We start from the raw sequence: 111424 nt of genomic DNA, 5'->3' as shown, positions 1-111424 counted from the left end.
GGCCTGGCTGGCCGGCTGGCAGCCGCAGTGGTCTACCCATGCGCTGCACCCCAACGTGGCCGGTGGGCTGCTGGCGGCCTTGATTCCCATGCAGATGGCGGCCGTGCGCCGGTCGCGGGCCGGCTGGCCGCTGATCGCCGTGACGCTGATCGCCCTGCTGCTGACGGGATCGCGCGGGGCCTGGGGCGCCTTAGCCCTGAGCCTGGCCGGCTGGGCGCTGCTCGCACGGCTCAACAACCGCCGCATGGCACGCGCCTGGCTGCCTCTTGTCGCTGCGCTGCTCTTCCTGGCGGTCGCAGGCGCTACGTTGACTTTGACGCCTTTGGGCGCGAGCCTGGCGGCGGACTTCGGCGAGCTCAGTCGAGCCGCGGCCGCGGAACGGCTCGCGCTGCTGCACAACAGCCTGGACCTGGCGCTCGACACGCCGTTCACCGGCAGCGGACTGGCCAGCTTTCAGATGACGTTCTCCAGCTACGTGCTCTTGCTGCATGTCGGCCACACGATCCACAGTCACAACCTTCTGTTGAACATTTGGATCGAGCAGGGGCTGCCAGGGCTGCTGATTTTTCTGGGGCTGCTGGCGCTGGCCGTGAAGCACGCAATCGCGATCTGGCAGGAGGAATCAGCCCTCCAAAGAGCAATCTTGCTGGCGCCGCTCGTCTCGCTGGCGGTAATCGTGGTGCACGGGCTGGTGGATGATGCCTTCTACGGCAGCCGCGGGGTGCTGCTCCTGTTTGCGCCGTTCGCACTGCTGGCGCGGACGAGCGCCGTGCGCCGATCAGGGGCAGCGCATCAGCGCGGGCAACCGGCCCGCGTCGCGGCGGCCCTCGGCGCGGTCGCGTTGCTGATCGCCCTGCTGCCGCAGACCCGCGCGGCCTTTCAGGCGAACCTGGGCGCGCTGCGGCAGACACAGATCGAGCTGGGGATTTACCAATGGCCCACGTGGCCCATCCAGGATGCGCTGCGCCGCGCGCGGGCGGCCGAGTTAGCGCCGGTCATGGCTCGTTACGCGGCCGCCTTGGCGCTTGATCCGCACAACGCCGCGGCCAATCGGCGGTTGGGGCAGATCGAGCTGTCGCTAGGGCGCTACGCGGCGGCACGCCAGCACCTGGAGGCTGCCTATGCCGCAGCTCCTGGTCAACGGGCCACGCGGCAGCTGTTAGGCGAACTGCACGCCATCGCCGGCGACATGACCGGCGCAGCCGCCCTGTGGCAAACCGTGGACATCAGCCAGGGCCAACTTCAACTGCGGGTGTGGTGGTATCGCGAGATTGGGGAGAAGGAGACCGCGGCACGGGTTGAGGATTACAGATTGAGGATTACAGACTGAAGACACATGACCTATCTCGAATCCCAGGCTACAACCCATCGCCTCCGAGAGGCCGAAAGCGCTTATGATGTCGAACTCCCAACGTAATCTTGAATCTTCGATCTTGAATCTTGAATCTTCGATCACCATCATTGAACCGACGCGCGGCCTCGCCTCGCTCCAACTGCGCCCCGTGTGGCAATATCGCGAGCTGCTCTTCTTTCTTGCCTGGCGCGACATCAAGGTGCGTTACAAGCAGACCGCGCTTGGCGTGCTGTGGATCGTGCTGCAGCCGCTGCTGAGCACCGTGATCTTCACGCTGCTGTTTGGCGGGCTGCTCAAGGTGCCGTCGAGCGGTGCGCCCTATGCGCTGTTCGCGTTAGCTGCGCTGGCGCCGTGGCAGTACTTCGCGGGCAGCCTGAGTCGCGTGGGCGGTAGCCTGGTGAACAGCGCCAATCTGATCAGCAAGGTCTACTTCCCGCGGCTGATCATCCCGCTGTCGGGCGTGATCTCGACGCTGGTAGACTTTGCGATTGGTTTTGGGGTGCTCATCGTGCTGCTGATCGTTTACCGAGTGCCGCTGACACCCAACGTGCTGTGGCTGCCCGCGTTCCTGCTGCTGGCGGTCGTCACGGCGCTGGGGTTTGGCCTGTGGTTGGCCGCGCTGAACGTCAAATACCGGGACGTGAACTATCTGATCCCGTTCATGCTGCAAATCTGGATGTACGTCACGCCAGTGGTCTACGGAAGCTCATTGATCCCAGAGCGCTACCGTTTCTTGCTGGCGTTGAACCCCATGACCGGCGTGGTCGAAGGCTTCCGTTGGGCGCTCTTGAGCGGCAGCATGCCCGATTTTGTCCCGCCAGGCCCGCTGTTTGGCATCTCTGTGGCGATCAGCCTGGTCGTCCTGCTCAGCGGCGTCGTCTTCTTCCGTAACACCGAGCGCACGTTCGCGGATGTGATATAGGGAGGATGGAAGATTACAGATTACAGAGGAGCGTGTTTCCGTGAACCACACCAGACCCGAATTCTACGTTGTCATCGAGCGTGATGAGGATGGCTTTTACGTGGGTGAAGTACCTCAATTGCGGGCGTGCTATAGTCAGGGTCGAACCATTGACGAGTTAATGACGAACATACGAGACGTCATCGAGATGTGTCTTGACGTGGATCCGGAGTATAGCCCGATAGAATTCATCGGCGTGCAGCGAGTGATGGCTTGATGGCTAGCCTACCCATGCTAACAGCCCGCGAAGATTCGCGCGTTGGAAAGGGCGGGATTCCAGGTGCAACGCCAAACGGGGAGCCACGTGCGACTTAAGCACAGAGATGGAAGATCCGTGACGGTACCGAATCACCTCAGCCAGGACATTGGCCGTGGATTGTTGCGCAAAATCCTGCGTGATGCCGATCTTTCGCGCGATGCATTTGCTGCTTATCTCGCGTTGCATGAAGAACCTGCCATCTATCAGGTTGCCTGATCGTGCTTTCCATCATCTAACATCTCATATTGTCCAGCTAACATCATTCATCACCCATGTCTGACATCGCCATCCGCGTCGAGAACTGCATCCTGAGCCGAGTCGAAGGACTGAGCAAACTCTACCCTTCGACTCGGCTCAGGGCAGGCCACATCGGCCGCGCGCAGCAGCGGCATGACACCCTGCGCGATGCGCTGGTGAGTTCCCTGCCACGAATCCTTCGGCCCGGCTCAGGACAGGTTCCACGAATTGCACGAAAGGGGAAAGATAATTCGTCCGATTTGCGTAATTCGTGGCAAAAAGAAGGCAGTAATTCGTCTAATTCGCGTAATTCGTGGCAAAAATCGGAAGACCTCTGGGCGCTCAGGGACGTCCCTTCAAGGCTTGTCCTGAGTGCAATCGAAGGATCCAGCGCGGCGAGGTCGTCGGCGTCCCTTCGACGAAGTTTACACTGAGCGCAGTCGAAGTGCTCAGGGCAGGGATCGGCCGCAACGGCGCGGGGAAGAGCACGGCTCCCTTCGACGCAGCTCAGGGCAGGGCTGAAGATCCTCTCGCGCATCACCGAGCCGACGAGCTGTCGCGCCGAGACCTGTCCTGAGCAACGTCGAAGGATCCACGGCCGGGTCGGTTCCCTGCAGGAGAGCCTGTCCTGAGCCGAGTCGAAGGATGGGCGCCGGCTTCCACCCCGAGATGACCGGACGGGAGAACATCTTCCTGAACGGTGCGATCCCTTCGGCGGGCTCAGGGCAGGCCTGAGCATGCGGCGGACCGAGACCTGTGCTGAGCTCAGTCGAAGCATCGAGCGCTTCCTGGACACGCCGGTGAAGGCGCCGCCTAGCGTCCAGCGGCACGCCTTCGGCGCGTGCGGCTGGCCTTCGCCGTGGCCGCGCATCGTTCGGCAGTCTCAGGACGGCGCCTGGAGCCGGAGACCTGTCCTGAGCTATATTGAAGGAGCCTGCTGGTGGATGAGGTGCTGGGGAGCCTGATCAAAGCCGACATTGGGATGGCGCGATCTGAGGTAAGAGAGGGCGCAATATGATGACAGCGATTATGGCGCCATCCCGACCCTGGGAGTCGTCTATGCCTGAGATATCGCGCTTTTTTGGGATTATCATCACGATGAACTACTAATGATCATGCGCCTCCACACTTCCGTGTTCGATATAGCGACCATAAAGCGCTGATCAGTATTCAAACGCTAACTCTATTGGAGGGGCGATTGCCGCCGCGGGTGTTCGGCTTGATCATGGAATGGGCTTCACGCCACCAGGCTGAACTGATGGCAAACTGGCTGCGGGCACGCCAACAAGCAGAACTACATAGAATCGAGCCATTGGAGTAATATAATGCTAAAAGATATCACCCATGTACAGCCGCTAGAAAACTACCGTCTCCATCTACGCTTCGAAGATGGTGTGGAAGGGAGTGTTGATGTTGCGAGCTTGGTCAAGTTCACTGGTGTTTTTGACCCTCTCCGAGATCGGGAATACTTTTTGCAGGTGCGCGTGAATCCGGACCTCGGGACCATCTGTTGGCCCAATGGCGCTGATCTGGATCCAGACGTGTTGTATGCCAATGTGACTGGCCAGCCGTTGATGTTGGCTGCATACGAATTGGCCCTTGCGGCATAGCATTCTCCATGACCGACATCGCCCTCCGCGTCGAAAACTGCATCCTGAGCGGAGGACGCCAGCCCGGAGTCGAAGGACTGAGCAAGCTCTACCCTTCGACTTGGCTCAGGGCAGGCCGCATCGGCCGCGCCCACCAGCGCCACGACACGCTGCGGGATGCCATGTCGAATATCGAATGTCGAATGTCGAAGGGGAGTGTCGGCGGCGCAATAAGCCATTCGACATTCGACTTTCCAGATTCGACATCTGCTCAAGATCCTCTCTCGCATCACCGAGCCGACGGGTGGCCTGGTCGAGACCCCCAGGGTGCATTTCAGTTTGGGGGCGGGTCCGACGTCGAGCGATTGAGGCTTCGTCGTGAGCGGCTCACCGCACGGTTCGACAGGCTCACCGCACGGTTCGACAGGCTCACCGCACGGTTCGACAGGCTCACCGCACGGTTCGACAGGCTCACCGCACGGTTCGACAGGCTCACCGCACGGTTCGACAGGCTCACCGCACGGGGCCTGAGCTTGTCGAAGGCCGCTGCAACCACCTCCAAGCCCAACCGAAGCCGGCTACGCAGCGGAACTGAAATGCGCCCGCCACGAAATACAAACCCCTTGCGCGCCGTCAGGCCCGATAGGGCCTTCCACCTTGTAGCCCGATCCGTTCACGGTCGGGCGGCGTTGGTTGTGCGCACGCTATCGGGCGAGCAACCCCGCCTGAGGCCAAAGGCCATCCGGCTACGAGGTGCAAGTCCCTCTGGGGCTACGCCCCGAAATTGAAATGCACCCGACCCGCATAAGTGAGTTGACGCCAGGATACACACGGGGGGTAGAATGGGCATGTCGAATTTGAGTGATCGAGAGAGACTGAACATGGAAAAGCCCCTGTCCGTTTCGGAGGCAGCCGCCGTATACGGCACGGTCGTTGCTGACCTGCAACATCCGATCATCTTGCAGCAAGAAGGCCAACCCCTCGCTGTGATCGTGGCCTTCGACGAGTATCAACACTTGCGCGCGCTGGCTGTGGATGAGGCCCAAAGCCAACAAGCTGGCTGGCTGGCCCTGGAAATGCTGCTCAAGGATGTCCAGGGCCGCGTGAGCGATTGCACGCCGGAACAGATCGAGGCAGAGATCGGCATGGCGCGGGCTGCACTCAAGAAAGCGTAGATGAGAGCTTGTCCCTTCACTCCGTTCAGGGCAAGCTCTGAACAAGCCGAATGGCGCTGACAGTGGTATGGTGCGGGCATGAAACTGCTTGTCAAGCCCGTTGACAATGATTTGTTTGAGTACTGTACACCATGTGATTGCAGATTTCAGATTCCCTGCGTCCCCGCCATCTTCAATCTTCAATCTTCAATATCACCGAGCCGACCAGCGGCCGGGCTCGACCGGCATCAGTCAGTTGACGCCATGGCGCAGGAGATATCAGATATTCGCCCGGCAATGATCAGCGCACATGTCGCGGCAAGCCTCGATGAATACCGGCGCTTTCGGCATCTCGTGCGGAATATCTATGCCACCAACCTCGTGCCCAGCAAGATGCAAGGATTACTGGAGCGATTGCTGCCTCTTTGGGAGATGCTGCGTGCTGAACTGATTGCTTTTGCGGCATTCCTGGAGCAAATTGCGCCGGAATCGCTCTGAGCTAGTGCATCGCCCGATAGTATTCACCGGCGTGCGCTGAAATATCCCGCTCACCACGACAATCCAGTTTCCAGATTCGAGATTCCGCATTTGCTATGACCGACATCGCCATCCGCGTCGAAAACCTCTCGAAGCGCTACACCATCGGCCGCGCGCAGCAACGCCACGACACTCCTTCGGCAGGCTCAGGGCAGGCCTGGGCATGCGGCGCACCGAGACCTGTGCTGAGCTCAGTCGAAGCATCGTCGCCTTCGCCGAGACCTGTGCTGAGTGAGTCGAAGCATCGAACGCTTCCTGGATACGCCGGTCAAGCGCTACCCTTCGACAGAGTTTACACTGAGCGCAGTCGAAGTGCTCAGGGCAGGCTCCAGCGACATGGCCGTGCGCCTGGCCTTCGCCGTCGCCGCGCATCCGTCGTCAGAGTTACACTGAGCGCAGTCGAAGTGCTCAGGACGGCGCCTGGAGCCGGAGACCTGTCCTGAGCAAGTCGAAGGATGCTGGCAGGGGAAGATGGGCAGTTTCAGCAGAAATGCTGATCGTGGTAAACTACAGATGTATTCGCGGCTGGCGAGTCGGCAGATTGATATGCTCCAGAACTTGTGCGAGCAGCAGAAGATCAACAACATGGAGAGACTTGAGCAGAGTGTGACCATGACACCAACAACGCCGTTTGAGGCAGCCCTGGATGTGATTGATCGTTTACCTCCTGACGATCAAGAGACGACCATCGAGATCGTGCGCAAGAGACTGACCGATCGCCGGCGTCGCGAGATCGCTGACAATGCGCCAGCAACATTGCAGGCCTTTCGGGTAGGCCGCGCCAGCTACGGGACCGTAGACGATCTACGCCGAGAGATGGAAGCATGAGGCAGCTGGTCTGGGATAGCAGCTTTCGCTGGGCGCTCAAGGTGCGTACGCGCAACGATCGCGACCTACAAGAATAGATCCTGGATTCCCTCGACGAGCTTGTCGTTGACCCGTTTCAGCCAAAGCCAAAAACGCACAAGCTCAAGGGGCGTTTGGATGGACTGTGGGCATGCACAGTGGAATACGAAAGACCTCTGGGCGCCGCGCGACGTCTCCTGCGAGGTAAAGTAAAGGCAGAGATCAGTTGACGGCGCGGCGCGTAGACAGTATAGAATGGCTGTGTTGGAGTCGAATGACTGGGAGGGATTTTGAGATGGGTACAACCTTTGCGAGCGCTGTCGAGCCACTGGTTCGACGACAGATTTTTGCCACCGAAGAACAAGCTGCACGAGAGCTGGTGCGTGACTATGTGCTGCGTCAAGTCGTATCGTTGCAGCGGGAAGTGACCCGCTTTCAGCGCAAGTACGGCATGCCTTTCGAGCGTTTCGACGCGTATCTTCACGAGCGTTCTGCATTGCTGGAAACCAGCCCACTGGAGCCGCGCCAACGACAGGCTCTCGGCCAGGCTGTGATGCGGGAAGAGGATGATTGGCTGGATTGGAAGGCAGCCCAAGAAATGCTGGAAAGCTGGCTTGGGGTACGTCAAGAGGTCGCCGCGTGACTTCTCTGCCGTCTCTGCTTGGAGTGTTGAGCGCGGCACTTCAGGCACATCCCTTGTGCAAACGGGTGACCGAAATCGAGACTCGGGAGTTCGCCGCCAATCAATTTATCTTCAAGATCCGGGCCGAATTCACCGGCAAGACGAACTTCCAGGCACGCATCTACTTCAACCGAGGCCACATTGACTACGCCTACCAGTTATTTGCGGACATCCCGCTGCTGCGTTGGGACAACAAGGAAGAATTTCGTTCCATCGCGACGTATCCACACCATCACCATGATGCGCAAGGAAACATCCACCCTTCCCCACTCATCGGCGACCCAATCGCCGATATGCAAACGGTGATGGCGGTGGTGTCGCAATTCCTGTCCACATACAAAGCTGAATAATGACCGACATCGCCATCCGCGTCGAGAACCTCTCCAAGCTCTACACCATCGGCTGCGCCCAGCAGCGCCACGACACCCCTTCGGCAGGCTCAGGGCAGGCCTGGGCATGCGGCGCACCGAGACCTGTGCTGAGTGAGTCGAAGCATCGAGCGCAAGTTCGCCGAGACCTGTGCTGAGTGAGTCGAAGCATCGAGCGCTTCCTGGACACGCCGGCGAAGCGCTACCCTTCGACAGAGTTTACACTGAGCGCAGTCGAAGTGCTCAGGGCAGGCTCCAGCGGCATGGTCGTGCGCCTGGCCTTCGCCGTCGTCGCCCACCTTTTTAGCTCTCGATCCGAACTGGCAAATGAAAGAGGAGCGACGTCTTGACGCCTGAGGAGTTCGAACGCCTGCTGGGCCAGCGGGAAGGTGAAACGCTGGAGTTCAAGCGTGAGATGCCCGCTTCTTCGGACCTCGCCAAACTGGTCACCGCCTTCTACAATACCCGCGGCGGCACGATCATTTTCGGCGTGGCGGATGAGACGCGACAACGGGTCGGGGTGGCTAACCCGCAAGGGATCGAGGGTGGGATCGTCAACATTCTGCGGGCGCGCTGTTCGCTGGATGTCATGCCGGCTATCGAGGTTCTCGCATATCAGGGCAAAGAGTTTGTGGTGGTGACTTGCCCCCAGGGCGCACATAAGCCCTATCTCGCCAGCGGTGAAACGCGCCCCTATGTGCGCATCGGCTCCACCAATCGGGAAGCCCAGGACGCGGAAGTGCGACGACTATACGTCGAGGGTCATGAGGGCGGCTTCGAGGCGCTGCCGTGTCGAGGCGTCACCATCGCCGACCTCTCGCAGTCGCTGATGGCAGCCTATCTCCGGCAGCGCGAGGCGGCGAGCGGCCAACGGTTGGGGCTTTCCGGGGAAGAGGCGTTGCGCAGTTTGGGCGGCCTGGCGCGGTCGGGAGATGCATGGATGCCGACCAACGCCGGCGTCATGCTCTTTACCGAGGATCCCCAGCGCCACCTCCCCCAGGCCGAGGTGGCCTGTGTCCGCTTCAAGGGCGCCGATGTCGTCAGCTATGTTGACCGCCGTGACCTGCGCGGCCCGCTGTATCAATTGGTGGATGACGCCGAGCAGTTCATTTATCGCCATATGAAGATCGGCCGGCGCATTGAGGGCTTTGCCGGCGTGGAGTACCGGGAATATCCGCAAGCGGCGGTGCGAGAGGCCATCGTCAACGCCGTGGTGCATCGAGATTACAGTCGAAGCGGACAGCGTATCCGGGTCTTCATGTTCGATGATCGCATCGAAGTGTACAGCCCGGGCACACTGCTGCCGGGGGTTTCACTGGAGAAGATGCGGCGGCTGGAGTCCCAATCGGTGCTGCGCAACCCGATCGTGGTAGGTGTATTTCGGGACTTGGGTAGTCGCTACATCGAGCGGCTGGGCACCGGGGTGCGGCGGATGGCGGCGGCTATGGAGACCCATGGCCTGCCAAAGCCTCAATTTGAAGAAGTGGGTAGCGAGTTTCGCGTGACGCTAATGGGGCCAGGCGATCGCTTCATGGCGGAGGTAACAACTCGACCGGCCTGGGCAGAGAATCTGAGCGAACGTCAGATGGAGGCTGTGCTCTATGCCGGGGAACATGGACGGATCACGAATCGCGAGTATCGCGATCTGTTCAAGGTGTCCAATTATACTGCTGCGATGGATTTGAAGATGCTAACGGAAAAACAACTCATGGAGGCGGTCGGTGAGGGGCGGGGGCGATTCTATCGGCTGGCGTCGCAGACCTAACGATAGCCTAATGATTTCTAATGATTTGGAGCCGCGCCCCCATGTCTGACATCGCCATCCGCGTCGACAACTGCATCCTGAGCCGAGTCGAAGGACTGAGCAAGCTCTACCACATCGGCCGCGCCCAAGAACGCCACGACACCCCTTCGACACGGCTCAGGACAGGCCTGGGAATGCGGCGCACCGAGACCTGTGCTGAGCTCAGTCGAAGCATCGTGGCGTTCGCCGAGACCTGTGCTGAGCGCAGTCGAAGGATCGTCGCCTTCGCCGAGACCTGTGCTGAGTGAGTCGAAGCATCGAGCGCTTCCTGGACACGCCGGTGAAGCGCTACCCTTCGACAGAGTTTACACTGGGCGCAGTCGAAGTGCTCAGGGCAGGCTCCAGCGGCATGGTCGTGCGCCTGGCGTTCGCCGTCGCCGCGCACCTGGTGTATGCTCAACAAATCATGTACCTCGGGCTTCGGCATGGTATAATCAGGTTAGTTGCCCATGCCCCGGTGGCACAACCGTGGATGAAAACAGGCAATCCGTGGCGATCCGTGTTCATCCGCGGCCTATTTTCAGGTTAGCAGGCCGGAAGCGCGTCGGCGTGGGACATAAATCAAAGGTCGGGGCGCGCTGAGCCGCGCGTGCAGGAGGAAATAGCCATGGGATTATATCTACAAGTACCGGATTCCGTCGCCCAAGCGATCCGATTACCCGAGAAACGTATGCAGGAAGGTCTCCTGCTCGAACTCGCAGTAGCCCTCTATGCCCAGGAGGTTCTGCCATTCGGCAAAGCCCGTGAGTTGGCAGGCGCGACAAGACGAGAGTTCGCGCACACGCTTGGGCAGCGTGGTGTGGCGCGTCACTATGGCAAAGAAGATCTTGAGGATGACCTGATCTATGCTCGTGGTCAGTAACACGTCACCAGTGCTCAACCTGGCCATCATCGGCCGTCTTGATCTGCTGCAACAGCAGTTCGATAAGGTATGGTTGCCGCAAGCAGTCACCGATGAATTGCGCATCGAGGAAGATTTGCCGGGCTCGGTAGCTGTGCGCGCAGCGCGACAGGCCAGATGGCTGTTGACTGAGCGCGTCAGAGACCAAGTGCGCGTGGCGATCCTGCGCCGGGATCTGGATGGGGGTGAAGCTGAGGCTATCGCGCTGGCGCTGCAGAAACACGCAGACTGGCTGTTGCTTGATGAACGGGATGCCCGTCGAGCTGCCAAATCGTTGGGACTGAAGGTGACAGGCGTGCTGGGCATCCTGCTTAAGGCGCGCCTGGATGGACGATTACCGTCTCTGCGTGAGGCCATGGATCAGTTGCGCGATCTTGCCGACTTTCGCATTGGCGCCGCGCTCTATACCGAGCTTCTGCAGGCTGCAAAAGAAGTCTGAGGACATTCATCCACCCCATGACCGACATCGCCATCCGCGTCGAGAACCTCTCCAAGCTCTACACCATCGGCCTCGCCCAGCAGCGCCACGACACCCCTTCGACACGGCTCAGGACAGGCCTGCGCGACGCCCTGGTAAACGCTTTGCCACGAATCCTTCGGCCCGGCTCAGGACAGGTTCCACGAATTTCACGAAAAGGAAATGCTAATTCGTCTAATTCGAGTCATTCGTGGCAAAAAGAAGGCAGCAATTCGTCTGATTCGCGTAATTCGTGGCAAGAAAGCACCTACCTCTGGGCCCTGCGCGACGTCTCCTTCGAGGCCTGCCCTGAGTGCAATCGAAGGGTGCAGCGCGGCGAGGTCGTCGGCGTCCCTTCGACGGAGCTCAGGGCAGGCTCCAGCGGCATGGTCGTGCGCCTGGCCTTCGCCGTCGTCGCCCACCTGGAGCCGGAGATCCTGCTGGTGGATGAGAGCCTGTCCTGAGCAAGTCGAAGGATGCTGGCGGTGGGGGATGCGCAGTTTCAGTGAAAGTGCTGTCCATGGTAAAATGTCGGAGTGCTTGCTGGTGCTCTGCGGTGCAGTATCGCCGCCGATGGCGTCAGCAATGGCCCTGCAAATCGTTGAGGCAACTATGACATCTCAGATACACGCGTTGCGAACAAGGTTTGAGCGATGACCACGACATTGTCAATCTCGGAAGCTGCCGCCGCCTACGGCACTGCCGTCGCGGATTTGCAACAGCCACTAATCCTGCAACAAGAGGGGCAACCGTTGGCGGTCATGGTTTCCTTCGAGGAATACCAACATTGGCGCGCATTGGCGGCCGATGAGGCTCAACGCCGCCTTGCAGGCTGGAGAGCGCTGGAAGAGTTGTTGGAGGAAGTTCACCGGCGACCCAGCGACTACACAGCCGAACAGATCGAGGCTGAAATCACTGTGGCGCGTTCAGAGGTCAGAGAGGTACGCAATGACCATCGTCGTGGTCATTGATACTAGCGTTTGGGTCTCAGCATTCTTGAACCCAGAAGGCTTCCCTGCGCGCTTGATCCACGCCGGAAAGACTGGTAGCTTCTCGATCATTAGCTCGTTGCCGATGCTGGAGGAGTTGTATGAAGTCCTGCTGAGACCCCGGATCATGAAGATGCGCCGTTCCACAGAGACAGAGGTAGACGCTTACCTGGCAAGCGTTGCCGCTGTGGTGCAACTGGTTCCGGTCTCAGGAGAACTCAGGCTCTGCCGAGACCCTAACGACGACATCATTCTGGAAACGGCGGTTCAAGGCAAGGCAGCGTATGCAGTCAGTCGCGACGAGGACATGACCCGTGATTTGGACCTGATAGACGCTCTGCGTGAGAGGGGCATTGAAACGATCACTGTTCAACGTCTGATCGATCGTCTACGACTGGATACTTCTAGGGCTGGACGCCCATGACCGACATCGCCATCCGTGTCGAGAACCTCTCCAAGCTCTACACCATCGGCCGCGCCCAGCAGCGCCACGACACCCTGCGCGACGCTCTGGTGAACGCCCTGCCACGAATTTCACGAAAAGGACAAGCTAATTCGTCTAATTCGAGTAATTCGTGGCAAGAAGAAACCAACCTGTGGACGCTCAAGGATGTCTCCTTCGAGGTGAAGCAGGGCGAGGTCGTCGGCGTGATCGGCCGCAACGGCGCGGGCAAGTCCACCCTGCTCAAGATCCTCTCCCGCATCACCGAGCCGACCAGCGGGGTGGGCGTATGTACGGGTTAACGCTCCGTGTTGTGTTGAACGAGCGAATCGAGTACAATCAGTCGAAGGAGTTGAATCAAATGACGAAACTTGACCGCATCACTGTGGATCCGCGCGTGTGTCTAGGTCAGCCAACGGTACGCGGAATGCGCATCTCGGTGAGCGTTATCCTCAAAATGCTGGCAGGCGGCAAGTCCCTCCAGGATGTGCTTGACGCCTACCCAGAACTCGAAACCGAGGACGTTCGCCAGGCGATGCAGTTCGCAGCGTGGGTGGTGGCAGACCAAGTTCAAATGGTTCCGGCTTAACAATCTATGACGCTATCCTTGCGTTTTATTGCTGACATGAATCTCTCCCCGCTCACCGTGAATGACCTGCGAAGAGATGGGTGGGAAATTGTCCGCGTTTCGGACTTTCTCCCGGCTGACGCCTCCGATGACAAAATTCTGGCGTGGACACGCAGCCAAGATAGCGTCCTGATTACCCAAGACCTGGACTTCTCTACGTTACTGGCTTTGGCGGGTTTCTTGCGTCCGAGCCTTATCACGCTGCGCCTCTCGAATACCGATCCTGGTGTTGTTACCTCGCGTCTCAGGCGCATCATCGCCCAAATAGAGCAAGCCCTTCGTGAAGGCAGCGCCGTCACCGTTGATGATATCAACGTGCGCATCCGCCGGCTACCCATTCGTTAACACTATGTCTGACATCGCCATCCGCGTCGACAACCTGAGCAAACTCTACCACATCGGCCGCGCCCAAGAACGCCACGACACATTGCGTGACGCGCTGGTAAATGCTTTGCCACGAATTTCACGAATTCCACGAAAGGGAAAGGAAAATTCGTCAAATTCGAGCCATTCGTGGCAAGAAAGCACCGATCTCTGGGCGCTCAAAGACGTCTCCTTCGAGGTGCAGCGCGGCGAGGTGGTGGGCGTGATCGGCCGCAACGGCGCGGGGAAGTCCACCCTGCTGAAGATCCTCTCCCGCATCACCGAGCCGACCAGCGGTCGGGCCGAGACCTGTCCTGAGCAGCGTCGAAGGATCCACGGCCGGGTCGGCTCCTTGCTGGAGGTGGGCACCGGCTTCCACCCGGAGCTGACGGGTCGCGAGAACATCTACCTGAACGGCGCGATCCTGGGCATGCGGCGGACCGAGATCGAGCGCAAGTTCGATGAGATCGTGGCCTTCGCCGAGACGCCGTCCTGAGCGCAGCCGAAGGATCGAGCGCTTCCTGGATACGCCGGTGAAGCGCTACCCTTCGACGTTGCTCAGGGCAGGCTCCAGCGGCATGTACGTGCGCCTGGCCTTCGCGGTGGCCGCGCACCTGGAGCCGGAGATCCTGCTGGTGGATGAGGTGCTGGCGGTGGGGGACGCGCAGTTTCAGAAGAAGTGCTGGTCATGGTAGAATATGGACATGATCGCGCTTGGCAGGCTGGTAGCCAGCGAGGAGACGGAGAATGATTGCAGTAAAAGCACTGTATCGAGCGGGCGAAGTCGAATTCTTGGAACCCCCTCCCGCGTTGGCGCAGACGCCGGTGATCGTCGTTTTTCTTGATCCGGAAAGAGTCGAGATAGGCCTCGCGCCCACGGTCGAGCAACTGGACGCCATGGATTGGGGAGAGCCGATGGATGCCGAGGGCGCGCAGATGTTGGTTGCGCTGCACGAGGAACTGGCGCCGTATCGGATAGCGGCGACCCAAGCCGGGGATCCAGATACGGAGGCATGACAGGGTATGGCACAAGAACCCATCCGGCGCGGCGATGTTTATTGGGTTGTCTATGCTTTTCCTCATGAGAAAGCTTCACCCATGACGGGCAACGATGATCTCGACAAACAAAGACCGATCCTGATCCTGCAGAACATCGAAGACAACGGGAATCTCTACTATCCGCTTGTACAAGCGGCGCCCATCACCACACAGAAGGCAGAGCGCGTCTACGCGCAGGATGTATTGTTGCCGGCCGGAGAGGCCAACCTACAGCGCACCTCGAAGGTATTGCTGGGCCTGACACAGCCTTTCCTGAAGACGCATCTTGGGCAACGCTTGGGCAGTCTGTCGCCTGCCAGGATGCGCGAGGTGGACGCCAAGCTGCTGCGACTGTTTGGACTTTTGCAAAAACGCCCATGACCGACATCGCCATCCGCGTCGAGAACCTCTCCAAGCTCTACACCATCGGCCGCGCCCAGCAGCGCCACGATACCCCTTCGACACGGCTCAGGACAGGCCTGCGCGATGCGCTGGTAAACGCCTTGCCACGAATCCTTCGGCCCGGCTCAGGACAGGTTCCACGAATTTCACGAAAAGGAAACGCTAATTCGTCTAATTCGCGTAATTCGTGGCAAGAAGAAACTAACCTGTGGGCGCTCAAGGACGTCTCCTTCGAGGCCTGCCCTGAGTGCAATCGAAGGATGCAGCGCGGCGAGGTCGTCGGCGTCCCTTCGACGAAGTTTACACTGAGCGCAGTCGAAGTGCTCAGGGCAGGGATCGGCCGCAACGGCGCGGGCAAGAGCACGGCTCCCTTCGACGCAGCTCAGGGCAGGGCTGAAGATTCTCTCGCGCATCACCGAGCCGACCAGCAGCCGCGCCGAGACCTGTCCTGAGCAACGTCGAAGGATCCACGGCCGCGTCGGCTCACTGCTGGAAGTGGGCGCCGGCTTCCACCCGGAGCTGACCGGCCGCGAGAACATCTACCTGAACGGCGCGATCCCTTCGGCAGGCTCAGGGCAGGCCTGGGGATGCGGCGGACCGAGACCTGTGCTGAGTTCAGTCGAAGCATCGAGCGCTTCCTGGACACGCCGGTGAAGCGCTACCCTTCGACAGAGTTTACACTGAGCGCAGTCGAAGTGCTCAGTGCAGGCTCCAGCGGCATGGTCGTGCGCCTGGCCTTCGCCGTCGCCGCGCATCCTTCGACAGGCTCAGGACGGCGCCTGGAGCCAGAGACCTGTCCTGAGCAACCTCGAAGGATCTTGCTGGTGGATGAGAGCCTGCCCTGAGCAAGTCGAAGGGTGCTGGCGGTGGTGGACGCGGCGCACGAGAGGTCTGGGGTCTTTTAGGTCTGAAAGCAGAGTGGAGTATAATCATGGCGCCAGCAAGAACTCCTAGTCTGACCTTGCTGGATCACACGATCACGCCCCAGATGGGGCGCGAGATCATACAGAAGGCGGCCAATGCTGGCTGGGGCGCCCATCTGTTGCGATGGCGTTACTTCGATGTGCAGCGTGAGAACGTACTCTATCACCGCAACGCGCTCGTTCCTTCTGGCTTGTGGCACCTGCTAAAACGGATCTACGTTGATCAAGACTGGCCAGCAGGTACCAGTCAAGAGGATCTGGCTGCCGACATCGCGGCCACCATCCAAAACGCCAGCACTGAGATCTACGTCTATGGCTACTATCGCACCGATCCGCCCCGGTTGCAGTGGGGCTTCCTGAACCCGCAGACCGGCATCGCTGTCGTTTTTTACGACATGGAAGCCGATCTGATTGCAACTATCTTCAAGCCCGAGGAAGGCGCTTTGTTCTTTGAGCGCCAGATCGATGCGGTGAAAATCAACCGAACGGAGTGGAATGTATGAACGGGCAAGAGATGGAACGACTGGTTCACAAATACTACGGCTACGTGGCCGATTTGGAAGGCTCTGGGGTCGAAGCATTAGACTTGCTCTTTGTGCGCGACAAGATCCAGCAACTTCTGGACGCGAGCGGGCCAGAGGAGCAGATACCCCTCCCGCTCTTCGAGCAGATCCACGACCTGGATCGAGCATTGTGGGCTGAGAGCGAGACCTTTCGCATGGTTGTTGGCGATCGGGAGCTACAACATGCCCGGCGCCAGCAGCGCAGCCCGCGCTCGCACTGGTGGTGGTACCTGGACGAGTTGAAGATAGCGCCGCAGTCAGGTCCAAAACCACGCAGCCATATCGCACCTGTGCTGGTCACTGCATGACCGACATCGCCATCCGCGTCGAGAACCTCTCCAAGCTCTACACCATCGGCCGCGCCCAGCAGCGCCACGACACGCTGCGCGATGCGCTGGTGAGTTCCCTGCCACGAATCCTTCGGCCCGGCTCAGGACAGGTTCCACAAATTGCACGAAAGGGGAAAGATAATTCGTCCAATTCGAGTCATTCGTGGCAAAAAGAAGGCAGTAATTCGTCTAATTCGCGTAATTCGTGGCAAGAAAGCACCGACCTCTGGGCCCTGCGCGACGTCTCCTTCGAGGTGCAGCGCGGCGAGGTCGTCGGCGTGATCGGCCGCAACGGTGCGGGGAAGAGCACGCTGCTCAAGATCCTCTCCCGCATCACCGAGCCGACGGGCGGCCGCGCCGAGATCCACGGCCGGGTGGGCTCCCTGCTGGAGGTGGGCACCGGCTTCCACCCCGAGCTGACCGGCCGCGAGAACATCTACCTCAACGGCGCGATCCTGGGGATGCACCGGCACGAAATCGAGCGCAAGTTCGACGAGATCGTCGCCTTCGCCGAGATCGAGCGTTTCCTGGACACCCCCGTCAAGCGCTACAGCAGCGGCATGTACGTGCGCCTGGCCTTCGCCGTCGCCGCCCACCTGGAGCCGGAGATCCTGCTGGTGGATGAGGTGTTGGCGGTGGGGGACGCCGAATTCCAGAAGAAATGCTTGGGGAAGATGGGGTCTGCGGCGCAGGAAGGACGTACAGTTCTGTTTGTGAGTCACAACATGGCCGCGGTTCAAGCGTTGTGCGAGCGTGGCGTACTACTTAAGGCAGGCACCGTCATCTGCGACTCATCTGTATCGGTCGCCATTGTGAAGTACCTTGGGGAACGCAATGACAGAGTAACGGAGTATTTGTTTGCAGACACTGAGAGGGAAGGGAATGGAAGGGCACACATTGCTAGGTTTCGCATTTTGGACAAACTAGGCAATCCAGTGCCTGAACTACCACAAGGAGAAGGGGTCGTTTTCGAGTTTCTAATGGAGTCTTCCGACGATTTACCGGGGATCGATCTTCAGATTGCTGTCTTCTCACAGACACTGGGTCCTGTTTGCCACTTTTCAAGCAGCGTTTCCGGGTTTACGTACAATGGTTCAAGAGATCGCACAATCATCAGATGCACGGTACCAAAACTTGGCCTTTTGCCGGGACAGTATTTTCTCAATCTTGCCATCTACGATTCGCGTTCCTGGGACTGTATCGATCGGTTAGTTTCGGCAGCGTCTTTCAGTGTAGCCCAAGCAGATGTGTTTGGAACCGGGCGTTCACCGAATCCTAAAGCAGGGGTCTGCTTTTTTAGTGCGTACTGGGACGAGAGGGATATTGCGAGCCATGATGCACCTAATTGACAGCACCCAACAGATGTCTGAATTCGTTGACCCAATTCGCCTTGCAGGATTCGATTCGTCGGCGGACGTGTTTTCATTAGATGGTCGGGTTATTCGATGTTTTCGACAAGGCAAAGGTGAGCTATCTAGACAGGTTTTTCAGACTTGTGCGCACTATCGTTTGTTTCAACACGGAATCGTCGAAACACGCGAACTATCACAATTGTCATGGAACGGAGCCGCCTATGATCTGATCCTGGAGCATGAGAGGATTGCGTTCATCAGCTATCCACATGAATGGTCACCCACAATGTTGCAGGATGCAGCCATATTGCACGTCGACCTGTTTATGAAGCTTGCTCCTTTGGGGCTCACGATTAAGGATTGGCATCCATACAATATCCTGTTCAAGGGCCCCTGTCCGATTTTCGTGGACTTTGCGTCGCTTGTTCCATTCAACCATCTCCCGTCCGAAGAATACCTGAATCCGCCGAGCCCTCCGCACAGGTTGGCCTTGTTCTGGGACATAAACGCTGTGTACCTTTATGAAATGTATAGCCGCATGTGTGTGCCTTATTTCTTGCTGCCGCTCTACCTTATGGAGCGCGGACAACACCAACAGGCGCGGCTGCGCCTGATCGAGACGGCACTTAATGCTCGCGATGATATCCTGGGTGAAGACGAAGTCTTCAGTCGCGGCTCTAGGGAGCGGCGCAAATACCGCGTCAAAGGCTGGGCCAAGAAACTCGCCCTTGTGCAAGCAGGCCATCAAAAATCGGCCTTCTTCAGACTTCTCCGAAGAGAGATACGGTCGCGAACAGTTGAGCTTTCCGCCAGTTCGTATTCTGAATACTACCTGGCAAAGAACGAGGCTTTCAGTTACACGCCTTCCGACGAATGGACTGGTAAGCAATGGGCGGTTTTTGACGCCCTTAGCAGCTACCAACCCAAGACAGTCCTTGATCTGGCATGCAACACGGGCTGGTTCTCAATCCTTGCCGCCAAGATGGGATGCGATGTAGTTGCAGTTGACATTGATGAGGCGTGTGTAGACATTTTGTATCGGCGAGCCAAACAGGAAGCTCTCTCTATTCTACCACTTGTGATTGATCTGCTGCACTTTCCGGACGACATGATGCCGCTGCCTCATATGGTCAAGTACAATTCCACAGATGATTCCAAAGAATCGTCGCTGTTTCCTGCAGCGTCAAAACGACTCAGATGTGACATGGTGCTTGCTCTGGCCATTGTTCACCATCTAACCCTGGGGCACGGGCTAAGCTTCGACGAAGTTGCGGAGCTCCTGGCGAGATTTACTAAGTGTTGCCTGGTTGTTGAATTTGTGGCCATGGACGACACATTGATTGCTGATAACCCGGGATTCTTTCCCTCTCTTTGTCGCAATCGGAGCAGCTTCGATGGGTATACTCTTGAAGGCTTCATTTCCGCGCTGAGCCACTTGTTTAGGGTCACTGAAATTCGACCATCATCGAGCGGTTCGCGTACCGTTCTTGTCTGTGAGCGGCAGCAGGACAGGTCTGGATTGCTATGATTCAAGAATTAGCTCTTGCCGAGCTTGGCGCGTGGACTTATAAACATTTGGCCTGGCGCGGCGCGTGGCGCCTGCGTCAATGGACTATCAGGCGCCAGTTACGTGCTGTTCAATACGTAGGGCAGGGCGTTGAAGTGTTCGGACCCATTCACTTACAGAACGCAGGGCATATTGAAATCGGGGATCACGTTGAACTACGATCATCGTGGCACCGCCCGATGAGTCTGGTCGTCGTGAGGCCGGAAGCCCGGCTGGTGATTGAGGAGCGTGCCTTCATCAACTGGGGCGTCAATATCGGCGTTGTAAATGAAGTCATCATTGGCGCACATTCGTTGATTGGCGATGATTGCATTATCTATGACACGGACTGGCATAGCAGCGATGGTTTGCAGCATCAAGCCCTGGGGATGCCGACCCGAATCGGCCGCGGCGTGTGGCTGGGCGCTCGAGTCGTCGTGTTGAAGGGTGTGACGATTGGGGACAATACTGTGGTAGCAGCAAATTCGACGGTGACTTGCGATTTGCCTTTCAATGTCCTGGCATCCGGTAATCCAGCACGTGTGGTTCGAGACATCAGTCGCCAGGCTGTTGCCTAATATGGCTCGAATTCTTGTTGTGTCTAGCTCGGTTCCTTCGTCAGCCGGATCAGGTTCCGAGACACGAGATTTTTACTTGTCGAAAGAGCTGGCTCGAGAACATGCCGTCACGTTACTAATGCCCCTGTATACCGAAAATGACTTACTTCGGGCTCATGAGCTTTCGTGTTTCTGCGATATTGAAACATACCATGCCCCCCAGCCCGCGAATACTCTTCTACGGCGTCTGGATTGGTCATTCCAACATCGTATCCCAGTAAGAAGATTAAGTCGTCGGTTAATAGGCCCACCTCTGTTGACGCAGGAGCTTCAGCCAATCGTGCCAATTATACGTCACCAGTTATTGCGTCTCCAATCTTTGGACTTTGACCTTATGCATATCTCTCAAAGCCAATTAGCTGCAGCTCTAGTTAAGGTCCCTAAACCGGTGCCTTTGGTTGTTGATTGGCATAATGTATTCAGTCAATACTATCAGCGACTAGCCCGTCATACTGACAACATTGCTGCTCGGATTGGTCACAAAATCGAAGAAAGCCGTACTCGACATTATGAGTATCGAGTACTCCAGTCCAGCCAAAGTGCCTTGGCAGTCTCCGCTATTGATGCTAGTTACCTCCGCAAGCTATCGCGCTCTGTCAACATAACCCTCATACCAAATGGGGTCGATTGCACCTACTTCTGCAATCAGACATCGCCCGAGATTGAGGAGAATTGCATCGTCTTCACGGGCACAATGGATTATCAACCCAACATCGAAGGAGTCACGTTTTTCTGTGCCCAAGTACTTCCAATTCTGATCCGGAGTATACCAACCATTAGGTTGATCATTGTAGGTACTCGACCAACCGAGCAGGTAAAGCAGCTTGAACATCGGTATCCAGCGAACGTATCTGTAACGGGGACAGTACCAGATGTTCGCCCTTATCTTCAGCGAGCCGCGCTCTGCGTAGTACCCCTCTTAAATGGAGGAGGAACAAGACTGAAGATTCTAGAGGCAATGGCAATGCAGAAGGCCGTCGTATCAACTTCTGTAGGGACAGAAGGGCTAGATACAACAAATAGCCTAAATATCCTGATTGCAGATAGTCCAGAAACCTTTGCAGAGAGCGTTTTGCTATTGCTAACCAACACTCAGCTTAGGGATCGCATTGCTGAACAGGGACGATTACTGGTAGAGGGCCGATATGATTGGAAACAGATTGGATACAAGCTAAGTCAAACCTATCAGGATACAATTAACCAGAATAGGGCCCTGACGGATGGCAAGAAACATTTCTCAAAGTAACCCCATGGTTTCCGTGATCATTCCTGCTTTCAACGCTGAGCGGTTCCTTCGGGCTACTCTAGATAGCGTATTTGCGCAGAGTCTCAAGGACTTCGAGGTAATACTTATTGATGATGGCTCAGTGGATCGAACCAGAGAAGTAGCCACGTCATATTCTGAAGTACGATATCATTACCAGCCTAACCAAGGACCGGCTACTGCGCGCAATAACGGACTAAAGCTATCCCACGGCGACTATCTTGCATTTCTCGATGCAGATGATGTCTGGCACAAAGACATGTTGTCTTCTTGCATACATGTTTTTGAGCAACACCCAGAACTAGGTGCAGTCCACACCAACTGGTTGCCGATAGACAATCATGGGGAACAGATCAGACAAGCAAGTGGCTGGCAGCCTTGGACTGGTAATATCTTTTCAAGACTGCTTATTGATATTCCTTTCAATTCCTCATGTATTCTCTGGAAACATGAATGCTATAATGCCATAGGTGGGTTTGATGTTACGCCTGAAATTAACGACGACTGGCTGAATTGGCTTAGAATCGCTCATTTGGGATATGAGTTTGGCTGTGTAGAGACCCCACTTACATACGTCCGTGTTCACGAGAATAGTTTGACGCATCGTCAGAATGCACGCATCATCCAGTGGCGTATTCGCGCTCTTAATGATATCTCGCGGGAGTCGGTTATATCCGATGATGTCAAAAAACGCGCATATGGTCGGATATACTGGCTTATGGCACTCAACGCGCTGTTGGAGGATGATTGTGTGTCTGCGGGTCAAGCATTTCAGGATGCAGTACAAAATGACCCTTCCATTCAGTATCTCTTTGAGACTTACTATGCTATCGCATTTTGTGGCAATGGTTTTCTTGGCTCAGAGAAAATCATAGGATTTCGGTTCGATAGAGCTGAACAGAACTTATCTTGTATGTTGCAGAGGAATATATTCTCCTCTGCAACGCCGTATCGCATAACAGCCGCATTTGCTCTCATGAGCCTTGCAAGAATTGCATATGGAATGTCAAGTCAAGATGCCGGTATGACTAAGCTTGGCCGTCAATATCTGTGGCGTTCCATTGCGACGAACCCAACACTTTCATGGGTTGTGCAGAATGCATTTTGGGTCTTGCGTATTCTGCTTGGTATGCGCCTAGTTAGTGTTTTTGCCAGTTTTCATTCTGGGTTTGGACTCAAGGCGGACTTATTCAGCGACGATAGCGTGCCTCAATGAACGACCGCATAGAGCTAACACGTGAAAACCGCTATCGGATTGGTGCCAGCAGCATCATACTGCTCGGATTTGCACTCCGGCTTTTCCAATTAGGATTTGACAGTCTCTGGAATGACGAAGCTGGTCAAGTGCTGGCAGCCTTAGCATCTTCAATCGAAGACATGATCGAGATTGAGCGAACTCACGTTATGGCGATGCCTCTTGATTACCTCGTGACTCGTCTAGCCAGTTCATTGGGTATAACAGAGTTCGTCTTGCGTTTGCCTTCGGTTTTTTGGGGCATGTTGGCAATCAGTCTTGTGTTTTCATTTCTGAAGTCTTGCAATAGGCCGAATGAAGGGCTAATTGCTGCAGTGTTACTTGGAATATCAGTGACACACATCCACTATTCGCAAGAAGTACGATTCTACTCATCTCTTGTTTTCTTTTATCTTTTGTCAACGTATCTGTTGCTTAAGGGTTTGGCTAAGCCGTCCGTGACTGGATTCCTTGTTACTGCGGTGATTACGTCGATAGGTGCATACTTTCATCCATTTGTGCTTCTGTCATTGCTAAACGGTTATGTGTATCTCTTACTCGATTTGCGGGATAGAAGAACAAAGAGGAATGTTCTCCAGTTGGCAGTGTTGTCCATTGTCATTTTCGCGATGTTCCTTCCTGGATATTTGTACTTTGATCGGCCCAAAATGCCATTTCTTGTGTTGGAGTTTGGCGGCTCGTTGTTTGATTCGATTGCGCGCGGAATCGGTTGGGACTTGACGCCCTTGGGTGTTGTTCTTGGGTTGTTAGGAATCATAGGCCTACTGTCACTTAGGCTTCGTGATAGAATCATTGTCGCGACTGTTGTAGCCACAATGATTCAAATTCCCATTATTATTGCCGCGGTGTACATAAAGGGCTATTGGTTTGCGCCCAGGCAAATTGTGCATCTTCTTCCAGTTTTTTCTATGTTGACAGCCATCGGACTTGTCACACTGTTCTCTCATATACCGCGATCAACTGGCTTATCTCGAACAAACGCGTTTGGTTATGGCGCAACAGGTGTGCTGACTGCTCTCATTTTCATGCTAACCGCCTCCCATCTCTCTGATTATTATCGCTGGAACAAAAGTAACGGGAGAGAAGTTGCTTATCAAATTGCACAAGAATCAAGAGCAAAAAGCTGTATTCTTATCGCTCCGGGTTATGAGACTGTGATCTATCAGTTCTATTTTTCGCACCTCTTTGATCGTCCTGACCTCATTCGGGATCTTCATCCGATCAATGGTGACATTACGAATCTGACTTCCGATTGTCATGGTCAGACAATCTTTCTCGCAATATCACGGAAATCAAATGAGCAATATCAAGACGAAATCGCTCATTTGGGCTTTGATGTAATCGGTCCTCAATTGAAAACTCAATCGGAGTCAGCGCATCTTCTTTACGAACTTGTGCCAAGATACTGAAATCATGAGACGATACCTACAAAGTTGTACAGTCCGATCTGGGATGTGCCTGCTTTACAACGCATTGACAGTGTTCGCTTGTTTAATCACCTTCGAAGTTCAAGTTTCTGCCCAATCGTCTGTTATTTGGTCATCTCCGAGCAAAGTTGCCGAAAACGCCAGCGCACAGGTGAGTGTCGGCGATTCCTCCGGCGCGCTTCACCTCTTCTACGTTGAAGGATGGTACGACACCGAAGCGGGACCGGGTAACCAGGCAATCATGTACCAACGCAGCGATGATAACTCTTGGTCTGTGGCTACTGACATCATCGTTAGTCCAAACAGGACGAGCATTACGCTGGATGGTGTGGTTGTCGATCGTGACGGTTACTTGCAAGTACTCTGGAACGATGAGCAGACGTTATATCTCAGCACTGCACACGCCACTGCTGCCGGCGATCCGCGATCATGGCAGACATCTCCCGTACTCAGAGGACCAACACCCATTGCAGATATCTCGCAAGACGCCAATGGCAAGCTCCATGTCGCAGTCCGATCAGACCTTTTTACCGTCAGCTATCTGAGCCTCGCGGAAAGGGAGGCTGCATGGACCGACCTTGTGCAGATTGATACAGTTGCCAATACCGAACAGTACGCAATTGGCGGCGTCCAGTTGGCCTTGTCATCTCCTGAAACTATTCACATGACGTGGTTCCAAACAGCGGCTGAGGTGAACTGGAATTTCTGGTCGGTCTGGTATGCGCGATCTGACGATGGAGGCGAAACTTGGTCCAAAAAGGAAGAGATAGCAACTCCCCGCTTCGGTGCATCGGATATTGCAGTGGACTCGCAAGGCAATGTTCACCTGGTGTATGGTCGCAACATCGGTTACCCTGATGGGAGATGGTACCAGTGGTCTCAGGATGGTGGGGACACATGGTCAGAACCGGCGCTGCTGTTCCCGCAGTTCGAATCTGCCAGCGGCGACACAGGCGGCTATGGCTTTGCCACAGACAGCGCCGGTGTCCTGCATATGGTAAATTCGTTCGGAGACGTAAGTGGCGAAGCCAGAGCTTATCATCTTGAGTGGGTCGGAGACCATTGGTCGTCTCCGCAATTGCTGATGGAGAAGCATGCGCATTCTCCGCGGCTTGTCACAACTCTCGGCAATCACCTGAACTTTATGGTATTTGCTGCTCGCGATCACGAAATCTGGGCACGAAGTGCTATCGCCGATGCGCCTGCCGTGGAGCCGGTTGCCGTTCCCCAAGAGTCTGCGAATACTCCCGCAAGCCAGGAGATGGGTGTGGTTGAAGCGACAGCCACTTTGGAATACTCTACCACTGTGGCAGCAATTGCTGAAGCAAGTGTTCCGACTGCCTTCAATGCACAAGAGCCACGTAGCCAGACGACCAATGTTACGCCCTTGCTTGTTAGTGTGCTACTGGCCTTCGTGGTGATTGGATCTGTCGTTCTTTTCCAATTGACAAAGACGAGACGTCGTATTTAGATGCGAGTAGAAACCGGCCCGGCTATCTTCTCTAGGTCGGAAATGATGTCGATGCCCAGTGTCAGTGTCATCATCCCCTGCTATAACCACGCCCACTACCTGCCGTACGCGCTGCGCAGCGTCCTGGCCCAGACATTCGCCGACTGGGAAGCCATCATCGTGGACGACGGTTCCACCGACAACACGCCGGAAGTAGCGGCGCAGTTCATCGACCTGCGCATCCGCTACATCTATCAAGAAAATCGAGGGTTGTCGGCGGCGCGCAACTCCGGCATCCAGGCGGCGCAAGGCGCATACCTGGCTTTTCTTGACGCAGATGATGAGTGGGAAATCGATTTCCTGGCGCGGTGTATTGAAGCCTTGGCTTCCAGTCCTGATTTAGTCGGTGTTTACACGTTGTGTAGTTATTCCGACTCGACCGGGCAGCATCTGCCGAAAGTAGGCGGCCATTGCACTGCAGGATCCGAATTCCGAACACACAACCTTGAGGGTGGGTTCTTTCCCGTCCATGCAGCGCTAGTGCGAGCCCGTGTAGTCCGGGAAGTCGGCCAATTTGACGAGAGTCTCACCAGCGAAGAAGACTGGGACCTCTGGTTCCGTGTCAGCGAGCGAGGAAGAATGCTTTGTGTGCCCCTTCCGTTGGCCCGTTATCGGGTTTACCCAGGTAGCATGTCCACCAATGCAGCCCGTATGCACGCGAATGCTGTGGCTGTGTTGACGAAGTATTTGGGGCCACCGGAAGGAAACCCCGCATTCTGGCATCCTGATAAACGCCGCGGCTATGCCTTTGCGTACCGCGCCGCTGCCTTTGGCTACATCGCTCAGCAGGAGACAGATGAGGGTTGGCGTTACCTCCAGCAGGCCGTCGAGACCGAGCCGGGCCTATTGCAACGCCTGGACACCTTCTACGAACTAGCTCTGGGCGACCAGCCACGCGGCTACCGCGGCGAGGCCACGCAGGTGGACATCGCTGCTAACGGCGCAGAGATGCTGCGGCGGCTGGATATCCTTTTTGCCTCCGCCATCACGCCAGTGCAGTCATTGAAAGGCGAAGCTTACGGCAACACCTATCTGGCCCTGGCCATGCTCAGCGACCAGGCTGGCTGTTGGCAGGAAGCGCGTGGATATTTGTTGCGAGCAATCAAGCACAATCCGAGGCTGGTGTCTCCTTCTGTGGTTCGCCGATTGCTCAAGCTGTACCTCGGTTCAACTGCTGTGCGCCGGATCAAATCTCTTACCCGAGCCAGCAGTAACCAGGACCCACAAAGAGTGTGATAAGGATGACAGCGTCGTTGGCAATAGATGGTGGGCAGCCGGTGCGCGACAGTTTTCTTGTCTTCGGCAAGCCTTGCCTGGGCGAAGAGGAAGAGCGTGAGGTGCTCGATACGCTGCGCTCCGGATGGATTGGCACCGGGCCAAAAGCGCTCCGGTTTGAGCAGATGTTCGCCGAATATGTGGGCTGCAAACACGCGCTGGCCGTCAATTCGGCCACCGCAGCGTTGCACCTTAGCCTCTTGGCAGCCGGCATCAAACCTGGCGACGAAGTCATCACCTCTCCATTGACATTCGCAGCGACTGCCAACGTAGCCATCCATGCTGGGGCGCGGCCGGTGTTCGCGGATATTGATCCTGCAACACTTAACATTGCCCCGGAGAACATCGAACGGGCAATCACCGGTCGCACGCGTGCGATAATTGTCGTTCATTTCGGCGGTCTCCCATGCCAAATGGCCGAGATCATGGAGATCGCCCGCCAACACAATTTGACGCTGGTTGAAGACGCTGCACACGCTGTCGGAGCACGCTACAACGGTCGCCTGATCGGCAACCTGGGCAATCTGGCATGTTTTAGCTTCTATGCCAACAAGAACCTTACTACGGCCGAGGGCGGTATGGTGACCACCGACGACGATGCCATGGCCGAGCGTATCGCCGTCTATCGGCTGCACGGGCTCAGCCGGCATGCCTGGCAGCGCTACGCGTCACGCCGGCTCATGCTCAGCGACGCCATCTACCCCGGCTACAAGTACAACATGCCCGACCTTCTTGCCTCACTGGGCATCCACCAACTGCGGCGCGTTGAAGACGGTCTCCTGACTCGTGAGCGTTATGCTCGCGTGTACGATGAGGCATTCGCAGAGATACCGGGCGTCAGACTCCAGCCACGGCCTGGCGATGGTCTTAACCGGCATGGCCTGCACCTTTACGTGCTGGTGCTTGACTTGGCGCACTTCCGGGTGTCCCGCAATCAGATCATCGACAGCCTGTTAGCCGAGAATATTGGCGCGGCTTTGCACTACCGGGCGCTGCACATGCACCCCTACTATCGGGACACTTTTGGATATGAGCCAGAGGACTTTCCAGCGGCTGCGTCCGTGGGGGAAAGTATCCTTTCGTTACCTTTGACCCCGTGCATAAGTGAACAGGACGCGGCTGACGTCATCGAAGCAGTCCGCAAGGTTTTAGCCGGCTATCGCAGATGAAGACACAGGATACGAAACATGGAGAAGAAGCAGAAGAACCTACTAACAAGGGGTCGCCGCATGGCAGGACGCTGGAAAGGTGCGCTTATGTCCCAAATGAAGGCAGGTGTTTACGCTTTGGCTTACAGGGGGCTGCTACCGGCGACATGGCGTCAGCGACTCATCGCGCAGTTCTGGGAGAACAACGCAGCCGCCATCCACGCTCAATGGGGCAGCGGACGAGGCGACCATGCAGTGTTGGGTGAGGTGTTGAAGCGGTACGCGCCCGTTTCCCTGCTGGATGCCGGCTGCGGCTCAGGACGTCTGTTCTCTCTTTATCAGGAGTGTGGCGTCCGGTACATAGTGGGTACTGACATCTCAGAGGCTGCTTTGGAGATTGCTCGCAACGACTTTCCAGGCATCGATCTGCAATGTGTGAGTTTGCAAGATCTGACCTTTGCGGATAACACGTTTGATTTCTGTGTCTGCAACCGCGTCCTGCAGCATGTGCCACCCCAGGATATCTGTGCAGTCGTTGCCAACCTGGCGCGTATCAGCCAATGGGTGTACGTCAATGAGCTAACGCAGAGCGATGATATGGCTCAGGCCTTCTTCATGAGAATGCACGACTATGAAGCGCTCTTCGGCGAAGCCGGCATGATCCCGGTTGAGAATGGGCTGATCGGCAAGCAGACCTACACCATGTTTGGTCGCGGCGAACTTCCCGCGGAGCGCGCATGAAGCTTCTTTTCATCTCCAACTTTTATCCGCCCCATCACCTCGGTGGCTACGAACTCCTCTGCCAAGAGATTGCCACCCATCTGGCGCGGCGAGGGCACCAGGTGTATGTGCTCACCAGCAGACACGGCGCTACGCCCGATGAGCACGAACCTGGCATTTTCCGGCGGCTATTCCTGCAGAGCGATGTGCATTACTACCATCCCCAACAGATACTCCGCTACCTTCCGGATCGGCGCGCCAACCGCAATTCCGTGCGCGAAGTGCTCGCCGCAGTCCAACCGGATTTCGCTGTCGTTTGGGGAATGTGGAACCTATCGTGGTCAGTAGCCGCTGAAGCGGAGACAGTGATGGGATCGCGGGTTGCCTATTACCTCAACAACGCGTGGCCGATGGACCCCAGCCCGCATGAGGCGTATTGGTCGAGCCATGGCAATAGGCGACTGGGACGGACGTTCTTACGTGTCCTGCGCGGGCCCGTGGCGTGGCTCTTGCAGGAAGAATGGCTTCCCTGCAAGCTTCGCTTGGAACACGTCGCCGTGTGCAGCCTCGCCACCAAGGAACAACTGCGCCAGGCAGGACTAAACACCGACCACTACCGCGTCATCTATCACGGCATTGACATTGCCGCGTATCGTCAGGCCGCAGTTGCACGGCAGCGCGCGGCAGACGATGCAGTGCTGCGTGTCGTGTTTGTAGGCAGCCTGCTGCCGCAGAAAGGCGTACACACCGCGATCGAGGCGATGGGCCTGCTATCACAAACGCATCCTACTTTGCCGGTGTCGCTTGACATCCTAGGCGCCGGCCATCCTGATTATGAGGATCGACTGCACCGCATGGTTGCCGAGTTCTCCCTTGCCGACCGCGTGACGTTCCACAAGCCGATTCCGAGGTCGCAACTGCCCGCTTTCCTGGCAGAGTACGACGCGCTGGTCCTGCCATCGATCTGGGAGGAGCCGATGGCGCTCATCTCACAGGAAGCGATGGCTGCTGGCCTGGTGCTGATCGGCACCCTGACCGGGGGCACCAAGGAGATACTGGTGGAAGGCGAGAATGGGCTCACCTTTCCGCCCGAGGGATCGCGCGCGCTGGCAGCGCAAATTCAGAGATTGATGGAGGATTCTGCGCTGCGGCATAATCTATCGGAAGCCGGGCAGGCGACCGCCGAAGCCCGGTTCGCTTTGGAGCGGACTTTGAGCGAATTGGAATCGTCCTGGACACAGACCAGTACTTAGACCATGCGCATCCTTTTCACTTCCAACTTCTATCCACCGCATGACCTGGGCGGTTGGGAGCAGAACTGCCAGGAGATCGTCCTATGTTTCCAAGCGCGCGGACACGCATGCCATGTGCTCACCAGCCGGTTCGGCGTGGACGGTTCGAAACAGCTTGAAACTGGTGTCGAGCGCACGCTGCATTTGCAGGCCGGCATCCACTACTACCGTCCGCTGGACTTCTTCTTGCGTCATCCTGGCCAGGAGCGAGCCAATCGGGAAGCGCTACGTCAGTCCATCGATGCGTTTCAACCCGATGTTATCTTCATCTGGGGCATGTGGAACCTGTCGCTGCAAGTGGCGTATTGGGCCGAGCAATGGCTGCCCGGACGCGTGGCGTATGCCGTGGCTGGATACTGGTTCATGCTGCCCAATCCCCACGTGAGTTACTGGCAGCAGCCGGCGCGCCGGCGTGTGACGGGGATGCTCATGGCACCTGCCCGTCATCTGGCTCTGCGCACCCTTGCCCAAGAGCGGGCAGCCTATCCACTTGGCCTAGAGCACGTCGCCTGCGTCAGCGAATACGTGCGCAACAAACTGAGCCAAGCCGGCGCTTTGCCTCACGGTGCGCGGGTGATCTACAACGGCATCGATCCGGAGCCGTTCCTCCAAGCCGCGGCGCAGTGCAAGGCTGACTCCGGCACACTGCGCCTGGTATACACAGGCAGTCTCGTAGCGCACAAGGGCGTTCACACAGCCATCGAAGCGCTGGGTCTGCTCCGGCAGCGCGGCCGGAGCGACGGCATCCACCTGGACGTGGTCGGCGGCGGGCACCCCGACTATCAGGCGCAGTTGAGGCAACGGATAGCCGAGTTGGGCCTTGCCGACTGGGTAACGTTTTCCGGACGTGTGCTACGCAGCGAGATCGCGAACGTGTTGGCCGATCATGACGTGTTCTTGTTCACATCTGTGTACGAAGAGCCGATTGCACGCAGTGTGATGGAGGCCATGGCCGCTGGCTTAGCGATTGTTGGCACACCTGTAGGTGGGCAACCGGAAATTTTCGAAGATGGGACAAACGCGCTGGTGTATCCACCCGATGATGCCAGCAAGTTGGCTGACTGCATCGAGGTATTGCAGCACGACCCAGCCTTGCGCGCACGCCTGGCCCTGGCTGGGCAGGCCACGGTGGAAAAGCGCTTCACGCTGGAGCGCATGGTAGACGAGATGGAATCGTGGCTAGAGGGGATAGGCGGGTGAAGATCCTCTTCCTCACCAACTACTACCCACCCCACGAAGTCGGCGGCTACGAGCAGCTTTGCCGCGATGTAGCCGAGCGATTGGCAGAACGCGGCCATACCTTTGCCGTGCTCACCAGCGATCGGGGTGTGGTGGAGGGTCAGAAGGCTCAAGAGCCTTGCATCCATCGTTTGCTGCGCGTCCAGCCGCAGCTTGGCGCGCGGCTGGGCACGGTTGGACAGTTCTTCCTCACCAGACGCCAGGCCGAGGCTCACAATCGAACTGTCTTTCGCAGCATTGTTCAACAACTTCGACCCGACGTGGTGTTCATCTGGAACTTGCAGGGCTTGCCCCAAGAGTTGGCGGTGGATGCAGAGGCTTTACCAGGTGTGGCGGTAGCATATTGGCTGGCCGGCTACACCCCGGCCGAGCCCGACTTGTTTTGGCGGTACTGGACGCAGCCGCCGGGTCAGCGGAGCTTCCTCCATGGAACCAAAGGCGTGTTGAGCCGCATTGCGTTGGCGCAGATGCGCAGAGAAGGCAAGCCCGCCCGGCCGCAGATGCGCCATGTGGCCGTGGTCAGCGATTACATGCGCCGCAAGGGGTTGGCCGAAGGCACATTGCCGCTCCAAACTGAAGTGATCTACAACGGCGTGGAGACCGATACCTTCTTCCGCCCAACGCCACCGCCAGACGCGCCGCCCCCGATTGACTTGCTGTTGGCCGGCCGCGTCAGCGCCGACAAAGGTATCCACGTGGCGGTCGAGGCGGTGGGCAAGCTGGCGCAAGCTCGTCCGCAGCGCGATTTCCGCCTCTTGATCGCGGGCAGCGGCCCGGCCGAGTATCTGGCGCAGTTGCAGCAATTGGCAGCAAGCTACGACGTCACCGACTTGATTTCGTATTTGGGCTGGCTGCCGCGTGAACGCATGCCAGAACTGATGCATACCTGTCATGTTCTCTTGCTGCCAACGGTGCATCAAGAACCTTTTGCGCGCGTCACGCTGGAAGCTTTGGCAGCCGGACTTGCCGTCGTGGGCACCTTGACAGGCGGTACGGGTGAGATCTTGCGGCATGAAGTTACTGGGCTGGCCTGCGCAGCCGAGAATAGCACCGATCTGGCGCGCCAGCTTGGCCGGCTGCTGGATGATTCCCAGTTGCGTTATCGACTGGCTTGCCAGGGTCAAGAGACTGTTCTGACGCACTATACTCTGGAGCACATGGTTGAACGGCTAGAGGCGTTGTTAGAGCGAGCGCTCGCAGAGCAGCGCGCATGAGACAATGAGCACTGATTTGACAGGAGTTGCCATGGATGGTGGAGTAGCGCAAGATCACGAGGCCGCGAAAGGCAGGATGCCGCGCATCTTCCGCCAGCGCGCGCCGCTGAAGTTCAAGCTCTTTCTGAGCCGTTGGTATTGGCGCTGGGTTGATGCCAAGGACTACTTCATTGAGTTGGTGGGTGGGATTCCATCCCATGCTGTGCGGCTGTTCTTCTATCGCCGGGTCTTTCACGTGGCCATTGGTGAGGCCACCAGCATCCACCGCCGCTGCCGCTTCTATCGTCCGGCCGGCGTGTCCATCGGCGCGCACACCGTGATCAACCGCGGTGTATTGCTGGATGGCCGATCAGGGCTGCGCATTGGCGACAACGTCAGCATTTCAGAGGGTTCCCAAATACTGACACTGGAGCACGACCCCAACGATCCTTCCTTCGGCTGGCGCGGCGCGCCTGTGGCGATCGGCGACCGGGTCTTCCTGGGCGCCCGCTCGACGATCCTGCCCGGCATTACGGTCGGCGAGGGCGCGGTGGTGGCGGCTGGCGCGGTCGTGACGCACGACGTAGAGCCGTTTACCATTGTCGGCGGCGTGCCCGCGCGACCCATCGGCCAGCGGCGCAACGATCTAGACTACCAGCTTACTTATCGTAAGTTCCTGGGCTAGCCATGCGCGTTTTGTTCCTCTCCACCTGGTACCCTTACCCGCCCGACAACGGCTCCAAGCTGCGCGCCTATCACCTACTGCGGGCGTTGGGGCAGGCGCACGAAGTGTCGCTGCTCTCCTTCGCCTTTGCCACGGCCCGACCTGAGGACGCCGCGCCGCTGCACCAATGGTGCCAGCAGGTCGATGTGGTCGAGATCGATCCCTTCGCGGCCAACCGGGCCGGCGCGCTGGCCACCTTCCTCTCGCCCAGGCCCGTGGTCTCCCGCCCCATCGCGGCCATGCGCCAGGCCGCAGCCCGTTGGTTGCAGGCGCAGCCTTTCGACGCTGTGATCGCCTCCACCGAGATGATGGCAGCTTACGCTCTCCAGGGACCGTCGTCCGCAGCCCGCATCTTGGAGGAGCACAACTCGCTGACCCGCTGGATGCAGGAGCGCTACAACGATCAAACCAGCGCCGCCCAACGGCTGCGCTGTTGGGCCAGTTGGCAAAAGACCCGCCTGTACGAAGCCCGCCTCTTCAGGCAGTTCGACCTGGTGACCATGGTCTCGGCGCAGGATCAGGCCGTCTGCCGCGCCGACCTGCCCGGCTACCGCGGCCGGGTCGAGGTGGTCCCCAACGGCGTGGACTGCGCGCACAACCGGCCTGGCCTGGCCCAAGCGCGGCCGGCCACGCTGGTCTACAACGGCAGCCTGACCTACAGCGCCAACTACGACGCCATGCGCTGGTTCCTGGCGGAGGTCTATCCCCGCATCCGAGCCGAGGTTCCCGACGTCTCGCTGACCATCACCGGCTCGACGCAGGGCGTGGACCTGGCCGGCCTGGCCCTGGACGGCACAGTGCGCCTCCCCGGCTTCGTGGAGGACGTGCGCATCGCTGTGGCTGAGGCGAGGGTGGCCGTCGCTCCCATCCGCCAGGGCGGCGGCACCCGGCTGAAGATCCTGGAGGCCATGGCCCTGGGCACGCCGGTGGCGGCAACATCCAAGGGCGCGGAGGGGCTGGACGTGAGGGACGGCGAACACCTGCTGCTGGCCGACGACCCCGAGCGTTTCGCCGGCCAGACAATTCAGTTGTTGGGCGACGCTGACTTGCGTCGTCGGCTGGCGGCCAATGCCCGCCATCTGGTCGAGACCAGGTACGACTGGCAGCAGATCGGCCAGAAGTTTGTTGCTCTGGTGGAAGAGACGGCGGCTCACGTGAAGGCAGGCACCAATGAGTGATTCGGCAAGAACCTCAAGCCATTGGGACAGCGACCCATGGAACACCGGCGAGATCGCCTTTTGGCTGCAATTGCCCAGCGTCCAACGCCGGTTGGCAATCAAGGAGAGCGGGCGCCCGGATCGCAACTGGATTGACCATACGCTGCAAATCCACCTCGCCGGGCGCTTGCCCTTGGCGCGCTGCCTGAGCCTGGGCTGTGGACGAGGGCATGTCGAGCGGCAGTGGGCCGAGCGCCAGGCGTTCCTGGCCTGCGATGCCTACGACATCTCCCCGGCCTCGATTGCCGATGCAACCCAAGAGGCAAAGCAGGCTGGCTTCAGCAATATCCATTTCGCCGTGGCTGACATCGATCGCATCGAGCTGTCGGCGCAACAGTATGACGCCGTCTGGGCCGTCGCCTCGGCCCATCACTTCAGCCAGTTGGAGCACGTCTTCGCCCAGGTGGCTCAGGCGCTCAAACCGGGAGGACTGTTCATTCTGCACGAGTACGTGGGCGCCAATCGCTTTCAGTTTGACCCTCGCCAGCGCCAGATCATCGAGGCCTGCCTCAACTTGCTCCCGGTTCAGTACCGTTTGCTCCCCGTTCCCAGCGCGGCCGCCGCGCCGACAGCTGACGGATCCACGCCGTCGCTTGGTTCGCAACGTCGCGATCCAAAATGGATCATGCGGCGGACAGCGGACAAGCTGCGCGAGGGAACGCTCTTGTCGACGGCCGGACGGTATTGGCGCAGGCGCCAGGCCATCAGCGCCGGTCAACGCCCCATCAAGGAGACGGCGCTGCCAACGGAGCGCTCTGTGATTGCCGTCGATCCCAGCGAGGCCGTGCGCTCGGCCGAGATCATGCCCGTCTTGCAGACCCTGTTCGATGTGATCGAATACCGTCCGCTCGGCGGCTCGATCCTGCAGTTCTTGCTGGCTGACATCGCCGGCAACTTCCAGGACGAAGCCGGTGAGCAGTTGCTGGAGGTCTTCTTCCGGCTGGAAGACGCGCTCATGGCCTGCGGCGACCTGCCCAGCGATTTCGCCTACATCGTCGCCCGGCCCCGCGCTCAAGCCATAGCAGAATAGTCGCTAGACGAACACCTGGCCCGCAACGCCCGCCGCCTGGTCGGGTAGCGCTACGACTGGAAGGCCATCGGCCGGCGCTTCACGGCGCTGGTGGAGGAGACGGTGCAGGCGTACCATCCCTTGCCCTTTGGTCTCGGTTGAGGTAGAATAAAGCTAGATTGCAGTCCGCCTACGTCAGCTACGCTTTATTGATTATCTGGTCGAGAGAAGTGATGAAAGTACGGTGAAAGCCATGACAAGAGTACGTTTTGTGCCTGAGACCATGCCACAGTCGGGCAACGATTTGCAGCAAGCGCTACGTGAAGCCCTGGCTAGAACCACGCCCTTGGACGATTTCGCTCAGATGGTGCGCGATCTAACCCAATACGAAATGCGTCACGGCATGAACTCAGCAAGCTTCTTTGCTCGCTTCCAGGCTGGAGAGATGGGGGACGAGATTGATCTGGTTCGTTGGGCTAACATGTTTGAGATCTACCAGGAGGTCAAGAGTGAATTGGAGCAGATGGTCGATCTGGTCGAAGCCTATGCTCTACCGGTGATGGCCTGATGAGCGCGCTCCATCGCTACCTTGGCCGGCTCCACGACACGATTCTCTCCCGTCGCGAGATACGGATAGAAGAAATCGAGATCACTGACCGTTCAGATGTGCCGGGCCAGCTAAGCGAGTTCTATGCTCGCTTACGCTTTCCCGATCACTCGCAGCTTCAGGTGGTGGAGAAGCTTATCGTCAAGCGGTATTCGCTTGTCAAGGATCGCTACGCCTACCACTTCCAGCGTGCTGATGGCGTTCTGGTGTTTCGCTACGACAATGTACCGCACCATCCTGAGGTCAAGAGCTTTCCTCATCACAAACATGTGGGCGACACAGTCATCGCGTCCGTGCCGCCAGACCTGAGTGAAGTGCTCCGAGAGATCGACGGCATCCTCTATGCCTGAATTCCCATTGCCAGGAGATGAATGTATGATCGCAGCAGAAGCCATGCAGTCCGTCCAGTTTGTGACCGTCAAGGGAAGACGTTTTGCCGTCCTCGACGCCGAAGACTGGGAAGCGCTCGTCGAGTGGATGGAGGATCTGGAAGACACACAGATTGCGCGGACAGCGTTTGCCGATTTGAACGCTGCCGGCGGAGATCGCCGACGAGCCGGTTGGCTGGCCTGGGATGAGGTGGAGAAGGAGCTGGCGTGACCCCTTACCAGGTCTTTGTTCTGCCGCGCGCCCTGGATCAGGCCAAAGAGCTGCCGGGCCATATGCGGCAGCGCATCCGGCGGGGCAATCCAAGCCTTGGCGGAAGCTCCTCGCCCTTCCAACAGCAAAGAACTGGACGTGCGGGGGTTGGCGCAAGAAGTGCGGCGACTCAGGCTGGACAAATGGCGAGTGGTGTACGCCATCACCGAGGTGGAAAGCATCGTAGACGTACTGGCCGTTCGAAGGCGTCCACCGTATGATTATGGGGATCTGAACGCGCTGCTCAGTGAGTTGCTCTGACCTCTCGCGCATGACAGGGCAGCCGGACAATAGAGGTCTGCACCAACGCCCGCCCGCCGCCTGGTCGAGCAGCGCTACGACTGGGACGCCATCGGCCGGCGCTGCGTGGCGTTGGTGGAGGAGACGGTCGCCCGGCGTCCCGCCTTGTCACGAGCCAGGGATTGAGGGAAAGCGTCGCACAACGGTCTGAACGCTCGCCGGGAAACGGCTTGCATACGTGAACAGCCGTTCGATATCGAGAGGAGAAAGGTCCAGGCCCTCCGGATTCAGGTCAGACACCCCGCGCGCGATCATGTAAAGCTGATCGAGCAGCGCTTTTTCCGGTTCGGCTACGTAGAGACCGGCCTGCAGCGTGTAGCCGAAAAAGAGCTCGCTTTTGAGCTGGCGAAACTCCACCACCGTCTCTCCCAAGACCATCCTGTGCGTGCGCTGGGTGGTGGCGAAGGTCAGGGCATAGGGAACCTGGCTCAAGATGCCATAGCGCGCCAGGACCGCCTCGAAGGAGAGATAGGAAGGATACACCAGTTGATTGGCGATGCGGGCCGGGTCGGTGGTTTGCAGAGCCACCTGATACACGCCTTGGCGCAGCCGCACCAGCACGCCATACCGCACCAGCCGATTGAGGGTCACATAGAGGGCAGGTCGTCCTTGCCCCAGGACCTTTTCCAGATCGGCCGGGCTCACATAGGGTTTGTTCAGGTCGAGCAGCTTCTGCACCAGGGCCATATCTTTCGGTTTCATACGCTCCATTGTTCGATCACCTGCCAATGACTCATCGGAAGGTATTTGCGCAGCTCCCGGCGGACGGTCTTCGAATCCAGGCCGCTCAGATCAGGCGCAAAGGGGCGCCGAAGCTTTTGGGCGATGAACCACAGATCGTACAGATCGCGCGGCTCGTGGCGGGCCGACAGCGCGGCTTCTTTATCCGTCCACATCCGCTCCAACGTGGCGACCTGGGCCAGGACCGAGAGCGGCGTCACCGGGCTGGTCAGCAGGCGCAGATCGAAGTCCAACCCGCGCTGCCACGTCTCCGGCCGGGTGGAAACTTCCACCTTGATCGAGAAGGCATACGCCAGGTACGGCTCGGCTACCTTGAAAAGGGCAAACAGCGTGAACTGCTTGGACAGCGCCTCCACCAGGGTGATCTGGCGCAACGACCTGGCGACCGCCTCAGCCGCGTGGGCGAACGCCTCTTCGGATACGGGCGCAAGGAGCGAGAAGTCGAGGTCATCCGAAAACCGCGGGGAGCCATAGGCCAGACGCAGCGCGGTGCCGCCTTTGAACACCAACGCGCGCCCCAGAGGAGTTTCCAGCAGTTCTCGCAGGATGAGCAGTTCATACTCCTCCCGCACGACATGCTCGATGGCGATCTTCAGTTGCCGCGTCAGACTCTCGGCGAGTCGTTGATCCATGATGGTTCCTATTTTCTTAACGATATTGTTAAGTTTTACTGAATGATATTTCATGCCGAATCGTTTGTCAAGCTGCACGTTGGACAGACAAAAACCCGGATTCTGGGGTGCATTTCAATTTCGGGGCGTAGCCCCAGGGGGGCTTGCACCTCGTAGCCGGATGGCCTTTGGCCTCCGGCGGGGTTGCTGGCCACATGGCGTGCGCGCAACCAACGCCGCCCGACCGTGAACGGATCGGGCTACAAGGTGGAAGGCCCTATCGGGCCTGACAGCCTGGCACGGGCTTGCATCTCGTACCGGACGCATTTCAGGCTCGCGGCGTAGCTCCCGGCGCTTCGGCTACTGCCAAAGTCGCCAGGGTGAGCTATGCAGGGGTTGCAGCGATTTCAATCGCCCGACGCGCCCCCATTCTGAAATGCACCCGGATTCTGGCAGGCGTTGGCAAAGCCAAGAACATGTGGTAGAATCATGATTGACCAGATACCTGAATGCGCATGACTATGTGTGGAACGAGCCCCTGGTGGAACGCAAAGTAACCTATACCCTGGTCGTCAACGGCCCACTGCACGTCATCGAAAACGTGCCTGCCCGCGTCAATCTGGCCACCGGGGAGCAGTTGTTTGCGCCGGCTACCGTGGAGCATCTGCAACGGTTGATCTGGGAGAGCAAGAACCCCACGCGCATCATGCAGGCGCCCGTGTACGAGTATGCTTGAGCCTGTGCGCAGTGCAGGTGTGGACGAGATGCCGGTCAGCAAGTCCTGACCATGAATCGTGGACACCAACGAACACTGGAAGCGATCTTCTCCACGCCAGTCCCTGCTAACCTGAAAATAGGCCGCGGATGAACACGGATCGCCACGGATTGCCTGTTTTCATCCTCGGTTGTGCGTCCGGCGCATGGGTAACTGACTTGAAAATAGGCCGCGGATGAACACGGATCGCCACGGATTGCCTGTTTTCATCCACGGTTGTGCCACCGGGGCATGGGCAACTAACCTGGAATGGAGGAAAATCGAAGCCTTGTTGGCTACGCTAGGCGCTGAGACGGTAGAAGGCGCCGGTTCTCGCGTCGCGTTTGTGCTGAACGGCAAACGCGCTGACTTCCACTGTCCCCATCCGGGAAAAGAAGCCAAGCGTTATCAAGTGCGAGCCATGCGTGAATTCTTGGAAATGGCTGGGATCAAACCATGACTAGACAACTGACTTACAAAGGCTATTCGGCAACGGTTGAGTTTGACGTAGACGACCGTTTATTTTTTGGTCGTGTGCACGGCATCACCGATATCGTCACCTTTCATGGCGAGAGCGCAGATGAGTTGGTTCAGGCCTTCGAGGAAGCTGTGGATGGTTATCTGGCTATGTCCGAGCAGATGGGGCGTGCGCCGCAGTCGCCGCATGGTCGCCGCATCGTCGTGCGGGTGCCTCCCGACGTTCATGCGCGCGCCGCTGCGTTGGCGCAAGTCGAAGGCAAGAGTCTGGACCTCTGGGCTCAGGAGGTCTTGGTGCAGGCGACCAGCCGTCCTCATCCAGTTGTCGCCGCGCCTTGAAAGCATCCGGCCGCCGCGGCAGCGCGCCAACCAGCCTGCACGTGGTCGCTGCTGCTGGGAACTGGATATCCCTATCGTGAGGTGACACGATGAAGTACCGGGCTATTGTGAAACAGCGTGATGGTTGGTGGATTGGCTGGCTACTAGATTTGCCTGGCGTTAATGGTCAGGAGAAAACACGTGACGAACTCCTCAAATCGTTGCGCATCGGCGCCGAAGATATGCTGACTACGCAGGTTCGCTTCGAGCCTGATGCAGTCATGACGATCGTGGAGGCGCCCAACCCTGATTGGCTGCTCAGCGCCTCCCCGGCTTGAACCGTCATGCTTACCTCCCCGCAGCCGCCCCAGTAACATCACTTCACCGCCGCTCTGGTAACCCTGGTCGTGCTGGCCTTCCTGTTGGGAAGGCGCGCATCGGCGCTGGGGCTGTTGGCGGCCGGCCTCGGGGAGTAGCGCTATGACTGAGACGCCAGCGGCCGGCGCTGCGTCGCCCTGGTGGAGAAGACGGTGGCAGCGCGCCGCCCCTTGTCAGGCAACAGATCCTGAGGTAGAATGATGACAGACATTGATCCGAATGACTCTGTCGCTGCTGTGCGGCGCATCCGTGAGCAGGCGCGTACCGATAACCTCCGCATTACGCAACATGCGCATCAGGAGATGGTGGCAGAGGAGATCACCCTCGATCAGCTTCAAGAGGCGATCGGGACGAGCGAACTGCTGGAAAACTATCCGCAACATCAGCAAGGAGCCTGCTGTCTGCTCGCAGGACAAGCGAGAGACGGACGCTCGCTGCATATCGTATGCACCACTGCGCAACCAGTTCTTATCGTGATCACGGTTTATGAGCCAAAGCTACCGAAATGGATTACGCCGAGGCAAAGGAGAGTGAGATGATGAAATGCAGTATTGGAGGATGCCCAGGAACCTATGAAACGACGTCGGTTGTGCATACCGTACGCTTCCGGGGACAAACGATCGTGATCGACAACGTGCCTGCTGAAGTCTGCTCGGTGTGTGGCGACGTGCTGTTGTCGCCCGAGACGGTGCGCCAGATCGAGGCGTTGCTGCGCACCAGCGCGCCGCCGGTGCGTATGGCGCCGGTCTATGAGTACGCGTGAGCAAAGGGTCACTTACATCTTGAGTGTCAACGGCCCACTGCACGTCATCGAAAACGTGCCTGCCCGCGTGAATCTGGCCACCGGGGAGCAGTTGTTTGCGCCGGCTACCATCGAGCATCTGCAACGGTTGATCTGGGAGAGCAAGAACCCCACGCGCATCATGCAGGCGCCCGTCTACGAGTACGCGTGACCTTGTCATCGCGCAAGAGGTGAAGTATGGTGACACAATATCTACCGGAAATCGTCACTCAATTACAGCAGATAGAACCGGCCAAGATCATCTTGTTTGGCAGCCAAGCCAGCGGCGGCGCTAACGAAACCAGCGATCTCGACTTGATCGTGGTCCTGCGCGACGACCAGTTACCAGCCACGCATCGCGAGAAAGAAGATGCCTATCTCACCGTAGCTCGTCTACTCCGAGACATTCGCCGCAAGGTGCCTGTGGATTTGATCGTCCATACGCAGCCGATGCACCGCAGGTTCATTGAAATGAACAGTCTTTTTGCGCGCGAAGTTCTCGAACAAGGGATTGTGCTTTATGAAGCCGATAACTGATGAATGGCTGACCAGGGCGGCGGAAGATTTGTCTGCGTCGCAGGTGCTTCTTTTTCGGCCAGATCTTACCAATGCGGTTACTTTCCATGCGCAGCAAGCGGTGGAGAAAGCTCTCAAAGCAGTGATCGAAGAACTGGATCTTGGCTTTGTGAAAACACATAGCCTGACGCGACTGTACGAACTGGTTAGGCCTCATTATGCTGTGATCGGCGACCTGGACATGCTTGATCGTTTGGATGCCGTATACATTGACGCGCGCTATCCAGGCGACATGGGATTACTGCCCACTGGTAAGCCGACATCTGACGAGGCCATTGAGCTGTATAGTTTTGCCAACGATATTTGCCAGCGACTTCAGGCAAGCTTGCAGGACACAACTGCCACATCTTCTGCTGGCCACGACAAAGTGTAGCGCAAGATCAATGACATCCGCTACGTCTGATCTCGCCCTTGTCTATCGGTTGCCTTGTCTACCCATCCTCAAGCCACATGATTACCACCCTACGTGACCGTTCCCGTCAATACAACCTCAGCGCCATCCTGATTGCCCTGGCCGTGCTGGCCCTGGCCTTTCTGCTGGGCCGACGCGCCTCGCCGCTCTGGCTGGGGCTGCTGGTCGCCGGCATCGGCAGCGTGGCGCTCTTGGCGCGACCCGTGCTCGGCCTGCCCGCGTTGGTGCTGGCGGCCCTGGTCATCCCGCTGGAGATTAGCACCGGCACCGACGTCAAGCTCAACGCGGCCGCCCTGCTGATCCCGGCGCTAGCCGTTCTGTGGCTGCTGGACATGATCCGCCGCCGCCAGCTACGGTTCGCCGCATCCCCGGTCAACCGGCCGCTGCTCCTCTTCGTGGCCGCGAGCTTGCTCTCCCTGCTCATCGGCCGCGCCACGTGGAGCCCCATGATCCCAATCAGCAGCAACTTCCTGCTGGTGCAGTTGGCGCAGTGGGCCATCTTCGCGTTCTCGGCCCTGGCGTTCTGGCTGACGGGCAATCTGGTGGTAGACGAACGCTGGCTGTGGCGGCTGACCGCGACCTTCCTGCTGGTCGGCGGCGGGCTGGCGATCGTGCGAATCCTGCCCGGCGTGGGCGGGCTGGTCGGACCTCTCACCACCGTTGCGTTCGTGCGCGCGCCCCTCTGGGTGCTGCTGGCCGCGCTGGCCGGCGGGCAACTGCTGTTCAACCGAGATCTCTCCGTTCCCTGGCGTGCCTTCTTGGCGGCAGCGCTGGGCGCCAGCCTGGCCTATGCCTTCGTGCAGCAACAGGAGGCCACATCCAACTGGGTGGGGCTGGCGGCCGTTTTGGGAACCCTGATTTGGCTGCGCTTCCCACGGCTGCGTTGGCCGGTGGCATTGATCATTGTGATCCTTATCGTGTTGGGTGTGCTCTTCCCAAGTATTTATGAGTTTGCCGGCGGTGACAGAGAATGGGAAACAAGCGGCGGCTCGCGACTGACCTTGATCGAACGGGTTGTTGAAGTCACCATGCGCAATCCGGTCACCGGCCTGGGCCCGGCTGCGTATCGGCCCTACGCCAACGCCAGGCCGCTGCAATATCTGCGCGCCTACTGGGTCGAGCCCAAGATCAACTCACACAACAACTATGTGGATCTGTTCGCGCACGGAGGGATCCTGGGCCTGATCCTGTTCGCCTGGTTCAGCGTCGAGGTCGCCCAGCTCGGTCTACGCCTGCGCCGGCGCTACACGGCCGGTTTCGCGGCCGGCTACGTCAACGCCATGCTGGCGGCCGGCGCGGGCGCCCTGGTCATCATGCTCCTGGCCGATTGGATCCTGCCGTTCGTCTATAACATCGGGTTTCCGGGCTTCCAGGCCAGCGTGCTGGTATGGCTGTTCATGGGCGGGCTGGTGGCGCTGGAGAATATGGGACAAGGAGACACGGAGACCCAGGGACGCGGGGAGAAGAAGACAAGGAGACAAGGAGAGGGGGAGATGGGGTGAGCGTGGACCTCTCTATCGTCATCGTCAACTGGAACACGCGTGATCTGCTCGCGGCGTGCCTGGCGTCAGTTGCAGATGGCGGATGGCAGATAGCAGATGGCGCAAGGCAGATGGCAGATCGCGTCTCGGATGCCCCAGTGTACCAATCTACCAATCTACCAGCAACCGAAACCTTCGTCGTAGACAACGCCTCCTCCGACGGCTCCGCGGCCATGGTGCGGGAGCGGTTCCCGTGGGTGAAGCTGATCGAGAACGCGGAGAACGCCGGTTTTGCGCGAGCCAACAACCAGGGGATCGGGGCGGCGGCGGGGCGGTACGTGCTGCTGCTGAACCCGGACACGGTCGTACATCCCGGCGCGTTGGCGGCGCTAGTTGCGTTCATGGACGCGCACCCCGCCGCGGGCGCGTGCGGTGCGCGACTGCTCAATGCGGACGGTTCCTTGCAGCCCGCGTGCCACCCCATGCTGACCCCTGGCCGCGAGTTTTGGCGGCTGCTCTTCCTGGACCGCCTGTGGCCCCGCGCCACCTACCCAATGGCCCGGTGGGACACGATCACGCCCCGCCGCGTCGAGGCGATCAAGGGCGCGTGCCTGTTGCTCCGACGGGAGGCGCTCGATGAGGTCGGTCTGTTGGATGAAAGCTACTTTATGTACACTGAAGAAGTGGACTTGTGCTACCGGCTGGGCCAAGCCGGTTGGGATCTGTGGTATGTGCCCGCAGCGGTCGTCACCCATTTCGGCGAGAGCAGCAGCCGGCAGGTCAAAGAGGCGATGTACCTCCAACTCTATCGCAGTAAGGTGCAGTTCTATCGCAAATTCGGCGGCGAGACCCGCGCCAGTCGCTTCAAGCGCCTCCTGCGCCTGGCCTACTGGCCTCGTTGGGCGGTCGCCGCATTGAGCAGTCGTTTGACACCCTCCCTATCCGTCCAGACTCGTGTCTACCGCCGATTGTTGGCAGAGTTGGCAGAGATGTAGTGGTTACCAACTCGATATTTGCTCACTCCGATCTCCTGAGCATGGCCCCATGAGCATCGATCGAAAACTAAAACTCGAACGCGAATGGCACGAGTCTGAGGATTTCGCCCGCGACGACAGCTCGCTGATCGTCGGCGTATACGCGTCCCCCGGTGTTTCAGGAGGCCGAAGCCTATCACCTGGACGCGTTGGGTGACGTGGCCGGCCGGTGCGTGCTGGACTACGGCTGCGGCGCGGGCGGCGCGACGGCCCATCTGCTTAGCCGCGGGGCGCGGGTCACCGGCTTCGACATCTCGGTCGCCCGGCTGCTGGAGGCGCGCCAGCGTGCGCCCCAGGCCGGCCTGTTGTCCTGCGCCGCCGAGATGCTGCCCTTCCCGGACGGCGCGTTCGACGCCGTGCTAGGCAAGCAGATCCGCATCACCTGGACCTGGCCGTCGCCATCCCCGAGATCGCCCGTGTGCTGCGCCCCGGCGGCCGAACCGTGTTCCTGGAGCCGCTGATCCACAACCCGATCCTCGAAGGCTACCGCCGCCTCACGCCTCACCTGCGCAGTCCCACCGAGCGCGCCCTGAGCATGGCGGACATCGCCTGGATGGGCAGCTACTTTCGCCGCTACAGCCACCGTGAGTTCATCCTGCTTTCCATTCTGCCCGTGTTGGGCGCTGCGCTCAACGGCCGTCAGGGTGCGCTCGACGGCTGGCGGCAGCGCCTGCAGCGCCTCGATCGCGCCCTGCTGGACGCCGTGCCGTTCGTGGGTCGCTATTGTTGGGAGACGGTCATCGTGCTGGAGCGCTGAGGGGGATGGCGGCGCCCCTGCGGCCGGCCTGGCGCAGCCGCGCGCGCGTCTATGGCCGGCTGCTGGGTGGGCTGCCTGGGATGTGACATGCCTTGTCAAATCGGCCATCAGACAGTACAATGCGCTTGTGTGTCGTTGACTTGAAACAGTTGGCAGATCAATTGACCAGGAGGCGTAGTATGGAAACCAAAGTTGCTACCGAGTGGCAAGAACTTACAAGTGATGCGGTCGTCTCAATCTACAACAAACGGTTCGATGGTTTTGTGCGAGTGCATCCGACCGGCTACGTCGAGCTCACGTCGCCGGCCGGTACGGTGACGGCTCGATTCAGAGAGTTGGAGCTGACCGACTGGCTGCGGGAGAGCTATGTGCGCATGCTGTTAGACCGGGGCGTGACGGGAGACGAGTTGCGTGGCGCGTTAGCGGCTATCGAGCGAGTAGATCAGCGCTTTGCGGCGAGCGACCCTGCGGGGACGCTGGACACCTTGTTGCAGCAATCCCAACAGCACTTCCAGGCGTGGTGCATCGAGCATAGCATCGACTACGACCAGTTGGACGAGGATCAAATTACTGACTTGATCGAGCAGGCCATCCAGTCCGTAAGGAGTGCGTGACGTGTTGCGGGCAGCCAATGACACCAACGTCTGGGTTTCTGCCATCAACTGGCCTCAGGGCAAACCGCGCCGCCTCTTCGATTTGCTGCGAAGCCACGTCTATGCCCATGTGACCTCTCTGGAGATCCTGTTCGAGATCACCCGTGTCTTGCGGGTCTATTTCGGTTTTTCTGACGAAGATGCCTACGCCTGGTATCGAGAGATCGGTGGGTTATCGGAGGTCGTGCGACCGATCAAACGACTTGACGTGGTCAAGAACGATCCCACTGACAACAAGTTCATCGAGTGCGCCGTTGCAGGTCGTTGCGATTTCGTGGTGTCCGGCGATCGCCACCTGCTTGATCTTGAGCGACACGCAGACATCCTGATCATACCTGTAGCGGAATTTCTTGACCGCTTGACTGGAGAGCGCAGTTGACTAAACAGCCGGCTTACACCGACCGATCAAGGTCCCGCCAGTCCTGGCCTGTGCGCCGCGCTGAGCTGCGGCCAGCCTGGCGGCGCCCCTGCGGACGGCCTGGCGCAGCAGCGCGCTCGTCTCTAGCCGGCCGCTCGCTGAGCTGCCGGGGAGGTGACACGCCTTGTCAAATCGCTGTTTTGGCGTTACAATGCGCGCGGCCGGTGTGGGAATGAGCATTAGGAGAGGCGATGAATGATACAAAGTGCGATAGTGCCCATGCCTGTGACGATCGAGCAGGTGGCTGTGGTGGTTCGCAACATGTCTCGCAAAGACAGGCAGCGCCTGTTGGAGTTGGTCCCCGAGCTGCGGGAGACGTCGAACACGCCGCTCCCCGCGCAGGCGGCTAAAGACCCTGCGCCTGTGGAACAACTACGGCGAGAGATCCTGGCCGCCCTTGCTGGCCGCTGATGAGCCATTCCTGGACAGTCTGACTGTAAGCGATTACCTGGATCTGCCTGATGCAGAACGCGCTCACTTGTGGGATAGATGGACGGCTGATACAACGTTGTCATGGGAGGAAGTAGATGTCCGTCCGGACGCGTTGCCTGCTCGATAAAGTCATCGTCCGCTACACGCTCGATGGCATGTTGAGCCTATCCCTCGGACGGGACTTGATCGAACAGCAGATCGCTGCCATCCAGTGATTCCAGGGCGCGCCAGCGCGTTCTGTTGATCTATTCATGGCGCCTGCCAGCGCCAATATCCTGGGGCGGCTGCAGAGCATAACGCGCTATGATCCTCTCATCCAGCTATTTCTGCGTTGCACGCAGGTCGCATCTCCGACCCATTACTTCACGCGCTGGTCACGCAGAGTGCGTGAGTTCGGCTTTTCACCAGAAGACGCGCCAATGCTTGCCCTGGGCAGTTTCAGCACCAACCAGGACCGTGATGTCCTGAGGATGCACTGCTTCATCACCTTCGATCACCCCTTGGTGAACTTGTGGGATCAGAAGCATGACGAGATCGAACGACGCCTCAATGCTATGCGCCGGCAGCTGGCTGCGCCTTACGATCTGGTCGAACTGCCAAGCGTGCAATTTCTGGCATAATGCGTCCTCCGCGCCATCTCACCCCACACCTGCGCAGCCCCACCGAGCGCGCCCTGAGCATGGCGGACATCGCCTGGATGGGCAGCCATTTTCGCGGCTACCGGCACGAGGAGTTCATCCTACTATCCATTCTGCCGGTGCTGGCGGCCGCGCTGGCCCGCAAGCGCGGCGCGCTGGACGGCTGGCGGCGCGGGTTGCAGGCGGTTGACCGCAAGCTGCTGGCCGCCGCGCCCGCGCTGGGGCGGTTCTATTGGGAGACGGTGATCACGTGCGAGCGGTGACGCGGAGACGCGGAGACACGGAGAGGGGGAGACAAGGAGACAAGTAGACGTAGACAAGGAGACAGGGATCAGGGGTCAGGGGTCAGGGCGGTCGGAAGGCCTGGCGCAGGGTTGTGGGTGTGCTACAATGAGAGCGTAAGTGAAGTGAGTGGATGGGCCTATCAAGGAGACAAAACGATGGAAACGTTGTATCAGACAGTTGACCGTGCTGGCATTTCTATCCCGCTGGAAGTCATTCGTGCCTATGGTCTGCCGGAGGGCACTCGCATTGCCATTTCCCTGCAGAAGGACGGCATTCATGTCGCGCCCGCTGAAATAAGCATTGAAGAAGTCCAGAATCGGGCCTTACGTTACCTGTTGAAAAATGTCGGCGACGCGGTGAGCATCGGCCCGCTGCAGCGCACCGCCACCGGCGGCTGGCTTGTACCGGTATTGGAGGCAGGCACAGAGCGCCCCATCGGCCAGCTTTGCTACACTGCTGGGGGAATGCTGGTTGCCGGCCAGTCTACCCCCATCGCGGAATTACTCGGAGTGCGCGATGCCGCTTGACGTGCCGCTGCTGCGGCAGGAGCACCCGTGGACATGTTTGCCGGCCTGCATCAGGATGGTGCTGGCATATCGCGGCAGGCTGATCGAGGAGGCCGAGATCGCTGCAGCGTGCGGCACGACGCCATTCCGAGGGACGCAACCGGAAAAGGCCGTCGAAGGCGTGCAGCAGCTTGGGCATCACGCGCTGTGGTTCGAGAACGCTGATCTGTCTCGCCTCCATGACCTCATCGAGCACGACTGGCCGGTGATCGTCTTCCTGCGTGCCGGTGACTTACCAAGCGGAGGGCGCGGGCTGCACGGCGTTGTTGTGGTTGGCATGGGGGCTGAGGGTGTCGCTGTCTTGGATCCTCAATCGAACAGCCGCTATACCGTCGCTCGGAAGTTGTTCCTCTCGGCCTGGCAAGCTCTGGATGCACAAGGGATGGTGGTCTGGTTATAGCGTTCATCCTGCTCTCGATCCTGCCGGTCCTGGCGGCCGCGCGGCTCCACAGGCGCGGCACGCGGGACGCTGGATGCGCCAGCTGCAGGCGGTTGACCGCAAGCTGCTGGCCGCCGCGCCCGCGCGGGGCCGTTGCTGCTGGGAGACGGTGATCACGCGCGAGCGGTAAGGGATGGCTGTTTGTCAGGGATCAGGGGTGTGGTGGAGCTTGCAAACTTGTACCGCATGTGGTACAGTGAGGCAAAATGAGCGAAGAACCTATCCTGCAAGTCGCTTTCTTTCGCTCAGAAACCGGTCGTGAGCCGGTGCGTGAGTGGCTTAAGGAACTGGCTGCCGACGACCGCAAGGCCATCGGCGAAGACATCAAGCTGGTACAGTTTCGCTGGCCGCTGGGGATGCCGCTGGTAGACAAGCTTGATGCAGATCTGTGGGAAGTTCGCAGCCGGCTGCAAGGCGGCCGGATCGCTCGTGTCTGTTTCACAGTGCGCGCGGCAAGATGGTGTTGCTGCACGGATTCATCAAGAAAACCCAGAAGACACCACGGCAAGAGCTGGATCTGGCGCGCCGGCGTAGGGACCTTTGGTGGAGTGGATAAGCACATGAATCAATTCACCGGCAGCAACTTCGATGATTTCCTGGCCGAAGAGGGCATCCTGGACGAAGTAACGGCCAGGGCATACAAGCGTCTGCTGGCCCTCCAGGTTCAGGATGCCATGGCGGAGACCCAAATGAGCAAGAGCGAACTGGCCGGGCGGCTGCAGACCAGCCGCTCCCAGCTTGATCGCCTCCTGGACCCTGAGAACACGGCCATCACGCTCGATTCGCTGGAACGCCTGGCGCGTGCCCTGGGTAAACAACTGATCGTCCGGTTCGCCTGACGATAGCGGGGGCTACAATAGGCGCGTGTGGGAGGTGCAACGATGCTTGAGATGACCTTGAAACTGCCGGAAAGCCTGACGCGGCTTCCAGAGGCAGAGCGCGACCTGCTGGTCCGAGCTGGCCTACATGAGGCCACGCGCGCCCGTATCAAGCAGGTGAAAGCTGAGATCGCCGAGGCGCAGCGGGAGGTTCGCCGCTACGCAGCGCGTTACGGCATGTCCCTGGCTCGCTTCGAGGCCGAGGTCCTTGTCACTGCGGACTCGTTCCAGGCGCATGAGGACGACAACGATTGGTTCTACTGGCAGAGCGTCCTGGACGAGAAGCAGCGCGACCTGGCGGCCCTACAGGGACTGCGCTATCCATGATCGAGGCAGAGTTACGCCGGTATCCTCGTCTCGCACTTGCCATCTCCCGTTTGACCCGCCGGCTGAACGGGTCGGTCGAGCAGATCAAAGCCGACGTGCAACTTGCAGATGGTTCGCGCTTGCATATCAACGAGGTCTATGTACTGGGCCAACTGCGCAAATATGCCTATTACCGGCTTTCACCAACCGGAGAGGTCATCCAGGGCTGGGACAACGCGCCGCATCATCCTGAAGTTGCCTCGTATCCGCACCACCTTCACCACGAGGGCGCAGTCTATCCATCTCCCGTGCGATTGCTGGCCGATGTCTTGGCTCTGCTTGAGGAGGAGTTGCGCGTTTGAATCTGGCCGCTGCGTGGGTGACAAGCTGCTGGCCGCCGTGCCGTGGGTGGGGCGCTACTGTTGGGAGACGGTGATCGTGCTGGCGCGCCCGGTATGTCAAAGAGGTCGACAGCAGTGAGCAGGCGGTGCGTTTCTCCAGGAGATCTAGGACAGCGCGGGACAGTCGGCCGAAGTGCATGAAAAGTACCCAATCGATAAAGGGCACCCCAAGTAACGGAGTTAGTACCATGTCTACCAATCGTCATGTGGTTGCTGATAAGTTGGCCCGGTATTTGTATCATACCACGAGCCTTCGAGAGTTGGTTGACTGGGCCGAGTGGGCCATGATGGAGGCTGATTTCGACGAGAAGCATTACGATACTACGCGCGCAGTGGTCGCTCGCCTGGGGTTGGCGGATGTGCGCGCCTTCAGCCTGAGCTGGAGCGACTGCGAAGACATGTTGCGGCAACTGGGCTATCGCGTCCAGCTCCAGGTCCTGGCTGCATAATTCACCTCCGCGTCGAAGTGGTCAAGGGCGCGTGTCTGCTCGGGTGCATTTCAGAATGGGGGCGCGTCGGGCGATGGAAATCGCTGCAACCCCTGCATAGATCACCCTGGCGACTTTGGCAGTAGCCAAAGCGCCGGGAGCTGCGATGCGAGCCTGAAATGCGTCCGGTACGAGATGCCAGCCCCTGCCAGGCTGTCAGGCCCGGTAGGGCCTTTCACCTTGTAGCCCGATCCGTTCACGGTCGGGCGGCGTTGGTTGCGCGCACGCCATGGGCCTCCAACCCCGCCGGAGGCCAAAGGCCATCCGGCTACGAGGTGCAAGCCCCTCCGGGGCTACGCCCCCAATTTGAAATGCACCCTCTTGGGACGCAACGCTTGGCGCTGGCTGTGCTCTATGCTATACTGGCATTGGCAAAGATCAAGCTGGAAGTTAACGGCCAACTGCACGTCGTCGAGAACGTCCCTGCACGTGTCAACCTGGACACAGGGGAGGAGTGGTTTGCGCCCGCGACGGTGGAGCATTTGCGAAGGTTGATCTGGGAGAGCAAACAGCCTGCACGCATCATGCAGGCGCCTGTGTACAAGCACGCGTGAAGAATAAGGTGACCTATGACAACGCTGACTGTCGAACAACACGCCGCTTCTCTTGTCCCTCCCCAGCCGGCCGCGTCGCTGCAAGAGGCGGCCCTGCGCCGCCGGCTGCTGGCGGTGCTGCAGGCGCCTGCCCAGCCCGACCGTATGACGTATGAGGAGTTCCTGGCCTGGGCCGACGAGGACGCCCTGGCCGAGTGGGTAGATGGAGAAATCGTCATGACCAGTCCCGCATCGAGGCCTCACCAGGATATAAGCGGTTTTCTCAACAGTGTCTTGCGCGCCCTTGTGGAACACCACGCGCTCGGTGTGGTGTTGCCGGCGCCGTTCCAGATGAAGCTGGCCCGCTCCAGCCGGGAGCCTGATCTGCTCTTTGTCGCGGCTGAGCACCAGGACCGCCTGCGCAGTAGCTACCTGGACGGCCCGGCCGACATGGTGGTGGAGATCGTTTCGCCGGAGAGCGTCGGCCGCGACCGGGGCGAGAAGTTCACCGAGTACGAGGCGGGCGGCGTGCCGGAGTACTGGCTGTTGGACCCGCAGCGCCAGTGGGCCGAGTTCTACCGCCTGGAAGGTGAGCGCTACCGGCTGGCCTTCGCCGGCGCCGAGGGCGAATACCGCTCGACCGTCCTGCCCGGCTTCGGGCTGCGCGTCGAATGGCTGTGGCAGCAGCCCCTGCCGCCCGTGCTGGACGTGCTGCGCGAGTTGGGACTGATCTGAGCGCTCCATCTTGAGCATACCCAAACCCACCCATCGCTGGCTAATCGCCATCCTGCTGCTGAGCGTCCTCCTGCGCGTCGGCGTCGCCCTGCTCATGGGTGACCACGTTGTGGAACTGCCGGGCACCCAGGATCAGATTTCGTACCACGCCCTGGCAATCCGCCTGCTGACCGGCCACGGCTATTCGTTCGATGCAGGTTGGTACCCGTTCACGCCGGCCAACACACCGACCGCCCATTGGTCCTTCGCCTACTCAACCTACCTGGCCGGCGTGTATGGAGTTTTTGGCGTCCACCCGCTCATGGCGCGGCTGATCCAGGCGGTGCTGGTCGGCGCCGCCACATGCCTGCTGGTTTACAGTCTGAGCCGGCGTGTCTTCGGGGAACGGGCGGGCCTGGTCGCAGCCGGCATCGCTGCGGTCTACACCTACTTTGTGTACTACAGCGCCGCGCTGATGACCGAATCCTTCTTCATGGTCGCCGCCCTGGCCGGCCTGGAGATGGCCTATCGGCTCGTGGAAAAGCCATCTCTCGGCCGTGCGGCGCTGTTGGGGCTTTGCCTGGGGCTGGCCGCGCTGCTGCGCCAGGCGATTCTGCCGTTTGTCCCCGTGCTGTTCGCGTGGCTGCTGTGGACCAACGTTCGCACGTTCCAACGCTCAAGCGCCCGAACGTTGGCCTCCCTGTTGATTGCGGGAACGGTGCTGATCGCGTGCATCGCGCCGTTCACCATCCGCAACTATCGGGTCTACGGCCGCTTCCTGCTGCTCAACTCCAACGCGGGCTATGCGTTCTACTCGTCGAACAACCCGGCGCTGGGGTCTTTCTGGCGCTCGGAGAACTCGGTGGCGCCGATTCCGGCGGACCTGCAAGGCCGCAACGAGGCAGAGATGGACTCCGCCCTGATGCGCCGGGGAATCGGCTTCATTCTGGCCGACCCAGGCCGCTATGCCTTGCTCACCCTGAGCCGAACCAAGGAATACTTCAAGTTCTGGCCGTCGTCCGACTCCAGCCTGGTCAGCAACCTGCAGCGCCCCCTGTCGTTCGGCCTGCTGCTGCCGCTGACGCTCTACGGCTTGTACCTGGCGCGGCCTCAACTGCGCCGATGGGCGCTGCCGCTGCTCTTCTTTGCCGTCACCGCGGCTACCTACCTGCTCTCGTGGCCCACGGCGCGCTACCGCGTACCTACGGACGCCTGCTTGATGCCATTGGCGGCGCTGGCGTTGATTGACTTGTATGCCCGGCTGCTGGCTGGGCGCCACGCGCAAGCCAACCGACAGAGCCTATGAAAGTCCTGTATCTCACCGACTCCTCGGTGAAACCGTCCGATCGCTGGCTCTGGAACCATAGAGAATCGGAGAAGCGGGGACAAAGGGTCAGGCGATAGGAATCAGGGGGCAGAGGAAGATTCTTCGAGGTAGGCAATAATCGCTTTAGCATAGGCTTCCAGGTCGCCCAATCGCCGTTTTAGGATGCCGAATACGACGTTGTTGTCAATGCGCGCATAGTCGTGGACGATGAGATTCCTGAACTTCGCCATGGCGATCGAACGGGACAGCAGGTCGGGAGGCACAATCGCCTCTTCGGCCAACACCGTGAATACGTCCTGGTTATCGGCTGGCCGGCGAAATCCTTCCTGGGCGATGATGTGCTGTCCGATGTCAAGGCTGGCCTCAACCGCCAGGTGCAGCAGGCGCTCAACTGAACGCCGGATCAATTTGTTTTCGACATACGTGGTAAAATCAACGGCCTGCAACTCCCGCAAGTCGCTCACGTACTCGTTCAGCAACGCCAAGCGTGCTCGGATGACGCCGTTTCCTGGAGCCAAGGCCCACCTCCTGGATGCGTTTGGTCAATGCGCGATCATATGCGTTGAGGGCCGGTTGAAAATCAAAGTAAATCTTCATGGCACAAACCTCAAACTGGATACGCGCCAGCCGATCGCTTTCGTACAACAGCCGGCCATCCCGGATCACCTCGTAAGCCAATTGCGGCGACGCATGGTTTAGCACAGTGACCTGCACCTGACGGTCAGAGAAGTGGTCCAGGTGCGTCATCAACATCATCTGTCGCTCTACCACCGCCTGGTGGTCCGGGCCAGCAGCCAACAGCACGGCCACATCAACATCGCTTAAGCAATTCGCCTGGCCGCGCGCAACTGAGCCATACAGGTAGGCAGCCAGTATGTCATCCTGTCTGGCCAGATAGTCCGTCAGGCCTGCTAAATCCAGCTTGGGTTGATCATCCATGCGTTCCACCGATTGAAAGGCGAGTCGTTTCCTATTTCTATTTCTATTTCTATTTCTATTTCTATTTCTATTTCTATTGCTAATTCTAGCATGAAGTCCGGGCATGGGCAAGCGATGAAACTCCGCTCGGTTAATGCAACTCCGGCAGCTTTCACATGCCTGCATCTCTTGTGCTCTGCCCTTGATGCTCTATAGCTTGATCTGTCTATCCGTCTAGCGTCCAATATCACATTTCACCATGCCCATCGTCTACGTCCTGCTCTCCCCTACCTTCGGCATGCACCAGTACACCGCGGACCTGGCCAACCGCACGGCAGATTCAAGATTCGAGACATCGCCCCCCGATGTTCAGAAGATGGAAGATGGCCTGCGCGCGACCGTCGTAACCACGACCGCCTTCCCACGCGACCGCTACAGCCCGGCCGTCCAGATTCACACCCCGATCAGCGGCCGAACCACCGGCTTTGGCCGCGAGGGCCTGGACCTCGTCGCCTACCGCCGTCTTCAATCTGTCATCTTCAATCTTCAATCTTCAACCTCCCGTTCCCAATCCACCATCTTTCATTTCACCGGCGTTCACGCCTGGAATCTCCCCCTGGTCTACGCGCTGCGCCGCCGCGGCGCGCCGGTCATCCACACGCTGCACGATCTCGACCCGCACGCTGGCGTGCGCTTCGCCGGGCTGATCCGCCTCTGGAACCGGTTGATTCTCGCCTCCGGCTGCCGCATCCTGGTGCACGGCCGCCGTTACCGCGACCGCTTGCTGGCGCAGGGCCTGCCGCCGGGCCGGGTCACGTTCGCGCCGCTGCTGCACGGTTTTTGGGGTTATGCTGCCGAATATCAGGCGGCCGCCGCGCGGACACAATTTTCGCCCGCTCAACCGCGCCATGTCATATTCTTTGGCCGCTTGGCGTGGTACAAAGGTATTGACACCTTGTTGGCGGCTTGGGCTTTGCTCAGCGCCGCTGATGCCGGCGCCAACCCGGCGTGGCCCCACCGCCTCATCCTGGCCGGTTCTGTCGCCCACGACCTGGCGCTGCCGGCTTTGCCTGCGGGCGTGGAGCTGCGCAACCAGCGCATCCCCGATGCGGAGGGGATCGAACTGTTCCGCAGGGCCGCCCTGCTGGTATTGCCCTATCGCGATGCCACGCAGTCGGCCCTGGTGGCCACGGCCTATCGCTTCGGCGTGCCGGTGATCGTCACCCGCACCGGCGCCCTGCCCGAAGCCGTGATCGAAGGCGAGACCGGTTGGGTGATTCCCCCCAACGATCCGCCCGCGCTGGCCCACGCCCTGCGCGAGGCGTTGTCCGATTCTGATCGCCTGGCCGCGATGGGCGCGGCTGGCCGTGCGTGGTTTGACCAACAGCGCCGCCATGAAGAGGAGGTGCTCTCAACCTTGTACCTGGCGTGAGCCTACGCCAGGCCCTCGATCGAAGGCTGTCGGCAGTGCACTGGCCCCTGCCCCCATGTCCTGCGGCGCTCTTTCCCGGCCGGCGCCTGACTTTCGTAGACACGTGCCCGTATTCCCGTGGAGACAAGCGATGCTGTTTGACCAAACACCTTCACTGCCCGCGACCCCGAGTCGCCCCATGCCCCGGCGGGTGGGCTTTCCCCGGTTGGCGTTGCCGAGCCTCGGCTTGCGCGCCTCCGAAAGGCGACTTCTGCTGTTTGTGGTTGATTTCCTCCTGCTGCTGGCGGCCGTGGTCTTCGCCATCCGCCTGCGCACCGATTGGCTCGCCGCGCCAGGCGCCTTCGTGGCGATGTGGCGCTGGTGGATCGCTTTGGCCCTGACCTGGTGGCTCGTCTCGCACCTGCTGGACAGCTACGACCTGGCGCGCGCGGCCAGTGCGCCGCACAGCATCCTGAGCGCGGCGCCGGCCGCGCTCGTGACCCTCCTCCTCTACCAGGCCATCCCGATCGTGGCGCCGCCCCTGGACACACGCAGCCTGGTCGTGCTGGCCATGGCCTTGGCCGCGTCCAGCATTGCACTCTGGCGCGGGTTCTACGCCGTGTTCTTCGTGCAGCCCAGCTTCGAGGTGCGTGCGCTGGTGCTCGGCGCGGGCTGGGCCGGTCAGTCCCTGGCTGCCGCCTTGTCCGCGCTCGAATCTCACGCCGCGCCCAATCCCTTCCGCGGCACCGGCTACCACATCGTCGGTTTCGTGGACGATGACCTGGTCAAACACGCCGCAGGCGCCGTGGCTGGCATCCCCATCCTGGGCAGCAGCGCCGACCTGCCGCGGCTGGCCGCGACGCTGGCGGTGGATGAAGTGGTGCTGGCGATCACCAATCGGGAGGCGATGTCGCAGGAGGCGTTCGACGCCCTGCTGGCCTGCCGCGAGCAGGGCCGCCGTGTAACCACCATGCCGTCGTTGTACGAACGCCTGCTGGGGCGGGTGCCGGTGGAACATGCCGGTCGCAATCTGCACGCCGTGCTGCCCATTGACGAGGGCAACGCGGCTGAACGCCTCTTCTGGCCGTGCAAGCGCGTGATGGATTTGCTCGTGGGCGCGTGCTTCTTCGTGATTTTGGGCCTCCTCACCCCACTGGTGGCCCTGGGCAACCGCCTGGACAGCCCAGGCCCGCTCTTCTATCGCCAGACGCGCGTGGGGCGTGGGGGTCGGCTCTTCCAGGTGATCAAGTTTCGCAGCATGCGCCCTGACGCAGAAGGGGACACGGGCGCGGTGTGGGCCGTCGCGGACGATCCGCGCATTACCGGCGTTGGCCGTTGGCTGCGCAAATCGCGGCTGGATGAACTACCGCAAGTCATCAACGTGCTGCGCGGCGAGATGAGTATGGTCGGCCCGCGGCCCGAACGGCCCGAATTTGTGGACGACCTGGCGCGCCAGATTCCCTTCTACCGCGCGCGGCACGCGGTCAAACCCGGCATCACCGGCTGGGCGCAGGTGCGCTATGGCTACGGCAACACCGTGGACGACGCCCGCACCAAGCTGGAGTACGATCTGTACTACGTCCGCCACGCCAGCTTCTACCTGGACTCACTGATCGCGCTCAAGACCGTGGGTGTGATCTGCAAGCTGCAAGGAAAGTGAAGGCGAGGAAGATTGAGGATGACAGATTCAAGATGGCGCCCCCTGGGGAGCCTCGATCTTTAATCTCCTTATGAAGTTGACGGGGAATTGAAATGACCAGCCTATTGACCGTCTCGTTTACAATCGTTTTAACCCTGATTGGGCTTGGACTGGCCTATTTGTACATTCTTCTCGCCTTCGGCGGTAAAAGAACTACTCGTCGAGACTTATCTCACCGATTTTTGCGCCTTGCCGTCGCTATTCCTGCGCATAACGAAGAAGCTGTCATCGGCGCCTCAGTTCGCCGACTACTTCAATCCAACTATCCCCGCGAATGTTTCGATGTGCACGTAGCCGCCGACTACTGTGCAGACGACACAGCATCCGCGGCCGCCGCGGCCGGCGCGCTCATCCATCCGCGCGAGGTCGGTCCACGAGGGCGCAAGGGATACGCCTTGGGGTGGCTATTTTGGCAGCTTCTGGCGGATCCCAAGTTGTACGATGCGATTGTCGTGTTTGATGCTGATAGCAGGGTTGACCAGCAGTTTCTAAGACAAACAAACAACGTATTGAATGCCGGTGCACGGGTAATTCAAGGCCGGCATGTCATTTCGAACCCCTCGGACGGGGCGTTCAGTGCTCTGGCTGATGCAGACATGCGCCTGAATAACCGTATTCGCAACCAGGCCAAAGCAAACCTGGGTCTCTCGGCGCGCTTGATGGGCGATGCAATGTGTTTTCATCGCAGCGTGCTTGAGAATTATCCATGGGCAGAGGCCAGCTCACTCGCGGAAGATCGAGAGTACGGAATATATTTGACAATTCAGGGTGTCCGGGTTGTGTATGAACCGGATGCCGTGAGCGCTGGACAGGCAACAACCATGTGGAAAGACGCGACGCCGCAGCGGTTGCGTTGGTATGGAGGCGTGGTCGAGATACAGAAACAGTATCTGAGACCGTTACTGGCAGCAGCGCTCCGCAAGCGTAATGCCGCTGCGTTTGACCTCGCGCTGGATCTGCTGCTGCCTCCGTTTTCTACCTTGGCCGTCCTGGCCGCTATGACCACGCTTTTGTCGGCTGTCTTGACCCTTCAAGGTCTGATTCCCCGATTTTTATTCTTTGGGGCAGTCAGCCTGACAGCCTCGGCCGTTGCATTCCCATTTGTCGGCCTTGTGGCAGAACGCGCACCACGAAGTGCTTTCCGAGCACTCATCCGCGGGCCTGTGTACGCCCTGTGGCGAGTATGGGTTGGCGCAAGGGCGTTGCTTCTGCGCGGAAATCTATCGTGGGTGCGTACGCGCCGAACCGAGGAAATGGAATCGCCGAAGTGACAACTAGCCTCATCTCATTCATGGCTTAATCAATGACCCAATCTACCAGTACCTGTCCCTTCCTCGGCCTGGCCGGGGACCGCACGACGACCCACACCACGGCCACGGCGTCCCATCGCTGCTACGCGCAGAACCCGCCGGGCGCGCCCGATGTACCGTATCAGATCGGCGTCTGCTTGACCGCAGAGCACGGGGGCTGTCCGTTCTTCCTCGCGCCCGCGCCGCCGGACGCGCCCCCGGCGCCGGTCGAAACCCGCCCAACGCGGCCCGCCGACTGGCGCCGCCTGCTGCCCTGGGCCGCGTTGGGGCTGCTGCTGCTGGTGGCGGTCTTTGTCTACGGCCGTGACCTGCTCAGTCCGCCCGTTCCGCCCGCCACCGCCGTGGTGCTGACAACGCCGTCCGCCGTCACGCCGAGCGCCGCGCCTGTCGCCACGCTGACGCCGCCCTCAGTCGTGCAGCCAATCCTGTTTGCCACGCCCACGCCGGAAGCGGGCGGCCAGGTGCTGACGCTCAGCCCCAAGGCCGGCGAGGCCGGCTGGTGGACCAGCAGCGAGGCGCGCGGCAATCACCTGGGCGATTCGTTCCTGTACGCGGGCTACTTCAAGCAAGAGGTTTTTATCAGCCTGGCGCGCTTCGACATCAGCCGGCTGCCGCGCGGCGCGGCGGTGCGCGAGGCCACCCTGCGCCTCAGCGGACTCAACGCCGAGCGTTTCCAGGCCCGCGCGGGCGGCGCCTGGTCCGTGCAGCTTCTGACCGTCAAAGCCCTGCCAGACCTGGCCCGCGCTGATTTCCAGGCCGTCTTCAATGCGCCGGCCGCGGTTAGCCTCTTTCCGGTCCTGAGCGCCGCCGACCTGGCGCCCAACACGGTCAATGCCTGGACATTGGACGCCGCCGCGCGCGCCTGGCTGGCGGCCCAGGTGACGGATGGCGCGCCCGCGGTCATCCTGCGCCTCAGCGGGCCAACCGGCGGCGACGATACGCTCTTTGCCTGGGACAGTGGCGGCGGCCCGGCGACGGCCGGCAACCCGCCGCTGCTGGTTGTCAGCCTCGGCCCGCCGCCCGCCACCGCGCCCCCGCTGCCCACCGACGCCGTGATCGTGGCGACGTTGACCCCCGCACCGGCCAATATCCTGACCGCCGCGGCCGTCATCCAGACCGCAACAGCCGCCGCGACTGCGCTGGGCACGCCCACGCCGCTGCCCTACCGCGTGGTGACGCCCAGCCCCATTCCCGCCAACCTGGCGACCGTGCAGGCGCTGGCCCTGCAGGCCGGGAAGCCGCCCGTGGTCCCGCATACGCCTACGCCGGGCAACGCAGTCACAGCCACCGCCAACGCTCTCTACGCCACAGCCGTGGCCGTGACGACCGGGACATTTACGCCGGTTCCCACGGATGCGGTCACACCTGTGATCGTGCTGCCCACAGCTGTGCCGCAGAATGTGCTCACCGCGGTAGCGCAACTGCGCGCGGCCACCGCGGTCGCTGCGACCACCGGCATCCCCACACCCTGGCCCTGGAACGTGGTGGTTGCCACGCCCACCCCGGTTCCGCTCCTGCTCACGGCGACGCCCTTCCCGGCCAATGCCGCGACCGCCGTGTATCAAGCCGCGTACGCCACCCTGGTCGCTGTCACTACCGGCACGTTCACGCCGCTGCCGCCAAACGCCACGGTGATCGTGCCGGCCTCTGTGCCGCTGCTGGTGCTGCGCACACCCGTGCCGGGCGATGCGCTGCCGCCAGCCGCGGCCGCGACGCCAGCGCCGATTGCGGCCCCAACCGCCGCGCCTACCGCGCTGCCCGATGACCTGCGCGCGTACATTCTCTTCACCAGCGACCGTGAGGGCGCGCCGACCCTGCTGGCCTATGCCCCCAACGCGCGCCGCCTCGCCTTCCTTTCGCAGGCCTGGCCCTATCCCCTGGCGCTGGCCGCGGCCAGCCGCTCGCCTGACGGCGCCTTCACCCTGCTGGTGCAGGAGGATGCGCAGCGCATTCCGCAGATTTTCATCCAAGACACCATCAGCAACACGCTGCGGCCGTTGACCACCGGCCCTCGCGCCAGCTTCGAGCCTGATTGGTCGCCGCGCGGCGATTTCATCGTTTTTGTCTCCCAGGAGACGGGCAACGACGAGATTTTCCGGGTGCGACCGGACGGCACCGATCGCCAACGCCTGACCGACAATCCGGCCGCGGATCGCAGCCCGTCGTGGTCGCCCAACGGCGCGCGCATCGTCTTCTGGTCCAACCGCGAGACCGGTCGCCGCCAGCTTTGGATCATGAACGCCGACGGCTCCGACCAAACCCGGCTGCTCGAATCACCCTACAACGATTGGAATCCGGTTTGGATTCGATAGGCGCAGCTCACGCCGCCCGACCGTAAACGGATCGGGCTACGAGCCGCCCGACCGTAAACGGATCGGGCTACGAGCCGCCCGACCGTAAACGGATCGGGCTACGAGGTGGAAGGCCCTATCGGGCCTGACAGCCCCGGAGGGGTTGGCGGTCGGTCGGCGCCAGGCCGACCTCGTGGCGGAACGCCCCTGCGGCCCGAATTCATTCGGCGGCCGTCGGCGCAGCTCACGCCGCCCGACCGTAAACGGATCGGGCTACGAGGTGGAAGGCCCTATCGGGCCTGACAGCCCCGGAGGGGTTGGCGGCCGGCCGGCGCAGGCCGGCCTCGTGGCGGAACGCCCCTGCGGCCCGAATTCATTCGGCGGCCGTCGGCGCAGCTCACGCCGCCCGACCGTAAACGGATCGGGCTACGAGGTGGAAGGCCCTATCGGGCCTGACAGCCCCGGCGGGGCTTGCACCTGGTAGCCGGATGGCCTTTGGCCTCCGGCGGCTGACAGCCCCCCGGCGGGGCTTGCACCTGGTAGCCGGATGGCCTTTGGCCTCCGGCGGCTGACAGCCCCGGCGGGGCTTGCACCTCGTAGCCGGATGGCCTTTGGCCTCCGGCGCCTGACAGCCCCGGCGGGGCTTGCACCTGGTAGCCGGATGGCCTTTGGCCTCCGGCGGCTGACAGCCCCGGCGGGGCTTGCACCTCGTGGGCGGATGGCCTTTGGCCTCCGGCGGCTGGCAGCCCGCCGGGGCTTGCATCTGAATTTCGGGGCGCAGCTCCCGGCGCTTTGGCTACTGCCAAAATCGCCATGGCGAGCTTGGCAACCGTTGCCGCGGTCGTTCGGCTGAGACCTCGGCGAGCTCGGTCGAGCCGCTCACGACGAAGCCTCAATCGCCCGAAGCCCGCCCTGCCCCGACGTGCGCTTTGTGCGCGCGGCCCATTTCTGCTATACTGTCGCTAACCCTGTCTATTTAAGGACAACAATTCGTGGAACTTAAAGAGTATATCCTACCCCTGCGCAAATGGTGGTGGCTGATCGTCGCCGCGACGCTGGTGGCAACCCTGTCCAGCTTGATCGCCACCAGCCGGCAGGCGCCCATCTACCAGACGCGCACCACGATCATGGTGGGCCGCGCGATCGAAAACCCGAATCCCAACGGCAGCGATTTCTGGTTGATGCAGCAGCTGGCCGGCACCTATGCCGATATCGCCAAGCGCGCGCCCGTGCAAGATGCGACCAAGGCCGCGCTGGGGCTGACCTGGCTGCCCGATTATACGGTGCGCGTGGTGCCCAACACCCAGCTCGTTGAAATCTCGGTGGTGGACACCTCGCCCCCGCGTGCGCGGGCCGTCGCCGGCGAACTGGCCAATCAGCTCATTCTGCAGACGCCGATGCAGTCCGGCAGCGAGATGGACCAGCGCCAGGCTTTCATCAAGACGCAGCTCGACGACCTGGAAGTCAAAATCAAGGATACGCAAGCCGAGATTGCCAAGAAGCAAACAGACCTGGGCAATCTGTTTAGCGCACGCCAGATTGCCGACACCCAAACCCAGATTGCCGGCTTGCAGACCAAGCTGGCCACCTTGCAGGCCAATTACGCCGCACTGCTGAGCAACACACAGCAGGGTGCGATCAACACCATCAGCGTCATCGAGGCGGCCGCCCTGCCGGTCTCCCCCATCGGGCCGAATAAGCCAGCCACGATTCTGTTGGCGGCCGTGATCGGCTTCATCCTGGCCGCGGGCGCGGCCTTCTTACTGGAATACCTGGACGATTCGCTCAAGAACCCGGACGATGTAGAGAAGAACCTTGGGCTGACCACCTTGGGCGCCATCCCGGTCATGGCGGAGACGGCCACGCAAGGCGAGTTGGCCGTCATCGCCAGCAGCCACTCGATAGCCAGCGAGGCCTTTCGCGTGCTGCGCACCAATCTGCGCTTCGCAGGCGTGGACCGCCCCCTCAAGGCGGTTCTCATCACCAGCCCGTCGCCCAGCGAGGGCAAATCGTTGACTGCGGCCAACCTAGGCGCGGCCCTGGCGCAAGCGGGCGAGCGCGTCATCCTCGTGGATACCGACCTGCACCGGCCGCGTTTGCATCGGCTGTTTGGCCTGCGCAACAACCGCGGCGTCACCAGCGCGCTGCTGGAGGAGCATCCCGACCTGGACGGCCTGCTGCAGGAAACCACCGTGCCCGGACTGCAAGTGCTGACCTCCGGCCCCTTGCCTCCCAATGCTTCCGAACTGCTGGGGTCTGCACGGATGCGCGAGCTGCTCGTCGCATTGGGCAGCCAGGCCGACATCCTGCTCCTGGACAGCCCGCCGGCCACGGCCCTGGCCGACGCCGCCGTGCTTGCCACCCAGACCGACGGCGTCTTGTTGATCCTGGATTCGGGCGTCACGCGGCGTGAGGCTGCGCGACGGGCCATGGAGGCTCTGCGCCGCGTCAATGCGCGCGTGGTGGGCGCCATCCTCAACCGCCTGCCAACCAGCGGCGGCGGTTACTACTATTACTACTACTATCACGGCCGCTACCACTCCTCGGATGACGGCAAGCCAGGCGGCGGTTCTGCCGGCGGAACCCCGCGCTGGCGTGAGCTGTGGGAGCGCTGGAGCCGGCGGCTGCCGTCGCGCCGGCAGCCGGTGAAAGACGCCAGGTGATCCACGATGGCGCCGGGTCGCCGCAGCGCAAGGCGCGGCGCGGGAGATGGACATCGTGGCCGCCGCGCACCCCCGCCTGGTTCGCCCCTTGACTCAACCTTCGTTGGCTGGCTTCCTCGCCAGCCTGACCGCAGGCGCGGCGCTCCCCCCTCTTACGGCGGCGGCCTGGGAACTGCTCGGCCGCGAGCTGCTGACGCACGATCTGGCGCCCTTTGCCTATGCGCGCCTGCGCGCTACCGCCGCCTGGGGTGAAATCCCGCCCGGCGCGCGCGCTGCGCTCAGCGCGGCCTTCCAGGCATCCAGCGTGCGCACCTACTTCCTCGAAAATGAGTTGGCCCACGTCGTCGCCTCCCTGGCCGCGGCCGACATCCCGGTGATGCTTCTCAAGGGCGCGGCCCTCGGCCGCCTCGTGTATGACAGCCCGGCCGAGCGCCCCATCAATGACTTCGATCTGCTGACGCCGCCGGGCCAGGTGGATGCGGCGCTGCGTATCCTGGCCGCCCGCGGCTACGAAGCCCAGGGGTTGTTCTGGCTCTCGGCCTGGCAGCGCCGCTACCGGGCTGAAGCGCCGCTGATCTGCCGCACGCCCGAGCGCTGGCGGCTGCTGATCGAGCTGCACTGGACGCTGGTTGAGCTGCCCTACTACATTGACGCCATCCCAATCGCCGACATCTGGGCCACAGCCATGCCGGCGCCAGGCTTGCCAGGCGCCTATGTGCCAGACCCGGCCACGCTGCTGCTGCACAGCTGCGCGCATGTCGCTTTTCACCACAGCACGGATGCACGTCTCCTCTGGTTGTTGGATGTTGATCGGCTGGCGCGCCGGGCCGCGCTGGATTGGGACATGGTTCTCACCCGCGCTGCGGCCTGGGGGCTGACCACGGTCCTGGCCGGCCGCCTGGCGTCGGCGCAGGCGCAGTTGGACACCCCCATACCGCCGGCGGTAACGCAGCGCCTGCAAAAGGCGCCGCGCCAGCCGTGGGAGCAGCGCATGATCGGTCTGGGGGACGAAAAGCCTGGCCGCGTCTGGCGGCGCGCCTGGGTCAGTTGGCAGGCGTTTGGCGGCCGCCAACGCGTGCGCTATGCGGCCTGGCTGGGACTGCGCAGCCTGCTTTGGCTGCCAGAAACAGTCGTGCGCCGGCGCCAGCAGCGCGCCGCGGCGCGGTTCGCCCCCGTGAGGCCATCCTATGGTTGACGCGTTCACGCTGGCTATCGCCGGCCTGCCCCTGACCATTCAAGCGCCTGCGGCCATCACGCAGGACCTGCGCGCGCGTTATGCCGCATTTCTCAGCGCCGCGCCCGCGGCCTGGCTGATCTCCCTGCGGGTTGACCCCACCCTGGATGTGCAAGCGCCAGACTGGGTGACGCACCAGGGATTAGCAACCCGTTTCCATGTCGGCGCATCGGCCGGCTGGGTGGACCTGGCGCAGCAGCGGGCTGCGGTGAGCGCCCCCACGCCGGCGCGTGCGGCGGCCGCGCTCGAACGCGCCCTGGTCTTCATCCTCCTGCAGATGCTGCCGCGGCAGGGGCAGGGCATCCTCCTGCACGCGGCGGGCGTCGCCTGGGAGGGGCGCGGGCATGTTTTCTTTGGCCCATCGGGCGCGGGCAAGACGACCGTGGCCAGCCTGGCGCCGGCGACGGCCGAGGTGCTGAGCGACGAAAACGTGATTTTGCAGCGCCTGCCCGACGGCCCCGCGCTGCTGAGCACGCCCTTCTGGGGCATGAGCACCCCATCCGAGCGCATTCGGCGGGTCAACCGGCAGGCGCCGCTGGTCGCGCTCTACGCGCTGGAGCACGCGCCCGACTTTCGCCTGACCCGTCTGACGCCGGCGCAGGCCGCGCTCGCGCTGCTCGGAACGGAAAAAATCGCCGCCGAACGCGCATCGAGCGCAGACGCCTGGCTTGACGTGGTGGCCGCGCTCGTCGCCGCCGTACCTGTCTACCGCCTCGCCTTTCGGCCCACGACTGAACTGTGGGAGTTCCTGCAAGCCGCCTGAGAACGCCGCCGAATGAATGCGGGGCGAAAGGGCGTGCCGCCGACCCCACGGCGTCCACGCAGGTTGGACGCCCGGCGGCGCTCCCATCAGGCGCGATTTCAATCGCTGCCCAATCCGGAATTGCCCGGCAGTTGGGGGCCCGTTGACAACCGATCTTCAGCCCGGTACAATCCAACGCAGTTCAACATGACGACACGGGGAAAAACTATGCTTGATAGCGACGATCGCAAACCGATTCACCATCCACGCACCGCGGCGCGGGTTTTCAGCGGCGAGGCTGTGATTATCAGCCCGGCTGAGCACATGATCCGCATGCTCAACCCGGTTGGCTCGCGCATCTGGGAGCTGGCCGATGGCACGCGCACCGTGGACGCGATTGCGGCCATCCTGGCGGCCGAGTATGAGGTGGACGCGGCGCACGCCCGCCAAAGCACCCAGGATTTTGTCGCGGACCTGGTTGCCAAATCGCTGTTGAGTTGGAGCTGAGCCATGGAACTGACCGGCCTTTCCGCCGCGTTGCCAACCCCTGCGGATCCCAGCGACCACGGTTTCGACGCGTGCGGTCGCGCGGACGGCCCCGCGGACGCTTTCGACGCGCTGCTGGCTCATCTGCGCGCCACGCACGTGCCTTTCAGCGTCCTGTGGGAGCTGACGCACACTTGCAACCTCGACTGTATCATGTGCTACAACGTGCCGCAGGCTGCGCCGGAACTGACCACGGCCGAGTGCCTGGACATCCTGGAGCAGCTGGCCGCGGCCGGCGTCCTGCGCCTGACCCTGACGGGCGGCGAGATTCTGACCCGCCGCGACTTCTTCACGATTGCCGAACGCGCGCGCGACCTGGGCTTTGCGCTCGACCTGAAAACCAACGCGACCCTGTTGACCCCGGAGACGGCCGATCGCCTGGCCGGCCTCGACCCGGTGCAGGTGGACATCAGCCTGCTGGGCGCGACCGAGGCCACCTTCGACGCCGTGTCCGGCAGCCGGCGCACCTTGAGCCGCGTGCTGCGCGGCGTACGCCTGCTGCAGGAACGCGGCGTGCGCGTCAAGCTCAACACCCTGCTGCTCGATTTGAATGTGGCCGAGCGCCAGCAGATGCTTGACTTGGCGCAAGAATTGGGTGTATACTATGAGCAGGTGTTCAAGATTTCGGCGGCCGACGACGGCGCGCCGCGCGCCAGCCAGCATCAACTCACGCGGCCGCAAATCACCGGTCTTTTCCTGGCAGACGGCAGCCCCTTTGTCCCGCAGGTGCGTCCAATGACGTCACGCACCTGCCAGGTCGGACTCTCCTCGTGCCTCATCAGTCCGTACGGCGAGGTTTTTCCGTGCATCGAGCTGCGCGTGCCGGCCGGCCACCTGCGCCAGCAGCGCTTCGACGAGATTTGGCGCGGCGCGCCGATCTTCAACGAACTGCGCGACCGCCATACGCTGGCGAACCTGCCGGAATGTCGGGTCTGCCCGCTGAACGCCTACTGCGAGGGGCGCTGCGCCGGGCTGGCGTGGAAGGAGCACGGCGACCCGTATGGCGGGCACCTGCTGGCCTGCCAACAGGCGCAGGCCCGCTTTGCGCAGGTGCATCCGGAGGCCGCGATCCCCGAGACGCCGCTGCAGGCCAAGAACCACAGCGCAGCGCCGGTGGGCCGCGGGGAAACGAAACGAGGCGTGGTGTCTGCCATTCCTTTGCTCGTTCGCTAATACCGGCCTTTACGGTCGAGCGTTCGGAGTCATCTTCAAAATAGCCGCAGGTCGCCATGAAACTCATTTTTGAGTGGGATGCCCGCAAAGCGCGGGCTAACCTAAAAAAGCACCGGGTGAGTTTGGAAGAAGCCAAAACTGTGTTCAATGATCCTGGGCAACTGACATATCCCGATGAACTCCATTCGGAAACGGAAGAACGATGTATCAGCATTGGCTATTCCATTCAACAACGGCTGTTGCTGGTCGTGCATACCGAGCACGAGACAGAGGGCGAGATCCTGATTCGCATTATCAGCAGCCGCAAGGCTACAGCGGCAGAACGGAAGACCTATGAAGATCCAGCAGCGTGAAACAGAAGCAGAAATGTTACCCGAATATGATTTTAGCGGCAAGACAGGGGTACGCGGCAAATATCACCACGCATATCAGCAAGGGCATACGGTCAGGATACACCAGGAAGACGGTAGCGTTACCACACAGTATTTTACCCTTGAAGAAGGGGCGGTCTTATTGGCGCCAGACGTGCGTGAGTATTTTCCTGACTCAGAAAGCGTCAATCAAGCCTTGCGCGGGTTGATTGGCTTGATACCGCACAAATCATTCCAGCACAAGCAACAGCGGAGGATTCTCACTCGCTAAAAATTGGGGTTTGTGCGGTTGGAGAATGTGGTCGTTGGCATTTGTGACGAATGTGGCAATCGGTACTACAATGCAGACATCCTGCACACTGTGCATGAGATTGCCACTGGCAAACGCAAGCCGGAGCGGGTCGAGGCGATTCCCGTTGTGCATCTGGCGTCACAGAGCCTGGCGCTTGCGACGTAGTGTTTGCTAACCGCCGCTGTGTAAGCAGCGATGATTATCATGATATCTGGGCAACTGCCGAGGCGCCCGGCGCCGACTGCAGCCGCCGAATGAATTCGGGCCGCAAGGGCGTGCCGCCGCCAGGTCGGCCTGCGCCGACCGGCATCGCGTCCACGTCGGTGGACGCCCGGCGGTGCGCCCATCAGGCGCGATTTCAATCGCTGGAAAAAAATGTAGAAGATGAGGTTTCACTCGCCAGGTCGGCCTGCGCCGACCGGCATCGCGTCCACGTCGGTGGACGCCCGGCGGTGCGCCCATCAGGCGCGATTTCAATCGCCCTGGAAGGAAGTGTAGAAGAGGAGCTTTCATTATGAACCATGTAGATTCCCTGCTCAGTCACGATCAACCATCCTCCCTCGTCAAGAAAATGTGGGAAGAGCCGTCCATCACCCTGGAGCGCCCGCTGGAAGCCCGCGCCGAAGGGACGCCGCCCGGCGGCGCCCCGTGGACGACCCTGCCCGGTTCCCTGGGGCCGTTCAGCGCGTCCGGCGGCGGCGGCTGCCAATGACCGCTGCTGCTCGCTGAGGTGGCTCTCATCGTGTCGAGTTCATGGACCAGGCGCCTTTCTCGCCTGCGCCGCGCCTTTGGGTGCGTGCTGGCGCTCTCCCTCCTTTGGTCGCCGGCCAACGTGGGCCTCGTTCTGGCCCAACCCGCGCCGCCGACCTGGGTGTGGACGCGCCACCTGGCGACCCCGGCCTACCAGATCACGGGCGATGGCCTGGCGGTCCCCGGCTACGGTGTGAATGATGCGCCCGGCGCGCCGGCGCTGCCGGTGTGGAGCGAGGTCGTGGAACTGCCAGGCGACGGCGATTGGGAGATTGCCGTGGATGCAGCCAATGGGCGAATCCTGGATACGACTGTTCACGTCGCGGCCGTCCCCGTCCCCGATCTGCCGCCGATCCCCGCGGGCGGCTGGGCCAGCACGGACGACTGGCCGACCTCTGTGCCCACGACGGACCGGCCCGATCCGGCGATCTACGGGGCCGATGCCTTCTATCCGGCCTCACTGGCGGCGGCCGGCCCGGTGCAGGTGCAGCGCGGGCGGCGTCTCCTGCCGCTGCGTGTCTTTCCCTTTCAATATAATCCCGTGCGCGGCGCGCTGCGCTACCATCCTGAGCTGACCATCACGATCCGGGTCATGCCCACCGGCTCGACGCCGCGTGCGGCCCCGCCAGCATCTCCCGCGCCCGCGCCGCCAGCCGGATCCGGCGCGCTGCGCGTGCGCACGACGACGCGCGGCCTCTATCGTCTGACCTACAACAACCTGATCGCGGCCGGCGTGCCGGTGACCACCACCGATCCGGCGACCTTCGCCATGAGCTATCTCGGACAGCCGATCGCCATCCAGGTGACGGGCGAGGGGGATGGCCGCTTCGACCCCGGCGACCTGGTGATCTTCTATGCGCAGCCGTACCTGGGGCGCTACGAGGCCAGCAACGTCGCCTGGTTCACCTACGGCGGCGCGGCCGGGCTGCGCATGACGACACGCGCCGCGCTCGCCACTGGCGCGGAGCCGCTGGTGACGACCATCACGCAGACCCTGCGCGCGGAGGTAAACGCCGAGTACCGCAGCGACTTCCCGCGGCCGCAGGACGCCGATCACTGGTTCGACACGCCGCTCACCCCCGATGCCTCGACCAGCAGCCCGACGATTACGCGCACCTACGACCTGGTCCTGGACGATCCCTTGACCAGCGGCGTGATGCAGCTGCGCGCGGCGCTGCAAGGCGGCGCGGATCGGCCAGCCAATCCCGACAAGTCCATCGCTATCCGTCTGAACAGCCACGCCGTGGGCACGTACCAATGGGAAGGACTGACGTATTACACGGCGACGGCCGACCTACCGGCGGCCTGGCTGGACGGCGCGCCGAACCGGGTGAGCCTGACCGCGGCCGTTGCGCAGCTACCGGGCATTGACTTCTACTCGGTCTCGCCCGATTGGGTGGAGCTGACCTATCCGGCCCTGGCCGAGGCCGAAGGCGATCGCATTTTCATCGAGGCCGCAGCGCCGGGCGCGAACGACGTGGCCGTGGCCGGCTTCAGCACGCCGCAGGTGCAGGTCTACGACGTGCGCGATCCGCGCGCGCCCGTGCAGTTGACGACCACGCAGGCCGCGCCCGTCAACGGCGCGTACACCCTGCACTTCTGGGACGCGGATTTGCCCGGCCCGACCTACGCCCTGAGCAGCGAAGCGGCGTTGTTGCCTCCGTTGGCCATCGAGCCAGATGCCCCTTCCACCTGGCGCTCGCAGGATCACCAGGCTGATTACATCGCCATCGTCCACAGCTCACTGTGGAACGCCATCCAGCCGCTGCTGGATCATCGCACGGCCGAAGGCCTGAGAGTCGCTAAGGTGGATGTGCAAGACATCTACGATGAGTTCAGCGCCGGCCGCCGCGACCCGGAGGCGATTCGCAGCTTCCTGAGTTACGCGTATCACTGTTGGAACGGCGCGGATTGCACGCCCGGCGCGGGCGGCGCGCCCAATCCGCCGCAGTATGTGCTCCTGGTGGGCGACGGCCACTACGACTTCACCGGCGTCAGCGGCACGACCTATCCGAACCTGATCCCACCTTACCTGATCCACATTGACCCCTGGCTGGGCGAGACCGCGGCCGACAATCGCTACGTCAGCGTGGATGGCCCGGACGACTACCTGCCCGATATGGCGATCGGCCGCATACCGGCCAGAACCCCCGCCGATGTGAGCGCGGCCATCAACAAGATCATGGCCTATGAGACAACCGCGCCAGCGGGAGACTGGCAGCAGCGCGTGGTCTTTGTGGCGGACAGCAACGTGGATCCGGCCGGCGACTTTCACGCCTTCAGCGATGACGTGCGCCTGAACTGGCTGCCCGCGCCGTACGACGACCGCATGATCTACTACAACCGCGACTATCTCAGCGGCGACGCCATGCGCGCGGCGATCAAGGCGGCGTTCAACAATGACGCCCTGTTGGTGCAATGGTTTGGGCATGGTTCGCGGTTTCGTTGGGGCTCCGTCTCCATGTTCAACACCTTCGACCCGCCCGCGCTCGCGGCCAATGACACCTGGCCGTTCAGCGTCACCTACGCGTGCTGGACCGGCTACTTCATCAATCTACTTGTGTCGAACATCGGTCAATCGCTGGCCGAAACCCTGCTGCTGACCCCGCAGCGCGGCTCGGTGGCCGACCTTTCGCCCAGCGGACTGCACGTGGGCGACGCGCTGCTCGTGCTCGACCAGGGCCTGACGCAGGCGATCTTCCGCCAGCGCATCGGCCGCGTGGGCCTGGCCGTGGACGCGGCCAAGGCGTATTACTTCGGCCATGCGGGCAGCTTCCATGACGTGATTGACACCTCGGTCTTCTTCGGCGACCCCGCGCTGAAGCTGCGCCTGCCGCCGGTTGACCTTGCCGCCTCGACGGCCGCCGTCAGCCCGATGCAGGCCGCGCCAGGCGAGACCCTGCACTACACCGTGACCTTGCAGAACAGCGGTACGTTCACCGCCACCGACGTCACCGTGGCCGTGGATTACGCGGACGCATACGGGCAGGTCAGCGCCAGCGCGCCCGCAGCCGTGGACGCGGGCGGCGTGCTGACCTGGACCTTGCCCAGCGTTGCGCCCGGCGCCACGCTGTTGACCTTCGACCTGACGCTGAACCCGGTCCTACCGGCCGGCGTCACGACGCTGCATGCGCCGGTCGCGGTGCGCAGTTGGGGCAACGCGCTGGCCGATCTCGACGCGGTCAGCCAGGTCAGCGCCGCGCCGCAGTTGAACACGTCGAGCCTGGCGGTTTCCCGCGCCTGGGCGCCGCCGGCCTTCCCCCTGACCTACACCTTCACCCTGAGCAACACCGGCAGCGCGCCCTCGGCCGTCACCTGGCTGACCGCAACCCTGCCCAGCGACCTGGTCTCCGTGACCTCGCCCAGCCTGGCCTACGACCCGATCCTGCGCCGGCTGACCTGGCAGGGGACGGTCGCGGTGGGCGCGCCGCTGACGCTGACCTTCAGCGGCGTCGTCAGCCCCACCCGCGCCGCGTGCGGGCAGCTCAGCGTGACGGCCAGCCTGCGCGATGAGCTGGGCCAGGCGACCCCGCTGGCCGCGGCCGTCAACCTGGCCGTGCCGGATGTGGACTGCGACGATGATGTGGATGTGGCCGATGTGCAGCAGGTGGCCGCGGCTTGGGGCGGCGCCTACGACCCCCGCCTGGATCTGAATGGCGACGGTGTTCTCAACGTCCTTGACCTGAGCTTCGCCGCCGGGCATTGGCAGCCGTAGGTTAAGCGGGCAGGGTTTCAATTTATCGTTGAAACGTGCATATCATGCTTCCTAATGAGACTACCGGCTCGCCGTTCGGCGCAACTGGCAAGCTGGTGCTGATTACGGTTTTTTGCGAGTAGTAGGTGAGATTATGGTATGCGATATTTGCGGCAAGAGAGGTGCACATAGTCGCCGGGTTTCGCGCAGCTACGGGCATGGGGCGAATTTGCTCGTCATTGAGAACATTCCGATCGTAAGCTGCCCCAACTGCGGCGAAACGTACTTGACCGCCGAAACCCTGCACGAGATCGAACGCATCAAGCTGCACCGGCGCGCGTGGGCGCAGGAGCGCCCAGTGGCCGTGGCTGCTTTTGCGTAACATCGCGTTACAGCCGCCGGGCACCCTGCCAGCGCCGGGCTACGGAACGACGCCCCGTGACAGAGTTTGCGCCACGTTCACCGGTCCGCTGCCCACGCAGGTGGACTGCGCAATCGTTGGCGCGACCTGGATCGTCAGGCCGGGCCCGTCATGTGAATTGTCAGACCACGGCGCGACCCTAAAGCAGGGGCAGCGGGGCAGGCCAGCCCGGCCCGAACGCGCGTTTGTCGCCGCGGCTCACCTTGTGCGCCAACTTGGACGGGGTTTACAGGTTGGCTTTGTCAGTTGGCCGCTCGCCCGCGAGCGCCCGCGCGCATGCACCGCCTGTGCATCCCGCCCCCACCGGCCAGGCGGACCGATTCGGCCGGACGTGTGTTCGACGAACATCTCGACGTGAGACCCTGCCGGGGAATATCCGGCGTGTGAGGAGGAAATGATGAAGGCTTCGAGCAAGTTCATCCGCCTGAGTTTGGTTGCCGGGTGGCTGGTGGTGATGGCGGTAGCGTTCGCGCCGCAAGAAGCCAGCGCGGCATCTTGCTACACTAATAAATCCGGGGATTGGAACGACCCGTTAGTCTGGGGTGGTTGTGGCAGTGGTTATCCTGGTCAAACCACAAATGACTACGTCACTATCAAGAATGGCCACACGGTAACCCTCAATATTAGTCCGGGGGCTATCTACTTTCTTGAGATTGAGTCCGGAGCGACATTCAGCGGGAGCACTAACACGCTCAAGATCAGCTCAAACGGCGGTACTCCCGGTATTCTGAAAAATGGAACATTCAACGCCAATACCGGAACGGTTATGTTTGATTCCAGTTTCGGTTCAACAATTGCTGAGGTGAAAGGCGGTCCCACATTCTACAAAGTTGATGCGAGCATTGGCGTTGATTTCTATGACGGTGCTTCACGAGCGCGGATCAATGACACCTTCACGATCAATGCCAATGGCTATGTTGCGGAGCAAGGCGGCGACGGGCGTCCCATTTATGGCACAGGCTCGACTTTGAAGTTCAACACCAGTAATACCGAGTCAGCTCCCTACAATTCGAACGAGGAATGGGATGCACAAGGCGGAACTACCGTCGGAACGAGTCCGGGCGTACCACAGAACGTCGAACTGGCGTCTAGCACCTGGCTCTCGCTGAACACGAACACATGGACTCGCCCTATGGGTGGCAACCTGACGATTGGCAGTGGCAGTGGTCTCATCCTACAAACGGATAGCAATACGGCTCTCACGGTTCAGGGGAGTGTGGCCAACAGCGGCACGATCAGACAGGCAAGAAACGCCTTCAACAGCGGCACTTTTCACTTCGTTCAGATCACCGACAGTGCCAGCGCGACCAAGTATTACGGTGTCAACCTGACCGCCAATAACTTTGGCAGCACGACTGTTTGGGTCAGCGGCGATCGTCCAGCCACTGGCACCTGTCCAGACATCGCCAGCGGCAGCCGGCCAGTGCGACGCTGTTATCTGATTGATGTGACGACCTCGGGATCGGCGTCTGCCACCTTCTACTATACTTACGCTGAGTTGCGCGCCGACCTGGGGCAATCGGCCGCCAACCTCAAGGTTTGGCGCAACACCAGCGGCACCACGTGGACCCAGTTGGCTTCCACACCCAACGCAACCTGTGTTTCAGGGCAACTTAACTGCTCGGTGCAGGCGACATCCTTTACGCCGACACGGATTGATGGCGCGGCGAGTCCGGAAGACACGACGGATGACTATGTCTTGATGGAAAGCAACCCCCAGGCCGTCACGATGGCGGACTTCAGCGCGGCGCAGACGGGGGATGCGGTGCTGCTGACGTGGGAGACGGTCAGCGAACTGGAGAACCGCGGCTTCAACCTCTACCGGGGCGTAGATCCGAGCGCGCCGGATCGGCAGCTCAACGACACCCTGATCCCGTCGCAGTCGCAGGGCAACCCCGGCGGCTTCATCTACACCTGGGAAGACCGTGCGGACCTGACCCCGGGCACGACCTACTTCTACTGGGTGGAGGATGTGGACATCTACGGCGCGGCCACGCGCCACGGCCCGGTGAGCGTGGACTACGGCGCGCCGACGGCCGTGCGCCTGCTGGACGCGGGCGCGGTCGCCACGCTGCCGTGGGCCATGCCGCTGGCGGGCGCGGGGCTGCTGGCCCTGGCCGGGCTGGCCGCGCGGCGGCGACGCGGGTAACTGGCCTCAAAATGGGCCGCGGATGGTCTGTTTTCATTGGCGGGTGTGCGCCCCGCGCATAGGTGGCTGAGTGGAAAAGTCGGGTTTCGCACTGAAACCCGACTTTTTTCTTGCCGCGCCCACCCCAGGCAAGCCAGAACCACATGCTGCAACGCCAGGACGCCACGGCGCCAAGACGCCAAGAGGGCTTTGCGGCCTTGCGGCTTGGCGCCGTGGCGTTAGAATTTCTGCGGCGGCCACACAGGGCTGCCTCTACCGCGCGCGGGGGCTTGTTGTTTTGAACGCATGATGCTACAATCAGGCCGGGCGAGCAAAAATATGAGCTGCCGCAGAAGTACGTCAAGGGCGAAAAGAGGTGTCTGGATGAGCGCAAGCATGATCGGTCGTTACATCGTTGCCGATCCCGAAATCTGTCACGGCAAGCCAACCTTCCGCGGTACGCGCATCATGGTGGCGCATGTGCTGGAACAGATTGCTGAGGGCATGGATTGGGAGAGTATCATTGCCGAGTGGCGCAGTAGCATCAGTAAGGAGGCGATCGCCGAGGCAGTGCGCTTGGCAGGACAGGCGTTTCTTGACCACGCGCCCGAATATGCGGCGCCTGAGTACATTTTGCAGCCGGTCGTGATGTGAACATCCTCGACGAGAATATGGCGGAGAGCCAGCGGCAACTGCTGCGCAGTTGGCGTATTCCGATGCGCCAGATTGGGTATGACGTTGGACGGCAAGGCCTGAAAGACAAAGAGATTATCCCGCTCTTGCTTGAGCTGCATCGCGTAACCTTCTTCACACTCGACTTCGATTTCTACTTCCCCGATGCCCATGGTGATATAGACTGGAGCCAGGGTTACGAGTTCCTGGACAAGGAGCTGCAGCAGGTGACCCGGGACGCTGAGTTGGGCCGGCGCTATGCTGACACCCTGGCAAAGGTGTGGCGGCAGGACGGCCAGGAGACGTGGGTGTTGGTGCATGTGGAGGTGCAAGGGCAGCAGCAAGCCGAGTTCGCCGAGCGCATGTACGTCTACAACTACCGGCTTTATGACCGCTACCGGCGGCCCGTGGCGAGTCTGGCCGTGCTGGCCGACGAAAAGGATGGCTGGCGGCCCGCTGAATTCAGCTACGAGCTGTGGGGTTGCCGGCCGAGCCTGGTCTTTCCGGCGGTCAAGCTGCTGGACTACCGCTCGCAGGGGGCGAGCCTGGAAGCCAGCCGCAACCCCTTTGCCACGGTCGTGATGGCGCATCTCACGGCGCAGGAGACGCGCCACGACCCGGCGGCGCGCCAGAGTAGGAAGCTGTGGCTGACCAGGCGGCTGTACAAGTTGGGCTATGATCGCCAGCAGGTGCTGGACCTGTTTGGCTTCATAGACTGGGTATTGCAGTTGCCGGGGCCCCAGGAATTGGCTTTCTGGCGAGATGTGCAAGAGATCGAAGAGGAAAAGCGTATGCAGTATGTTACGAGTGTCGAAAGAATTGGCCTTCAGCAAGGCCTTCAGCAAGGCCTTCAGCAAGGCCAGGCCGAGTTGGTGTTGGCGAAGTTGACCCAGCGTTTTGGCGCACTGCCGCCTGACCTGGCGCTGCGCATTCGCCGCCTGCGTGGTCCACAGATGCTGTTTCTGCTAGATGTTGCGTACAGCGCCGCAACGTTGGACGAGGTGGGTGCGGCCGTGGAGGCGCTGGCTGCGCAGGCCGGCCACGGCAGCCAATCCCTCCAGTAACCGGTCATCGGTTTGGCAGGCCGCCGCGCAACCGCGCGGCGCGGGTGGTCAGCGTCAGCTGTGTCGAGCCAATGGCTGTCGGGCTGGCGCAGCGCCGGGAAGCTGCTGGTTCCGCTGCCGCTCGGCGGCGCGGGGCTACTGGCCCTGGCCGGGCTGGCCGCGCGAGTAACTGGCCTCAAAATGGGCCGCGGATGGTCACGGATCGCCGCGCATGGTCTATTTTCATTGGCGGGTGTGCGCCCCGCGCATAGGTGGCTGAGTGGAAAAGCCGGGTTTCCGCAAGGAGCCCGGCTTCTGTTTGCGGCGACGGCGCGCCGTCCCGTACAGTAGTTCCAAATTTGGCCGAGTTTTTCGCCGCAGAGATCACAAAGAACACAAAAAACTGCTGTTTTGCGTTTAATCTGCCGTTTCTTTGCGTTCACCCACCCCCGCATGTGCTCCTTGTGGTTGACTATGCTCTGCATTGGAAATTGCTGCGTCCCGTAGGGACGATTGAATGATGACGCCCGCGGTGGATCCCGCGGCCATACCGCGATCGTGGGCGAGGGGTTCAACCGTTTTCTCCTACCTACCCACCACAGGCAAGCCGCAGCCCAATGGCTCACGCCACAACGCCAGGGCGCACACCGATTCCTTCGTGGCCTTGGCGGCTTTGTGTGAGAACGCTCTGCGGCTCTGCGCTTTTTCTTTGACGCCCACCTGTGCTAAAATGGGACCAGCCCGGTTCGACTACAAAAGGAGAAACCCATGATTTGTAAACAGATTTTGCGTTCGTTGACGCCCCTGGCGCTCGTCCTGGGGCTGGTCTTGACGGCGCTGCCCGCGCCCGTGTGGGCCGCGAACGACCGCCCGGTCAAGTGGGAGAGCGGCGACACCTGGTCCGGCGCGCCAGGATGGGGCAGCTTCGCCAGCTTGACTGCCTCGGCTGGCACGTCCTATATCTTGACGACGTCCAGCAGCGCCGCTGGTAATAAGTATCTGCGCTTTGCCGACGATACCAACACCAACCGCTACGGCCCGAGCGGCGCGTCCGATATCAACCTGGGCATCGAGACATCCAACAATCTGCAGGACTGGAACGCTGGCAACAACAAGGCCTACTACGTCAACGTGGCCAGCACGTCCTACACCTACATCTTCAAGACCGACGGCACGAACAACGGCAAGGTCATCGTCTTCGAGGTGCAGGGCGCGGTGCGCACGATCAGCTCGGCCGCGCGCTCGCCGGCGGGCGCGGTGTGGCCCGGCAGCAGCGTGACCGTGAACGCGACGCTCAGCGGCAGCCAGCCGACCGGGCAGGGCGTTTATCTCCGCTACACCAACGACGCGTGGGCGACTTCGACGGTCGTCGAGATGGCGTGCGGCGGCGGCAGCAGCTGCTCGGCCTCCATTCCCGCGGCCATCAACACCGACGCCAAGAATGTCCAGTATTACCTGTTCACCTCCGGCGATGGGCTGACCATCAGCGGCGCGGACGCCGATTACTACACCATCAACCTCAATAATAACGGCGGCAGCAACTACGCTTACACCGTGCAGCCTGACGGCGTCATCGAGTCGGAGTACGGCTCCACGCGCATGCTGGACCTGGCGCTCAACAAATCGGGCGACGATGACGCCTGCGAAGGCGACGAGAAGAGCGACCTGATTGACTTTGCCGCCTTCTCTTACGATGCGTCCAGCGCCGTCGCCGGCAAGTGGTTCATGAGCTTTACGATTGACTCCAGCGCGGGCCTGACCAGCGGCGTGCAGCAGGGTTACATCATCGGCCTGGACACCGGTACGAAAGGCTCGCCCACGATTGACTTGAGCAGCGCGGGAACCTGGCAGCGCAACGTGGCTTTCCCCGGCGACTATTTCATCGCGCTCTATCCCAGCGGCGCGGACACGCTGAGCTCCGGTTTGTATGACAGCAGCCGCTCGCTGGTATCCAACACCACGGTCACGGTCGTCACCAAAGTCGTCAGCACGCGGCGCCAGATCGAAGTGACCCTGAGCGGCAGCGGCATGCCCACCGCCTTGACCGACAACAGCGCGGTCAACTTCCTGGTGCTGTCGGTCGGCGCCGTGGATGGTCACAACGTCAACGACGCGATTGGCGCCGGCCTCACGACGGAGTGCGCAACGGGCAAGACAACCTATACGCAGAGCCAGATGCAGACCAGCGAAGCGTCGTGCAAATTGGGCGGCCGGCCGACCGACAGCGGCGCGAACGATCGTCAATGCGTCAGCAACCCGCGGCGCGACACGGTCAACGCGATCAACGTCGGCGCGACCTGCACCACGACTACGGACAGCATCACGGTTGACGGCGCGGTGGACATCGGCAAGTACACCCTGCTGGCCGAGGACGCCTACGCCGGGCCGTATCTGGGCGGCCAATCCACGCTCTCCGATTTCGACGGCGAATCTGCGGCCTACAAGTATTACACCGACGCCAACGCCGGCACGTCCACGTCCGGCGCGGGCAGCAACCTCTACGACGCCAGCGCCAACGGCAGCAAGAAGGGCGCGGCCGATGTCGAATTGGTCTACGCGCGTGCGGACAGCAACTATCTCTATCTGATCGTCGAAGGGCCGTCCGCGCTGGGCGGCGCGGGCAGCATGGCTGGCGAGCCATTCGACCGCTCCAACCTGTTCATTGCCCTCGACACGCCGAAGGTCAGCAGCAGCACGGACACTGGCGGCGCAGGTTCCGGCGAGGCCGCCAACGCGCCCGCGTCACGCCGCGTCAACTTCAAGGGGTGGGCGCCTGATTACGTGATCGAGGTGGTGTGGGCCGGCGGCGACACGCAGGCCGATAACGTGCATCTGCACCAATGGAGCAGCGGCGTTGCCTGGACCAGCCTTGCCGACTTCCAAACGGTGCTCAGCCAGCCCACCGGCGCCGGCACACCGGCGCGCCTCTTTGGCCGCGCGGCGTTCGGCAGCGACGGCGACCGCAAGGGCCGCTACGAATTGGCTGTGCGCTGGAGCCAGATCGGCGGCGTCATTGCCAGCACCGATCAGCTCAAGATCGGCGTCTACACCACCGGCGACAGCAACCTGGGCGGCGTCAACGCGGACGACTGGGACGTGTTCGACCAGGGGCCGGGCATCGGCCAGGGCTGCACTGGGCTGGGCTGCCACGAACGCGTCGGCGATGACCCCGGCGACGGCGACAGCAGCAGCCAGAGCGGCGGCGAGAGCGACGAGACCCCCTACGTGGGTCAGACCGACGCCAGCGCCGATGTCGAGCCGGCCAGCGATCGCGCGAGCCGCGATGTGGACACCATCGAAGCGTACTACGTCTTCACGCCCAACGCGCAGTTGATCGGCTGTGCGCCCCTGGCCGCGGCGCTGGCCGACTTCAGCGCCGCGCCGAACGGCAGCGCCATCCGCGTGACGTGGGAGACGGTCAGCGAGGTGGGCAACATTGGCTTCAACCTGTGGCGGGGCGACGCGCCGAGCGCGCCGGACACGCAGCTCAACGCCAGCCTGATTCCATCGCAGGCCCCGGGCAGCAGTCAGGGCTTCGTCTACACCTTCGACGACGCCAATGTCGTCAGCGGCGCGACCTACTACTACTGGGTGGAGGACGTGGATGTGTACGGCGCGGCCACGCGCCACGGCCCGGTCAGCGCGACCTTCAACGCGCCGACGGCCGTGCGTCTTCTGGACGCGGGCGCGGTCGCCAGCCTGCCGTGGGCGCTGCCGCTGGCCGGTGCGGGGCTGCTGGCCCTGGCCGGGCTGGCCGCGCGCCGCCGGCGCGGGTAAACGCAGATAGTTCAGAAACGTTTGGAAAGCCGGGTTTCCGCAAGAGGCCCGGCTTTTGTTTGCGGCTGCGACGGCACGCGCCGTCCCGTAGGGACGCCTTGACTTGAGGCTGGCAACCACCCCACGATCCCGCCGTCCCGTAGGGACGATTGAATGATGACGCCCACGGTGTATCCCGCGGCAAGACCGCGACCGTGCGAGAGGGGTTCAACCGTCCCGCTGGGACGGCCATGAATGGCGCGATCCTGGGCGCTCAGGTCAGGCGTCCCTACGGGACAGGCGCCGATTTTTTCTTACCTACCCACCGCGGGCAAGCCAGAACCCAATAGCTCACACGAAGACACCAAGGCGCAAAGACATGCCCCGATTTCTTGGCGTCTTTGTGGCTTGGTGTGAGAAATCCGTGTGCGGCCGCACAGGCCGGCCTCTTTCAAAGGGCGTGGTTTTGTGCTACAATGCGCCAGGTCGCGATCACCCAGGGGGGCTTTGAGGATGGGCAAGCCATTGACCGACTACGACAATCCGTGGAAAGAGGCGCTGGAGCGCTATTTTCCGGAGTTCATGACGTTCTTCTTGGCCGATGCGGCGGCGGACATTGACTGGCGGCGCAAATACGAATTCCTGGACAAGGAACTGCGCCAGGTGACGCGTGAGGCGGAGTTGGGGGCGCGCCGCGTGGACCATTTGGTGCGAGTGCACCGACAGGGCGGGCAGGAGACATGGGTGCTGGTGCATGTCGAGGTGCAGGGTCAGCCCGAGCCTGACTTTGCGGAGCGCATGTATGTCTACAACTATCGCTTGTATGATCGGCATCACAGGCAGGTTGTGAGCCTGGCGGTGCTGGCGGATGAGACGGCGCTGTGGCGGCCGACGGGTTTTGGGTATGCGCTGTGGGGCTGCGAAGTTGGCATCAAGTTTCCGGTGATCAAGCTGCTCGATTATCGGGCGCGCTGGGACGAACTGGAGGCCAGCCGCAACCCCTTCGCGGTGATCGTCATGGCGCATCTGAAGTCGTTGGAGACGCGGCAGAATGACGATGCACGGTTGGCGGCCAAGGTGTGGTTGACGAAGCGGCTGTATCAACGAGGTTATCAGAGACAAGATATCATCAATCTATTTCGGTTCATAGATTGGGTGATCCAACTGCCAGAAGGTTTGGATGAAATCTTTTGGCGAGAAGTGCAAGCGATGGAGGAGGCGGAGCAAATGCCATACATCACCAGTGTCGAGCGCATTGGGATACGGAAGGGGCTGGAGCAGGGCATGGAACAGGGCATGGAACAGGGCATGCAGCAGGGCATGCAGCAGGGCATGCAGCAGGGCATGCAGCGAGAAGCCGTGCGGCAGTTGTGGCGCGTGCTGCGCCACCGCTTTGGCGACGCGGCCGCGCCGGCCGTGGAGAGCGCATTGCAGAGCCTGCCGCTTGCCGATCTCGAGAACTTGATGGACGTGGCCTTGGATGCCAGCTCGCTGGATGAGTTCCTCCGGGCCCTTCCTTGACGTGACGGAGAAACGGGGGCGCCAGGCGATCAGCCCCTGGAAGGTGAAGGGGTACGCGCCTGGCCGACGGCCGTGCGCGTGCCAGGCGCTGGCCGGATGCCAACGGCGCGGTGAACGCGCCTGAAAATGGGCCGCGGATGATCACGGATCGCCGCGGATGGTCTGTTTTTATCCGCGGGTGTGCGCCCCGCGCATAGGTGGCTGAGTGGAAAAGCCGGGTTTCCGCAAGGGGCCCGGCTTTTGTTTGCGGCGGCGACGGCGCGCGCCGTCCCGTAGGGACGCTTTGACTTGGGGCCAGCGACGACCCCACGATCTCGCCGTCCTGTAGGGACGATTGAATGATGACGCCCTCGGTGGATCCCGCGGCCATACCGCGACCATGGGGGAGGAGTTCAACCGTCCCGCGGGGACGGCCATGAATGGTGCGATCATGGGTGCTCAGGTCGGGCGTCCCTACGGGACAGGCGCCGATTTTTCTAACCTGCCCACCCCGGGCAAGCCGGAATCCAATGGCTCACACGAAGACACCAAGGCGCAAAGACATGCCCGATTTCTTGGCGTTTTTGTGGCTTGGTGTGAGAAATCCGTGTGCGGCCGCATAGGCCGGCCTCTTTCAAAGGGCGTGGTTTTGTGCTACAATGCGCCAGGTCGCGATCACCCAGGGGAGCTTTGAGGATGGGCAAGCCATTGACCGACTACGACAATCCGTGGAAAGAGGCGCTGGAGCGCTATTTTCCGGAGTTCATGACGTTCTTCTTGGCCGATGCGGCGGCGGACATTGACTGGCGGCGCAAGTACGAATTCTTGGACAAGGAACTGCGCCAGGTGACGCGTGAGGCGGAGGTAGGGGCGCGCCGCGTGGACCATTTGGTGCGAGTGCACCGACAGGGCGGGCAGGAGACATGGGTGCTGGTGCATGTCGAGGTGCAGGGTCAGCCCGAGCCTGACTTTGCGGAGCGCATGTATGTCTACAACTATCGCTTGTATGATCGGCATCACAGGCAGGTTGTGAGCCTGGCGGTGCTGGCGGATGAGACGGCGCTGTGGCGGCCGACGGGTTTTGGGTATGCGCTGTGGGGCTGCGAAGTTGGCATCAAGTTTCCGGTGATCAAGCTGCTCGATTATCGGGCGCGCTGGGACGAACTGGAGGCCAGCCGCAACCCCTTCGCGGTGATCGTCATGGCGCATCTGAAGTCGTTGGAGACGCGGCAGAATGACGATGCACGGTTGGCGGCCAAGGTGTGGTTGACGAAGCGGCTGTATCAACGAGGTTATCAGAGACAAGATATCATCAATCTATTTCGGTTCATAGATTGGGTGATCCAACTGCCAGAAGGTTTGGATGAAATCTTTTGGCGAGAAGTGCAAGCGATGGAGGAGGCGGAGCAAATGCCATACATCACCAGTGTCGAGCGCATTGGGATACGGAAGGGGCTGGAGCAGGGCATGGAACAGGGCATGGAACAGGGCATGCAGCAGGGCATGCAGCAGGGCATGCAGCAGGGCATGCAGCGAGAAGCCGTGCGGCAGTTGTGGCGCGTGCTGCGCCACCGCTTTGGCGACGCGGCCGCGCCGGCCGTGGAGAGCGCATTGCAGAGCCTGCCGCTTGCCGATCTCGAGAACTTGATGGACGTGGCCTTGGATGCCAGCTCGCTGGATGAGTTCCTCCGGGCCCTTCCTTGACGTGACGGAGAAACGGGGGCGCCAGGCGATCAGCCCCTGGAAGGTGAAGGGGTACGCGCCTGGCCGACGGCCGTGCGCGTGCCAGGCGCTGGCCGGATGCCAACGGCGCGGTGAACGCGCCTGAAAATGGGCCGCGGATGATCACGGATCGCCGCGGATGGTCTGTTTTTATCCGCGGGTGTGCGCCCCGCGCATAGGTGGCTGAGTGGAAAAGCCGGGTTTCCGCAAGGGGCCCGGCTTTTGTTTGCGGCGGCGACGGCGCGCGCCGTCCCGTAGGGACGCTTTGACTTGGGGCCAGCGACGACCCCACGATCTCGCCGTCCTGTAGGGACGATTGAATGATGACGCCCTCGGTGGATCCCGCGGCCATACCGCGACCATGGGGGAGGAGTTCAACCGTCCCGCGGGGACGGCCATGAATGGTGCGATCATGGGCGCTCAGGTCAGGCGTCCCTACGGGACAGGCGCCGATTTTTCTTGCCTTCCCCACCCCAGGCAAGCCGGAATCCAATGGCTCACACAAAGACGCAAAGAACGCCAAGCAGAAAAGACTTGGCGACCTTGGCGTCTTCGCGGTTTCTTTGTGATCTCTGCGGTCAAAAATCCACAGGGCCGCCTCGACGTGACTATTCTGCACTGTGGACGTCTTGTTGTTTGTGATATAATGTACACAAATCGGCAGTCGCTGCGGCGCTGCTGGCATGACGGCGGGGCGTGGTGGACGCTCGTGTGATCGTTGCAGCTTGGCAAGGATCAACGGGCGTATGTTTTTCTAATGGTAGACCCACGACTGCTATTCCCCGAAGACCAAGCGTATGGAGGTAAGTTATGAAACAGTTCCCTGATGATTGGCGCGGTTTCGCGCGCGCAGCCCGACTCGGCGCACTCGTCCTGATGGTGTGGGCGACCGTGGCCGCCTCCGCGTGGACGCCCGCTGCGCACGCGGAGGGCACGCGCGAGCTGCTGCTCAGCAACACGGGCAAGCGCGCCCTGACTGAATTTCGTGACAGCAAGACCACGACACTCTACCGGCGCACCTGGCTGCGCGTCTACGCCAAGGCCGGTGAGATCATCAGCATGGGTTCCAGCGGCGTCGGCGTCGGCTCGGGCGACATCTGGCTGTGGAATCCGAACCTGATCAGCGACAGCCAGATGGCGACCGCCAGCATCCCCACCCCTAGCCTGAAATGCTCCACGGCGCAGCCCACGAAGGGCAAGCTGACCACGCGCGCGCAGGAGCAGGCTGGCCCGCTGCCCACCAGCGGAGGCTATGACCCGTGCACCTACACCGCGCCCGAAGCCGGCGTCTATTGGGTCGCCATGATCGGCCCGGCGGGCATCCTGGGGAACGGCGATGGCAGCGCGGGCACCATCGCCGCGCCGGTCACTGATAGCACCCAGAGCGCGGGCGTGTCCATGTGGGACATCACCGTGCGCGCGGCGGGGGTGACGAAGACGGGCCGCGTCTTCGTGGACTACCTGGCCATGCTCGCCGGCGGCAACGGCAGCACCTTCCAGCAGTTCTCCACCCTGTACGCGACCTCGGCCGACGGCTTCAAATACCGGCTCGATCTGCGCGGCCTGGATCCCAACGGCTATCTCCTCTATGGCAACAGCGTCGGTTTCCTCGATCCCGATGGCAAGACTCCCCTCTATCACGACCTGGTCGCGACCGACAACTCGCTCGGCACGATCCTGGGCGGGGTGAGGCAGTCCCCGGCCACGGCCAAGCTCTTCTTCAGCCTGCCCAATGCGGATCTGCCCACCACGATCGTGCCCGCGCCGCAGATTCCGACGATCAACAACGTCACCTTCAGCGGCTCGGCCGGCGGCAGCGCCGCTTCCTATGCGGTGGGCGGCCAGTTCACCTACACCGGCAACGTCGGCGGCATCTCCGAGGTCGTGATCAGCCGCGATGGCGTCAACTTCGACCCCACCAATGCGGCCAACCGCGTCCTGCGCTCTGTCACCGCGTTCGGCGTCAATGTGATCAACTGGGACGGCAAGGACAACAGCGGCGCGCCCTTCTCCGTGGGCGGGCCGTATCAGTTCAAGACTTCGATGCACGCGGGCGAGTATCACTTCCCGCTGCTGGACGCAGAGAACAGCGTCAACGGTGGGCCGACGCTGACCCTGCTCAATCCCATCGGCGGAACCTGCCCGTACCCATCGTGCAGCACGGCCTTCTACGATGACCGCGCCTACACAACCTCCACCGGCGTAGCGGTCAACCCGTCGGCCAACCCATCCGGCAACACGCCGCCGAACCCGCTCTATTCCGACCCCAAGAACGGCTTCGATTCGTCGGGCGTCCAGCGCAAATGGGGCGACGGCAGCGGCAACGGCTTCGGGAACTGGAAGGGGCTGGATCTGTGGACCTATTTCCCCAGCACCGCGGTGCAGAACTCGTTGACCATCGTGCCCCAGCAAAACCAGGATGCGCGCATCCAGAAGGCGCACAGCGCAGATTTCGTCATCGGGCAAAATGCCGCCTACACGCTCAAGGTCTCCAATGTGGGCAGCGGGACGATCAACGGCGTGGTGACGGTGGGCGACGCCCTGCCGGCTGGCTTGACTTACGTCTCGGCCGTGGGCGCGGGCTGGACGTGCAGCGCGGCCGGCCAGCAGGTCACCTGCACGCATCCCAACACCGCCGGCCTGGCCACGCCCGCTTATCTGCCCGACATCACCGTGACGGTGAGCGTGGGCCAGGCGGCCGCGCCCAGCGTCACCAACACCGCCACGGTCGCGATCGTCAGCGCCGATCAGAACATGGCCAACAATACGGCCAGTGATCCCACGGTGATCGAGAGCGCAGACCTGGCGATGACGAAAAGCGTCTCTCCGGCCACGGTCACCGCGGCCGGCCAGCAGGCAACGTACACCATCGTGGTCACCAACCAGGGGCCAAGCGCAGCCACGGGCGTCAGCATCAACGAAGCCATCCCCGCCGGGCTGACGTACAGCAGCTTCACCGCCAGCCAGGGCACCTTCACCACGGCGACGGGTGTATGGGCCGTCGGCGCGATGCCCGCGGGCTCCAACGCGACCTTGAGCATCGTCACCACGGTCAACAGCATCACCTGCGGCGCCACGATCAACAACACCGCGAGCCGGAGCGCCAGCAGCCCGTTCGACTACAGCAGCGCGAACGACAGCGCCAGCGCCAGCCTGCTCCTGGGCGGCACGGTGTCGTTGAGCGGCGTGGTGACGGAAGCCGGCAACGGCGCGGCCATCGTCGGCGCGGCCGTCCAGCTCACCGACAGCGCCAATCACGTCTACCAGACGACGACCGCGTCGGGCGGCGCGTACAGCTTCACCAGCACGCCCGGCGCGCCCATCGCCCTGGGCAGCGCCAGCCTGGCCGTGAGCAAGGCCGGCTATCAGTCCGGCACGACGACGCTGGCCATCAGCACGTGCGGGTCAAACACGCAAAATGTGACGCTCGGCACGGCCAACCTGTGGGTCACCAAGACCGACGGCCAGCCCACGGCGACGACCGATCAGTACCTGGATTACACGATCACGGTGCAGAACATCGGCACGGTGACGGCTGAGGGCGTCCAGGTGGTGGACATCCTGGACCGGAACCTGCTCCTCTTTGTCAGCGACACATCGGGCGTGACGCCGGTCGTCGTGAATAACGCCGACGGTACGACGTTCCGCACCTACACTCTAGCCAACGCCATCGCCCCCAACGGCTCGTTCGTATTCACCGTCCGCGTCCAGGTGAAGAACACTCTGCCCATCGGCACGACGGCGGTGTGGAACAAGGCGACCGTCAGCACGACCAGCCCCGAGGCTGATGTCACCAACAACGAGATCACCGACATTGACCTGATCGCCAGCGCGCCCGATTTGAAGATTAGCAAGACCGACAACACGACGGCGCTGCAGGCGGGACAAACAGGCCTCACCTATCAGCTCACCTACCAGAATGTCGGCAACGCCGCGGCGACCGGCGTCACCGTGGTGGACACCCTGCCGGCGAACGTCACGTATGTCGCCGGTTCCTGCAGCCCGGCCTGCACCTACAACGCAACCAACAGGACCGTCGCCTGGAACATCGGCGCGGTTGCGGTGGGCGCCCAGGGCGCGCTGACCTTCAATGTCAACGTGAACAGCACGGCGGCGCCGGGGGCCGTGGTGGCAAACAGCGCCGCGATCAGCGATGACAACTCGAACGGCGCGGATCCGAACACTTCGAACAACAGCGCGTACGACAGCGACACCGTGGCGGCGCCGAACATCGTGCTGGAAAAGCAGATCAGCAGCGCGCATACGCCGCCCAACTGGGGCGATCAGCTCACGTTCGTCCTGAGCTACGTCAACCGCGGCGCCGTAACAGCCACGAACGTAGTCATCAGCGACCCGCTGCCGGCTGGCACGACCTACGTCAGCCCGCTCCCGGCCGGCTGCTCTGAGAGCGGCGGCGTCGTCACCTGCAATGTGGGCGCAGTGGCGCCTGGCGCATCCGGCAGCGTCGCCATCCTGGTTACGCTGGCCAGGCAGACCAGCGCGGCGACGCAGACCGCCGCGACCCTCACGGCTGAGAGCCGCGCGGGCAGCGTCGTCGTCACTACATCGCTCACCGACAGCCGTCTGAAGGTCATTCCAACCGCCAGCAACCCGAACATGACCGCTGGCTGGAACGCGAACCCGCGCGCGGTCAACTTCGACGACAGCGCCTGGGAGGCGCCGAGCGCGCCCTTCGTCGAAAGTTACTGGACCGATGCGAGTCGCATCAACGCCCAGTGGGTGGCCTCGACGGCGACCGCGCAGATCTACGCCAATTACACCTTCTTCCGGCAGAAGTTCTGCGTGCCGTTGAACGCGACCGGGTTGACCGGCAGCGTGGAAGTGGCCAACGACGATTACGGCGACCAGTACCTCAACCAGGTCTTCCTGGCGACCAAGGTCGGCGCAGGCACCATCGAGACCTACAGTGCGACGAGCGGCGTGCAGGCCGGCGCCAATCTCTACGCCGTGCGGCTGCTGAACAACGTGCATGCTGGAAGCATTTACGACAATCAGGACCATCCGGGCCTGGTTGCGCGCGTCACTGCGGCCTACAGCGGCCTGGCGCCGTTTGCGGCCGCGCCCGCCATCACGCTGGCCGCCGCCCCGGTCGCGTTTACGATGGTCTCATCCAATCTGGGCGGCGTCGCGCCCTTCGAGTACCAGGTGGACTTCGGCGACGGGACCACGCCGCAGGCCTGGACGCCAGGCACGACGATCAACCATACCTACGCCGCGGCCGGCGCCTACACGGCGGTCGTCACCGCGCGCGATGCCTGGGGCTGCACGGCAACGGATGCGGCGCCGGTGACTGTGCTGCCGGTCGAGCGCAATCTGCTGGTGAACGCGGCGGCGGTGACTTATCAGAACGGCTATGCCGTGAGCTACAGCGGGCAGGCCGCCGCCGGCGCCGCGCTCCTGTCACGGGTGGACCTGGGCGTGACCAAAACCAGTGCGCCCAACCCGGCTTGGGCCGGCGAAGACATCGCGTACACCATCCACGTCACCAACAATGGAGACCACTCGTTAGGCCAGCTCCTGCTCAGCGACGCGCTGCCGGCTGCGATCCAGGGCGCGGTGTATCAGGTCAGCAAAGGGACGTTCGACCCCGTCACGGGCCTGTGGAGCGGGACGCTGGGCAAAAGCGATTCGTTCGACCTGACCATCACGGGCAAGGTTGACCCCATGGCCGCGGGCGCGCTGAACAACACCGTGTCGGTCAGCCCGGTGGGCGGCTCGGACGACACGAGCGGTAATAACTCGGCGACCGACGTCAACGCGCTGCAGCGCTGCGCCGACCTGGGAGTGACGATTGCCAGCCAGCCCGCGCAGTACCTGCCCGGCCGGGCGTTGACTTACCTGGTTACCACGACCAATTTTGGCAAGAGCGGCCTGACCGCTTTCCACCTGGCTCTCACGCTGCCCACCCTGCAGGGCGTCAGCTACACACCGAGCGAAGGCGCGTACGACGCCGGGACTGGCGTTTGGAGCGGCCTTCTGTTAGGCTCAGTTCAAGAGCTGACCTTGACCGTCGCGGGCGTCGTACCACCCGGCGCCAGCGGTACGCTGACGGCCGCGGCGACGGTCAGTCCATCGGCTGGCACGGCCGACTGCGACGCTCGCAACAACAGCGCGCAGGTCAGCAGCGCGCTCAATCCCATGGCCGTCACCCTGGCTGACTTCAGCGCGGCGCAGACGGGCGATGCCGTGCTGCTGACGTGGGAGACGGTCAGCGAGCTGCACAACCGCGGCTTCAACCTCTACCGCGGCGTGGCGGCCACCGCGCCCGATCGGCAGCTCAACGGAACCCTGATCCCGTCGCAGTCGCAGGGCAGCCCCGGCGGCTTCATTTACACCTGGGAAGACCGCGCTGAGCTCACGCCGGGCGCGACGTACTTCTACTGGGTGGAGGATGTGGACATCACCGGCGCCGCCACGCGCCACGGCCCGGTCAGCGTGGATTACGGCGCGCCGACCGCCGTGCGCGTGCTGGACGCGGGCGCGGCCGCGAGCCTGCCTTTGGCCTTGCCGCTGGCGGGCGCAGGGCTGCTGGCGCTGGTTGGACTGGCCGCGCGCCGCTGGCGGCGCGGTTAAGTCACCTGCAAATAGGCCGCGGATGAACACGAATCGCTACGGATTGCCTGTTTTCATTCACGGTTGTGCGCCCCGTGCGTAGGTAATTGACTGGAAAAGTCGGGTTTCCCACGGAAACCCGACTTTTTTCTTGCCGTGCCTAACCCAGGCAAGCCGGAACCGAATGGCTCACACAAAGACACAAAGGACGCCAAGAAGAAAACTCTTGGCGTCTTGGCGGTTTTTTCTCTGCGTTCTTTGTGATCCTTGCGGTCAAAGACCCATTAGGCCCCGTTTGCCAGGGTGAGGTGACTAATGAGTCTGACTGAAGATCGTCATAGGTGACGTGGGAGACCAACGCGGATTGCCCCGGGCATTACCACACCGCGGCGGCATAGAACGATCGAATCTCCAAGTCGGACGTCACCAAGGGGCAACCGAGGAGGCTGGCCGTCGCCACAATCGTGCGGTCGGCCGGGTCTTTGTGATCCCAGGCCAGCGCCAGGTTCTTCAACCAGGTCGCTTCTGTCACCGGCTCAAGGTGTACGCGATCGGTTACTTTGAGTTTGGCGACGAAGGTCTCAGGCGTCAGGGGCAGATCCAGTTTGCCACGCTTGACTTTGAGGCCGATTTCCCAGATTGAAATCGAACTAACGATGACCTGTGAAGCGCCCGCGATGACGCTGGCGGCGTTGGCAGAGAGCTGTTCGGGTGCAAACGTCCAGTAGAGCAGTGCGGACGTATCCATAACCACCATTAGACTTCGCTCCACTCATCGGCGGTTGGCGTGTTTGGGTCTTCATGCCAGACCATCTGGCCGCGATAAGGGGAAAACACCTCGTCCACGCCAGGTTTTTGCGTGATACGCTGAATCCGCAACACAGGGTGGTTATTGTCGGTCACGATGACCTCTTCGCCCGTTTGCTCAATCTGACGAAAGACCTGCAGCATATGGGTTTTTAGCTTACTCTTGGAGATCGTTAGCATCAAGCACCTCTCTGGCGGCAAAAACCAATGGGTAGTCATAGCCATGACCATAGTCACATCATGCCACGAACCCATCGAATTGTCAAGTGATTGGCTGGTGCATGCTGTAGAACCAAAACCTGCTGCGTAAGGCCGTGCGCTGTTGTCACCTTTGCACGGCCGGCGGCATCAAACCAGTCGAGTCAGACGGCCTCATACCGGCGCTGACGCTGGCGTGGGGTATTTTCAGGAGGAAGCTATGCATGAGACAGCACAAACTGCCATCGGCCGCACGGTGCGGCTGCACACCGATTTTGCATCGGCGCTGGCGCGAGTCACAGAGGCGTTGAAAGCGGAAGGCTTTGGCGTGCTGACCGAGATTGACGTGCAGGAGACGCTCAAAAAGAAGCTGGGCGTGGACTTCAGGCCTTACAGGATCCTCGGCGCCTGCAACCCGCCGCTGGCCTATCGCGCGCTGTCCGCCGCGCCCGAAGTGGGGCTGCTGCTGCCGTGTAACGTGGTGGTGGCGCAGGTCGAGGAGGGCGTCATCGAGGTGTCGCTGGTGGATCCACTCGCGATGCTGGGCGTCCTCGCCTATGCCGAGCTCAAGCCCGTGGCTGCAGACGCCGCGGCCCGCCTCGATCGGGTGGCCGCCAGTTTATCAAGCTGAAGCGTGGCAATTCGCCTACAGGTTTCTTTCTCACCGCAGCGGCAGATATCGTATCTGGCCGTTCCACTCGCCATCGAGGCTGCACTCGGCGAGCAGAAGAATGTCCTCGATGGCGACCCTGACTGGAACTTCTCTGCTCACTTCGAAGACACCTGGCATAGACTTGCCTGCCCGAACACGTTCGTAAGCAAATCGAGTGATCGTTGATACATCATGGGTCAACAGGACGCGGCCTTCCTGGGCTGCCCATGCCAACACCGTGGGGTCGTCAGCCGCCGACAAACCCACGTCCTGAACGCGCACCAAATCCAAGCCCGGATTACGTCGTTGTAGACCGCGTACGATGTTATTGTTGAAGTTTTCGTCAGCAGCGAATGCCAGCATGGCTCATGCCTTCATGCCTGCACGACGCGCCAGCAGGCGATCACGTACTCCCTGAGGGTCAAAACGCGCCTCGTTCTGCTTGCGAACTGCATCCACCTGTGCTTGGCGCTTCTGCAAGTACGTTTCGATCTCTTCTGGATGCCGCAGATAGTGACCAATCACGGAGTAGACATCGGCCAAAGCCACGGATGGATATTGCTGTATGACTTCTTCGGCTGTCGCTCCATCCTTGAAAGCAGCGATCACCGTTTCTAGCGTCACGCGAGTGCCACCGATCCGCACGACACCGGTGACGTCGACTGCCATAGGACTGATCTCAGTGGTAGTTACCATTTCGTTATCTCCACATCCATATATGTTGCAGGTCCGGAATGCGGTAAGCGTGAATCTCCATCGCATTCCTTCCTTTCACTGTCATGCATACGCCATCCTGCCCACTGCAACCCAAGCATACCACAAGTTGTGGTCGGCGGCAACCAACGCGGCTTGGCCGGCAGGCTGCCATATCCAGCCCCCCGTGCGTGATCAAGCCGAAGGCGCCATCAGCGTTTCCGCCAGGGTTTGCTGCCAGGTGCGGCTGGGCTGAAAGCCAAGCGCCTCGCGCAGGCGGTGATCGTCGTAGCGCCAGGATTGGCTGTAGAAACGCCGGCTGGCGCGCTCTGCATCGCTCAGCGCGGCCAGCGGTTTGTGGACGATGCGGCAGTCCCGGCCAGTCAGGCGAATCAGCTCGCTGAAGAGGTCGTGCCAGGTAAAATGCCCGGCCAGCATGTTGAGCGGGCCGCCCATCGGTCGCGCCAGGCACTCGGCCGTGATCCAGGCCAGGTCGCGGGCGTCAATCCAGGCATCGCGATACTGTGACCACTCTGCCGCGTCGCCGCCCGGCAGCAGCACGTCGCTCTCCTCGATCAAGCCGGTGAGCCGCCGGCGCGCAGTGGGATGAGGCCCCCAGATGTGCGGCGCGCGCAGGCTGGTGAAATCACCGCGCCCCTGGCGCGAGGCCGCTTCCATCAGCAGGCGCTCGCTGATGATCTTGCCGCGAGCGTAGTCGTTGTAATCTTCATCCAGCCGCGTCTCCTCGCTGATCAACGGCGCGGTCGCCAGGCCGTAGACATCCAGGCTGCTGAAGAAGACGAACGGTCCGGTCTGCCAGCCCTCCAGCAGCGCCTGCATGGCGGCCATGTCCACGGCAGGCTCGGTGAAGGTGCTGGCTGCGTGGACGATGCCGGTCACGCCGTCGGCCGCGCGGCGCAGACTGCTGGGATCGGCCAGGTCGCCGATGGCGATCTCCGCGCCCAGGGTCTGCGCGGCCGCAGCGGAAGCCTCTCGCGCCAACGCGCGCACGGCCAGGCCGCGCTGGCGAAGTTCACGAACCACATAGCTGCCAGAGAGACCGGTGGCGCCGGTGACGAGGATCATGGTGTGCGCTCCTAATCGCTGCTTGTCACAACAGAACTGATTCTTGTGGCTGGCATTATAGCACGCGCCGCGCCGGGCATCAAAGCCGCGAGTTTTTTCCTTTCGGCGCAGCCCTCAGCCTTGTGGTATAATCTTTGCCATTGACATGATGAATGTGTTGAACACGTAAAATCGAGGTGATGCGATGGCTGTCCTGACGGCGCCGCCCAAACGCAGAACAAAGCCGATAACTGGAAATGAACTGCTGGCGATGGGTGATATCGGCCCCAGCGAGCTGATTGATGGGAGGATTGTGACGATGACTCCGACTGGCGATGAGCACGGCACGATAGAGTTCAATCTTGGTGGCGAGTTGCGTGCATTCGTGCGCCAGCATCGGCTGGGACGTGTCACAGGTGGCGAAGTTGGCATCTATACGCGGCGCAATCCTGATCGCGTGCGCGCCGCGGACATTGCTTTCATCTCGACGAACCGCATGGCGCAGCCGGTCAAGGGCTACCTGGCCGTTGCGCCTGATCTGGTAGTGGACATCATGTCGCCCGATGACCGTTGGCAGGATGTACGCGAGAAGCTGGCAGAGTATTTTGCCATTGGCGTGACGTGGGTGTGGATTGTTGAGCCGTCAAACCGCAAGGTGTTGGTCTTCCGCTCGCCCACGGCGGTCGAAGAATTCGGCGACGATAACACCCTGCGCGGCGAGGGCGTGTTGGCAGGGTTTGCGCTCAAGGTGGCAGACCTGTTTGACATTTGAGGCAGAGGAAAACTTACGCATGAAAATCGCAGTTTTTGGCGCCACGGGTGGCACGGGTAGGCAAGTCGTTGAACAAGCGCTGGCCGCTGGGCATCAGGTCACGGCGCTGGCGCGCAATCCGGCCAGGCTCACACTGGCAAACGCCAATCTGACCGTCGTCACGGGCAACGTGCTCAACGCGGTCAATGTGGAGGAGACGCTGCAAGGCGCGGACGCGGTCGTCGTTTCCCTGGGCAACACCGAATCTAACCCCGACTATATCGTCTCGCTTGGCACGCAAGTCATCGTCGCCGCGATGCAGCGCCTGGGAGCGCCGCGACGCATCGTAGTCGTCAGCTCGCTCGGCGTTGGCGACAGCAAGGACCAGGTGCCCTTTGCCTTCAAGCTGCTCATGAAGAGCGTGCTCCGAAAGCCGATGGAAGATAAGGAACGTCAGGAGGCGTTGGTGAAGGCGAGCGATCTCGATTGGACCATCGTCCGGCCAGGCGGCTTGACCAACGGGCCGGCGACTGGCCGCTACCAGTCGGGGATAGATACCAAGATCGGCGCCGGGCAAGTTTCACGCGCCGATGTGGCCGCGTTTGTTCTCAAGCAGCTCACCGATTCAACCTATCTGCACCAGGCGCCGGCGATCAGTTGACGCCAGGCCATCCGGCCATGAACGCCGCCGGAGGCCAGAGGCCGTCCGGCTACGAACGCCGCCGGAGGCCAGAGGCCGTCCGGCTACGAACGCCGCCGGAGGCCAGAGGCCGTCCGGCTACGAGGTGCAAACCCCTGCGGGGCTGCCAGGCCCGACAGGGCCTTCCACTTCGTAGCCCGATCCGTTTACGGTCGGACGGCGTTGGCCGCGCTCACGCCGCCGGAGGCCAGAGGCCATCCGGCTACGAGGTGCAAGCCCCTGCGGGGCTGCTAGGCCCGACAGGGCCTTCCACTTCGTAGCCCGATCCGTTTACGGTCGGGCGGGGGCGTGAATCGTTCACTCCGCCGCTCCATATACCACATCGCCCTCGACAATCGTAGCGTGTACGTGCAGGTCGGGCGTCAGCAGCACCATGTCCGCGAGGCAGCCCGCGGCGATGCGTCCGCGCACATGGCTCAGGCCGATGGCGCGGGCCGGCGTAGTCGTCACTGTCGGCAGCGCTTCGACCAGCGTGCAGCCTCCGACCGCGACCAGGTTGCGCAGCGCCTGGTCCAGCGACAGGATGCTGCCGGCCAATGCGCCGTCCGCCAGGCGGCAGCTTGCGGCATCCACCATGACCTCGGCGTCGCCCAGCCGATAGCGGCCAGGCGGCATCCCCAGCGCGGCCGTCGCGTCAGTCACCAGGGCCAGCCGGCCGCTGCCCAGCGCCCGCCACACCAGCTTGATCACTGCCGGATGGGTGTGAATGCCATCAGCGATGAAGCCGACGGTCAGCCGGTCGTCGGCCAGCAGCGCGCCGGCCAGGCCGGGGTCACGATGCCCCAACGCCGGCATGGCGTTGAAGAGGTGCGTGCCGCCGCGCGCGCCTGCGTCGAAGCCGGCCGCGGCCTGGGCATAGGTCGCCATCGAATGGCCTGCGCTGACCAGAACGCCGCGCCCGGACAGCGCCGCGATGACCTCCCGCGCGCCGGGCAGCTCGGGCGCCAGCGTCGCCAGGCGAACGCCGGCTGTGGGCGACCAATCGGCCACTGCGCGGAGATCGGGCTGGCGCAGGTGGTTGGGGTTGTGGGCGCCCTTCTTGTGCGGGTTGAGGAACGGCCCCTCGACATGCAGCCCCAACGGTCGCGCGCCGCGGAAGCCGGCGGGTCGCCCGGCGATCACAATCTGCTGGCCCGCGGTGATCTGGGTGAGGGGCGAGCTGATGATGGTGGGCAGGAAGGAGGTCACGCCGAAACGGGGCAGCCGTTCGGCCGCGCGCCAGATGGTCGCCGGATCAGACGTAAAGTCGTCGCCGAACGCGCCATTGATCTGCATATCCATGAAGCCCGGGACCAGGAGCAGCCCGGCGGCGTCAATCACCTGCGCGGCGTCTGGGCAGGGTACGTCCGCGGCCGGCCCCACGGCTTGAATGCGGCCGGCATCCGCCAACACCGCGCCTTGTGCGATGACGTGATCGGGGGTGTAGATGGCGGCGTTCTTGATGACCAACATCCTCTGTTCTCCTGACGCACTGCGCCTCATGCTTGCCACGCTTATAGCCTGATTCATTTCCCTTGTCAAGTCCTCTCAAAGAACCATGTGAGCGATTTCGCGCGGGTTGCATTTTGACAAAAAATGCAAGACCGCTTAATATATTAGCGTGCTTAACTTATTAGAGAATTGAATGATCGCGATGATCCACGAAGAACTGAAAGACGTTTTGCGACTGACCACCAGCCGCCTGGTGCACCTCTCCATGCGCAGCTTCTGGCTCTATGCCAAAGAACACGGCCTTTCGATGGCGCAGATGTTCACTCTGGGTCAGATTCACGCGCACGAGCAGCAGGGTGGGTGCAACATCTCGATGATCAGCGGCCATCTCGGCGTGACCAACGCCGCGGTCAGCCAATCGCTCGACCAGCTCGTGCAGCAAGGGCTTGCCCTGCGCATCGAACATCCGCAAGACCGGCGCAGCAAACGCCTTTCGCTCACTCCCAAAGGCCGTGAGGTATTGCAGGGTGGGTTGAATGCCCAGCAAGCCTGGATGGATAACCTGCAGCAGTTGACAGACGACGAAGCTGCCCAATTGAGCGCCGCGCTGCGTTTGCTCGCCGAGAGATTAGCCCCGCTCGAAAATACCAAAGTCCCCGCAACGTCCCAGACCTCGCCGTTGAACTGATCCCTTTTTCCACAGGAGCGCGTATGAGCCGTATTCTGAAGTACCTGAAACCCTTCTCGCTGATGCTGATCATCGCCGTGGCCTTGCTCTTCTTGCAAGCCAATGCCGACCTGGCGCTGCCAGATTACATGTCGCGCATCGTCAACGTCGGTATTCAACAGAGCGGCGTAGACAGCCCGGTCCCGCAGGCCATGCGCCAGACGACGGTCGAGCATCTGGCGCTCTTCTTGACCGCGCAGGAACAAGAAGAAGTGCTGTCCCATTACACGCTGGTGGATTCGACCAATCCAGACTACGACCGGCTGCTGCAGCAGTATCCGGCGCTGAAAGAGGCGCCGCTGTACGCGCTGAAAGACACCGACGCCGCGACGCGCGCCCGCCTCACGACCCTGCTCACCAGACCGATGTTACTGCTCTATGGGCTGGATCAGATCGCGCGCAACCCGGCCCAGGCGGCCACCCTGTTCCCCAACAGCGGATTCGACCTGTCGAAGCTTCCGGCGGGGACAGATATTTTCACCCTGTTGAAACGCATGCCCGAAGCGCAGCGCCTACAGCTCGGCGCATCGGTGGATCAACGTTTTGCCGCGATGGGCGGAGAGAAGGCGCTTCTGCAGGCGGCCGCGCACGCCGCGCTGGCGGAGTACGAGGCGCTTGGCATGGACACCGTGGCCATTCAAAACGCCTACATCCTGCGTGTGGGCGGGCAAATGCTGTTGATTGCCTTGCTCGGCGCGGTCGCCACGATCACGGTCGGCCTGCTCGGTTCGCAAATTGCCGCCGGGCTGGCGCGTAACCTGCGCCGCGTGCTGTTCGAGAAAGTGATGCGCTTCTCGGGCGCGGAATTCGAGCATTTTTCCACGGCTTCGCTCATCACCCGCGCCACCAACGATATCACGCAAGTTCAGAATGTCATGGGCATCATGGTGCGCATGGTCTTCTACGCGCCGATCATCGGCGTCGGCGGCATCATCCGCGCTGTGGGCAAGAGTCCTTCCATGTGGTGGACGATCGCGCTGGCGGTGGGGTTGCTCCTGGTGATGATTATCACCGCGTTCTCGATTGCCTTGCCCAAATTCCGCATCATCCAATCATTGGTGGATCGCTTGAACCTGGTCGCGCGTGAGAACCTGACCGGCATGATGGTCGTGCGTTCCTTCGACCGTGAACAGCACGAGGAAAAGCGCTTCGACCTTGCCAATCGCGACCTGACCAGCACCAACCTCTTCGTCAACCGGCTGTTCGTGGTGATGATGCCCTTCATGATGTTGATCATGAATGGGGCCACGCTGCTCATCCTGTGGGTCGGCGCGCACCAGGTGGCGCAGGCGCAAATGCAGGTCGGCGATATGATGGCCTTCATGCAGTATGCCATGCAGATCGTTTTTGCCTTCTTGATGCTCTCCATGCTCTTCATCATGTTCCCGCGCGCCGATGTCTCCGCTAACCGTATTGCCGATGTCTTGGAGATGCCCGTTTCGGTCGTGGATGTGGCTCAGCCCACGCATTTCCCGGCCTCATTTCGCCCGGCCATCGAATTCCGCAGCGTTTCCTTTCGCTATCCGGGCGCGGAAGATGATGTGCTGCACAGCCTTTCCTTCACCATCGAAGCGGGGCAAACGGTCGGCATCATGGGCACGACCGGCTCCGGCAAATCTACCGTGGTCAATCTCATTCCGCGTTTTTTCGATGTCACGGACGGCGCCATCCTGATGGACGGGGTGAATCTGCGCGACGTGCCGCTCAGAGAACTGCGCGACAAGATCGGCTACGTGCCGCAGCGCAGCAATCTGTTCACCGGCACGATCGAGAGCAACCTGCGCTATGCTGATGAGAACGCCGCAGGCGAGACGTTACAGCTGGCGCTGCAAATTGCGCAGGGCGCCGATTTCGTGCGTGAGCGCACGGAAGGTTTGCAGGCAGACGTCTCGCAAGGCGGGGTCAACTTCTCCGGCGGACAAAAGCAGCGCCTGAGCATTGCCCGCGCCCTGGTCAAACGTGCGCCCATCTACATCTTCGATGACAGCTTCTCTGCGCTCGATTACAAGACCGACGCGCGTTTGCGGCAGGCGCTGGTACGACACTTGCGCGGCAGCACCGTGCTGATTGTTTCGCAGCGCGTGGCCACGATCAAGAATGCTGACCAGATTCTCGTGCTGGACGAAGGCCGCCTGATTGGGCAGGGAACGCACGAGACGTTGATGGAAACCAACGAAATCTATCGCGAGATTGCCCTTTCGCAGTTGAAACAACAGGAGGCGCTGGCATGACAACGCCACAGCGAAATTCTTCTCCATCGTTCATCCCTGGGCCTGGCCGCGGAGGCCCCGTCGCACGTGGGCCGGGCGGGCACATGATGGGGATGCCCGTGCAAAAGCCGCACGATTTTTCCGGTACGCTGCGCAAACTGACTGCCTACCTGGCTCCCTATCGCCTGAAGATCATTGTCGTTTTCGCGCTCGCGATTGGCTCGACCGTCTTCGCGATTATCGGCCCCAAGATCTTGGGCAACGCCACGACCGAGCTCTTCAACGGCATTTTGGCCAAGCTGGCGGGAACGGGTGATGTGCCGTTCGATGTCATTGGGCGAATTCTGCTCACCGCGCTGGGCCTGTACCTCTTCTCGTCCGTGCTCAGTTACCTGCAAGGTTGGCTGATGACCGATGTTGCGATTCAGGTCACGTATGAGCTGCGCCGCCAGATGATGCAGAAAATCAATCGGGCGCCATTCCGCTATTTCGACAGCACGCCGCACGGCGAGGTGCTCTCGCTGTTGACCAACGACGTGGATACCATTAACCAAACCCTCAATCAGAGCCTGACGCAAATCATCACCTCGCTGGTGACGGTGGTGGGGGTGTTGGTGATGATGTTCTCCATTTCCTGGCAGATGACGTTGGTCGCGCTGACGATTGTGCCGCTTTCCATGATCGTCGTGATGCAGGTCATCAAACAATCGCAGCGTTTCTTCCGCGAACAGCAGGATTACCTCGGCCACGTCAATGGCCACGTGGAGGAAATGTTTGGCGGTCATCTGATCGTCAAGGCCTTCAATGGCGAAGATAAAAGTATTGCCAAATTCGACCAGTACAATACCACGCTGTATGGCTCGGCGTGGAAATCGCAGTTCTTTTCCAGCATCATGATGCCCGTCATGCGCCTGATTGGCAATCTCGGCTATGTCGCCGTGGTCATTTTGGGCGGCTGGTTGGCCATTCGCAAGGCGATTACCGTGGGCGATATCCAGGCGTTCATTCAGTACGTCAACTCATTCACCCAGCCCATCACGCAGCTGGCGAACACATCGAACGTGCTGCAAGGCACCGTCGCCGCCGCGGAGCGGGTGTTCACGTTCCTCGAGGGGACCGAAGAAACGCCCGACACGGCTGCTCCGATCAGCATGGAGCAGGTGCGGGGAGGCGTAGAATTTCGGGATGTGCATTTTGGCTATCAGCCAGGCCAGCCGGTCATTAAAGGCTTTTCGGCGAAGATCCAGCCCGGTCAAAAGGTCGCGATTGTCGGCCCAACCGGCGCCGGCAAGACCACGCTGGTCAAGCTGCTCATGCGCTTTTATGAAGTGGATGAGGGCGAAATCTGCATTGACGGGCAAAACGTCAAGCAGTTCACGCGCGCCGACGTGCGTCAGATGTTTGGCATGGTGCTGCAGGACACCTGGCTGTTCAACGGCTCAGTCCTGGAAAACATTCATTACGGGCGCGCGGACGCCACCGAGGCCGAAGTCATCGCGGCCGCGCAGGCGGCGCATGTGGATCACTTCATCCGCACCTTGCCTGATGGATACGGTTTCGTCTTGAACGAGGAAGTCACCAACATTTCGCAGGGGCAGAAGCAGCTTCTGACGATTGCGCGCGCGTTTCTCGCCGACTCGCCCATGCTGATCTTGGACGAAGCCACCAGTTCGGTGGATACACATACGGAGCTGCTCATTCAGAAAGCGATGGGAAACCTGATGGTCGGCCGCACCAGTTTCATCATTGCCCACCGGCTCTCCACCATTCGTAACGCCGATTTGATCCTGGTCATGCGCGATGGCAACATCGTTGAACAAGGCGCGCACGATGAACTGTTGGCGAGCAACGGCTTCTACGCCGAGTTGTACAACAGCCAATTCGAGCGCTCTGATCTGGAGGAGGGCGTGCTCGTTTGAGACGCGATTACCCATACCGGCCTGTGACATAATCTTCGGTGCGCTGATCTTGCGGGCGGGAGAAGATCGCCGCGGTCGCGCCGATCTCGATGATGGTGCCAGATTTTTGGTCCGCGGTCAGCATCATCATCGCGGTCAGATCAGATACGCGCGCCGCCTGCTGCATGTTGTGGGTCACAATCACGATGGCATAGTCCCGCGCCAGCTCGCGCATCAGCTCTTCGACCTTCAGGGTCGCGATTGGATCGAGCGCGGAGCACGGCTCATCCATCAGGATCACTTCGGGCTTGACCGCGATCCCACGCGCAATGCAGAGCCGCTGCTGCTGACCCAGCGATAGGCCAAGCGCATCCCCGCGCAGGTTGTCCTTGACTTCATCCCATAGGTTGGCCCCGCGCAGGCTCGCTTCTACGATGTCCCTCAATTCGCCCCCGCGCGCCATCCCCAGCACGGTGGGGCCAAACGCGACGTTGGCGAAGATGGATTGCGGAAAGGGGTTGGGGCGCTGAAAGATCATGCCGACCCGGCGCCGCAGTCCCACCACGTCGGCGCCGGGCGCGTAGATGTCCTCGTCATCCAGCAGCACGCTTCCCGTGGCGCGCGCGCCGCGGATGGTGTCGTTCATCCGATTGAGGCAGCGCAAGAAGGTAGACTTGCCGCAGCCTGAAGGCCCAATCAGGGCTGTAATTTGCCGATCGGGGATGCTGATGGAGACATCAGTCAGGGCGCGCTTGGCCCCGTAGTAAAAACTGAGTCGGTCTACGGTGAATTTGTTCATCGAGATGGCCTACCCAAACCGGCCCGTGACGTAGTCTTCGGTGCGCTGATCTTGCGGCGCCACAAACATCTCGTTGCCGCGCCGCTGCTCGATCAACTCACCCATGAGCAGGAAAGCGCTGTAGTCCGCCACGCGCGCCGCCTGCTGGATGCTGTGCGGCACGATCACGATGGTGTATTGACGCTTCAACTGAAAGAGCGAATCCTCGACTTTCGCCGTCGAGATGGGATCGAGACCCGACGTTGGCTCGTCCAGGAGCAGCACTTCCGGTTCCAGCGCCAGGCTGCGCGCAATGCAGAGCCGCTGCTGTTGACCGCCCGACAGGGCGCTGGCCGGCCCATCCAACCGATCCTTGACCTCATCCCACAGCGCCGCCTGAGTCAGGCTGCGGACGACAATCTCCTCCAGCCGGGCGCGATCTCGCTCGCCAGCCAGTTTCGGCCCGTACACGATATTCTCACGGATAGTCCCCGGCAGCGGCAGCGGCAGCGCGAACACCATGCCGACGCGGCGGCGCAGGGCCGACACATCCACCCCGGGCGCGTAGATGTCCTGCCCGTCAAGCAGCACACGGCCCGTCAACTTCGTGTGGTCTACCAGGTCATTCAGCCGGTTGATCAGGCGCAGCAGCGTGCTCTTGCCGCTCCCCGCCGGCCCAAAGAGCACCGTGACGGCATGCTCGGCGATCTCCAACGTCACATCACGCAAGACAGGCTCGCCTGCGTAACGATAGGTGACATGGTCTATGTGAATCTTGGGTGGAATCGTCGTCTGTACAGGCATAGGGTTGACCGCCTTTACCACTCCCTTTGCCGTCGGAAGCGGCTCCGGATCAGCGTCGCCGCCAGGTTGAGCGACAGCACCAGGACCAAGAGCACCAGCGCGGTGCCGTATTGGAATTCTGGCGGCATGCCGGGCACCTGGGTGACGATGACGTACAGATGATAGGGCAGGGCCATGGTCTGGTCGAGCGGCGAGCGCGGCAGACGCGGCAGATAGAACGCCGCGACCGTGAAAAGAATCGGTGCGGTTTCACCTGCGGCGCGCAGCAGCCCGAGGATCACGCCGGTGATGATGCCAGGCAGGGCCTGCGGCAGCACGATCGTGCGGGTCGCCTGCCAGCGTGTGCCGCCCAGGCTGGCGCTGACCGTGCGGAACTCGACCGGCACGGCCCGCAGCGCCTCTTCGGCCGTGCTGATGATCACCGGCAGCGTCATGATCGCCAGGGTCAGCGAGCCGGCCAGAATCGAGGTGCCGAAATGCAGAAAGAGCACGAACAGCCCTAGCCCGAACAATCCGTAGACCACCGACGGAATGCCGGCCAGGTTGACCACGGCCAGGCGGATCGCGCGCGTCAGCCAGGTGTCGCGGGCATATTCGGCCAGATAGATCGCGCCCGCCACGCCGACAGGGATCGCGGCCACCGCGGTGCCCAGGGTCAGCAGCAGCGTACCGATGATCGCGGGGAAGATGCCGCCGGCCTTCATGCCGTTCCTGGGCATGGCGGTCAGGAATTCCCAGTTGATGGCGCTGATGCCGCGCACCAGGATCGCCGCGATGACTAGCAGAATCGGCAGGACGACCGCCAGTGCGGCCGCGCTGAGCAGCGCATAGCCGGCGCGCTCGATCCGCTGGCGACGAATGGGGTTTGTCCTCATCGCAGTCCCCCTCGCCGCCGTTTCTGGAACATGGCCGAGGCGGCCGCCAAATTGATCACGAAGGTGAGCAGGAATAGAATGATGCCGATGCCAAAAAGGACGTGATAGTGCGTACTGCCCTGGGCCACCTCGCCCATCTCCGCGGCGATGGTGGCCGTCATCGTGCGCACAGGGCGGAAGAGCGAGTCGAGGGAGAGCGGCAGCCGCGCGGCGTTGCCTGTCACCATCATCACGGCCATCGTCTCGCCGATGGCTCTTCCCATGCCCAACATCACGGCCGTCAAGATGCCGGAGCGGCCCGCGGGGACGACCACGCGCCAGATCGTCTGCCACTTGGTCGCGCCCATGGCAAGAGCCGCGTCGCGGTAGCTCTTGGGCACGGCGTCGAGCGCATCTTCGGCCACGCTGATCATCGTGGGCAGGGCCATATACGCCAGAATCAGCGCGCCGGTGAATGCGGTCAGTCCAGTGGGCGCGCCGAGGACCTGACGAACGAGCGGCGCCAGCACGATGATGCCGAAAAAGCCCAGCACCACGGATGGGATTCCCGCCAACACCTCGATCATGGGCTTGAGCAGGTCGCGCGCCCATGGCGGCGCCACCTCGCGCACGAAGACCGCAGTCGCCAGTCCCAACGGCAGCGCGATGAGGATCGCCGTCACCGTCACCAGCAACGAGCCAAGAATGAGCGGCAGCATACCAAACAGGTCGAACGTGGGATACCAGCGGGCGCCGAACAGGTTGGCTGTGTCCACGGTGAAGAACGCGGGCAAACCTTCGCGCAGCAGAAAGAGAAAGATCAGCAAGACAAAGGCAACCGTGGAGAAGCCCAAGACGCGAATCAGGGTTTCGACGGCAAATTCACTCCAGCGGGCGTAAAATGACCTGAGCATGGCAAACCTATTTCAGCGGCACAAACCCTAGCTCCACGACCAACGCCTGTCCGTCGTGTATGATCCAATCCAGGTAGTCTTTGACCTGACCTGTAGGCTGACCGGCTGTGACCATGAACAGAGGGCGGGAGATCGGGTAGGAGCCGTCGTTGACCGTGGCGACGGATGGTTTGACGTAGGGACTGCTGGCGTTTTTTGCCACCGCGACTACCTTCTGATCTGAGGTGACATAACCCAGGCCGTCGTAGCCGAGCGCGTTGGGGTTCTGGCGTACTTCAGCGCTGATCCCTTCGGATGACGGCATGAGGAGCGTATCTGGCGAGAAGAGCAGGTCGCTCTTCGCGCCCAGCCGGAGCACGTGCTCCAAGAAGTAAACGTAAGTGCCAGAGTTCGACTCGCGGGAGAGAAGCACGATCGGCCGATCCTCGCCGCCCACCTGCCGCCAGTTCGTGATCTTGCCCTGGTAGATGTCGGAGAGCTGCGGCAGGGTCAGCCCGTTGACCGGGTTGGCAGGATTGACCACGATCGCAATCGCGTCCCGCGCCACGGCGAATTCGACCGGCGTGATGCCGTTCTTCTGCGCGGCGTCGAACTCCTCCTTTTTCAACGCCCGCGAGGCGTTGGCAATGTCGGTCGTGCCATTGATCAAGGCTGCGATCCCAGTGCCTGATCCACCGCCGGTCACAGAAATCCGCACGCCGGGGTGCTCAGGCATGTAACGCTCGGCCCAGGCCAGCGCCAGATTGACCAGCGTGTCGGAGCCAGTGTTCTGAATCGCGTGGGCGACCGGGGTCGCCGAGCCGCCGGCTGTGGCGGCGCGTGACGCACATCCGGGCAGCAGCGCCAGTAGGCTCAGCGCCAGCACGGCCCAAGTTCGTTTTCTGGACATGCCTCCTCCGGTGAAAAGATTAACCAGCGTCTTTGTCACGAGTCTGCTTTCGTAACTATAACAGTCGTGGACGAGGGAACCTCTCTCGTCCAACGAGGATTTTCTTCGGTACATCTCTATTATAGTCTTTCTGATTGTATACGCTACTACGGCCCAATGGCTGCGTAGATGCTGGGCGCGCTTGACGCTGCGTTGGAAAGAAAAAAGAAATTTGACATATTCTTATATCGGAATATAATACCGGCATGGCACGCTTAGCGACAACTTCGGACGCCTTCAACGCGGTGGCGGAACCACAGCGCCGCCAAATCCTCGACCTGCTTGCGCAAGGTGAGCGATCGGTGAATGAGATCGCCGCCTTGCTGGAGCTCAAGCAGCCGCAAGTCTCCAAGCATCTGCGGGTCTTGCGCGAGGTTGGCCTTGTCGCTATGCGCGAGGCAGGACAGCAGCGGTTGTATCGGCTGCAAGGCGAAGGGCTGAAGCCGATCCACGATTGGGTCAAGCCGTTCGAGCACTTATGGCGTGAGCGTTTCGATCGCCTGGCCGACTATCTCAAGGAATTGCAGACACAAGAGAAGGAGAAGTGATATGAACGACAGCCATGACGCCGCAAAGGCAGATCACGCGCAGGTGCGAAACCTCATCATGACGCGTGTCTTCGACGCCCCCCTGGCGCTGGTGTGGAAAGCCTGGAGCGACCCCGACGATATCAGGCAATGGTGGGGGCCGAAGTATTTTACCTGTCCCAGCGCTGACATTGATTTTCGAGAAGGCGGCAGATCGCTTGTCTGCATGCGGGCGCCCACGGAGTTCGGCGGCCAGGACATGTACAGCACGTGGACCTATACAAAAATCGTGCCCATGGAGCGCATCGAATACATCCACAATCTGGCCGATCAAGATGGCAACCACGTTGACCCGGCGCAGATGGGGTTGCCTGCCGACTTCCCGCAGGGTCAGCTTCAGGTCATCACCTTCAAAGCCCTGGGCGACAACAAGACCGAACTGACCGTGACAGAGTATGGTTGGCGGGAAGGCCAGATGATGGAAATGTCCAGGATGGGCATGGAGCAGTGTCTCGACAAGATGGCGGCCATCTTTGCCAGCGCCTAATCGCATTGCGCTTGCACGGCTGGCGAATCAAGGCATCGCCCAGCCAACGTTTGCCGAGGCTGGCGATGTCGTTGCCTGGTTGGGCGCACTGCAGGCGCAGGATTATGGCGGGACGCTGTGGGCGATTGGACTGCGCATGGCCGGCGCAACCGAGCGCCGCATCGAACAGGCGATTGCCGAGCGAACCATTGTGCGCACCTGGCCGATGCGCGGCACGCTGCATTTTGTCGCCGCCAACGACGTGCGTTGGATGCTGGCGCTTCTCGCCCCGCGCGAGATTGCCGGCAGCGCTGGCCGCTCCCGCCAGCTTGAATTGGACGAGGCGACGTTTGCGCGCAGCCAAGAGGTGTTTGCCAAAGTCCTTCAGGGCGGCAAGCAGCTCACCCGCGCCGAAATGCTGCAAGCGCTGGAGCAGGCGGGCATTGCCACGACCGGCCAGCGCGGCTACCATCTGCTCGTACACTCGGCGCAGGATGGGCTGATCTGCTTTGGATCGAGACGGGGAAAACAGCACACGTTTGCGCTGCTCGATGATTGGATTCCACCGGCCCAGCCCCTGGCGCGCGACGAGGCGTTGACTGAATTGACCAGGCGTTACTTCAGCGGTCATGGCCCGGCCACGGCGCAAGATTTGATGCGGTGGGCAGGGCTGACGGCGGCAGAGGTCAAGAGAGGCTTGGAGGCTGTCGGGAAGGAGCTGATCCAGGAAACCATCGCGGGCCGTGTCTATTGGATGCCAAGCAGCACGCCGGCTCCAAGCCGTGACACGCAGTCGGCTTATCTTCTACCTGGCTTCGACGAATATGTGCTCGGCTATGGCGATCGCAGCGCCGTGCTTGATCCGGTCTACGCGCAACGCATCTGCCCCGGCGACAACGGCATGTTCATCCCAACCCTGGTGATAGACGGCGAAGTGAGAGGCACCTGGAAACGCACCCTGAGGAAGAACGCCGTCGTCATCGAAGCAGCCCCTTTTCGGCCTTTGACCACAGGAGAGAACCACGCGCTGGACGCTGCGGCCCAGCGGTATGGTGAGTTTCTCGGCGTGCCCGTGGTGCTGCCTCACACAAGCAGCCCCTAACCCGGGCAAGCCGTAACCAAATATCTCACACAAAGGCGCAAAGAACGCCAAGAAAAACCTTTGCGAACTTTGCGGCTTTGCGTGAGATATTCTTGCTCTTTGGACAAGAATTTCACTCGTAAGATACTAACCGGGCCTCCGGCGGGGTTGGCGACCGGATGGCGTGCGCGCAACCAACGCCGCCCGACCGTGAACGGATCGGGCTACGAGGTGGAAGGCCCTAGCCGGCCTGACAGCCCCGGAGGGGCTTGCACCTCGTAGCCGGATGGCCTTTGGCCTCCGGCGGGGTTGGCGACCGGATGGCGTGCGCGCAACGAACGCCGCCCGACCGTGAACGGATCGGGCTACGAGGTGGAAGGCCCTATCGGGCCTGACAGCCCCGCAGGGGCTTGCACCTTGTAGCCGGATGGCCTTTGGCCTCCGGCGGGGTTGGCGACCGGATGGCGTGCGCGCAACCAACGCCGCCCGACGCGGCCCCATGCTGAAATGCACGCTGCGAGCGCGCAGCAGTTGACAAATCAGAACAAAAGTTCTATAATCTATCCCTCTCTGTAACCTAACCATGTTCAATCACCTGAGGTGAACGATGACCACCCAAATTCAGACTGAACATTTCACCAACACGCTTTACGCCCTGCTCGACGAAACCTTTGACAACGTGCATGGCTACTTTCTCGATAAAGGCACCTCCTTGTTTGAAACACTGGCGACGATCTCGGCCGAAGAAGCCTCTATCCCCGTGGGCGGCAAGTGCGCCACATTGGCCGCCCAGGTAAAGCACGTGGCGTTTTATCTCGATGTGTTGGAGAAGAGCGTGCGCACGCAGCAGTTCGAGCGCCAGGATTGGGGCAAGATCTGGCGTGAGACGAAAGCCGTCACAGCCGAGGAATGGGACGCGCTGAAGTCGTCGCTGCGGTTGAGTTATGACCGTATCAAGGCGCTGATCAAGGACACCCCGGCGTGGTCAAGCGAAGTGCAGATCGGCGGCGCGATGGCGACCATCGTGCACACGGCGTATCATTTAGGCGAGATTCGGCAAGCCTTGTGCAGCCTGCGGTAGCAGCCGGAGACAAGTCGGCGCGTGCGCTGGAAGGCGCTGCGCGATAGAAAGGCGAAAGGTATGAACCTGTCGGATAGTCAGCGTTCGTTCTTGGAGAACAATCACTCGGCGGCGATGATCACCATCGGTGATGACGGCGGGCCGCGGGCGGTGCGCGTCGGCGTCGCGCTCGTTGACGGAAAGCTGTGGAGCAGCGGAACGCAGGACCGGGTGCGCACCGCGCGGCTGCGTCGTGACCCTCGCTGCACGCTGTTCGTCTTCGATGCCCGTTGGGGGTGGTTGACCCTGGAAACGACGGTGCGTATGATTGAAGGGGCCGACGCGTGTGCGATGAATCTGCGCCTCTTCCGGCAAATGCAGAACCGTCCGACTGGCAATCTCAGTTGGTTTGGCAAGGAGCTGAGCCCCGAGGCGTTCCTGCAGGTGATGGCTGAGGAGAAGCGGCTGATCTACGAGTTCGAAGTCATTCGCGGCTACGGGATGGTGTAGTTCAGCCGCAGACACGATGACAAACCGCGCCGCTGGACGCGATGCCGGTCGGCGTCAGGCCGACGGCTCGACTGAGACTTCGGCGAGCTCAGTCGAGCCGCTCGCCGAAGCCCTTGCAACCCGCATTCATTCGGCGGCGGCTGTCGGCGCACGGCGCCGGAGCCGCGACGCCATGCAAGCACGTGAAAGGAGCAACTTATGAGCAGCGTACGTGTACTGGTTGGAACGCGCAAGGGTGCGTTCATTCTGACGTCGGACGAACGACGCAAGGACTGGGACGTCGCCGGCCCCCACTTTGCCGGCTGGGAAATCTACCACCTCAAGGGGTCGCCCGCTGACCCGAATCGGCTGTATGCCTCGCAATCCACGGGTTGGTTTGGGCAGTTGATCCAGCGCTCCAATGACGGGGGCCTGTCGTGGGAGCCGGTAGGCAACGAGTTTGCCTACCAGGGCGTACCCGGCACGCACATGTGGTACGACGGCACTCCCCATCCATGGGAGTTCAAGCGCGTCTGGCGTCTGGAGCCGTCGCTCACCGATCCGGACACGGTCTACGCCGGGGTGGAAGACGCCGCCATGTTCCGTTCCAACGACGGCGGAAAGACGTGGCAGGAGCTGGCCGGGCTGCGCAGCGCCAAGGGAAATCTGTGGCAGCCGGGCGCTGGTGGGCTGTGCCTGCACACCATCGTGCTGGATCCGAGCGATCCGCAGCGCATCTTCATCGCCATCTCGGCCGCGGGCGCGTTCCGCACCGATGACGGCGGCGAGACATGGCAACCAATCAACCGCGGTCTGAACTCCCCGTTCGAACTCCCGGATCCGAGCGCGGAGGTGGGCCACTGCGTTCACAGCATCGCGATGCATCCAAGCCGACCGGGGGTGCTTTTCATGCAGAAGCATTGGGACGTCATGCGCAGCGATGACGCCGGCGAGATGTGGCATGAGGTCAGCGGGAACTTGCCAACCGATTTTGGGTTTCCCATTGCCACGCACGCGCATGAGCCGGATACTGTCTATGTCGTGCCGATCAAGAGCGACTCGGAGCATTTTCCGCTCGATGGCAAGCTGCGCGTCTACCGCAGCCGCACGGGCGGGAATGAGTGGGAGGCGCTCACGAATGGGCTGCCGCAAAGCAACTGCTACGTCAACGTCCTGCGCAGCGCGCTGGCCGTGGACTCGCTCCCGTCGTGCGGCGTGTACTTTGGCACCACCGGCGGACAGGTGTACGCCTCGGCCGATTCCGGCGACCATTGGGCGCCCATCGTGCACGATCTTCCGGCCGTGCTCTCGGTTTCTGTCCAAACCCTGCCATGATACGCGTCGTTCTCCCACACCATCTGCGGACGTTGGCTAACGTACGCAAAGAGGTCGAGCTGCAGGTGGAAGGGCCAATCACCCAGCGTGCGATCCTGGACGCTTTGGAGGCGACGTATCCGGTGCTGCGGGGGACGATCCGCGATCACGCCACGCAGCAGCGCCGTTCGCTCGTGCGCTTCTTCGCCTGTGGGCAGGATTGGTCGCATGAGGCCGCGGACGCGCTGCTGCCCGCGGCAGTGGCCGCAGGCGCCGAACCTTTTTTGATCGTCGGCGCGATGGCGGGCGGCTAGGCATGGACTTCCGAAGTCTTCAAGACTTCGGAAGTCCATGCCTAATCCTTCAGTGCGGCGTCCACTTCATCGAGATGCTCGTTGCGGTGCAGCGCACGCACGACCCAGCGCTGATTGTAGGCATGGATTTCCTCGAGCAAGGCTGCTGGATAACTTTCCAGCCGTGCGTCCAGCGCCTCCGCGGTTTCGATGGCAATCTGCGCCGCGGCGCGCGGCGGAATCGCCGCCCACAGCGG

The 111424-nt window shown here is 61.4% G+C and carries 123 protein-coding genes and 5 pseudogenes (2 of these 128 only partly in view); 111 read left to right on the top strand and 17 right to left on the bottom strand.

Features of this window, described 5'->3' with window-relative positions:
- The 6 genes and pseudogenes from ACPQ6D_RS12980 to ACPQ6D_RS12955 all read left to right on the top strand — a co-directional run.
- Positions 1-1330: the 3' portion of an O-antigen ligase family protein gene (locus tag ACPQ6D_RS12980; RefSeq protein WP_423224752.1), read on the top strand. The gene continues 482 nt to the left of window position 1, outside the view; 1330 of the gene's 1812 nt are visible here — the last part of the coding sequence; its start codon lies beyond the left edge, outside the window; the stop codon is at positions 1328-1330.
- A 103-nt stretch (positions 1331-1433) separates the two neighbouring features.
- Positions 1434-2276 (top strand): ABC transporter permease, encoded by an 843-nt coding sequence (locus ACPQ6D_RS12975; protein WP_423224751.1) that lies wholly within the window; start codon positions 1434-1436, stop codon positions 2274-2276.
- Positions 2277-2316: 40 nt separating this feature from the next.
- Positions 2317-2532, top strand: a complete 216-nt coding sequence (locus tag ACPQ6D_RS12970; RefSeq protein WP_423224750.1) for a type II toxin-antitoxin system HicB family antitoxin — start codon at positions 2317-2319, stop codon at positions 2530-2532.
- A gap of 63 nt (positions 2533-2595) precedes the next feature.
- Complete coding sequence (locus ACPQ6D_RS12965) at positions 2596-2790, top strand: type II toxin-antitoxin system HicA family toxin (protein WP_423224749.1); 195 nt, start codon at positions 2596-2598, stop codon at positions 2788-2790.
- Positions 2791-3870: 1080 nt separating this feature from the next.
- A pseudogene (locus tag ACPQ6D_RS12960) lies at positions 3871-4132 on the top strand (DUF4160 domain-containing protein).
- 4 nt (positions 4133-4136) lie between these two features.
- The gene (locus ACPQ6D_RS12955; protein ID WP_423224748.1) at positions 4137-4421 is read left to right on the top strand and encodes a DUF2442 domain-containing protein; all 285 of its coding nucleotides are present in this window, start codon (positions 4137-4139) and stop codon (positions 4419-4421) included.
- Between the two features lie 313 nt (positions 4422-4734).
- Here the strand turns inward: ACPQ6D_RS12955 and ACPQ6D_RS12950 are convergent, their stop codons facing one another.
- A complete protein-coding gene (locus ACPQ6D_RS12950; protein ID WP_423224747.1) occupies positions 4735-4962 on the bottom strand; it encodes a hypothetical protein in 228 nt (75 codons plus the stop codon).
- Between the two features lie 319 nt (positions 4963-5281).
- Here ACPQ6D_RS12950 and ACPQ6D_RS12945 point away from each other — a divergent pair, with 319 nt between their 5' ends.
- The 43 genes and pseudogenes from ACPQ6D_RS12945 (at position 5282) to ACPQ6D_RS12735 (ending at position 37121) form a co-directional block, all read left to right on the top strand.
- Complete coding sequence (locus ACPQ6D_RS12945) at positions 5282-5575, top strand: hypothetical protein (protein WP_423224746.1); 294 nt, start codon at positions 5282-5284, stop codon at positions 5573-5575.
- 78 nt (positions 5576-5653) lie between these two features.
- On the top strand, positions 5654-6052 hold the full coding sequence (locus ACPQ6D_RS12940; protein ID WP_423224745.1) for a ribonuclease toxin HepT-like protein: 399 nt from the start codon (positions 5654-5656) through the stop codon (positions 6050-6052).
- Positions 6053-6322: 270 nt separating this feature from the next.
- Positions 6323-6484 carry a hypothetical protein gene (locus tag ACPQ6D_RS12935; RefSeq protein ID WP_423224799.1) on the top strand — a complete coding sequence of 54 codons (162 nt, stop codon included), beginning with the start codon at positions 6323-6325 and terminating at the stop codon, positions 6482-6484.
- Between the two features lie 219 nt (positions 6485-6703).
- Positions 6704-6919 carry a hypothetical protein gene (locus tag ACPQ6D_RS12930; protein WP_423224744.1) on the top strand — a complete coding sequence of 72 codons (216 nt, stop codon included), beginning with the start codon at positions 6704-6706 and terminating at the stop codon, positions 6917-6919.
- A gap of 313 nt (positions 6920-7232) precedes the next feature.
- Positions 7233-7580, top strand: coding sequence for a hypothetical protein (locus tag ACPQ6D_RS12925; RefSeq protein WP_423224743.1), 348 nt, complete (start codon positions 7233-7235; stop codon positions 7578-7580).
- Entirely contained in the window at positions 7577-7969 is a 393-nt protein-coding gene (locus ACPQ6D_RS12920; RefSeq protein WP_423224742.1) for a toxin-antitoxin system TumE family protein, read from the top strand. The genes ACPQ6D_RS12925 and ACPQ6D_RS12920 overlap by 4 nt, the downstream gene beginning before the upstream one ends.
- 364 nt (positions 7970-8333) lie before the next feature.
- Positions 8334-9752 (top strand): ATP-binding protein, encoded by a 1419-nt coding sequence (locus tag ACPQ6D_RS12915; RefSeq protein ID WP_423224741.1) that lies wholly within the window; start codon positions 8334-8336, stop codon positions 9750-9752.
- Positions 9753-9793: 41 nt separating this feature from the next.
- Positions 9794-10039 (top strand): hypothetical protein, encoded by a 246-nt coding sequence (locus ACPQ6D_RS12910; protein WP_423224740.1) that lies wholly within the window; start codon positions 9794-9796, stop codon positions 10037-10039.
- Complete coding sequence (locus tag ACPQ6D_RS12905; RefSeq protein WP_423224798.1) at positions 10036-10320, top strand: hypothetical protein; 285 nt, start codon at positions 10036-10038, stop codon at positions 10318-10320. The genes ACPQ6D_RS12910 and ACPQ6D_RS12905 overlap by 4 nt, the downstream gene beginning before the upstream one ends.
- Before the next feature lie 78 nt (positions 10321-10398).
- On the top strand, positions 10399-10653 hold the full coding sequence (locus ACPQ6D_RS12900) for a UPF0175 family protein (protein WP_423224739.1): 255 nt from the start codon (positions 10399-10401) through the stop codon (positions 10651-10653).
- Entirely contained in the window at positions 10637-11131 is a 495-nt protein-coding gene (locus tag ACPQ6D_RS12895) for a PIN domain-containing protein (protein WP_423224738.1), read from the top strand. Before ACPQ6D_RS12900 ends, ACPQ6D_RS12895 begins: the two co-directional genes overlap by 17 nt.
- Positions 11132-11148: 17 nt before the next feature.
- Complete coding sequence (locus tag ACPQ6D_RS12890; RefSeq protein ID WP_423224797.1) at positions 11149-11613, top strand: hypothetical protein; 465 nt, start codon at positions 11149-11151, stop codon at positions 11611-11613.
- Positions 11614-11802: 189 nt separating this feature from the next.
- Positions 11803-12120, top strand: coding sequence for a hypothetical protein (locus tag ACPQ6D_RS12885; RefSeq protein ID WP_423224737.1), 318 nt, complete (start codon positions 11803-11805; stop codon positions 12118-12120).
- Positions 12098-12562 carry a putative toxin-antitoxin system toxin component, PIN family gene (locus ACPQ6D_RS12880; protein WP_423224736.1) on the top strand — a complete coding sequence of 155 codons (465 nt, stop codon included), beginning with the start codon at positions 12098-12100 and terminating at the stop codon, positions 12560-12562. The genes ACPQ6D_RS12885 and ACPQ6D_RS12880 overlap by 23 nt, the downstream gene beginning before the upstream one ends.
- Positions 12559-12861 (top strand): annotated as a pseudogene (locus ACPQ6D_RS12875) (ATP-binding cassette domain-containing protein); the annotation flags it as partial. The gene ACPQ6D_RS12880 and the pseudogene ACPQ6D_RS12875, both read left to right, overlap by 4 nt.
- Before the next feature lie 80 nt (positions 12862-12941).
- Entirely contained in the window at positions 12942-13169 is a 228-nt protein-coding gene (locus ACPQ6D_RS12870; RefSeq protein ID WP_423224735.1) for a DUF433 domain-containing protein, read from the top strand.
- Positions 13170-13187: 18 nt separating this feature from the next.
- Positions 13188-13553 carry a DUF5615 family PIN-like protein gene (locus ACPQ6D_RS12865; RefSeq protein WP_423224734.1) on the top strand — a complete coding sequence of 122 codons (366 nt, stop codon included), beginning with the start codon at positions 13188-13190 and terminating at the stop codon, positions 13551-13553.
- 4 nt (positions 13554-13557) lie between these two features.
- A pseudogene (locus ACPQ6D_RS12860) lies at positions 13558-14254 on the top strand (ABC transporter ATP-binding protein); the annotation flags it as partial.
- A gap of 64 nt (positions 14255-14318) precedes the next feature.
- The gene (locus tag ACPQ6D_RS12855; RefSeq protein ID WP_423224733.1) at positions 14319-14588 is read left to right on the top strand and encodes a hypothetical protein; all 270 of its coding nucleotides are present in this window, start codon (positions 14319-14321) and stop codon (positions 14586-14588) included.
- Positions 14589-14594: 6 nt separating this feature from the next.
- Positions 14595-14990 carry a type II toxin-antitoxin system PemK/MazF family toxin gene (locus ACPQ6D_RS12850; RefSeq protein WP_423224732.1) on the top strand — a complete coding sequence of 132 codons (396 nt, stop codon included), beginning with the start codon at positions 14595-14597 and terminating at the stop codon, positions 14988-14990.
- Positions 14987-15850: pseudogene (locus tag ACPQ6D_RS12845) on the top strand (ABC transporter ATP-binding protein); the annotation flags it as partial. The gene ACPQ6D_RS12850 and the pseudogene ACPQ6D_RS12845, both read left to right, overlap by 4 nt.
- A 92-nt stretch (positions 15851-15942) precedes the next feature.
- Entirely contained in the window at positions 15943-16437 is a 495-nt protein-coding gene (locus ACPQ6D_RS12840) for a hypothetical protein (protein WP_423224731.1), read from the top strand.
- Positions 16434-16805 carry a hypothetical protein gene (locus ACPQ6D_RS12835; protein ID WP_423224730.1) on the top strand — a complete coding sequence of 124 codons (372 nt, stop codon included), beginning with the start codon at positions 16434-16436 and terminating at the stop codon, positions 16803-16805. The genes ACPQ6D_RS12840 and ACPQ6D_RS12835 overlap by 4 nt, the downstream gene beginning before the upstream one ends.
- Entirely contained in the window at positions 16802-18175 is a 1374-nt protein-coding gene (locus tag ACPQ6D_RS12830; RefSeq protein WP_423224729.1) for an ABC transporter ATP-binding protein, read from the top strand. The genes ACPQ6D_RS12835 and ACPQ6D_RS12830 overlap by 4 nt, the downstream gene beginning before the upstream one ends.
- The gene (locus tag ACPQ6D_RS12825) at positions 18159-19706 is read left to right on the top strand and encodes a methyltransferase domain-containing protein (RefSeq protein WP_423224728.1); all 1548 of its coding nucleotides are present in this window, start codon (positions 18159-18161) and stop codon (positions 19704-19706) included. The genes ACPQ6D_RS12830 and ACPQ6D_RS12825 overlap by 17 nt, the downstream gene beginning before the upstream one ends.
- The gene (locus ACPQ6D_RS12820; protein ID WP_423224727.1) at positions 19703-20302 is read left to right on the top strand and encodes an acyltransferase; all 600 of its coding nucleotides are present in this window, start codon (positions 19703-19705) and stop codon (positions 20300-20302) included. The genes ACPQ6D_RS12825 and ACPQ6D_RS12820 overlap by 4 nt, the downstream gene beginning before the upstream one ends.
- On the top strand, positions 20238-21587 hold the full coding sequence (locus tag ACPQ6D_RS12815; RefSeq protein WP_423224726.1) for a glycosyltransferase: 1350 nt from the start codon (positions 20238-20240) through the stop codon (positions 21585-21587). The genes ACPQ6D_RS12820 and ACPQ6D_RS12815 overlap by 65 nt, the downstream gene beginning before the upstream one ends.
- Entirely contained in the window at positions 21562-22821 is a 1260-nt protein-coding gene (locus tag ACPQ6D_RS12810; RefSeq protein ID WP_423224725.1) for a glycosyltransferase family 2 protein, read from the top strand. The genes ACPQ6D_RS12815 and ACPQ6D_RS12810 overlap by 26 nt, the downstream gene beginning before the upstream one ends.
- Positions 22818-24269 carry a glycosyltransferase family 39 protein gene (locus ACPQ6D_RS12805; protein ID WP_423224724.1) on the top strand — a complete coding sequence of 484 codons (1452 nt, stop codon included), beginning with the start codon at positions 22818-22820 and terminating at the stop codon, positions 24267-24269. Before ACPQ6D_RS12810 ends, ACPQ6D_RS12805 begins: the two co-directional genes overlap by 4 nt.
- Before the next feature lie 43 nt (positions 24270-24312).
- Complete coding sequence (locus tag ACPQ6D_RS12800; RefSeq protein ID WP_423224723.1) at positions 24313-25758, top strand: hypothetical protein; 1446 nt, start codon at positions 24313-24315, stop codon at positions 25756-25758.
- On the top strand, positions 25759-27033 hold the full coding sequence (locus ACPQ6D_RS12795; protein WP_423224722.1) for a glycosyltransferase: 1275 nt from the start codon (positions 25759-25761) through the stop codon (positions 27031-27033). It begins immediately after the preceding gene.
- 5 nt (positions 27034-27038) lie between these two features.
- Entirely contained in the window at positions 27039-28241 is a 1203-nt protein-coding gene (locus ACPQ6D_RS12790; protein ID WP_423224721.1) for a DegT/DnrJ/EryC1/StrS family aminotransferase, read from the top strand.
- Positions 28242-28259: 18 nt separating this feature from the next.
- Entirely contained in the window at positions 28260-28961 is a 702-nt protein-coding gene (locus ACPQ6D_RS12785; protein WP_423224720.1) for a class I SAM-dependent methyltransferase, read from the top strand.
- Positions 28958-30193, top strand: coding sequence for a glycosyltransferase family 4 protein (locus tag ACPQ6D_RS12780; RefSeq protein ID WP_423224719.1), 1236 nt, complete (start codon positions 28958-28960; stop codon positions 30191-30193). Before ACPQ6D_RS12785 ends, ACPQ6D_RS12780 begins: the two co-directional genes overlap by 4 nt.
- 3 nt (positions 30194-30196) lie before the next feature.
- A complete protein-coding gene (locus tag ACPQ6D_RS12775; RefSeq protein ID WP_423224718.1) occupies positions 30197-31432 on the top strand; it encodes a glycosyltransferase family 4 protein in 1236 nt (411 codons plus the stop codon).
- Positions 31429-32685: a glycosyltransferase family 4 protein gene (locus ACPQ6D_RS12770; RefSeq protein WP_423224717.1), complete on the top strand. Its 1257-nt coding sequence runs from the start codon at positions 31429-31431 to the stop codon at positions 32683-32685. The genes ACPQ6D_RS12775 and ACPQ6D_RS12770 overlap by 4 nt, the downstream gene beginning before the upstream one ends.
- 31 nt (positions 32686-32716) lie before the next feature.
- Positions 32717-33349, top strand: coding sequence for an acyltransferase (locus tag ACPQ6D_RS12765; protein WP_423224716.1), 633 nt, complete (start codon positions 32717-32719; stop codon positions 33347-33349).
- Between the two features lie 2 nt (positions 33350-33351).
- The gene (locus ACPQ6D_RS12760; protein WP_423224715.1) at positions 33352-34566 is read left to right on the top strand and encodes a glycosyltransferase family 4 protein; all 1215 of its coding nucleotides are present in this window, start codon (positions 33352-33354) and stop codon (positions 34564-34566) included.
- On the top strand, positions 34559-35635 hold the full coding sequence (locus tag ACPQ6D_RS12755; RefSeq protein WP_423224714.1) for a class I SAM-dependent methyltransferase: 1077 nt from the start codon (positions 34559-34561) through the stop codon (positions 35633-35635). Before ACPQ6D_RS12760 ends, ACPQ6D_RS12755 begins: the two co-directional genes overlap by 8 nt.
- Positions 35636-35858: 223 nt before the next feature.
- Complete coding sequence (locus ACPQ6D_RS12750; RefSeq protein ID WP_423224713.1) at positions 35859-36182, top strand: hypothetical protein; 324 nt, start codon at positions 35859-35861, stop codon at positions 36180-36182.
- Positions 36182-36571 carry a toxin-antitoxin system TumE family protein gene (locus ACPQ6D_RS12745; RefSeq protein ID WP_423224712.1) on the top strand — a complete coding sequence of 130 codons (390 nt, stop codon included), beginning with the start codon at positions 36182-36184 and terminating at the stop codon, positions 36569-36571. The genes ACPQ6D_RS12750 and ACPQ6D_RS12745 overlap by 1 nt, the downstream gene beginning before the upstream one ends.
- Before the next feature lie 25 nt (positions 36572-36596).
- A complete protein-coding gene (locus ACPQ6D_RS12740) occupies positions 36597-36821 on the top strand; it encodes a hypothetical protein (RefSeq protein WP_423224711.1) in 225 nt (74 codons plus the stop codon).
- Positions 36822-36959: 138 nt separating this feature from the next.
- A complete protein-coding gene (locus ACPQ6D_RS12735) occupies positions 36960-37121 on the top strand; it encodes a type II toxin-antitoxin system RelE family toxin (RefSeq protein WP_423224796.1) in 162 nt (53 codons plus the stop codon).
- A 147-nt stretch (positions 37122-37268) separates the two neighbouring features.
- Here the strand turns inward: ACPQ6D_RS12735 and ACPQ6D_RS12730 are convergent, their stop codons facing one another.
- A complete protein-coding gene (locus ACPQ6D_RS12730; RefSeq protein WP_423224710.1) occupies positions 37269-37862 on the bottom strand; it encodes a type IV toxin-antitoxin system AbiEi family antitoxin domain-containing protein in 594 nt (197 codons plus the stop codon).
- A complete protein-coding gene (locus ACPQ6D_RS12725; protein ID WP_423224709.1) occupies positions 37859-38533 on the bottom strand; it encodes a nucleotidyl transferase AbiEii/AbiGii toxin family protein in 675 nt (224 codons plus the stop codon). Before ACPQ6D_RS12725 ends, ACPQ6D_RS12730 begins: the two co-directional genes overlap by 4 nt.
- Before the next feature lie 520 nt (positions 38534-39053).
- On the opposite strand from ACPQ6D_RS12725, the gene ACPQ6D_RS12720 reads away from it, so the two are divergent.
- From ACPQ6D_RS12720 to ACPQ6D_RS12585, 28 genes and pseudogenes are all read left to right on the top strand, one after another.
- Positions 39054-39248: a hypothetical protein gene (locus ACPQ6D_RS12720; protein ID WP_423224708.1), complete on the top strand. Its 195-nt coding sequence runs from the start codon at positions 39054-39056 to the stop codon at positions 39246-39248.
- A 214-nt stretch (positions 39249-39462) separates the two neighbouring features.
- Positions 39463-39726 carry a type II toxin-antitoxin system HicA family toxin gene (locus ACPQ6D_RS12715; RefSeq protein ID WP_423224707.1) on the top strand — a complete coding sequence of 88 codons (264 nt, stop codon included), beginning with the start codon at positions 39463-39465 and terminating at the stop codon, positions 39724-39726.
- Positions 39723-40082 carry a type II toxin-antitoxin system HicB family antitoxin gene (locus ACPQ6D_RS12710; protein WP_423224706.1) on the top strand — a complete coding sequence of 120 codons (360 nt, stop codon included), beginning with the start codon at positions 39723-39725 and terminating at the stop codon, positions 40080-40082. Before ACPQ6D_RS12715 ends, ACPQ6D_RS12710 begins: the two co-directional genes overlap by 4 nt.
- Positions 40083-40171: 89 nt before the next feature.
- The gene (locus tag ACPQ6D_RS12705) at positions 40172-40399 is read left to right on the top strand and encodes a type II toxin-antitoxin system HicB family antitoxin (protein ID WP_423224705.1); all 228 of its coding nucleotides are present in this window, start codon (positions 40172-40174) and stop codon (positions 40397-40399) included.
- A gap of 237 nt (positions 40400-40636) precedes the next feature.
- Positions 40637-40978, top strand: coding sequence for a DUF4258 domain-containing protein (locus ACPQ6D_RS12700; RefSeq protein WP_423224704.1), 342 nt, complete (start codon positions 40637-40639; stop codon positions 40976-40978).
- Positions 40975-41202, top strand: a complete 228-nt coding sequence (locus ACPQ6D_RS12695) for a type II toxin-antitoxin system MqsA family antitoxin (RefSeq protein ID WP_423224703.1) — start codon at positions 40975-40977, stop codon at positions 41200-41202. The genes ACPQ6D_RS12700 and ACPQ6D_RS12695 overlap by 4 nt, the downstream gene beginning before the upstream one ends.
- Complete coding sequence (locus ACPQ6D_RS12690) at positions 41189-41392, top strand: hypothetical protein (protein ID WP_423224702.1); 204 nt, start codon at positions 41189-41191, stop codon at positions 41390-41392. Before ACPQ6D_RS12695 ends, ACPQ6D_RS12690 begins: the two co-directional genes overlap by 14 nt.
- Positions 41393-41418: 26 nt before the next feature.
- Positions 41419-41757 carry a nucleotidyltransferase domain-containing protein gene (locus ACPQ6D_RS12685; RefSeq protein WP_423224701.1) on the top strand — a complete coding sequence of 113 codons (339 nt, stop codon included), beginning with the start codon at positions 41419-41421 and terminating at the stop codon, positions 41755-41757.
- Positions 41741-42169, top strand: a complete 429-nt coding sequence (locus ACPQ6D_RS12680) for a HEPN domain-containing protein (protein WP_423224700.1) — start codon at positions 41741-41743, stop codon at positions 42167-42169. The genes ACPQ6D_RS12685 and ACPQ6D_RS12680 overlap by 17 nt, the downstream gene beginning before the upstream one ends.
- Positions 42170-42246: 77 nt before the next feature.
- Positions 42247-43710: an O-antigen ligase family protein gene (locus ACPQ6D_RS12675; RefSeq protein ID WP_423224699.1), complete on the top strand. Its 1464-nt coding sequence runs from the start codon at positions 42247-42249 to the stop codon at positions 43708-43710.
- The gene (locus tag ACPQ6D_RS12670; protein ID WP_423224698.1) at positions 43707-44684 is read left to right on the top strand and encodes a glycosyltransferase family 2 protein; all 978 of its coding nucleotides are present in this window, start codon (positions 43707-43709) and stop codon (positions 44682-44684) included. The genes ACPQ6D_RS12675 and ACPQ6D_RS12670 overlap by 4 nt, the downstream gene beginning before the upstream one ends.
- 152 nt (positions 44685-44836) lie before the next feature.
- On the top strand, positions 44837-45184 hold the full coding sequence (locus ACPQ6D_RS12665) for a class I SAM-dependent methyltransferase (RefSeq protein WP_423224697.1): 348 nt from the start codon (positions 44837-44839) through the stop codon (positions 45182-45184).
- Positions 45166-45480, top strand: coding sequence for a hypothetical protein (locus ACPQ6D_RS12660; RefSeq protein WP_423224696.1), 315 nt, complete (start codon positions 45166-45168; stop codon positions 45478-45480). The genes ACPQ6D_RS12665 and ACPQ6D_RS12660 overlap by 19 nt, the downstream gene beginning before the upstream one ends.
- 179 nt (positions 45481-45659) lie before the next feature.
- Positions 45660-46094: a hypothetical protein gene (locus ACPQ6D_RS12655; protein ID WP_423224695.1), complete on the top strand. Its 435-nt coding sequence runs from the start codon at positions 45660-45662 to the stop codon at positions 46092-46094.
- Between the two features lies 1 nt (position 46095).
- Positions 46096-46512, top strand: coding sequence for a putative toxin-antitoxin system toxin component, PIN family (locus tag ACPQ6D_RS12650; RefSeq protein ID WP_423224694.1), 417 nt, complete (start codon positions 46096-46098; stop codon positions 46510-46512).
- Positions 46513-46746: 234 nt separating this feature from the next.
- Entirely contained in the window at positions 46747-46962 is a 216-nt protein-coding gene (locus ACPQ6D_RS12645; protein ID WP_423224693.1) for a hypothetical protein, read from the top strand.
- A 272-nt stretch (positions 46963-47234) separates the two neighbouring features.
- Positions 47235-47603, top strand: a complete 369-nt coding sequence (locus ACPQ6D_RS12640; protein ID WP_423224692.1) for a hypothetical protein — start codon at positions 47235-47237, stop codon at positions 47601-47603.
- Complete coding sequence (locus ACPQ6D_RS12635) at positions 47603-47884, top strand: hypothetical protein (protein WP_423224691.1); 282 nt, start codon at positions 47603-47605, stop codon at positions 47882-47884. Before ACPQ6D_RS12640 ends, ACPQ6D_RS12635 begins: the two co-directional genes overlap by 1 nt.
- Positions 47885-48061: 177 nt before the next feature.
- Positions 48062-48433 (top strand): AbrB/MazE/SpoVT family DNA-binding domain-containing protein, encoded by a 372-nt coding sequence (locus ACPQ6D_RS12630; RefSeq protein WP_423224690.1) that lies wholly within the window; start codon positions 48062-48064, stop codon positions 48431-48433.
- Positions 48423-48872, top strand: a complete 450-nt coding sequence (locus tag ACPQ6D_RS12625) for a C39 family peptidase (protein ID WP_423224689.1) — start codon at positions 48423-48425, stop codon at positions 48870-48872. The genes ACPQ6D_RS12630 and ACPQ6D_RS12625 overlap by 11 nt, the downstream gene beginning before the upstream one ends.
- A gap of 245 nt (positions 48873-49117) precedes the next feature.
- Positions 49118-49467, top strand: a pseudogene (locus tag ACPQ6D_RS12620) (type II toxin-antitoxin system RelE/ParE family toxin).
- 4 nt (positions 49468-49471) lie between these two features.
- Positions 49472-49750 carry a helix-turn-helix domain-containing protein gene (locus tag ACPQ6D_RS12615; protein ID WP_423224688.1) on the top strand — a complete coding sequence of 93 codons (279 nt, stop codon included), beginning with the start codon at positions 49472-49474 and terminating at the stop codon, positions 49748-49750.
- Positions 49751-49801: 51 nt separating this feature from the next.
- Positions 49802-50116: a hypothetical protein gene (locus ACPQ6D_RS12610; protein ID WP_423224687.1), complete on the top strand. Its 315-nt coding sequence runs from the start codon at positions 49802-49804 to the stop codon at positions 50114-50116.
- Complete coding sequence (locus ACPQ6D_RS12605) at positions 50113-50457, top strand: toxin-antitoxin system TumE family protein (RefSeq protein ID WP_423224686.1); 345 nt, start codon at positions 50113-50115, stop codon at positions 50455-50457. Before ACPQ6D_RS12610 ends, ACPQ6D_RS12605 begins: the two co-directional genes overlap by 4 nt.
- Positions 50458-50684: 227 nt before the next feature.
- Positions 50685-50945 carry a hypothetical protein gene (locus tag ACPQ6D_RS12600; RefSeq protein WP_423224685.1) on the top strand — a complete coding sequence of 87 codons (261 nt, stop codon included), beginning with the start codon at positions 50685-50687 and terminating at the stop codon, positions 50943-50945.
- A gap of 386 nt (positions 50946-51331) precedes the next feature.
- Positions 51332-51538: a hypothetical protein gene (locus ACPQ6D_RS12595; RefSeq protein ID WP_423224684.1), complete on the top strand. Its 207-nt coding sequence runs from the start codon at positions 51332-51334 to the stop codon at positions 51536-51538.
- A gap of 15 nt (positions 51539-51553) precedes the next feature.
- On the top strand, positions 51554-52252 hold the full coding sequence (locus tag ACPQ6D_RS12590) for a Uma2 family endonuclease (protein ID WP_423224683.1): 699 nt from the start codon (positions 51554-51556) through the stop codon (positions 52250-52252).
- A gap of 10 nt (positions 52253-52262) precedes the next feature.
- Entirely contained in the window at positions 52263-53537 is a 1275-nt protein-coding gene (locus ACPQ6D_RS12585; RefSeq protein WP_423224682.1) for a glycosyltransferase family 39 protein, read from the top strand.
- Positions 53538-53638: 101 nt separating this feature from the next.
- Here ACPQ6D_RS12585 and hepT read toward each other — a convergent pair whose 3' ends face one another.
- Both hepT and mntA read right to left on the bottom strand, forming a co-directional pair.
- Positions 53639-54022, bottom strand: a complete 384-nt coding sequence (hepT, locus tag ACPQ6D_RS12580) for a type VII toxin-antitoxin system HepT family RNase toxin (RefSeq protein WP_423224681.1) — start codon at positions 54020-54022, stop codon at positions 53639-53641.
- Positions 53991-54497: a type VII toxin-antitoxin system MntA family adenylyltransferase antitoxin gene (mntA, locus tag ACPQ6D_RS12575; RefSeq protein ID WP_423224680.1), complete on the bottom strand. Its 507-nt coding sequence runs from the start codon at positions 54495-54497 to the stop codon at positions 53991-53993. Before mntA ends, hepT begins: the two co-directional genes overlap by 32 nt.
- A gap of 238 nt (positions 54498-54735) precedes the next feature.
- On the opposite strand from mntA, the gene ACPQ6D_RS12570 reads away from it, so the two are divergent.
- The 21 genes from ACPQ6D_RS12570 (at position 54736) to ACPQ6D_RS12470 (ending at position 90488) form a co-directional block, all read left to right on the top strand.
- A complete protein-coding gene (locus ACPQ6D_RS12570) occupies positions 54736-55908 on the top strand; it encodes a glycosyltransferase family 4 protein (protein WP_423224679.1) in 1173 nt (390 codons plus the stop codon).
- A gap of 130 nt (positions 55909-56038) precedes the next feature.
- Complete coding sequence (locus ACPQ6D_RS12565) at positions 56039-57547, top strand: sugar transferase (RefSeq protein WP_423224678.1); 1509 nt, start codon at positions 56039-56041, stop codon at positions 57545-57547.
- A 92-nt stretch (positions 57548-57639) separates the two neighbouring features.
- The gene (locus tag ACPQ6D_RS12560) at positions 57640-58857 is read left to right on the top strand and encodes a glycosyltransferase family 2 protein (protein ID WP_423224677.1); all 1218 of its coding nucleotides are present in this window, start codon (positions 57640-57642) and stop codon (positions 58855-58857) included.
- 32 nt (positions 58858-58889) lie between these two features.
- Positions 58890-61208, top strand: coding sequence for a TolB family protein (locus tag ACPQ6D_RS12555; protein WP_423224676.1), 2319 nt, complete (start codon positions 58890-58892; stop codon positions 61206-61208).
- A gap of 971 nt (positions 61209-62179) precedes the next feature.
- Complete coding sequence (locus tag ACPQ6D_RS12550) at positions 62180-63850, top strand: polysaccharide biosynthesis tyrosine autokinase (RefSeq protein WP_423224675.1); 1671 nt, start codon at positions 62180-62182, stop codon at positions 63848-63850.
- 46 nt (positions 63851-63896) lie between these two features.
- Positions 63897-65045 carry a nucleotidyltransferase domain-containing protein gene (locus ACPQ6D_RS12545; RefSeq protein WP_423224674.1) on the top strand — a complete coding sequence of 383 codons (1149 nt, stop codon included), beginning with the start codon at positions 63897-63899 and terminating at the stop codon, positions 65043-65045.
- Entirely contained in the window at positions 65038-65847 is an 810-nt protein-coding gene (locus ACPQ6D_RS12540; protein ID WP_423224673.1) for a hypothetical protein, read from the top strand. The genes ACPQ6D_RS12545 and ACPQ6D_RS12540 overlap by 8 nt, the downstream gene beginning before the upstream one ends.
- A gap of 207 nt (positions 65848-66054) precedes the next feature.
- A complete protein-coding gene (locus ACPQ6D_RS12535) occupies positions 66055-66333 on the top strand; it encodes a PqqD family protein (RefSeq protein WP_423224672.1) in 279 nt (92 codons plus the stop codon).
- Positions 66334-66336: 3 nt separating this feature from the next.
- On the top strand, positions 66337-67545 hold the full coding sequence (locus tag ACPQ6D_RS12530; RefSeq protein WP_423224671.1) for a radical SAM protein: 1209 nt from the start codon (positions 66337-66339) through the stop codon (positions 67543-67545).
- Between the two features lie 56 nt (positions 67546-67601).
- Positions 67602-67898, top strand: a complete 297-nt coding sequence (locus tag ACPQ6D_RS12525) for a BrnT family toxin (protein ID WP_423224670.1) — start codon at positions 67602-67604, stop codon at positions 67896-67898.
- On the top strand, positions 67879-68187 hold the full coding sequence (locus tag ACPQ6D_RS12520; RefSeq protein ID WP_423224669.1) for a hypothetical protein: 309 nt from the start codon (positions 67879-67881) through the stop codon (positions 68185-68187). Before ACPQ6D_RS12525 ends, ACPQ6D_RS12520 begins: the two co-directional genes overlap by 20 nt.
- Before the next feature lie 535 nt (positions 68188-68722).
- On the top strand, positions 68723-68920 hold the full coding sequence (locus ACPQ6D_RS12515) for a hypothetical protein (RefSeq protein ID WP_423224668.1): 198 nt from the start codon (positions 68723-68725) through the stop codon (positions 68918-68920).
- Between the two features lie 30 nt (positions 68921-68950).
- Positions 68951-72673 (top strand): C25 family cysteine peptidase, encoded by a 3723-nt coding sequence (locus ACPQ6D_RS12510; RefSeq protein ID WP_423224667.1) that lies wholly within the window; start codon positions 68951-68953, stop codon positions 72671-72673.
- A 133-nt stretch (positions 72674-72806) separates the two neighbouring features.
- Positions 72807-73034, top strand: coding sequence for a type II toxin-antitoxin system MqsA family antitoxin (locus ACPQ6D_RS12505; RefSeq protein ID WP_423224666.1), 228 nt, complete (start codon positions 72807-72809; stop codon positions 73032-73034).
- 805 nt (positions 73035-73839) lie between these two features.
- Entirely contained in the window at positions 73840-75222 is a 1383-nt protein-coding gene (locus tag ACPQ6D_RS12500; protein ID WP_423224665.1) for a hypothetical protein, read from the top strand.
- 363 nt (positions 75223-75585) lie between these two features.
- Positions 75586-75855, top strand: coding sequence for a DUF433 domain-containing protein (locus ACPQ6D_RS12495; RefSeq protein ID WP_423224664.1), 270 nt, complete (start codon positions 75586-75588; stop codon positions 75853-75855).
- Positions 75852-76937, top strand: coding sequence for a DUF4351 domain-containing protein (locus ACPQ6D_RS12490; protein WP_423224663.1), 1086 nt, complete (start codon positions 75852-75854; stop codon positions 76935-76937). Before ACPQ6D_RS12495 ends, ACPQ6D_RS12490 begins: the two co-directional genes overlap by 4 nt.
- 747 nt (positions 76938-77684) lie before the next feature.
- Positions 77685-80693: a hypothetical protein gene (locus ACPQ6D_RS12485; RefSeq protein WP_423224662.1), complete on the top strand. Its 3009-nt coding sequence runs from the start codon at positions 77685-77687 to the stop codon at positions 80691-80693.
- Positions 80694-81185: 492 nt separating this feature from the next.
- Positions 81186-82193: a DUF4351 domain-containing protein gene (locus ACPQ6D_RS12480; protein WP_423224661.1), complete on the top strand. Its 1008-nt coding sequence runs from the start codon at positions 81186-81188 to the stop codon at positions 82191-82193.
- Positions 82194-82868: 675 nt separating this feature from the next.
- Positions 82869-83876, top strand: a complete 1008-nt coding sequence (locus ACPQ6D_RS12475; protein ID WP_423224660.1) for a DUF4351 domain-containing protein — start codon at positions 82869-82871, stop codon at positions 83874-83876.
- A gap of 828 nt (positions 83877-84704) precedes the next feature.
- Positions 84705-90488 carry a DUF7619 domain-containing protein gene (locus tag ACPQ6D_RS12470; protein WP_423224659.1) on the top strand — a complete coding sequence of 1928 codons (5784 nt, stop codon included), beginning with the start codon at positions 84705-84707 and terminating at the stop codon, positions 90486-90488.
- A gap of 355 nt (positions 90489-90843) precedes the next feature.
- Here ACPQ6D_RS12470 and ACPQ6D_RS12465 read toward each other — a convergent pair whose 3' ends face one another.
- Positions 90844-91215: a type II toxin-antitoxin system VapC family toxin gene (locus ACPQ6D_RS12465; RefSeq protein ID WP_423224658.1), complete on the bottom strand. Its 372-nt coding sequence runs from the start codon at positions 91213-91215 to the stop codon at positions 90844-90846.
- An 8-nt stretch (positions 91216-91223) separates the two neighbouring features.
- Entirely contained in the window at positions 91224-91454 is a 231-nt protein-coding gene (locus ACPQ6D_RS12460; RefSeq protein WP_423224657.1) for a type II toxin-antitoxin system Phd/YefM family antitoxin, read from the bottom strand.
- A 238-nt stretch (positions 91455-91692) separates the two neighbouring features.
- Here ACPQ6D_RS12460 and ACPQ6D_RS12455 point away from each other — a divergent pair, with 238 nt between their 5' ends.
- Complete coding sequence (locus ACPQ6D_RS12455) at positions 91693-92103, top strand: DUF302 domain-containing protein (protein WP_423224656.1); 411 nt, start codon at positions 91693-91695, stop codon at positions 92101-92103.
- 30 nt (positions 92104-92133) lie between these two features.
- Here the strand turns inward: ACPQ6D_RS12455 and ACPQ6D_RS12450 are convergent, their stop codons facing one another.
- The 3 genes from ACPQ6D_RS12450 to ACPQ6D_RS12440 all read right to left on the bottom strand — a co-directional run bounded on the left by ACPQ6D_RS12450 (position 92134) and on the right by ACPQ6D_RS12440 (position 93903).
- Positions 92134-92487 (bottom strand): DUF5615 family PIN-like protein, encoded by a 354-nt coding sequence (locus tag ACPQ6D_RS12450; protein WP_423224655.1) that lies wholly within the window; start codon positions 92485-92487, stop codon positions 92134-92136.
- A gap of 3 nt (positions 92488-92490) precedes the next feature.
- Positions 92491-92793, bottom strand: a complete 303-nt coding sequence (locus ACPQ6D_RS12445) for a DUF433 domain-containing protein (RefSeq protein ID WP_423224654.1) — start codon at positions 92791-92793, stop codon at positions 92491-92493.
- Between the two features lie 219 nt (positions 92794-93012).
- Positions 93013-93903, bottom strand: a complete 891-nt coding sequence (locus ACPQ6D_RS12440; RefSeq protein ID WP_423224653.1) for an NAD-dependent epimerase/dehydratase family protein — start codon at positions 93901-93903, stop codon at positions 93013-93015.
- Between the two features lie 184 nt (positions 93904-94087).
- On the opposite strand from ACPQ6D_RS12440, the gene ACPQ6D_RS12435 reads away from it, so the two are divergent.
- Positions 94088-94654: a Uma2 family endonuclease gene (locus ACPQ6D_RS12435; protein ID WP_423224652.1), complete on the top strand. Its 567-nt coding sequence runs from the start codon at positions 94088-94090 to the stop codon at positions 94652-94654.
- Between the two features lie 19 nt (positions 94655-94673).
- Positions 94674-95294, top strand: a complete 621-nt coding sequence (locus tag ACPQ6D_RS12430; RefSeq protein ID WP_423224651.1) for an NAD(P)-dependent oxidoreductase — start codon at positions 94674-94676, stop codon at positions 95292-95294.
- A 336-nt stretch (positions 95295-95630) separates the two neighbouring features.
- Here ACPQ6D_RS12430 and nagA read toward each other — a convergent pair whose 3' ends face one another.
- The gene (gene nagA / locus ACPQ6D_RS12425; protein ID WP_423224650.1) at positions 95631-96785 is read right to left on the bottom strand and encodes an N-acetylglucosamine-6-phosphate deacetylase; all 1155 of its coding nucleotides are present in this window, start codon (positions 96783-96785) and stop codon (positions 95631-95633) included.
- Positions 96786-96966: 181 nt separating this feature from the next.
- On the opposite strand from nagA, the gene ACPQ6D_RS12420 reads away from it, so the two are divergent.
- The 3 genes from ACPQ6D_RS12420 to ACPQ6D_RS12410 are packed head-to-tail and all read left to right on the top strand — an operon-like array spanning position 96967 to position 101620.
- Complete coding sequence (locus ACPQ6D_RS12420) at positions 96967-97452, top strand: MarR family winged helix-turn-helix transcriptional regulator (protein ID WP_423224649.1); 486 nt, start codon at positions 96967-96969, stop codon at positions 97450-97452.
- Between the two features lie 23 nt (positions 97453-97475).
- On the top strand, positions 97476-99722 hold the full coding sequence (locus ACPQ6D_RS12415; protein WP_423224648.1) for an ABC transporter ATP-binding protein: 2247 nt from the start codon (positions 97476-97478) through the stop codon (positions 99720-99722).
- Positions 99719-101620, top strand: a complete 1902-nt coding sequence (locus tag ACPQ6D_RS12410) for an ABC transporter ATP-binding protein (protein ID WP_423224647.1) — start codon at positions 99719-99721, stop codon at positions 101618-101620. Before ACPQ6D_RS12415 ends, ACPQ6D_RS12410 begins: the two co-directional genes overlap by 4 nt.
- Positions 101621-101627: 7 nt before the next feature.
- Here ACPQ6D_RS12410 and pstB read toward each other — a convergent pair whose 3' ends face one another.
- Genes pstB through ACPQ6D_RS12385 form a run of 5 tightly spaced genes read right to left on the bottom strand, consistent with a single transcriptional unit; the run spans position 101628 to position 105838 of the window.
- Entirely contained in the window at positions 101628-102398 is a 771-nt protein-coding gene (pstB, locus tag ACPQ6D_RS12405; RefSeq protein WP_423224646.1) for a phosphate ABC transporter ATP-binding protein PstB, read from the bottom strand.
- Positions 102399-102407: 9 nt separating this feature from the next.
- Positions 102408-103163 (bottom strand): phosphate ABC transporter ATP-binding protein, encoded by a 756-nt coding sequence (locus ACPQ6D_RS12400; protein ID WP_423224795.1) that lies wholly within the window; start codon positions 103161-103163, stop codon positions 102408-102410.
- Positions 103164-103195: 32 nt separating this feature from the next.
- Positions 103196-104056: a phosphate ABC transporter permease PstA gene (pstA, locus tag ACPQ6D_RS12395; RefSeq protein WP_423224645.1), complete on the bottom strand. Its 861-nt coding sequence runs from the start codon at positions 104054-104056 to the stop codon at positions 103196-103198.
- Entirely contained in the window at positions 104053-104949 is an 897-nt protein-coding gene (pstC, locus tag ACPQ6D_RS12390) for a phosphate ABC transporter permease subunit PstC (protein WP_423224644.1), read from the bottom strand. The genes pstA and pstC overlap by 4 nt, the downstream gene beginning before the upstream one ends.
- A gap of 7 nt (positions 104950-104956) precedes the next feature.
- Positions 104957-105838: a PstS family phosphate ABC transporter substrate-binding protein gene (locus ACPQ6D_RS12385; RefSeq protein ID WP_423224643.1), complete on the bottom strand. Its 882-nt coding sequence runs from the start codon at positions 105836-105838 to the stop codon at positions 104957-104959.
- Positions 105839-106083: 245 nt separating this feature from the next.
- On the opposite strand from ACPQ6D_RS12385, the gene ACPQ6D_RS12380 reads away from it, so the two are divergent.
- The 7 genes from ACPQ6D_RS12380 (at position 106084) to ACPQ6D_RS12350 (ending at position 111188) form a co-directional block, all read left to right on the top strand.
- A complete protein-coding gene (locus ACPQ6D_RS12380) occupies positions 106084-106425 on the top strand; it encodes an ArsR/SmtB family transcription factor (RefSeq protein WP_423224642.1) in 342 nt (113 codons plus the stop codon).
- 1 nt (position 106426) lies between these two features.
- Positions 106427-106951 (top strand): SRPBCC family protein, encoded by a 525-nt coding sequence (locus tag ACPQ6D_RS12375; protein ID WP_423224641.1) that lies wholly within the window; start codon positions 106427-106429, stop codon positions 106949-106951.
- Complete coding sequence (locus ACPQ6D_RS12370; RefSeq protein WP_423224640.1) at positions 106938-108032, top strand: winged helix DNA-binding domain-containing protein; 1095 nt, start codon at positions 106938-106940, stop codon at positions 108030-108032. The genes ACPQ6D_RS12375 and ACPQ6D_RS12370 overlap by 14 nt, the downstream gene beginning before the upstream one ends.
- Before the next feature lie 586 nt (positions 108033-108618).
- Positions 108619-109092: a hypothetical protein gene (locus ACPQ6D_RS12365; RefSeq protein ID WP_423224639.1), complete on the top strand. Its 474-nt coding sequence runs from the start codon at positions 108619-108621 to the stop codon at positions 109090-109092.
- Positions 109093-109113: 21 nt separating this feature from the next.
- Entirely contained in the window at positions 109114-109581 is a 468-nt protein-coding gene (locus ACPQ6D_RS12360) for a pyridoxamine 5'-phosphate oxidase family protein (RefSeq protein WP_423224638.1), read from the top strand.
- 198 nt (positions 109582-109779) lie between these two features.
- Positions 109780-110895, top strand: coding sequence for a WD40/YVTN/BNR-like repeat-containing protein (locus ACPQ6D_RS12355; RefSeq protein ID WP_423224637.1), 1116 nt, complete (start codon positions 109780-109782; stop codon positions 110893-110895).
- Positions 110892-111188 (top strand): MoaD/ThiS family protein, encoded by a 297-nt coding sequence (locus ACPQ6D_RS12350; RefSeq protein WP_423224636.1) that lies wholly within the window; start codon positions 110892-110894, stop codon positions 111186-111188. Before ACPQ6D_RS12355 ends, ACPQ6D_RS12350 begins: the two co-directional genes overlap by 4 nt.
- Before the next feature lie 41 nt (positions 111189-111229).
- Here ACPQ6D_RS12350 and ACPQ6D_RS12345 read toward each other — a convergent pair whose 3' ends face one another.
- Positions 111230-111424: the end of a DinB family protein gene (locus ACPQ6D_RS12345; protein WP_423224635.1), read on the bottom strand. The gene runs 243 nt beyond the window's last position; the window shows 195 of its 438 coding nt (coding positions 244-438); its start codon lies beyond the right edge, outside the window; it ends in the stop codon at positions 111230-111232.

Origin of the sequence: Candidatus Amarolinea aalborgensis (assembly GCF_900491745.1) — a bacterium.
GTDB classification, from domain to species: Bacteria; Chloroflexota; Anaerolineae; order SSC4; family Amarolineaceae; genus Amarolinea; species Amarolinea aalborgensis.
This window is presented reverse-complemented; position numbering and strand designations above follow the sequence as displayed.

Coding starts and splice junctions, on each gene's coding strand:
- ACPQ6D_RS12955 (WP_423224748.1), top strand. CDS start 4,137: ATGCTAAAAGATATCACCCATGTACAGCCGCTAGAAAACTACCGTCTC.
- ACPQ6D_RS12945 (WP_423224746.1), top strand. CDS start 5,282: ATGGAAAAGCCCCTGTCCGTTTCGGAGGCAGCCGCCGTATACGGCACG.
- ACPQ6D_RS12940 (WP_423224745.1), top strand. CDS start 5,654: ATGAAACTGCTTGTCAAGCCCGTTGACAATGATTTGTTTGAGTACTGT.
- ACPQ6D_RS12930 (WP_423224744.1), top strand. CDS start 6,704: ATGACACCAACAACGCCGTTTGAGGCAGCCCTGGATGTGATTGATCGT.
- ACPQ6D_RS12925 (WP_423224743.1), top strand. CDS start 7,233: ATGGGTACAACCTTTGCGAGCGCTGTCGAGCCACTGGTTCGACGACAG.
- ACPQ6D_RS12910 (WP_423224740.1), top strand. CDS start 9,794: ATGTCTGACATCGCCATCCGCGTCGACAACTGCATCCTGAGCCGAGTC.
- ACPQ6D_RS12900 (WP_423224739.1), top strand. CDS start 10,399: ATGGGATTATATCTACAAGTACCGGATTCCGTCGCCCAAGCGATCCGA.
- ACPQ6D_RS12895 (WP_423224738.1), top strand. CDS start 10,637: ATGCTCGTGGTCAGTAACACGTCACCAGTGCTCAACCTGGCCATCATC.
- ACPQ6D_RS12890 (WP_423224797.1), top strand. CDS start 11,149: ATGACCGACATCGCCATCCGCGTCGAGAACCTCTCCAAGCTCTACACC.
- ACPQ6D_RS12885 (WP_423224737.1), top strand. CDS start 11,803: ATGACCACGACATTGTCAATCTCGGAAGCTGCCGCCGCCTACGGCACT.
- ACPQ6D_RS12880 (WP_423224736.1), top strand. CDS start 12,098: ATGACCATCGTCGTGGTCATTGATACTAGCGTTTGGGTCTCAGCATTC.
- ACPQ6D_RS12870 (WP_423224735.1), top strand. CDS start 12,942: ATGACGAAACTTGACCGCATCACTGTGGATCCGCGCGTGTGTCTAGGT.
- ACPQ6D_RS12855 (WP_423224733.1), top strand. CDS start 14,319: ATGATTGCAGTAAAAGCACTGTATCGAGCGGGCGAAGTCGAATTCTTG.
- ACPQ6D_RS12850 (WP_423224732.1), top strand. CDS start 14,595: ATGGCACAAGAACCCATCCGGCGCGGCGATGTTTATTGGGTTGTCTAT.
- ACPQ6D_RS12840 (WP_423224731.1), top strand. CDS start 15,943: ATGGCGCCAGCAAGAACTCCTAGTCTGACCTTGCTGGATCACACGATC.
- ACPQ6D_RS12835 (WP_423224730.1), top strand. CDS start 16,434: ATGAACGGGCAAGAGATGGAACGACTGGTTCACAAATACTACGGCTAC.
- ACPQ6D_RS12830 (WP_423224729.1), top strand. CDS start 16,802: ATGACCGACATCGCCATCCGCGTCGAGAACCTCTCCAAGCTCTACACC.
- ACPQ6D_RS12825 (WP_423224728.1), top strand. CDS start 18,159: ATGATGCACCTAATTGACAGCACCCAACAGATGTCTGAATTCGTTGAC.
- ACPQ6D_RS12820 (WP_423224727.1), top strand. CDS start 19,703: ATGATTCAAGAATTAGCTCTTGCCGAGCTTGGCGCGTGGACTTATAAA.
- ACPQ6D_RS12815 (WP_423224726.1), top strand. CDS start 20,238: ATGTCCTGGCATCCGGTAATCCAGCACGTGTGGTTCGAGACATCAGTC.
- ACPQ6D_RS12810 (WP_423224725.1), top strand. CDS start 21,562: ATGGCAAGAAACATTTCTCAAAGTAACCCCATGGTTTCCGTGATCATT.
- ACPQ6D_RS12805 (WP_423224724.1), top strand. CDS start 22,818: ATGAACGACCGCATAGAGCTAACACGTGAAAACCGCTATCGGATTGGT.
- ACPQ6D_RS12800 (WP_423224723.1), top strand. CDS start 24,313: ATGTGCCTGCTTTACAACGCATTGACAGTGTTCGCTTGTTTAATCACC.
- ACPQ6D_RS12795 (WP_423224722.1), top strand. CDS start 25,759: ATGCGAGTAGAAACCGGCCCGGCTATCTTCTCTAGGTCGGAAATGATG.
- ACPQ6D_RS12790 (WP_423224721.1), top strand. CDS start 27,039: ATGACAGCGTCGTTGGCAATAGATGGTGGGCAGCCGGTGCGCGACAGT.
- ACPQ6D_RS12785 (WP_423224720.1), top strand. CDS start 28,260: ATGGAGAAGAAGCAGAAGAACCTACTAACAAGGGGTCGCCGCATGGCA.
- ACPQ6D_RS12780 (WP_423224719.1), top strand. CDS start 28,958: ATGAAGCTTCTTTTCATCTCCAACTTTTATCCGCCCCATCACCTCGGT.
- ACPQ6D_RS12775 (WP_423224718.1), top strand. CDS start 30,197: ATGCGCATCCTTTTCACTTCCAACTTCTATCCACCGCATGACCTGGGC.
- ACPQ6D_RS12765 (WP_423224716.1), top strand. CDS start 32,717: ATGGATGGTGGAGTAGCGCAAGATCACGAGGCCGCGAAAGGCAGGATG.
- ACPQ6D_RS12760 (WP_423224715.1), top strand. CDS start 33,352: ATGCGCGTTTTGTTCCTCTCCACCTGGTACCCTTACCCGCCCGACAAC.
- ACPQ6D_RS12755 (WP_423224714.1), top strand. CDS start 34,559: ATGAGTGATTCGGCAAGAACCTCAAGCCATTGGGACAGCGACCCATGG.
- ACPQ6D_RS12745 (WP_423224712.1), top strand. CDS start 36,182: ATGAGCGCGCTCCATCGCTACCTTGGCCGGCTCCACGACACGATTCTC.
- ACPQ6D_RS12740 (WP_423224711.1), top strand. CDS start 36,597: ATGATCGCAGCAGAAGCCATGCAGTCCGTCCAGTTTGTGACCGTCAAG.
- ACPQ6D_RS12730 (WP_423224710.1), bottom strand. CDS start 37,862: ATGAAACCGAAAGATATGGCCCTGGTGCAGAAGCTGCTCGACCTGAAC.
- ACPQ6D_RS12725 (WP_423224709.1), bottom strand. CDS start 38,533: ATGGATCAACGACTCGCCGAGAGTCTGACGCGGCAACTGAAGATCGCC.
- ACPQ6D_RS12715 (WP_423224707.1), top strand. CDS start 39,463: ATGAACACGGATCGCCACGGATTGCCTGTTTTCATCCACGGTTGTGCC.
- ACPQ6D_RS12710 (WP_423224706.1), top strand. CDS start 39,723: ATGACTAGACAACTGACTTACAAAGGCTATTCGGCAACGGTTGAGTTT.
- ACPQ6D_RS12705 (WP_423224705.1), top strand. CDS start 40,172: ATGAAGTACCGGGCTATTGTGAAACAGCGTGATGGTTGGTGGATTGGC.
- ACPQ6D_RS12700 (WP_423224704.1), top strand. CDS start 40,637: ATGATGACAGACATTGATCCGAATGACTCTGTCGCTGCTGTGCGGCGC.
- ACPQ6D_RS12695 (WP_423224703.1), top strand. CDS start 40,975: ATGATGAAATGCAGTATTGGAGGATGCCCAGGAACCTATGAAACGACG.
- ACPQ6D_RS12690 (WP_423224702.1), top strand. CDS start 41,189: ATGAGTACGCGTGAGCAAAGGGTCACTTACATCTTGAGTGTCAACGGC.
- ACPQ6D_RS12685 (WP_423224701.1), top strand. CDS start 41,419: ATGGTGACACAATATCTACCGGAAATCGTCACTCAATTACAGCAGATA.
- ACPQ6D_RS12680 (WP_423224700.1), top strand. CDS start 41,741: ATGAAGCCGATAACTGATGAATGGCTGACCAGGGCGGCGGAAGATTTG.
- ACPQ6D_RS12675 (WP_423224699.1), top strand. CDS start 42,247: ATGATTACCACCCTACGTGACCGTTCCCGTCAATACAACCTCAGCGCC.
- ACPQ6D_RS12655 (WP_423224695.1), top strand. CDS start 45,660: ATGGAAACCAAAGTTGCTACCGAGTGGCAAGAACTTACAAGTGATGCG.
- ACPQ6D_RS12645 (WP_423224693.1), top strand. CDS start 46,747: ATGATACAAAGTGCGATAGTGCCCATGCCTGTGACGATCGAGCAGGTG.
- ACPQ6D_RS12640 (WP_423224692.1), top strand. CDS start 47,235: ATGGCGCCTGCCAGCGCCAATATCCTGGGGCGGCTGCAGAGCATAACG.
- ACPQ6D_RS12635 (WP_423224691.1), top strand. CDS start 47,603: ATGCGTCCTCCGCGCCATCTCACCCCACACCTGCGCAGCCCCACCGAG.
- ACPQ6D_RS12630 (WP_423224690.1), top strand. CDS start 48,062: ATGGAAACGTTGTATCAGACAGTTGACCGTGCTGGCATTTCTATCCCG.
- ACPQ6D_RS12625 (WP_423224689.1), top strand. CDS start 48,423: ATGCCGCTTGACGTGCCGCTGCTGCGGCAGGAGCACCCGTGGACATGT.
- ACPQ6D_RS12615 (WP_423224688.1), top strand. CDS start 49,472: ATGAATCAATTCACCGGCAGCAACTTCGATGATTTCCTGGCCGAAGAG.
- ACPQ6D_RS12610 (WP_423224687.1), top strand. CDS start 49,802: ATGACCTTGAAACTGCCGGAAAGCCTGACGCGGCTTCCAGAGGCAGAG.
- ACPQ6D_RS12605 (WP_423224686.1), top strand. CDS start 50,113: ATGATCGAGGCAGAGTTACGCCGGTATCCTCGTCTCGCACTTGCCATC.
- ACPQ6D_RS12600 (WP_423224685.1), top strand. CDS start 50,685: ATGTCTACCAATCGTCATGTGGTTGCTGATAAGTTGGCCCGGTATTTG.
- ACPQ6D_RS12590 (WP_423224683.1), top strand. CDS start 51,554: ATGACAACGCTGACTGTCGAACAACACGCCGCTTCTCTTGTCCCTCCC.
- mntA (WP_423224680.1), bottom strand. CDS start 54,497: ATGGATGATCAACCCAAGCTGGATTTAGCAGGCCTGACGGACTATCTG.
- ACPQ6D_RS12570 (WP_423224679.1), top strand. CDS start 54,736: ATGCCCATCGTCTACGTCCTGCTCTCCCCTACCTTCGGCATGCACCAG.
- ACPQ6D_RS12565 (WP_423224678.1), top strand. CDS start 56,039: ATGCTGTTTGACCAAACACCTTCACTGCCCGCGACCCCGAGTCGCCCC.
- ACPQ6D_RS12560 (WP_423224677.1), top strand. CDS start 57,640: ATGACCAGCCTATTGACCGTCTCGTTTACAATCGTTTTAACCCTGATT.
- ACPQ6D_RS12555 (WP_423224676.1), top strand. CDS start 58,890: ATGACCCAATCTACCAGTACCTGTCCCTTCCTCGGCCTGGCCGGGGAC.
- ACPQ6D_RS12545 (WP_423224674.1), top strand. CDS start 63,897: ATGGACATCGTGGCCGCCGCGCACCCCCGCCTGGTTCGCCCCTTGACT.
- ACPQ6D_RS12540 (WP_423224673.1), top strand. CDS start 65,038: ATGGTTGACGCGTTCACGCTGGCTATCGCCGGCCTGCCCCTGACCATT.
- ACPQ6D_RS12535 (WP_423224672.1), top strand. CDS start 66,055: ATGCTTGATAGCGACGATCGCAAACCGATTCACCATCCACGCACCGCG.
- ACPQ6D_RS12530 (WP_423224671.1), top strand. CDS start 66,337: ATGGAACTGACCGGCCTTTCCGCCGCGTTGCCAACCCCTGCGGATCCC.
- ACPQ6D_RS12525 (WP_423224670.1), top strand. CDS start 67,602: ATGAAACTCATTTTTGAGTGGGATGCCCGCAAAGCGCGGGCTAACCTA.
- ACPQ6D_RS12520 (WP_423224669.1), top strand. CDS start 67,879: ATGAAGATCCAGCAGCGTGAAACAGAAGCAGAAATGTTACCCGAATAT.
- ACPQ6D_RS12515 (WP_423224668.1), top strand. CDS start 68,723: ATGAACCATGTAGATTCCCTGCTCAGTCACGATCAACCATCCTCCCTC.
- ACPQ6D_RS12505 (WP_423224666.1), top strand. CDS start 72,807: ATGGTATGCGATATTTGCGGCAAGAGAGGTGCACATAGTCGCCGGGTT.
- ACPQ6D_RS12500 (WP_423224665.1), top strand. CDS start 73,840: ATGTTTGATTCCAGTTTCGGTTCAACAATTGCTGAGGTGAAAGGCGGT.
- ACPQ6D_RS12495 (WP_423224664.1), top strand. CDS start 75,586: ATGAGCGCAAGCATGATCGGTCGTTACATCGTTGCCGATCCCGAAATC.
- ACPQ6D_RS12485 (WP_423224662.1), top strand. CDS start 77,685: ATGATTTGTAAACAGATTTTGCGTTCGTTGACGCCCCTGGCGCTCGTC.
- ACPQ6D_RS12480 (WP_423224661.1), top strand. CDS start 81,186: ATGGGCAAGCCATTGACCGACTACGACAATCCGTGGAAAGAGGCGCTG.
- ACPQ6D_RS12475 (WP_423224660.1), top strand. CDS start 82,869: ATGGGCAAGCCATTGACCGACTACGACAATCCGTGGAAAGAGGCGCTG.
- ACPQ6D_RS12470 (WP_423224659.1), top strand. CDS start 84,705: ATGAAACAGTTCCCTGATGATTGGCGCGGTTTCGCGCGCGCAGCCCGA.
- ACPQ6D_RS12465 (WP_423224658.1), bottom strand. CDS start 91,215: ATGGATACGTCCGCACTGCTCTACTGGACGTTTGCACCCGAACAGCTC.
- ACPQ6D_RS12460 (WP_423224657.1), bottom strand. CDS start 91,454: ATGCTAACGATCTCCAAGAGTAAGCTAAAAACCCATATGCTGCAGGTC.
- ACPQ6D_RS12455 (WP_423224656.1), top strand. CDS start 91,693: ATGCATGAGACAGCACAAACTGCCATCGGCCGCACGGTGCGGCTGCAC.
- ACPQ6D_RS12450 (WP_423224655.1), bottom strand. CDS start 92,487: ATGCTGGCATTCGCTGCTGACGAAAACTTCAACAATAACATCGTACGC.
- ACPQ6D_RS12445 (WP_423224654.1), bottom strand. CDS start 92,793: ATGGCAGTCGACGTCACCGGTGTCGTGCGGATCGGTGGCACTCGCGTG.
- ACPQ6D_RS12440 (WP_423224653.1), bottom strand. CDS start 93,903: ATGATCCTCGTCACCGGCGCCACCGGTCTCTCTGGCAGCTATGTGGTT.
- ACPQ6D_RS12435 (WP_423224652.1), top strand. CDS start 94,088: ATGGCTGTCCTGACGGCGCCGCCCAAACGCAGAACAAAGCCGATAACT.
- ACPQ6D_RS12430 (WP_423224651.1), top strand. CDS start 94,674: ATGAAAATCGCAGTTTTTGGCGCCACGGGTGGCACGGGTAGGCAAGTC.
- nagA (WP_423224650.1), bottom strand. CDS start 96,785: ATGTTGGTCATCAAGAACGCCGCCATCTACACCCCCGATCACGTCATC.
- ACPQ6D_RS12420 (WP_423224649.1), top strand. CDS start 96,967: ATGATCCACGAAGAACTGAAAGACGTTTTGCGACTGACCACCAGCCGC.
- ACPQ6D_RS12415 (WP_423224648.1), top strand. CDS start 97,476: ATGAGCCGTATTCTGAAGTACCTGAAACCCTTCTCGCTGATGCTGATC.
- ACPQ6D_RS12410 (WP_423224647.1), top strand. CDS start 99,719: ATGACAACGCCACAGCGAAATTCTTCTCCATCGTTCATCCCTGGGCCT.
- pstB (WP_423224646.1), bottom strand. CDS start 102,398: ATGAACAAATTCACCGTAGACCGACTCAGTTTTTACTACGGGGCCAAG.
- pstA (WP_423224645.1), bottom strand. CDS start 104,056: ATGAGGACAAACCCCATTCGTCGCCAGCGGATCGAGCGCGCCGGCTAT.
- pstC (WP_423224644.1), bottom strand. CDS start 104,949: ATGCTCAGGTCATTTTACGCCCGCTGGAGTGAATTTGCCGTCGAAACC.
- ACPQ6D_RS12385 (WP_423224643.1), bottom strand. CDS start 105,838: ATGTCCAGAAAACGAACTTGGGCCGTGCTGGCGCTGAGCCTACTGGCG.
- ACPQ6D_RS12380 (WP_423224642.1), top strand. CDS start 106,084: ATGGCACGCTTAGCGACAACTTCGGACGCCTTCAACGCGGTGGCGGAA.
- ACPQ6D_RS12375 (WP_423224641.1), top strand. CDS start 106,427: ATGAACGACAGCCATGACGCCGCAAAGGCAGATCACGCGCAGGTGCGA.
- ACPQ6D_RS12365 (WP_423224639.1), top strand. CDS start 108,619: ATGACCACCCAAATTCAGACTGAACATTTCACCAACACGCTTTACGCC.
- ACPQ6D_RS12355 (WP_423224637.1), top strand. CDS start 109,780: ATGAGCAGCGTACGTGTACTGGTTGGAACGCGCAAGGGTGCGTTCATT.
- ACPQ6D_RS12350 (WP_423224636.1), top strand. CDS start 110,892: ATGATACGCGTCGTTCTCCCACACCATCTGCGGACGTTGGCTAACGTA.